At 73.2% G+C, this 115,343-nt stretch carries 82 protein-coding genes and 1 tRNA gene (2 of these 83 running past the window's edge); 50 read left to right on the forward strand and 33 right to left on the reverse strand.

The features are described from left to right. Window positions 1–1,394, reverse strand: partial view of an N-acetylmuramoyl-L-alanine amidase gene (locus ACFYO5_RS08970; protein WP_388705942.1) — the 5' portion only. The gene continues 592 nt to the left of window position 1, outside the view; 1,394 of the gene's 1,986 nt are visible here — the first part of the coding sequence; its start codon is at window positions 1,392–1,394; its stop codon lies beyond the left edge, outside the window. Between the two features lie 297 nt (window positions 1,395–1,691). Next, a complete protein-coding gene (locus ACFYO5_RS08975; RefSeq protein ID WP_388705945.1) occupies window positions 1,692–2,834 on the reverse strand; it encodes an aminoglycoside phosphotransferase family protein in 1,143 nt (380 codons plus the stop codon). Between the two features lie 232 nt (window positions 2,835–3,066). Between ACFYO5_RS08975 and ACFYO5_RS08980 the strand changes: the two genes are divergently transcribed. Beyond that, complete coding sequence (locus ACFYO5_RS08980; protein WP_356564702.1) at window positions 3,067–4,563, forward strand: hypothetical protein; 1,497 nt, start codon at window positions 3,067–3,069, stop codon at window positions 4,561–4,563. Window positions 4,564–4,590: 27 nt separating this feature from the next. On the opposite strand, the gene ACFYO5_RS08985 is transcribed toward ACFYO5_RS08980, so the two are convergent. Then, the gene (locus tag ACFYO5_RS08985; RefSeq protein WP_388705948.1) at window positions 4,591–5,952 is read right to left on the reverse strand and encodes a PP2C family protein-serine/threonine phosphatase; all 1,362 of its coding nucleotides are present in this window, start codon (window positions 5,950–5,952) and stop codon (window positions 4,591–4,593) included. Between the two features lie 414 nt (window positions 5,953–6,366). On the opposite strand from ACFYO5_RS08985, the gene ACFYO5_RS08990 reads away from it, so the two are divergent. Next, entirely contained in the window at window positions 6,367–6,789 is a 423-nt protein-coding gene (locus ACFYO5_RS08990; RefSeq protein WP_356564706.1) for an SsgA family sporulation/cell division regulator, read from the forward strand. Window positions 6,790–6,801: 12 nt separating this feature from the next. On the opposite strand, the gene ACFYO5_RS08995 is transcribed toward ACFYO5_RS08990, so the two are convergent. After that, complete coding sequence (locus tag ACFYO5_RS08995; protein WP_388705951.1) at window positions 6,802–7,815, reverse strand: Gfo/Idh/MocA family protein; 1,014 nt, start codon at window positions 7,813–7,815, stop codon at window positions 6,802–6,804. Window positions 7,816–8,432: 617 nt separating this feature from the next. Here ACFYO5_RS08995 and ACFYO5_RS09000 point away from each other — a divergent pair. The 5 genes from ACFYO5_RS09000 (at window position 8,433) to ACFYO5_RS09020 (ending at window position 28,927) form a co-directional block, all read left to right on the forward strand. Beyond that, on the forward strand, window positions 8,433–10,178 hold the full coding sequence (locus ACFYO5_RS09000) for a fatty acyl-AMP ligase (RefSeq protein WP_388705954.1): 1,746 nt from the start codon (window positions 8,433–8,435) through the stop codon (window positions 10,176–10,178). Between the two features lie 135 nt (window positions 10,179–10,313). Then, entirely contained in the window at window positions 10,314–24,155 is a 13,842-nt protein-coding gene (locus ACFYO5_RS09005; protein ID WP_388705956.1) for an SDR family NAD(P)-dependent oxidoreductase, read from the forward strand. A 78-nt stretch (window positions 24,156–24,233) separates the two neighbouring features. After that, window positions 24,234–26,933, forward strand: coding sequence for a thioester reductase domain-containing protein (locus tag ACFYO5_RS09010; RefSeq protein ID WP_388705958.1), 2,700 nt, complete (start codon window positions 24,234–24,236; stop codon window positions 26,931–26,933). After that, window positions 26,930–28,063, forward strand: a complete 1,134-nt coding sequence (locus ACFYO5_RS09015) for an alpha/beta hydrolase (protein WP_388705959.1) — start codon at window positions 26,930–26,932, stop codon at window positions 28,061–28,063. Before ACFYO5_RS09010 ends, ACFYO5_RS09015 begins: the two co-directional genes overlap by 4 nt. 63 nt (window positions 28,064–28,126) lie before the next feature. Then, window positions 28,127–28,927, forward strand: coding sequence for an alpha/beta fold hydrolase (locus ACFYO5_RS09020; protein ID WP_388705962.1), 801 nt, complete (start codon window positions 28,127–28,129; stop codon window positions 28,925–28,927). Window positions 28,928–29,131: 204 nt separating this feature from the next. Here the strand turns inward: ACFYO5_RS09020 and ACFYO5_RS09025 are convergent, their stop codons facing one another. Next, window positions 29,132–30,736, reverse strand: coding sequence for an alpha/beta hydrolase (locus ACFYO5_RS09025; RefSeq protein ID WP_388705964.1), 1,605 nt, complete (start codon window positions 30,734–30,736; stop codon window positions 29,132–29,134). Window positions 30,737–31,057: 321 nt separating this feature from the next. On the opposite strand from ACFYO5_RS09025, the gene ACFYO5_RS09030 reads away from it, so the two are divergent. Then, window positions 31,058–31,732 carry a chaplin gene (locus ACFYO5_RS09030; protein ID WP_388705967.1) on the forward strand — a complete coding sequence of 225 codons (675 nt, stop codon included), beginning with the start codon at window positions 31,058–31,060 and terminating at the stop codon, window positions 31,730–31,732. A gap of 276 nt (window positions 31,733–32,008) precedes the next feature. Next, complete coding sequence (locus ACFYO5_RS09035; RefSeq protein WP_388705969.1) at window positions 32,009–32,788, forward strand: GNAT family N-acetyltransferase; 780 nt, start codon at window positions 32,009–32,011, stop codon at window positions 32,786–32,788. Here the strand turns inward: ACFYO5_RS09035 and ACFYO5_RS09040 are convergent. Further along, window positions 32,770–33,183, reverse strand: coding sequence for an arsenate reductase ArsC (locus ACFYO5_RS09040; protein WP_388705971.1), 414 nt, complete (start codon window positions 33,181–33,183; stop codon window positions 32,770–32,772). The genes ACFYO5_RS09035 and ACFYO5_RS09040 overlap by 19 nt on opposite strands. 278 nt (window positions 33,184–33,461) lie before the next feature. Then, on the reverse strand, window positions 33,462–33,830 hold the full coding sequence (locus ACFYO5_RS09045; protein ID WP_388705974.1) for an ArsR/SmtB family transcription factor: 369 nt from the start codon (window positions 33,828–33,830) through the stop codon (window positions 33,462–33,464). Window positions 33,831–34,135: 305 nt separating this feature from the next. Here ACFYO5_RS09045 and ACFYO5_RS09050 point away from each other — a divergent pair, with 305 nt between their 5' ends. From ACFYO5_RS09050 to ACFYO5_RS09060, 3 genes are all read left to right on the forward strand, one after another. After that, a complete protein-coding gene (locus ACFYO5_RS09050) occupies window positions 34,136–34,594 on the forward strand; it encodes an ArsI/CadI family heavy metal resistance metalloenzyme (protein WP_388705977.1) in 459 nt (152 codons plus the stop codon). Window positions 34,595–34,744: 150 nt separating this feature from the next. Then, window positions 34,745–36,463 carry an alpha/beta fold hydrolase gene (locus tag ACFYO5_RS09055; RefSeq protein ID WP_388705979.1) on the forward strand — a complete coding sequence of 573 codons (1,719 nt, stop codon included), beginning with the start codon at window positions 34,745–34,747 and terminating at the stop codon, window positions 36,461–36,463. Window positions 36,464–36,518: 55 nt separating this feature from the next. Beyond that, complete coding sequence (locus tag ACFYO5_RS09060) at window positions 36,519–37,307, forward strand: ArsR/SmtB family transcription factor (RefSeq protein ID WP_388707164.1); 789 nt, start codon at window positions 36,519–36,521, stop codon at window positions 37,305–37,307. Window positions 37,308–37,415: 108 nt separating this feature from the next. On the opposite strand, the gene ACFYO5_RS09065 is transcribed toward ACFYO5_RS09060, so the two are convergent. Beyond that, window positions 37,416–37,856, reverse strand: a complete 441-nt coding sequence (locus tag ACFYO5_RS09065; protein WP_356564732.1) for an SPW repeat protein — start codon at window positions 37,854–37,856, stop codon at window positions 37,416–37,418. 220 nt (window positions 37,857–38,076) lie between these two features. On the opposite strand from ACFYO5_RS09065, the gene ACFYO5_RS09070 reads away from it, so the two are divergent. Then, window positions 38,077–39,030, forward strand: coding sequence for a MerR family transcriptional regulator (locus ACFYO5_RS09070; RefSeq protein WP_388705981.1), 954 nt, complete (start codon window positions 38,077–38,079; stop codon window positions 39,028–39,030). A 629-nt stretch (window positions 39,031–39,659) separates the two neighbouring features. On the opposite strand, the gene ACFYO5_RS09075 is transcribed toward ACFYO5_RS09070, so the two are convergent. Next, window positions 39,660–40,355, reverse strand: a complete 696-nt coding sequence (locus ACFYO5_RS09075) for a type 1 glutamine amidotransferase domain-containing protein (protein ID WP_388705983.1) — start codon at window positions 40,353–40,355, stop codon at window positions 39,660–39,662. Window positions 40,356–40,522: 167 nt separating this feature from the next. Here ACFYO5_RS09075 and ACFYO5_RS09080 point away from each other — a divergent pair, with 167 nt between their 5' ends. Beyond that, window positions 40,523–41,431: a LysR family transcriptional regulator gene (locus ACFYO5_RS09080; protein WP_388705985.1), complete on the forward strand. Its 909-nt coding sequence runs from the start codon at window positions 40,523–40,525 to the stop codon at window positions 41,429–41,431. A 235-nt stretch (window positions 41,432–41,666) separates the two neighbouring features. Here the strand turns inward: ACFYO5_RS09080 and ACFYO5_RS09085 are convergent, their stop codons facing one another. Beyond that, a complete protein-coding gene (locus ACFYO5_RS09085) occupies window positions 41,667–43,184 on the reverse strand; it encodes an SDR family oxidoreductase (RefSeq protein ID WP_388705987.1) in 1,518 nt (505 codons plus the stop codon). Between the two features lie 516 nt (window positions 43,185–43,700). Here ACFYO5_RS09085 and ACFYO5_RS09090 point away from each other — a divergent pair. Next, window positions 43,701–43,868, forward strand: coding sequence for a hypothetical protein (locus ACFYO5_RS09090; protein WP_356564740.1), 168 nt, complete (start codon window positions 43,701–43,703; stop codon window positions 43,866–43,868). A 21-nt stretch (window positions 43,869–43,889) separates the two neighbouring features. On the opposite strand, the gene ACFYO5_RS09095 is transcribed toward ACFYO5_RS09090, so the two are convergent. Next, window positions 43,890–44,807, reverse strand: coding sequence for a LysR family transcriptional regulator (locus ACFYO5_RS09095; protein ID WP_388705990.1), 918 nt, complete (start codon window positions 44,805–44,807; stop codon window positions 43,890–43,892). A 143-nt stretch (window positions 44,808–44,950) separates the two neighbouring features. Between ACFYO5_RS09095 and ACFYO5_RS09100 the strand changes: the two genes are divergently transcribed. From ACFYO5_RS09100 to ACFYO5_RS09125, 6 genes are all read left to right on the forward strand, one after another. Further along, a complete protein-coding gene (locus ACFYO5_RS09100) occupies window positions 44,951–45,028 on the forward strand; it encodes a putative leader peptide (protein ID WP_351405193.1) in 78 nt (25 codons plus the stop codon). Window positions 45,029–45,182: 154 nt separating this feature from the next. Continuing rightward, complete coding sequence (gene sfnG / locus ACFYO5_RS09105; RefSeq protein WP_388705992.1) at window positions 45,183–46,304, forward strand: dimethylsulfone monooxygenase SfnG; 1,122 nt, start codon at window positions 45,183–45,185, stop codon at window positions 46,302–46,304. Between the two features lie 46 nt (window positions 46,305–46,350). After that, a complete protein-coding gene (locus ACFYO5_RS09110; protein WP_388705995.1) occupies window positions 46,351–47,568 on the forward strand; it encodes an acyl-CoA dehydrogenase family protein in 1,218 nt (405 codons plus the stop codon). A gap of 59 nt (window positions 47,569–47,627) precedes the next feature. Beyond that, the gene (gene ssuE / locus ACFYO5_RS09115) at window positions 47,628–48,182 is read left to right on the forward strand and encodes an NADPH-dependent FMN reductase (protein WP_356564748.1); all 555 of its coding nucleotides are present in this window, start codon (window positions 47,628–47,630) and stop codon (window positions 48,180–48,182) included. A 7-nt stretch (window positions 48,183–48,189) separates the two neighbouring features. Continuing rightward, the gene (locus ACFYO5_RS09120) at window positions 48,190–49,374 is read left to right on the forward strand and encodes an SfnB family sulfur acquisition oxidoreductase (RefSeq protein WP_388705998.1); all 1,185 of its coding nucleotides are present in this window, start codon (window positions 48,190–48,192) and stop codon (window positions 49,372–49,374) included. A gap of 38 nt (window positions 49,375–49,412) precedes the next feature. Beyond that, window positions 49,413–50,552, forward strand: coding sequence for an LLM class flavin-dependent oxidoreductase (locus ACFYO5_RS09125; protein ID WP_388706000.1), 1,140 nt, complete (start codon window positions 49,413–49,415; stop codon window positions 50,550–50,552). Between the two features lie 90 nt (window positions 50,553–50,642). On the opposite strand, the gene ACFYO5_RS09130 is transcribed toward ACFYO5_RS09125, so the two are convergent. Then, window positions 50,643–51,671 (reverse strand): acyl-CoA dehydrogenase family protein, encoded by a 1,029-nt coding sequence (locus ACFYO5_RS09130; protein WP_388706003.1) that lies wholly within the window; start codon window positions 51,669–51,671, stop codon window positions 50,643–50,645. Here ACFYO5_RS09130 and ACFYO5_RS09135 point away from each other — a divergent pair. The 3 genes from ACFYO5_RS09135 (at window position 51,567) to ACFYO5_RS09145 (ending at window position 55,700) form a co-directional block, all read left to right on the forward strand. Then, on the forward strand, window positions 51,567–53,570 hold the full coding sequence (locus ACFYO5_RS09135) for an aldehyde dehydrogenase family protein (RefSeq protein WP_388706006.1): 2,004 nt from the start codon (window positions 51,567–51,569) through the stop codon (window positions 53,568–53,570). The genes ACFYO5_RS09130 and ACFYO5_RS09135 overlap by 105 nt on opposite strands. Window positions 53,571–53,875: 305 nt before the next feature. Continuing rightward, a complete protein-coding gene (locus ACFYO5_RS09140) occupies window positions 53,876–54,766 on the forward strand; it encodes a glycoside hydrolase family 19 protein (protein ID WP_388706009.1) in 891 nt (296 codons plus the stop codon). Between the two features lie 28 nt (window positions 54,767–54,794). Next, entirely contained in the window at window positions 54,795–55,700 is a 906-nt protein-coding gene (locus ACFYO5_RS09145; protein ID WP_388706012.1) for an aldo/keto reductase, read from the forward strand. 316 nt (window positions 55,701–56,016) lie between these two features. Here the strand turns inward: ACFYO5_RS09145 and ACFYO5_RS09150 are convergent, their stop codons facing one another. From ACFYO5_RS09150 to ACFYO5_RS09165, 4 genes are all read right to left on the reverse strand, one after another. Continuing rightward, window positions 56,017–57,126 carry an NADH:flavin oxidoreductase/NADH oxidase gene (locus ACFYO5_RS09150; protein WP_388706014.1) on the reverse strand — a complete coding sequence of 370 codons (1,110 nt, stop codon included), beginning with the start codon at window positions 57,124–57,126 and terminating at the stop codon, window positions 56,017–56,019. Between the two features lie 306 nt (window positions 57,127–57,432). Further along, a complete protein-coding gene (locus ACFYO5_RS09155) occupies window positions 57,433–57,618 on the reverse strand; it encodes a hypothetical protein (protein ID WP_388706017.1) in 186 nt (61 codons plus the stop codon). After that, window positions 57,618–58,019 (reverse strand): RidA family protein, encoded by a 402-nt coding sequence (locus ACFYO5_RS09160; RefSeq protein WP_388706019.1) that lies wholly within the window; start codon window positions 58,017–58,019, stop codon window positions 57,618–57,620. The genes ACFYO5_RS09155 and ACFYO5_RS09160 overlap by 1 nt, the downstream gene beginning before the upstream one ends. A gap of 49 nt (window positions 58,020–58,068) precedes the next feature. Beyond that, a complete protein-coding gene (locus tag ACFYO5_RS09165) occupies window positions 58,069–58,719 on the reverse strand; it encodes an NAD(P)H-binding protein (RefSeq protein WP_388706021.1) in 651 nt (216 codons plus the stop codon). Window positions 58,720–58,836: 117 nt separating this feature from the next. Between ACFYO5_RS09165 and ACFYO5_RS09170 the strand changes: the two genes are divergently transcribed. The 3 genes from ACFYO5_RS09170 (at window position 58,837) to ACFYO5_RS09180 (ending at window position 61,651) form a co-directional block, all read left to right on the forward strand. Next, window positions 58,837–59,487 carry a GntR family transcriptional regulator gene (locus tag ACFYO5_RS09170; RefSeq protein WP_388707166.1) on the forward strand — a complete coding sequence of 217 codons (651 nt, stop codon included), beginning with the start codon at window positions 58,837–58,839 and terminating at the stop codon, window positions 59,485–59,487. A gap of 635 nt (window positions 59,488–60,122) precedes the next feature. After that, entirely contained in the window at window positions 60,123–60,515 is a 393-nt protein-coding gene (locus tag ACFYO5_RS09175) for a VOC family protein (RefSeq protein ID WP_388706023.1), read from the forward strand. A gap of 65 nt (window positions 60,516–60,580) precedes the next feature. Continuing rightward, a complete protein-coding gene (locus ACFYO5_RS09180; protein ID WP_388706025.1) occupies window positions 60,581–61,651 on the forward strand; it encodes an adenosine deaminase in 1,071 nt (356 codons plus the stop codon). Here ACFYO5_RS09180 and ACFYO5_RS09185 read toward each other — a convergent pair. Together ACFYO5_RS09185 and ACFYO5_RS09190 are read right to left on the reverse strand one after the other, a co-directional pair. Beyond that, window positions 61,633–62,148 (reverse strand): DinB family protein, encoded by a 516-nt coding sequence (locus ACFYO5_RS09185; protein WP_388706028.1) that lies wholly within the window; start codon window positions 62,146–62,148, stop codon window positions 61,633–61,635. The genes ACFYO5_RS09180 and ACFYO5_RS09185 overlap by 19 nt on opposite strands. 63 nt (window positions 62,149–62,211) lie before the next feature. Continuing rightward, window positions 62,212–63,099 carry a LysR family transcriptional regulator gene (locus ACFYO5_RS09190; protein ID WP_388706030.1) on the reverse strand — a complete coding sequence of 296 codons (888 nt, stop codon included), beginning with the start codon at window positions 63,097–63,099 and terminating at the stop codon, window positions 62,212–62,214. A gap of 145 nt (window positions 63,100–63,244) precedes the next feature. On the opposite strand from ACFYO5_RS09190, the gene mgrA reads away from it, so the two are divergent. Further along, window positions 63,245–64,237, forward strand: a complete 993-nt coding sequence (mgrA, locus tag ACFYO5_RS09195; RefSeq protein WP_388706033.1) for an L-glyceraldehyde 3-phosphate reductase — start codon at window positions 63,245–63,247, stop codon at window positions 64,235–64,237. Window positions 64,238–64,581: 344 nt separating this feature from the next. Here mgrA and ACFYO5_RS09200 read toward each other — a convergent pair whose 3' ends face one another. After that, the gene (locus ACFYO5_RS09200) at window positions 64,582–64,965 is read right to left on the reverse strand and encodes a nuclear transport factor 2 family protein (RefSeq protein ID WP_388706036.1); all 384 of its coding nucleotides are present in this window, start codon (window positions 64,963–64,965) and stop codon (window positions 64,582–64,584) included. A gap of 305 nt (window positions 64,966–65,270) precedes the next feature. On the opposite strand from ACFYO5_RS09200, the gene ACFYO5_RS09205 reads away from it, so the two are divergent. The 4 genes from ACFYO5_RS09205 to ACFYO5_RS09220 all read left to right on the forward strand — a co-directional run bounded on the left by ACFYO5_RS09205 (window position 65,271) and on the right by ACFYO5_RS09220 (window position 69,891). Further along, a complete protein-coding gene (locus ACFYO5_RS09205; protein ID WP_388706038.1) occupies window positions 65,271–65,681 on the forward strand; it encodes a hypothetical protein in 411 nt (136 codons plus the stop codon). A 186-nt stretch (window positions 65,682–65,867) separates the two neighbouring features. Continuing rightward, window positions 65,868–68,207: an FHA domain-containing protein gene (locus ACFYO5_RS09210; protein WP_388706041.1), complete on the forward strand. Its 2,340-nt coding sequence runs from the start codon at window positions 65,868–65,870 to the stop codon at window positions 68,205–68,207. A 105-nt stretch (window positions 68,208–68,312) separates the two neighbouring features. Beyond that, complete coding sequence (locus ACFYO5_RS09215; RefSeq protein WP_388706044.1) at window positions 68,313–68,873, forward strand: hypothetical protein; 561 nt, start codon at window positions 68,313–68,315, stop codon at window positions 68,871–68,873. 10 nt (window positions 68,874–68,883) lie between these two features. After that, the gene (locus ACFYO5_RS09220) at window positions 68,884–69,891 is read left to right on the forward strand and encodes a serine/threonine-protein kinase (RefSeq protein WP_388706046.1); all 1,008 of its coding nucleotides are present in this window, start codon (window positions 68,884–68,886) and stop codon (window positions 69,889–69,891) included. Window positions 69,892–70,345: 454 nt separating this feature from the next. Here the strand turns inward: ACFYO5_RS09220 and ACFYO5_RS09225 are convergent, their stop codons facing one another. Then, window positions 70,346–71,623, reverse strand: a complete 1,278-nt coding sequence (locus tag ACFYO5_RS09225; RefSeq protein ID WP_388706048.1) for a streptophobe family protein — start codon at window positions 71,621–71,623, stop codon at window positions 70,346–70,348. Between the two features lie 161 nt (window positions 71,624–71,784). Between ACFYO5_RS09225 and ACFYO5_RS09230 the strand changes: the two genes are divergently transcribed. Next, the gene (locus tag ACFYO5_RS09230) at window positions 71,785–73,032 is read left to right on the forward strand and encodes a DUF6777 domain-containing protein (protein WP_388706050.1); all 1,248 of its coding nucleotides are present in this window, start codon (window positions 71,785–71,787) and stop codon (window positions 73,030–73,032) included. Between the two features lie 108 nt (window positions 73,033–73,140). Then, window positions 73,141–73,596 (forward strand): ATP-binding protein, encoded by a 456-nt coding sequence (locus tag ACFYO5_RS09235; RefSeq protein ID WP_388706052.1) that lies wholly within the window; start codon window positions 73,141–73,143, stop codon window positions 73,594–73,596. Between the two features lie 35 nt (window positions 73,597–73,631). Here the strand turns inward: ACFYO5_RS09235 and ACFYO5_RS09240 are convergent, their stop codons facing one another. Further along, window positions 73,632–74,519: an RNA polymerase sigma factor SigF gene (locus ACFYO5_RS09240; protein ID WP_388707169.1), complete on the reverse strand. Its 888-nt coding sequence runs from the start codon at window positions 74,517–74,519 to the stop codon at window positions 73,632–73,634. A 662-nt stretch (window positions 74,520–75,181) separates the two neighbouring features. Between ACFYO5_RS09240 and ACFYO5_RS09245 the strand changes: the two genes are divergently transcribed. Then, a complete protein-coding gene (locus tag ACFYO5_RS09245; protein WP_388706055.1) occupies window positions 75,182–75,586 on the forward strand; it encodes a helix-turn-helix domain-containing protein in 405 nt (134 codons plus the stop codon). A 21-nt stretch (window positions 75,587–75,607) separates the two neighbouring features. Here ACFYO5_RS09245 and ACFYO5_RS09250 read toward each other — a convergent pair whose 3' ends face one another. Both ACFYO5_RS09250 and ACFYO5_RS09255 read right to left on the reverse strand, forming a co-directional pair. Next, window positions 75,608–76,210 carry a ClpP family protease gene (locus ACFYO5_RS09250; protein ID WP_388706057.1) on the reverse strand — a complete coding sequence of 201 codons (603 nt, stop codon included), beginning with the start codon at window positions 76,208–76,210 and terminating at the stop codon, window positions 75,608–75,610. Window position 76,211: 1 nt separating this feature from the next. After that, complete coding sequence (locus tag ACFYO5_RS09255; protein WP_388706059.1) at window positions 76,212–76,865, reverse strand: ATP-dependent Clp protease proteolytic subunit; 654 nt, start codon at window positions 76,863–76,865, stop codon at window positions 76,212–76,214. Window positions 76,866–77,303: 438 nt separating this feature from the next. Here ACFYO5_RS09255 and ACFYO5_RS09260 point away from each other — a divergent pair, with 438 nt between their 5' ends. Beyond that, window positions 77,304–77,789 carry a VOC family protein gene (locus ACFYO5_RS09260; protein ID WP_356564803.1) on the forward strand — a complete coding sequence of 162 codons (486 nt, stop codon included), beginning with the start codon at window positions 77,304–77,306 and terminating at the stop codon, window positions 77,787–77,789. Window positions 77,790–78,028: 239 nt separating this feature from the next. Here the strand turns inward: ACFYO5_RS09260 and ACFYO5_RS09265 are convergent, their stop codons facing one another. After that, a complete protein-coding gene (locus ACFYO5_RS09265; protein ID WP_388706062.1) occupies window positions 78,029–78,958 on the reverse strand; it encodes an aminoglycoside phosphotransferase family protein in 930 nt (309 codons plus the stop codon). A gap of 211 nt (window positions 78,959–79,169) precedes the next feature. Between ACFYO5_RS09265 and ACFYO5_RS09270 the strand changes: the two genes are divergently transcribed. The 3 genes from ACFYO5_RS09270 (at window position 79,170) to ACFYO5_RS09280 (ending at window position 83,584) form a co-directional block, all read left to right on the forward strand. Further along, entirely contained in the window at window positions 79,170–80,828 is a 1,659-nt protein-coding gene (locus ACFYO5_RS09270; RefSeq protein ID WP_388706064.1) for a catalase, read from the forward strand. A gap of 164 nt (window positions 80,829–80,992) precedes the next feature. Beyond that, complete coding sequence (locus ACFYO5_RS09275) at window positions 80,993–82,693, forward strand: cellulase family glycosylhydrolase (RefSeq protein WP_388706066.1); 1,701 nt, start codon at window positions 80,993–80,995, stop codon at window positions 82,691–82,693. Window positions 82,694–82,837: 144 nt separating this feature from the next. Next, the gene (locus ACFYO5_RS09280; protein ID WP_388706069.1) at window positions 82,838–83,584 is read left to right on the forward strand and encodes a cupin; all 747 of its coding nucleotides are present in this window, start codon (window positions 82,838–82,840) and stop codon (window positions 83,582–83,584) included. A gap of 76 nt (window positions 83,585–83,660) precedes the next feature. On the opposite strand, the gene ACFYO5_RS09285 is transcribed toward ACFYO5_RS09280, so the two are convergent. Further along, window positions 83,661–83,945, reverse strand: a complete 285-nt coding sequence (locus ACFYO5_RS09285; RefSeq protein ID WP_388706071.1) for a DUF4190 domain-containing protein — start codon at window positions 83,943–83,945, stop codon at window positions 83,661–83,663. Window positions 83,946–84,278: 333 nt separating this feature from the next. Between ACFYO5_RS09285 and ACFYO5_RS09290 the strand changes: the two genes are divergently transcribed. Continuing rightward, the gene (locus ACFYO5_RS09290) at window positions 84,279–85,799 is read left to right on the forward strand and encodes an MFS transporter (RefSeq protein WP_388706073.1); all 1,521 of its coding nucleotides are present in this window, start codon (window positions 84,279–84,281) and stop codon (window positions 85,797–85,799) included. A 72-nt stretch (window positions 85,800–85,871) separates the two neighbouring features. Here ACFYO5_RS09290 and ACFYO5_RS09295 read toward each other — a convergent pair whose 3' ends face one another. The 5 genes from ACFYO5_RS09295 to cpt all read right to left on the reverse strand — a co-directional run bounded on the left by ACFYO5_RS09295 (window position 85,872) and on the right by cpt (window position 90,482). Then, window positions 85,872–86,456, reverse strand: coding sequence for a hypothetical protein (locus tag ACFYO5_RS09295; protein ID WP_388706076.1), 585 nt, complete (start codon window positions 86,454–86,456; stop codon window positions 85,872–85,874). Window positions 86,457–86,541: 85 nt separating this feature from the next. Continuing rightward, window positions 86,542–86,907 carry a hypothetical protein gene (locus ACFYO5_RS09300; protein ID WP_388706079.1) on the reverse strand — a complete coding sequence of 122 codons (366 nt, stop codon included), beginning with the start codon at window positions 86,905–86,907 and terminating at the stop codon, window positions 86,542–86,544. A gap of 129 nt (window positions 86,908–87,036) precedes the next feature. Then, window positions 87,037–87,684 (reverse strand): DUF4232 domain-containing protein, encoded by a 648-nt coding sequence (locus ACFYO5_RS09305; RefSeq protein ID WP_388706082.1) that lies wholly within the window; start codon window positions 87,682–87,684, stop codon window positions 87,037–87,039. A 130-nt stretch (window positions 87,685–87,814) separates the two neighbouring features. Next, entirely contained in the window at window positions 87,815–89,344 is a 1,530-nt protein-coding gene (locus ACFYO5_RS09310; RefSeq protein WP_388706084.1) for a multicopper oxidase family protein, read from the reverse strand. A gap of 616 nt (window positions 89,345–89,960) precedes the next feature. Then, window positions 89,961–90,482 carry a chloramphenicol phosphotransferase CPT gene (cpt, locus tag ACFYO5_RS09315; RefSeq protein ID WP_388706087.1) on the reverse strand — a complete coding sequence of 174 codons (522 nt, stop codon included), beginning with the start codon at window positions 90,480–90,482 and terminating at the stop codon, window positions 89,961–89,963. 549 nt (window positions 90,483–91,031) lie between these two features. On the opposite strand from cpt, the gene ACFYO5_RS09320 reads away from it, so the two are divergent. The 3 genes from ACFYO5_RS09320 to ACFYO5_RS09330 all read left to right on the forward strand — a co-directional run bounded on the left by ACFYO5_RS09320 (window position 91,032) and on the right by ACFYO5_RS09330 (window position 92,350). Continuing rightward, window positions 91,032–91,595 (forward strand): snapalysin family zinc-dependent metalloprotease, encoded by a 564-nt coding sequence (locus ACFYO5_RS09320; protein WP_356564822.1) that lies wholly within the window; start codon window positions 91,032–91,034, stop codon window positions 91,593–91,595. Window positions 91,596–92,020: 425 nt separating this feature from the next. Beyond that, on the forward strand, window positions 92,021–92,224 hold the full coding sequence (locus tag ACFYO5_RS09325; RefSeq protein ID WP_073499692.1) for a cold-shock protein: 204 nt from the start codon (window positions 92,021–92,023) through the stop codon (window positions 92,222–92,224). A 49-nt stretch (window positions 92,225–92,273) separates the two neighbouring features. Then, window positions 92,274–92,350: transfer RNA gene (locus tag ACFYO5_RS09330), tRNA-Met, on the forward strand. Between the two features lie 108 nt (window positions 92,351–92,458). On the opposite strand, the gene ACFYO5_RS09335 is transcribed toward ACFYO5_RS09330, so the two are convergent. The 3 genes from ACFYO5_RS09335 to ACFYO5_RS09345 all read right to left on the reverse strand — a co-directional run bounded on the left by ACFYO5_RS09335 (window position 92,459) and on the right by ACFYO5_RS09345 (window position 97,370). Next, window positions 92,459–94,021 (reverse strand): DUF4139 domain-containing protein, encoded by a 1,563-nt coding sequence (locus tag ACFYO5_RS09335; protein WP_388706090.1) that lies wholly within the window; start codon window positions 94,019–94,021, stop codon window positions 92,459–92,461. A gap of 7 nt (window positions 94,022–94,028) precedes the next feature. Continuing rightward, the gene (locus tag ACFYO5_RS09340) at window positions 94,029–96,086 is read right to left on the reverse strand and encodes a DUF4139 domain-containing protein (RefSeq protein WP_388706092.1); all 2,058 of its coding nucleotides are present in this window, start codon (window positions 96,084–96,086) and stop codon (window positions 94,029–94,031) included. A 336-nt stretch (window positions 96,087–96,422) separates the two neighbouring features. Continuing rightward, entirely contained in the window at window positions 96,423–97,370 is a 948-nt protein-coding gene (locus tag ACFYO5_RS09345; protein WP_388706094.1) for a methionyl-tRNA formyltransferase, read from the reverse strand. Between the two features lie 244 nt (window positions 97,371–97,614). Between ACFYO5_RS09345 and ACFYO5_RS09350 the strand changes: the two genes are divergently transcribed. From ACFYO5_RS09350 to ACFYO5_RS09380, 7 genes are all read left to right on the forward strand, one after another. After that, complete coding sequence (locus ACFYO5_RS09350; RefSeq protein WP_388706096.1) at window positions 97,615–98,958, forward strand: lysine N(6)-hydroxylase/L-ornithine N(5)-oxygenase family protein; 1,344 nt, start codon at window positions 97,615–97,617, stop codon at window positions 98,956–98,958. Between the two features lie 86 nt (window positions 98,959–99,044). Next, window positions 99,045–100,103 (forward strand): FecCD family ABC transporter permease, encoded by a 1,059-nt coding sequence (locus ACFYO5_RS09355; RefSeq protein ID WP_388706099.1) that lies wholly within the window; start codon window positions 99,045–99,047, stop codon window positions 100,101–100,103. Window positions 100,104–100,147: 44 nt separating this feature from the next. After that, complete coding sequence (locus ACFYO5_RS09360; RefSeq protein WP_388706102.1) at window positions 100,148–101,209, forward strand: FecCD family ABC transporter permease; 1,062 nt, start codon at window positions 100,148–100,150, stop codon at window positions 101,207–101,209. 54 nt (window positions 101,210–101,263) lie between these two features. Next, complete coding sequence (locus tag ACFYO5_RS09365) at window positions 101,264–102,115, forward strand: ABC transporter ATP-binding protein (RefSeq protein WP_388706105.1); 852 nt, start codon at window positions 101,264–101,266, stop codon at window positions 102,113–102,115. A 100-nt stretch (window positions 102,116–102,215) separates the two neighbouring features. Next, the gene (locus tag ACFYO5_RS09370; RefSeq protein WP_388706108.1) at window positions 102,216–103,271 is read left to right on the forward strand and encodes an iron-siderophore ABC transporter substrate-binding protein; all 1,056 of its coding nucleotides are present in this window, start codon (window positions 102,216–102,218) and stop codon (window positions 103,269–103,271) included. A gap of 2 nt (window positions 103,272–103,273) precedes the next feature. Next, complete coding sequence (locus ACFYO5_RS09375) at window positions 103,274–105,061, forward strand: ABC transporter ATP-binding protein (protein WP_388706110.1); 1,788 nt, start codon at window positions 103,274–103,276, stop codon at window positions 105,059–105,061. 57 nt (window positions 105,062–105,118) lie between these two features. Then, on the forward strand, window positions 105,119–115,343 hold the 5' portion of the coding sequence (locus ACFYO5_RS09380; RefSeq protein ID WP_388706113.1) for an amino acid adenylation domain-containing protein. The gene runs 719 nt beyond the window's last position; the window shows 10,225 of its 10,944 coding nt (coding positions 1–10,225); the start codon lies at window positions 105,119–105,121; its stop codon lies beyond the right edge, outside the window.

Here is a 115,343-nt window from a genome sequence, read left to right on the forward strand (position 1 = left end):
TAGACCGGCTGGTTGGCGGTGTAGTCCGGCAGGATCGTCACCAGCCCGGCGTTCTTGCGCGCCGTGGCCTTGAAGGGACGGCCCAGCAGCTCGAAGTAGTGCCGCCAGTCCCAGTACGGGCCGGGGTCGGTGTGCATGCCCGGCACGGTGGCCGCGGTCGGGCCGGGCACCGTGTCGTGCCCCAGGATGTGCTGCCGGTCCAGCGGGATGCCGTACTTCCCCGCCAGATACGTCACCAGGCGCGCCGACGACCGGTACATCGCCTCCGTGTACCAGGAGTCGGGGAAGGCGAGGAAGCCCTCGTGCTCCAGGCCGATCGACTTGGCGTTGACGTACCAGTTGCCCGCGTGCCAGGCCACGTCCTTCGCCTTCACGTGCTGCGCGATGTGGCCGTCGGTGGAACGCAGCGAGTACTGCCAGGACACGTACGCGGGGTCCTGGACGAGGTCGAGGACCCCCTCCCAGCCGCCCTCGGTGTCGTGCACGACGATGTACTTGATCGACTGCGACGCGGGGCGGTCGCCCAGGTCGTGGTTGCCGTAGTCGTTGTCGCCGAACTGCTCGTACGGCGCCGGGATCCACTCGCAGCTGACGGACCCCGGGCACTCGGTGCCGGCCGAGGACGCCGTCCGCAGGCCCGCCCGCCGCAGCTGCCCCGTGTCGGGCGCCAGCCCCGGCCGCGCGGCCAGCGCCACCAGCTGGCCGGCGTCCGTGGTGCGTTCCTCGCCGGCGCGGATCACGTCGTACACGTCGTTCGCGTACGCGGCGGCCGTCGCGCTGTCGTCGGCGCCGGAGAAACGCGCCACCGCGCCGTACCAGTCCGCCGGATCGGCGGTGAGCGGCTCGCCCAGAGCCCGCTGTGCGGCGGCCAGCAGGGCGGCGCCGCCGGCCACGTTGGCGGCCGGGTCGGTGCGCAGTGCCTCGGGGCTCAGCCCCGTCAGCTCCGCGGCCTCGGGGAGCGTGCGGAGCCGGGCCGGGAGTTCGGCGCCGGCCGGGAGCGGCGCCTCGGGGCGCAGGGCGGCGCGGGCGTCGTCGCCGCGCGGATCCTCCGTGCCCTCGCTGTGGTGCGGGGCCGTGGCGAGGGCGGTGCGGGCGTCCGTGAGGTGCATCGGACCGTAGCCGCCGGTCACACTCGGCGCGCCGCCGTGCGCGTCCCAGCGGGACTGGAGGTAGGAGACGCCAAGCAGCACGCTCTGCGGCACGTCGTACTCGGCGGCCGCGGCGGCGAACGCCCGCTGCAGCCCGGCCGTGGACCGCGCCGCGGCGTCCGGGGCGGGGGACGCGGCGAGGAGCGGGAACAGCAGAGCCGCCGAGGCTACGGCGCCGGCGGCTCTGCGGGTGCGTGGGGGACCGGGGGTGCGTGCGGGTCTGGGGTGGGTGACGGATCCTCGCAATGCGGCCTCCTGGGACGAGCGGGCGGGCGGGGCGTGCGGGGCCGGACGTGACTCCGTGGTACCGGCTTGCCGACGATCCGTCAATCATGCCCACCGCCCGGCGCTTTCCCACGTCAGCGGGGGTCGGGCGAGTTTCGTGGCGGGTGGCCCCGTCGTCCCCGGGCGTCACTCGCGCCCACCGACGGTCCGCTGCCCGTGGAGGTGCCTGCCCGCACGGACGAAGGTCCGTGGTGCGCCGCCGCTCCGGCGCACCACGGACCTCTCTCCTCTGACAACCCGTCGACCGGCGGAGACCGTTCAGCGGGTACCGACCGCCGCCCGGACGGCCCGGCGGGCCATCTGGCAGTCGTCGTGCAACCGCCGCAGCAGCAGCCGCTGCTCCTCGCCGGACGGCGCGGCACCCGGGTGGGCCGGTCCCGTGCCCGCGGGGGCCGAGTCGTGCATCGAACGCTGCACGGCCGTCTCGTAGGTACGGATCTCGCGGGTCAGCACCAGCATCAGGTTGACCAGGAAGGCGTCGCGCGAGGCCGGGCCCGCCGACTGGGCGATCTGGCTGATCTGACGGCGCGCCACGGGGGCCTCGCCCAGGACCGACCACAGGGTCGCCAGGTCGTAGCCCGGCAGGTACCAGCCCGCGTGCTCCCAGTCCACCAGCACTGGACCGGCCGGTGACAGGAGCATGTTGGACAGGAGGGCGTCGCCGTGGCAGAACTGGCCCATGCCCTGCCGGCCCGCGGTCGCCGCGATGCCGTGCAGCAGCTTCTGGAGGTCCCCCAGGTCCCGGTCGGTGAGCAGCCCCAGCTCGTGGTAGCGGGAGATGCGGGCCGCGTAGTCCAGCGGGGCGTCGAAGGTGCCGGCCGCGGGCCGCCAGGTGTTGAGCCGGCAGATCGCGCCGAGCGCCGCGCGGATGTCGGCGCGGGGTGGGGCCTCCGTGGGATGCCGCTGGAGGGCCGCCACCCGTCCCGGCATCCGTTCGATGACGAGGGTGCAGTTGTCCGGGTCCGCCGCGATCAGTCTCGGCGCCCGCACAGGGGGGCGGTGCCGGACGAACGTGCGGTACGCCGCTATTTCGTGCCGGATCCGCTCGGCCCACACGGGGGAGTGGTCCAGTAAACACTTGGCGACGGCCGTGCTGCGTCCCGTCGTACCGACCAGGAGAACGGAGCGGCCGCTGCGGCGCAGTACCTGCACCGGGGCGAACTCCGGGCAGATCCGGTGCACCGACGCGATCGCCGTGCGGAGTTGGGCGCCCTGAGGGCCGGACAGGTCGAGCCTCCCGCTGACGGGCTGTGTGCCCGGCCCCGAGGGGCGCCGGGCGCCGCGGCCCGCGCCGAGCACGGGAGGCGCCGGCCGGGCGGGGTCGAGGTAGGGGCCGCCGCCGCCCGGGCGGGAGTGCAGCGACCGGGGCGGGGCGGACACGGAGGACGATGCTGCGTACATGGGCGAAACAGATCCCTTCGTGTGCCTGCGACGTCAGTGCGCGGCCCGGCCCGGTCTCCCGGATACACCCTGGGGAATGTCCCTCGGCGACCGGGTCGGGGTGGCGCATTCCTACCTGACACCTGTGGCCCAGTGGCACACCATCTGGCGCACCCTGGCGAACCCTGGCGAATAGTCGCCCGGCAACTTGCGCGGGGCTACTGTCAACTCAGCCGAGAACCTGGGGGCTTACGTGAGCGGACAACCCAACACCCGCCTGGCGGACCTGTTCGGCCTGGCCGGCTGGTCCAAAGGGGAACTCGCGAGACTGGTCAACCGGCAGGCGGCGGCCATGGGCCACCCCCAGCTGTCGACCGACACCTCGCGGGTGCGGCGGTGGATCGACATGGGAGAGATCCCGCGCGATCCCGTACCGCGGGTGCTGGCGGCTCTGTTCACCGAGCGTCTCGGCCGTGTCGTGACCATCGAGGACCTCGGTCTGGTCCGGCACGGGCGTGCGGGTAGACGGCCACGCGACGGGAGTGCGCAGCACCCCGACGGTGTGCCGTGGGCGCCCGAACGGACTGCCGCGGTCCTCACCGAATTCACGGGAATGGACCTCATGCTCAACCGACGCGGCTTGGTGGGCGCGGGTGCCGCGCTCGCCGCGGGATCAGCACTCAGCAGCGCCATGCACGACTGGCTGCACACCGACCCCACCCCCTCCGCCGGCGCTTCCGTCGTCGACCATCCCCTCCTGCACGCCGACTCCGCCGGGTTCGACCGTTACGAGGCGGCCCCCATCGGTACGGAGGAGGTCGACGAACTGGAGCGCTCGGTGGAGGTGTTCCGGGCCTGGGACGCCGCCCGTGGCGGCGGGCTCCAGCGCAAGGCCGTGGTGGGCCAACTCAACGAGGTGGGCGGCATGCTCGCCTACCGTCACCCACCGCACCTCCAGCGGCGCCTGTGGGGCGTCGCCGCCAACCTCGCCGTCCTCGCGGGCTGGATGTCGCACGACGTCGGCCTGGAACCCACGGCCCAGAAGTACTTCGTGATCGCGGCCCATGCCGCGCGGGAGGGCGGTGACCGGCCCCGGGCGGGGGAGGCCCTGTCCAGGGCGGCCCGTCAGATGGTGCACCTCGGCCGGCCCGACGAGGCCCTGGACCTGATGAAGCTCGCCCAGTCCGGCTCGGGCGACGCGGTGCTGCCGCGGACGCGGGCCATGTTCCACACCGTGGAGGCCTGGGCCCAGGCGTCGATGGGCAAGGGGCAGGCCATGCGCCGCACGCTCGGGCAGGCGGAGGACCTGTTCGTCTCCGGGCGGATCGACGCGGAGACGCCGTCCTGGATGCAGACCTTCAAGGACGAGGATCTGTACGGCATGCAGGCCCTGGCCTATCGCACGCTCGCCGAGTTCGAGCCGGGGGCGGCCGTGCACGCCCAGTACTACGCGCAGAAGGCCCTCGCCCTGCGGGTCGACGGACGGGAGCGGTCGAAGATCTTCGACCATCTGTCCATGGCCTCGGCCTGCTTCATCGGGGACGACCCGGAGCAGGCCGACCGGTACGCGCGGCTGGCCCTGATGGCGATGGGGTCGAACTCCTCCCGCCGCACCTGGGACAGGCTGCGCGAGATGTACCGGCTCACCGCGGAGTACTCGAGCTACCCGCGGATCAGCGAACTGCGCGAGGAGATTCGGCAGGCGCTGCCGAAGCCGAGGGGAGGCAGGGGCACCACCGCGCACGCCTAGGCGAGCCGACGGTCATCGGTTCCTCGGTCACCGGGCGACCCGGGCGACGAGCAGGCAGGCGTCGGCCTCGCGGCCGCCGTCGCCGAACTCCGCCACGATCAGCCGTACGCAGTCCTGTGCGGTGCCCGGCCCGGCGAGGCGCGGGGCCAGGTCCAGGAGGCGGTCCGCGGTGTCCGCGCCACCGGCGGGGGCCAGTCCGCCGGTGTGCAGCAGGAGCAGGTCGCCCTCCTCCAGGGTCGCCTCGGCCTGCCCGTGGGCGGTGTCGGAGGCGGTGCCGAGCAGGGCGCCCTCCGGTGCGTCCAGCCGGCGCCCCGTCCCGTCGCGGAACAGCAGCGGGGCGGGATGTCCGGCCTGCGCCCACGTCAGGGTGCGGGTGTCGGGCCGGTAGCGGCAGCAGACGGTGGAGCACAGGGGCGGCGGGCCGTCGGATTCCAGTAACCGATGGAGCCAGGACAGCAGTTGGGCCGGACCGGCGCCGGACATCGCCATGCCGCGCAGCGCGCCGCGTGTCATCGCCAGGGCGGCGGTGACGTCCGGGCCGTGCCCGGTGAGTCCGCCGACGCCCAACAGCGTGTCTCCGTCGGGCAGTTCGAGGGCGTCGAACCAGGTGCCGCCGATCGGTGAACTCGTGGCGGCGGGCAGGTGCCGGGCGGCGAGGTCGAGTGTGCCGGGCGTGCGCGGGAGCCGCAGGGAGCCGTGCCAGGACGCCGGCGCGGCTTCCCGCGGCTCGGCGGCGAGCCGGTGTTCGGCCCGTGCCGGGTGCAGCGAGTCACGGGTCTCGCGCACCGCGCGCCGACTGCGGCGCAGTGCGCTGACGTCCCGCAGCACGGCCCACATCGAGGTGGTACTGCCGCCGGCGTCGAGCACGGGCTCGCCCATCATGTGCACGGTGCGGACCTCGCCGTCCGGCCGTACGACCCGGAACTCGTCGTCGATGGGCCTCGCGTCGACGAGGCAGCCGGTGACCATGGCGGTGAGGCGCGGGCGGTCCTCGTCGTGGACGAGGGAGGGGAGCTCGTCGAGCGTGAGCGGGGGAGCGGCGGGGTCGCGGCCGACGATCGCGTGCAGCTCCGGGGACCAGACGACCTCGTCCGTGAGGAGGTTCCACTCGGCGCTGCCGACGCGGCTGAGCAGCGATTCGCGTGGGGCCGGCGAGGGGCCGTCCCGCAGTTGGGCCAGGTGCGCGTCCAGGTCGTCGAGTTGGTGGAGCGCCAGATCGCACAGTGCCCGCTGCCAGCGTCCCCGCGGGTCCGCGGCGTCCTCCTGCGCGTCCCGTCGCACGGCGTCCACCTCGCCCTTGAGGCGCCGGGTCTGCGTGATCAGCGCGTCGACCTGGCCGCTTCCCGACGGCTGGGCGGCTGGGCGGTCCGCGGAGAGGGGGGACGGCATGACGCACTCCGATGCGGGGACGGGACGGCCGGACTGACGAAGGGGCCGTGACGACTCTGGCACAGCCCGCGACGCGGTGTAAGGGATTTGGCAACACACGATCCGGTGATGCATCTGGCATATGCCACAGTCTTCACGCGCAGCTCAAGGGGCCCTTATGGTGTACGCCGTGACAGAGGCAAGACGTAGACGGAATACGTGACTTGAGGGACGTTCGGGGGTACTCCGTGGTGATCACTCACCTGTTCGACGGTCGTGTGTTCCGCGGGGAGGCGGGGAACCGGCGGCCGAACGGTGCGGCGTGACGCAGGTCACAATAATTGACGGGGCTTTCGCGTAATGCGATCGGCCTCTCCGGGGTCCTACAAGCACCACGCCGAAAAGGCCGACCTCTCACCGCTGCGGAGACCGCCCATGGATCTCACCCACCTCACCGTCGAACAGCCCGCCCGCGCCCGGCTCATCACCGCCGAGGAGCAGGAACTGCCCGTCCCCGCCACGCTCCGCTACCTCCGCGCCGACCCCCTCGCCGTGCACCTCGACTTCCCGCCGGAGGTCTCCCTGCACGGCGAGGCGGTCACCTGGACGTTCGGCCGCGCGCTGCTCGCCGAGGGGCTGGACGGGCCGGCCGGCCGCGGTGACGTGCACCTCTGGCCGTGCGGCCGGTCCCGCACGGTCGTGGAGTTCCACTCGCCGTTCGGACTGGCCCTGCTCCAGTTCGACACCGCCGCGCTGCGCCGCTTCCTGCTGCGCAGCTACGCCGTGGTCGCCGCCGGCCAGGAGGACGTGGGCGCTGCGGTCGACGAGAGTCTGCACGCGCTGCTCGGCAACGTGTGAGGCCGGACCGCGTCAGCCGTACAGGGCGGGGCGCGGGGCGAGATCGACGGCCACGCGCGTGCCGTCCTCCAGCGCCCGCACCCCCGCCTCGGCGACGACGGAGGCCGCGTAGCCGTCCCAGGCGGTCGGGCCGGTGACCCGGCCGCGCCGGGTGGCGTCGACCCAGGCCTGCACCTCGCGGTCATAGGCGTCGGCGAACCTGACGAGATAGTCCCGGGGCACCTCCGTGCCGGCCGAGCCGGGCGCCGTCACGAGCATTCCGCGGTCGTCGCCGATGCGCGCGCTGCCCGCCTCGCACACGGCCTCGCAGCGCACCTGGTAGCCGAAGCCGCAGTTGACGAACACCTCCACGTCGACCAGGGCGCCGCCGTCGGTCTCGAACACCACGAACTGGGGGTCCCGCAGGCCCGGCGGGGCGCCGGACGAGGGGCGCGGCCGCAGCACGGTCACCGCGGTCAGCTCCTGGCCGAGCAGCCAGCGGGCCGCGTCGATCTCGTGCGCCACCGAGCTGTCGATCAGCATGGCGCTGGTGAAGCCGGGGGGCGAGGAGACGTTGCGGTGGGTGCAGTGCAGCATCAGGGGCCGGCCGAGCCGCCCGTCGTCCAGCAGCGCCTTGAGCCCGCGGTACTCGGCGTCGTAGCGCCGCATGAACCCGACCTGGGCGAGTCGCCGGCCGAGCCGGGCCTCCGCCTCCAGCACCCGCAGCGCTCCGGCCGAGTCCGGCACCATGGGCTTCTCGCACAGCACCGGCAGGCCGCGGGCGAAGGCCGCGAGCAGGGCCTCCTCGTGCGCGGGTCCCGGCGAGGCGATCAGGACGGCCGCCACGCCGGGCGCGTCCAGCGCGGCCTCGGCCGAGGTGTGCGCCGAGGCCCCCTCGGCACCGGCGGCGGCCTCCCGAGCCCGGTCGGCGTCGGGATCGGCCACGGCGGCGACCCTGGCCCCGCTCACCACCCGGTCGAGACGACGTACGTGATCGGCGCCCATGTGCCCCGCGCCCAGCACGGCCACGCCCAGCGGCTCACCCACGCGCTCGCTCCCTCCCGGCCGACGATCACGCGTAGCGTACGCCGACCGGGTGAGGGGGTTCGGTGGCGCAGGACCCCGCGATGCCGTCGGCGTCGGTCGGGGCGCCGTCCGGGGGCGGTGCGGTGAGCGGTGCGCACGGACGTCGGGGCGACCCGGTGGCGAAGTGCGGGGGAGGAGTGGGGCGGACGTGCTCGGGAGCGGCGGTGCGCGCCGTGCGGCGGCCGGCCCCGTCGTGGGTGCCGGAGAGGCGCGGGCCGTGCGGGAGCCGTGGTCGAGGGCGGGTGCGGAAGGTGCCGCCTCGTGCCGGATCCCGTAGGGTTCCCCCGAGGTGCGAACGTGTGCGCGGAAGCGCCAACTCCGTTCGACACACAAGGTTTACGCGGATTCGACCTGTTCGTACCCGGTGCCTTGCTAGGGTGTTACTCGTCGGTAGCAAGCTGTACGGGGGGACGAGGAACCGGTGACGGACCATCACCTGGTTGCTCGGGTGGACGATCGAGACGGACGGTACGGCGACGAGGCCGGACCGGTCCCGGGTCCGCGTCGGCGCGGACGCGTCGGCTGAATCTCGAACTCCAGTTCCCTCGCCTATCCCCAGACAGGTGAGACTCGTCAACATGGCCCGTTCCCTGGTCGATCTGCTGACCACGCACGCCACGAACCAGCCCGACCGGACCGCATACCGCTATCTCGCCACGGGGGACGTGGACGGCGAGATCGAGGAGATCTCCTACGCCCGCCTGGCCACCCGATCCCGGGCCGTCGCCGCCTGGCTCCAGGAACGCGGCCTCGCCGGGTCCCGCGCGATGCTGCTGTACCCGCCGGGCCCCGAGTTCGTCTGCGCCTACCTGGGCTGCCTCTCCGCCGGAGTCGTCGCCGTACCCGGTGTGCCCCCGCAGGGCCGCTCGCAGAACCACCGTGCCCTGACCCGGACGAAGCGCCTGATGGCCGACGCCGACGCCAAGGTGATCCTCGGCGGACGCGAAGTGATCGCCGCCCTCGCCACCATGGCCGAGCAGCTCCCCGAACTCGACGGGATCACCCGCCTCGTCACCGAGGACATCCCCGACGAGACGGCCGCGTCCTGGCGGGAGCCCGACCTCACCCCCGACTCCGTCGCCTTCCTCCAGTACACCTCCGGCTCCACCTCCGCCCCGCGCGGCGTCGTCGTCACCCACGGCAACCTGCTCGACAACGAGCGGGTCATCGCCGAACGCATGGGCCACACCGCGGACGTGCTCGACGCCCACGACCACGAACTGTTCGTCAGCTGGCTGCCCGTCTACCACGACATGGGCCTCATCGGACCGGTGCTGAACACGCTGTACCTCGGCGCCACCACCACCCTCTTCTCGCCCCTGCACTTCCTCCAGCGCCCCGACCGCTGGCTGACCGCCATCCACCGCTACCGCCCGCACACCAGCGGCGCCCCCAACTTCGCCTACGAACTCGCCCTCAAGCACGCCCGGCCCGAACTCCTCGACGGCCTGGACCTCAGCGGCTGGAAGGTCGCCTTCAACGGCGCCGAACCGGTGCGCGCCGCCACCCTGCGCCGCTTCGCCGAGACCTTCGCCCCGACCGGCTTCCGCCCCGAGGCCCTCTACCCCTGCTACGGACTGGCCGAAGCGACCCTCATGGTCAGCGGCGGCCTCGTCGACACGCCGCCCGTCCTCCTGGAGACCGACACGGGCACCGGCGACGCCGCCGCGGTGAGCTGCGGTCGCCCCGCCGACGGCTGGACCGTCGCCATAGCCGACCCCGAGCGGCAGCAGGAACGGCCCGAGGGCGAGGTCGGCGAGATCTGGCTGTCGGGCGCGAGCGTCGCCAAGGGCTACTGGCGCAACACCCTCGCCACCCGCGAGTCCTTCCGCGCCACCCTGCCCGGCCACGAGGGCCGCTTCCTGCGCACCGGGGACCTCGGGTTCCTGCGCGGCGGCGAGCTGTTCGTCACCGGCCGGCTCAAGGACCTGATGGTCGTCGACGGACGCAACCACTACCCGCAGGACCTCGAACTCTCCGCCGAACTGGCCCATCCGGCACTGCGTCCCGGCTGCACCGCCGCGTTCTCCGTCGAGAGCCCTTCCGGCAGCGCCGCCGAGGGCGGTGCCGGGGACGGCGTCGAGGGGGAACAGCCCGTCCTGGTCGCCGAGGTGGCCGCGGAGTCCGCCGGTGAGTCCGCGAAGATCATCGACCTGATCCGCGGTGCCATCGGCGACGCCCACGGTCTGCCCGTGCGGGACGTCGTCCTGGTCCACCCCGGCACCATTCCGAAGACCTCCAGCGGCAAGATCCAGCGCCGTGCCACGCGCACGGCCTATCTCGACGGCACCCTCTCCGTGGTCGGCGCACCCGCCGCCGGCTGACGACGGACGCCGCCGGTCCGCCCGTCGGGCCGGCGGCACCGCCTCGGGGCCGTCGAACCAAACCCTTCCTTCCGGCCGCGCCCGCCACGGCGTCCGGAAGTCCGCCGCGCACCCAGTTCACGAGGACCTTCCCAGATGCCTGCGAACGCGTCTCTGCCCCGCAACCCCGAGCCGTCCCCGGCGACCGCCGAGGACGTGCGCGCCTGGCTGGCGTCGGCCGTGGCCGAGGCGGCCGGCCTCGACCCGATGAGCGTCGACCCGCACCGCCCGATCGCCGAATTCGGCCTCGGATCACGCCAGTTGGTGACCCTGGGCGTCGACCTCTCCGAGCGCGTCGGCCGTCCCCTGGAACCGTCCCTCGTCTTCAACCACCCCACCATCGCGGCGCTCACCGACGCCCTCTTCGCCGCGGACGCCCCCGCGCGGACCGGGGACGGCGACCCCGCCGCCGGACGGTCCCGCGACGGCGTGGCCGCGCGGCCCCTCGGCGACGACATCGCCATCATCTCCATGGCCTGCCGGTTCCCCGGCGGCGCCGACGACCCCGAGGCGCTGTGGCGGCTGCTCGACACGGGCCAGGACGTCATCTCCGAGGTCCCGGCGGGCCGTTGGGACACCCACGGCCTCCTCGACCCCGACCCGGAGGCCACCGGCAAGGCCTACACCCTGCGCGGCGGCTTCCTCGACGGCATCGACCGCTTCGACGCCCCCTTCTTCGGCATCTCCCCGCGCGAGGCCGCCGCCATGGACCCGCAGCAGCGGATCCTGCTCCAGACCGCCTGGGAGACCCTCGAACGCGCCGGCATCGTCCCGGACACGCTGAACGGCAGCCCCACGGGCGTCTACGTCGGCCTCTACGACAGCGGCTACCTCGGCGCCGCCTCCCTCGCCCAGCTCGACGGACACGTGGGCACCGGCTCCGCCGCGAGCGTGGCCTCCGGGCGCCTCTCCTACACGCTCGGCCTCCAGGGGCCCGCCGTCACCGTCGACACGGCGTGCTCCTCCTCCCTGGTCGCCCTGCACCTCGCGGCGCGGGCCCTCGCGGCCGGCGAGTGCGACCTCGCCCTGGCGGGCGGCGCGACGCTGCTCGTCACCCCGCGCGGACACGTCGAGTTCAGCCGCCTGCGCGGACTGTCGCCGTCCGGGCGGTGCAGCCCGTTCTCCGCCGACGCGGACGGGGTGGTGTGGGCCGAGGGCTGCGGGCTCGTGCTGCTCAAGCGGCTCGGCGACGCCCGCCGCGACGGCGACCGCGTCCTCGCCGTCGTCAAGGGCTCCGCCCTCAACCAGGACGGCCGCAGCCAGGGACTCAGCGCCCCCAACGGGCCCGCCCAGGAGCGCGTCCTGCGGGCCGCGCTGGACGCCGCCGGACTGCGCCCCGAGGACATCGACTACGTCGAGGCGCACGGCACGGGCACCCCGCTCGGCGACCCGATCGAGGGAAACGCCCTCGCCGCCGTCTTCGGACCCGGCCGCCACGCCGACCGGCCCCTCGCCCTCGGCTCCCTGAAGTCCAACATCGGACACGCCCAGGCCGCGGCCGGCATCGGCGGCGTCATCAAGACCGTCCTGGCCCTGCGCCACGAACGCATACCGGCGTCCCTGCACGCCGGGACGCCGACCCCGCACATCGCCTGGGAGGGCGGCGGCCTGCGCGTTCCCGTCGACGCGCAGGCCTGGCCGCGCCGCGCGGACCGGGTGCGCCGGGCGGGCGTGAGCGCGTTCGGCATCAGCGGCACCAACGCGCACGTGGTGCTGGAGGAGGCGTCCGAGGCCCGCACGGAGGCTCCTGAGGCGCGTACGACGGCCGGCTCCGACCCGGCCGCGGCCCTCGCCGGCCTCCCGGCCCCGGTCCTGTTCCCGCTCTCCGCCCGCACACCCCCCGCGTTGCAGGGGCAGGCCGCCCGGCTCGCCACCGCCCTGCGGGACCGCTCCGCCACCCCGCTCCCGCAGGTGGCCGCGACCCTCGCGCACCACCGCACCCACTTCGCGCACCGGGCCGTCGTCCAGGCCGCCGACGACACCGAACTCCTCGCCGCCCTCGACGCGTTGGCCGCGGGGGAGGCCGACCCCGCCACCACGGCCGGCCCTCGGGAGACCGACCCGGCCGGCAAGGTCGCCTTCGTCTTCCCCGGCCAGGGCTCGCAGTGGTCCGGGATGGCCCGCGACCTCCTCGCGCACGACCCGGTGTTCGCCGACGAACTCGACCGCTGCGACGGGGCCCTGCGCCCCTTCACCGAGTGGTCCGTCGCCGCGGTCCTGCGCGGCGACGCCGGCGCGCCGCCCCTGGACCGCGTGGACGTCGTCCAGCCCGCGCTGTTCGCGGTGATGGTGTCCCTGGCCGCCGTGTGGCGGGCCCGTGGGATCCGCCCGGACGCCGTGATCGGGCACAGCCAGGGCGAGGTCGCCGCCGCCTGCGTCGCGGGCGCCCTCAGCCTCAACGACGCGGCCGCCGTGGTGGCCCTGCGCAGCCAGGCCCTGACCGCCCTCTCCGGCAGCGGCTCGATGGCCGTCGTCGCCCTGCCGTACGCCGAGGTCGAGGAGCGTCTCGCCGGCCTGGACGGCACGGTGTCCGTCGCCGCCGTCAACAGCGGCCGCTCCACCGTGATCGCCGGCGAGGTGGAGCCGCTGCGGGCGCTCCTCGACGACCTGGACCGCGAGCAGGTGTTCGTCCGCCGCCTCGACGTCGACTACGCCTCCCACAGCACGCTGGTCGAGCCGGTCCGCGCGGACATCCTCGACGAACTGGACGGCGTCACCACCTACCCGGCGTCCGTCGCCTGGTACTCGACGGTCACCGCCGAGCCCGTCACCGAGGAGCTGGAAGCCGGCTACTGGTACGCCAACCTGCGCGAACCCGTCCGGTTCGCGCCCACCGTGGAGCGCATGGCCGCCGACGGCTACCGCTGCTTCGTCGAACTGAGCCCCCACCCGGCCCTGCTGACCGCCCTGCGCACCATCGGCGAGGAGAGCGGCCACGACCTGGTCGCCGTCGGCTCGCTGCGCCGGGACGCGGACGCCCGCGCCTGCCTGGACCGCTCGGCGGCCGAACTCCACGTCCACGGCCGGACCGTCGACTGGCGGCGCCTCACGCCGGACACGCCGCCCGCCCGACTGCCCACGTACGCCTGGGACGCGCGGCGGCACTGGATCGAGCCCGAGGGCACCTCCGCCACCGGCGGGCTCTTCGACCGGGCCGCGCACCCGCTCCTCGGCGTCCAGCTCCGGTCGGCCGACGAGACCCGCTGGACCTTCCGCGACGAGTGGTCCCCGGCCACCGCCGACTGGCTGCCCGACCACACCGTGTACGGCCGGACCGTCGTCTCGGGCACGACCCTGCTCGAACTGTGCCGCGCCGCCCTCACCGCGGCCCGCCCCGACGCCCCCGCCGACGTCTGCGGCCTGCTCCTGCTCACCCCGCTCGTGCTGCCCGCCGCCGGCACGGTCGAGGTCTCCGTCGAGGTCGTCGTCGACGGCCCCGCCACCGAGGTCACCGTGCACAGCCGCCCGCGCGGACGGGAGGCGACGGGCTGGACCCTGCACGCCACCGCGTCCGGCGCCGCGCCGGCCGGGCCCACGGGGGAGCGCTGCCCGCTCTGGCCGCGGGACGCGGCCCCGGCCTGGACGCCGGACACCTACGAGCGGCTGACCGGCGTCGGCCTCGGCTACGGCCCCGCCTTCCAGGGCGTACGGGAGGCGGTCCGCACCGGCGACGGCGAACTGCTCGCCCGGCTGTCGCTGCCGGCCGAGGCGCGGGACGTGTCCGACCCGTACCCCGTCCACCCGGCGCTGCTGGACGCCGCCCTGCACGTCGCCGCGGTGCTCGACGCGTCCGACGAGCGCGTGCTGCTGCCCGTCGCCGTCGGCCGCTGCACCTTCGAGGGCGGCGCCGACGACCTGATCGTCTCCGTCCGCCGCACCGCGGGCACGGCCACCGACCTGACCCTCGACGTCACCTTCTGGGACACCGAAGGCTTCCCGGCGGGCCGCCTGGAGGACGTACGGCTGCGGGCGGCCGCGCCGGCGGACCTGGGCAGCGGCTCGGAGAACGCCCGGCACCTGTACGAGGTGGCCTGGACGGCCGTTCCGCGGGCGGCCGAGGCCCCATGGGGGGAGTGGTCGGTCACGGGGGACGTGGAGGCCGCGCGCGAGCTGACGTCCGCCGGCGTCCGGGTGACCGAGGCGGCCGCCGATGTCGCCGTGCGGTTCTGGGAGCGGCCCGACGCCGACGGCGACCCCGCCGCGGCCGCACGGGAGTCGGCCGCCGTCGCGCTGGCCGAACTCCAGGCGCTCCTCGCCCTCCCGCCGGGGCGGGCGCCCGCGCGGACCGTCTGGGTCACGCGGGGCGCGATCGCGGCCGGTGAGGGGGACGACGTCCCGGCGCTCGCCCAGTCCGTGCTCTGGGGGCTGGCCCGCAGCACCCGCACCGAACACCCCGACCTCGGACTCACCCTCCTGGACATCGACACTCCCGACTGCGCGGACGCCCTACGGGCCGCCGTGGCGCAGACCGACGAGCCGGAACTGGCCTGGCGAACGGGCGAGCTGCTCGCCCCCCGGCTGATCCGCGCCCGCGCCGCCGACGGCACCGCCCTGCCCAGCGACGGCACCGTGCTCGTCACCGGCGGCCTGGGAGCCGTCGGCCGGCACATCGCCCGCCTCCTCGCCGAGAACGGCGTGCCCCGACTGCTCCTGACCTCACGTCAGGGCACCGCCGACCCGCGTGCCGACGAGACCGTCGCCGAACTCGCCGCGCTCGGCGCCGAGGCCGAGGTCGCCGCCTGCGACGTGACCGACGCCGACGCCCTGGCGGACGTGCTCGCCCGCGTCGCCGCGGAGCACCCGCTGCGGGGGATCGCGCACTGCGCGGGCGTACTCGACGACGGGGTGATCGCCGACCTCACCCCCGAGCGGCTCGCCCGGGTGCTCCGCCCCAAGGCCGACGGCGCCGCCCACCTGCACCGGCTCACCGCCGGACTGCCGCTGGAAATGTTCCTGCTGGTCTCCTCGGCGGCGGGCGTCCTGGGCGCCGCGGGGCAGGGCAACTACGCGGCCGCCAACGTCTTCCTCGACCAGCTCGCCCACCACCGCCGCGCCCGGGGACTGCCCGCGACCTCCGTCTCCTTCGGCGCCTGGGCCGGTGAGGGCCTCGCCGCCGAACACGCCGACCTCGAGCGGATGGCCCGCCTCGGCCACCGCGCCCTCACCCCCGACCAGGGCCGCGACCTCGTCGGACTCTCCCTGCGACGCGGCACGCCCCACCTGGTGGCCTGGTCGCTCGACCTGCCGCGCCTGCGCGAGCACGTGAGCGGGACCGCCCTGTGGCGGTCCCTGCTGCCCGCGCCGCGGACCGCCGGACAGGGCGGCGGCCTGGCCGAACGGCTCGCCGCGCTGCCCGAGGCCGAACGCGCCGAACGTGTCCTCGCCCTCGTCCGCGAGGAGGCCTCCCGCGCCCTCGGCCTGCGCTCGGCGGAGTCCGTCCGGCCCGACCAGCCGCTGCGCGACCTCGGCATGGACTCGGTCACCGCGGTCGAGCTGCGCAACCGCATCGCAGCCCGCCTCGCCGCCAAGCTGCCGGCCACGCTCCTCTTCGACCACCCCACCCCCGACCGGCTCGCCCGCCACCTGCTCGACACGGCGCTCGGCGGAACCCGGCGCGGGGCGGCTCCCGCGCGGGCGGCGCGCGCCACCGCCACCGCCCCCGCCGACGAGCCGATCGCGATCGTGTCGATGGCCTGCCGCCTGCCCGGCGGCGTGCACGACCCCGACGACCTGTGGCGGCTCGTCGCGGACGGCCGGGACGCCGTCGGCCCCTTCCCGGCCGACCGCTGGGACGTGGAGTCCCTGTACGACCCCGACCCCGACGCCCCCGGCAAGTCCTACGCCCGGGACGGCGGCTTCCTCGACGAGATCGACTCCTTCGACGCGGGCTTCTTCGGCATCACCCCGAAGGAGGCCGCCGCCATGGACCCCCAGCAGCGACTGCTGCTGGAGACCGCCTGGGAGGCCCTGGAGCGCGGCGGCATCGTGCCCGGTGACCTCGCGGGCAGCACCACCGGCGTCTACATCGGCATGTTCGGCAGCGAATACCTGGCCGGTACTCGCCTCGACCAGCTCGACGGCTATGTCGGCACCGGGTCCGCGCTGAGCGTCGCCTCCGGCCGGCTGTCGTACGCGCTCGGCCTGCACGGCCCCGCCCTCACCGTGGACACGGCCTGCTCGTCCTCCCTGGTCGCGACCCACCTCGCGGCGCAGGCGCTGCGCTCCGGGGAGTGCGACCTCGCCCTCGCCGGCGGCGTCACCCTCATGGTCACCCCGCAGACCTTCGTCGAGTTCAGCCGGCTGCGCGGCCTGTCCGCGACCGGCCGCTGCCGCTCCTTCTCCGACGACGCCGACGGCGCGATCTGGGCCGAGGGCGCCGGCCTGCTCGTCCTGAAGCGGCTCGGTGACGCCCTGCGCGACGGCGACGAGGTGCTGGCCGTGCTGCGCGGCACCGCCGTGAACCAGGACGGCCGCAGCCAGGGCCTGTCCGCGCCGAACGGGCCCGCCCAGGAACTGGTACTGCGGCGCGCCCTGGAGCAGTCCGGACTGGCACCCGAGGACATCGACTACATCGAGGCGCACGGCACCGGAACCACTCTCGGCGATCCGATCGAGGCGAACGCCCTGACCGAGGTCTTCGGCGCCTCCCGCCCCCAGGACCGCCCCCTGTACCTGGGCTCCCTGAAGTCCAACATCGGTCACGCCCAGGCCGCTTCGGGCGTCGCCGGACTGATCAAGGTGGTGCAGTCGCTGCGCCACGGCACCCTCCCGGCCACCCTGCACGCCGGGACCCCCAGCCGGCACGTCGACTGGGACGACAGCGGACTGCGACTCCTCCAGGAGGCCCGGCCCTGGCCGGCGACCGCGGAACGGGTGCGGCGCGCGGGCGTCAGCGCCTTCGGCATCAGCGGCACCAACGCACACGTCGTCGTCGAGGAGGCCCCCGAAACCGCGCCGCGCACACCGGCCGGGACGGGCGACGGCAAGCACCTGTTCGTGCTGTCCGGCCGCGGCGAGGCCGCCGTCCGCGGACAGGCGGCGCGGCTCTCGGCGTACGTCACCGGCGACACCGTCCTGGCCGACGTCGCCCACACCCTGGCGCGGCACCGCGGCCACTTCGAACGGCGGGCCACCGTCGTCGCCGGCGACCGGGAGGAACTGCGCACCGTACTGGACGCGCTGGCGTCCGGCCGGGCGCCGCTGGCGCCGCCCCGCGAGGAGCGGAGCGGCAAGGTCGCCTTCCTGTTCGCCGGGCACGGCGGCCAGTGGCCGGGCATGGGACTGGAGCTGTTCGCCGACTCGGAGGCCTACCGGGCGGAGCTGACCCGGATCGACGCCGCCGTTCAGCGGCAGGTCGGCTGGTCCGTCCTCAACGTGCTGCGGGCCCCGGAGGAGTTCTCCCCGCTGGAGCGCACCGAGTACCTCCAGCCGGTGCTGTTCGCCGTCAACGCGGCCCTGGCCGCCGCCTGGCGCGCCCTCGGCGTCACCCCCGACGCCGTGGTGGGCCACAGCCTGGGCGAGATCACCGCCGCGTACAGCGCGGGCGCGCTCACCCTGGACGAGGCCGTGACGGTGGTGACGGGCCGCGCCCACGCGGTCGTGCCGCTCGTGGGACACGGTGGCATGGTCGCCGTCGACCTGCCGCACACCGACGTCGCGGACCTGCTCGGGCCGTACGAGGGACGGCTGTTCGTCGGCGCCCTCAACAGCGCCCGCTCCACCGCCGTTTCGGGTGCCGCCGACGCCCTGGCCGAGCTGGGCCGGCACCTGGCCGAGCGGGGCGTCACCGTGCGCCGGCTGTCGACGCCGTTCGCCTCCCACAGTCCGCTCATGGAACCGCTCCGCGACGAACTCCTCGACCGGTTCTCCGGCGTCCGGGGAACCCGCACCGACACCCCGCTGTACTCGTCGGTGCTCGCCGAACCGGTGGACGGCGACCGCCTGGACGCGGCGTACTGGTTCGCCAACCTGAGCCGACCGGTCCGGTTCGCGGACACGGTCCGTCGGATGCTGGACGACGGCTACCGCTACTTCGTCGAGCTGAGCCCGCACCCCTCGCTCACCGCCGCCGTCGAAGCCGTCGCGACCGAGGCGGGCGTCGACGCGGTGGGCATCGGCACCCTGCGCCGCCAGCAGGACGGCCACGCCATGCTGCTGCGCCGGATCGGCGAACTGTTCTCCGCCGGGCACGCCCCGGACTGGACGGCCCTCTTCCCCCGGGGACGCCGCCTCTCCCTGCCCACCTACGCCTTCGCCCGCGAGCGCCACTGGCTCGCCCCCGCCCCGGCCACCGCCACCGGCGCCTCACCCCTGCTCGGCACGCACGTGGAGGCCAGCGACGAGCCCGGCCGGCACCTCTTCGAGAGCCGGGTCGACCTGCGGGACGGCCGCTTCTCCTACCTCACCGACCACCGCGTCACCGGCGAGGTCTGGCTGCCCGGCGCCGCCTTCCTCGACATGGCGCTGGAGGCCGCCCAGGCGGTCACGGACAGCGCCGACGTGCGCCTGGCGGACGTCCGGTTCGTCCAGCCCCTGCGCCTCGACGAGGCCCGCCCGGTGCGGATCCAGCTCGTGGTGCGCCCCGCCGAGGACGGTGTGCGCGAGTTCACGGTCGCCTCGGCCGCCGAGGGACGGAGCCGTTGGGAACGCCATGTCACCGGCAGGCTGCTCCTCGACACGCCACCCGTCCCCGAACCCCGCCTGGACGACATCCGCGCGAGCTGCCAGGAGGACGTCGGACTCGATGCCGTGTACGACCGGTTGGGCGCCCTCGGCATCAAGTACGGTCCCGCCTTCCGCAACCTGGAGTTCGGCCGCCGAGGTGCCACCGCCGCGCTCGCACGGCTCGCCGAACGCCCGGCCGCCGGCCACCTGTTCCACCCGGCCGTCCTCGACTCCGCCCTGCACACCGCCGCCCTGCCCGGCGACGCGCCCGAGGGGCGGGCGTTCGTGCCCGCCGGGTTCGGCCGCGTCCGCCACACCGGACGGCGCACCACACCCGTGTGGGTGAGCTGCGAACTGCGCGCGGTGGAGGGGGACACCGCCTGCCTGGACCTGTGCCTGTGGGACGACGACGGGCAACTCGTCCTGGAGGCGCAGAAGTTCAGGCTGGCCGCGCTCTCCCCGCTGGACGGCGCCCTCTTCGAGACCCGCTGGCAGCCCCGTCCCACCGCGCGGGAACGCCCCACCGGGGGAAGCTGGCTCGTCCTCGCCGACGCGACGGGCACCGCGGACGACCTCCTCGACCGCCTCGGCACCGAGGTGCCGCACGTCGTCGCCCGCGCCGGAACCGACTTCACCGCCGAAAGCCCCGGCCGGTACGTCCTCGACCTCGCCGACCCGGGACACCTGGCCCGCCTCCTCGACGAGGCCTACCCCGACTCCCTTCCCACGCACGTCGTGCAGCTCACCGCGCTCGACGCCCCGGCCGTCACCGACGTGCCGACCGCCGAGGAAGCGGCCCGCCTGTGCTGCCTCGGCACCCTCCACCTCGTCCGCGCCCTCACCGACCGCCCGCGCGGCCGCTCCCCGCGCCTCTTCGTCGTGGCCCGCGGCAGCCAGGCCGCGGGGGACAGCGGCCAGGTCGCCCATCCCCAACAGGCGCTCGCCTGGGGCTTCGGCCTCGCCGTCGCCCAGGAACACCCCGAACTGTCGGTCACCCTCGTCGACCTGCCGCCCACCGGCGGCACCGACGCCCTGTGGACGCAGCTGCGCCACGCCGACGACGAGCGCCTCGTCGCCCTGCGCGCGTCGGGCCGCCTCGTCCCCCGCCTGGCCCGCACCCGCCCCGACACCGACGGCGGGCCCACCGGCACCCCCGACGGCGTCCACCTGATCACCGGCGGCCTCGGCGGCCTCGGCCGCGTCGTCGCCGAGCGGCTCGTCCGGCGCGGCGCCCGCCGCCTCGCCCTGATGAGCCGCGGCACCCCCGCCCCGGACGCCCTGCGCTGGATCCGCTCCATGGAGGAACGCGGGATCGGCGTGCATCTCGCCCGCGCCGACGTCGCGGACCGCGCCGGCCTGACGGCCGCCCTGGCCGCCGTACGCCGCGAAGCCGGCCCCATCGCCGCGATCGTGCACGCGGCCGGCGTCCTCGACGACGCCACCGTCGCCAACCTGACCGACGACCGCGTCCTGCGCGTCCTCGCGCCCAAGGTGCTCGGCACCGCCCTGCTCACCGAACTCGCCCCCGAGGCCGGGAACCTGGTGCTGTTCGCGTCGGCGGCCGGCCTGCTCGGCTCACCCGGACAGAGCCCCTACTCGGCGGCCAACGCCTTCCTCGACGCCTGGGCCCACCACCTCTCCCGCACCGGACGACGGGCGCTCAGCCTCGACTGGGGCGCCTGGTCCGGCGTCGGCATGGTCGCCGAGTCCGGCACCCGCGCCGCCGAGACCGGCCGCTCCGGACTCGTCGCCTTCTCCCCGCAGGAGGGCGGCGAACTCCTGGACCGCGTCCTGGACAGCGGCCGTCGCCAACTCGCCCCGCTCGCCCTCGACTGGGAACTCCTCGCGCTCTCCCCGGACGCCGTGCGCGCCCGCCCGATCCTCGCCGACCTCGTCACCGCCCCCACCGGCACCGGTGACACGGACGGCCTCGTACGGAAGGTGTTCGCCGCCACCTCCCACGCGGACCGCGTCACCTGGCTGGAGGCGTACGTCCGCGCCCGCGTCGGCGAGGTCTCCGGCGGCGTCGTCGACACCTCCGCGAGCAGCGCGCTCAAGGAACTCGGCCTGGACTCCCTGATGCTGGTCCGGCTGCGCAACTCCTTCGCCCGAGAACTGGGCGTCGAACTGCCCACCGCCGAGATGTTCGCCGCCGCCGACGTCAAGGGGCTGGCCAGGACCCTGGCCGCGGCCCTGCCCGAGCGGGCGGCCGAGCGGCGCGTCACCGAACCGGCCGCCGAGGTGCCCGAGACCGAGACGCACCCGGCGACCCGCGACGTCGTACGTCTGCTGCGCAGCGCACGCCCCGACATGCCGCAGGCCGCCCACGCCGTCGGCCTCGCCGTGCGCCTCACCACCCCCGTCGGCCGCGAGACGCTCACCGCGATCGTGGACCGCCTGGCCGCCCGGCACGCGGCCCTGCGCACCGCCGTCCGGACCGGCACGGACGGACGCCGGCTGCACGTCACCCGGGAGGTGGAGCCGCTGCTGCGATGGACACCCGTGCCGGACGACCCGGACGCGGCCGAGCGCCTGCGGACGCTGCTGGAACCGGAGTTCGACCTGGCGACCGCTCCCCTGTGGCGCTTCGAGCTGCTGGACGGCGGAGCACAGGGGCAGATCCTGGTCTTCGGCGCCCACCACGCCGTCAGCGACCTCCAGTCGCTGCTCCTCGTGGCCGGCGAGATCGACGCCGAACTGTCCGGCACCCCGCTCGGCGCCGACCCCACCAACCGCGACGTCCACCTCCTCGTCGAGGCCCAGCAGTCGGGCGAGGGCACGGCCACGGACGACTGGCGCGAGGCCTTCGACGGCAGTGAGCGGCTCGACCTGACGCTGTCGAGCCCACGCCCCGCGCAGCGGTCGTACCGTGCAGGCAGCGTCACGGTGACGCTTCCCGACGGGCTCATGGACCGCGTGACAGCCGCCGCGAGCGGCCTCGCCGTCACGCCCGCCGCCTTCTGCCTCGGCACCCTGACCGTGCTGCTCGCCCGCAAGCGGCAGCGCGAACGCTTCGTGCTCGCCGTCCCCGTCGACACCCGCATCCACGCCGACGCCTTCGACGCGGTCGGCTTCTACGGCGTCCCCGTGCCGTTCCCCGCCGAGGCGCGGACCGGCGAACCCGTCGCCGACGTGCTGCGGCGCACCGGCAGCCGCATGGAACGGCTCCTGGCCAGGGGCGCGATGTTCTCCGACGTACTGGCCACCCTCGCCCGGCAGGGCCTGCACCGTGCCGGGGCCCCGCTCGTGGAGGTCTACTTCAACTACGTCCGCTACGGCGGCCGCCTCGGCCACCTCGACGTCCTGCCGGCCGGCACCGGCTACTCCGACCTGGACCTGATGATCACCATGACCCCCGACGCGGGCCGGATCCGCCTCGACCACAGCCTGGACATCCTCGACGCGGCGGCCACGGCCGGGCTGGGCGAGGAGTTCGTGGCACTGCTGGGAGAGGTGGCGCGGGACGCCACGACACCGGTCGCCCACCAGAGGGCCGCGCCCGTCCGGCAGAGGGCCGCGCCCGTCCGGCAGGGGGCCGCGACCGTCCGACAGGAGACCGGGCTCTCCCGGCAGGACGCCGGGCTTTCCCGCCAAGAGGCCTCGCCGGCCGGCCAGGGGGCCGCGCCGGCCCGTGAGGAAACCGCCCCAGACCGTCAGGAGGCCGCTCCCACCGGAGTGGAGGCCGCGCCCGCCCGCTCCCTGGCCCTCGCCGCCACCTTCGCCCTCGGCAACCTCCCGCTGATGTGCGCGACCGCCATCGCGGACGGGGCGCCGCACGGTGGGCCGACGGTCGCCGAAGCCCCGTACCACCAGGTCCTCGCCGCCCTGCGCGACCCCTCCGGTGTCTTCGCCGACCCCGACACGGCAGTCGGAGCGGTCCTCCTGCGGGCCGCCGACCTGGAACGGTTCGGGCCCGTGGACGACGTGCTCCTCGCCGAGTTGCGCTCGGAGTACCCGGCCGCGCTGCGGGCCCTCGCCGAACGGACCCGCAAGCCGCTGATCGTCGGCTTCGCGCCGGCCGTCCGCACCGACGAGCGCCTCACCCGGTGGGAGCGCGAGATCGCCGACGAACTCGACGAACTGCCCGGCATCGCGGTGCTCCGCCCCGACGACTGGACCCGCCGGCACGCCGTCGCGGAACGCTTCGACGAGCGCACCGAACGCCTCGCCCACCTCCCCTTCACCCCGCCCTTCCAGGCCGCGGTCGCCCTGTGCCTCGCCGAGACCGTCCGCGCCGTGCTGCGGCCCGCACCCAAGGTGATCGCCGTCGACGGCGACGAGACGCTGTGGGGCGGAGTGGCCGGCGAGATCGGCCCGGACGCCGTGGACCTGACCGGGCCGCGCGCCCTCCTCGCGCGCCGCCTCCTCGGATGGCGGGAGGCCGGCGCGTTGCTGGCGCTCGTCAGCAACAACGACGAGGACACCGTCCGCGCCGTCCTCGACCGTCCCGACAGCCTCCTGAAGGCCGAACACTTCAGCGTCCTCTCCGCCGCCTGGGGCCCGAAGCCGACCCGCCTCGCGGAGGCGGCCCGCGTTCTCGACCTGGGCGTGGACAGCTTCCTGTTCCTCGACGACAACCCCGCCGAGATCGGCAGGATGCGCGCCGCACTGCCCCAGGTGCTGTCCGTCACCTGCCCGCCCGCCGCCGGGCTGGAGGAGTTCCTGGCCAGGTTGTGGCCCTCGGTCCCCGCCCCGGCCACCGCCGAGGACTCTCAGCGGGCCCGCTTCTACGACCAGGAACGGGAACGGGACGCCGTCCGCGAACAGGCGGGCTTCGAGGAGTTCCTCGCCCAGCTGCACCTGGAGGTCGACGTCCGGGTCCTCGGTGAGGGCGACGTGCGCCGGGCCGAGCAACTCGTGCGCCGCACCAACCAGTTCACCCTGCGGGCCCGTTCGCCGGAGGGCGGCGACCTCGACCGGTGGCGCGGCCGCGGCGAGGTGTGGACCGCCTCGGCCAAGGACCGCTTCGGCGACTACGGCCAGATCGGTCTGCTCGCCGTCCGCGCCGACGGCGACCGACTCGACGTCCTCGCCTGGCTGATGAGCTGCCGGGCCCTCGGACGGGGCGTGGAGGAGAGGCTCCTCGCCCGGCTCGCCGACCGCGCCGACGAACTGGGCTGCACCAAGGTCCGGCTCACGGCCGAGCGCACCCCGCGCAACGCCCCGGCCCGCCGGATCGTGGCCGCGCTCGGCGGCGGTGACCCGGACGACGAACTCCTGGAGACCGTCACCACACCGGACCATCTGCGGGCGTTCCGCTCCTGGGAACACTGACGGCCGCCGGACGGCAGGCGGCGCCCGCGCGGGCTCCGGCAGTAGGGACAAGGACCGTGCACATCGTGAAGGGCTCTCATGCGTGACATGAACGAGGACGCGGCGGCGAACGCCGGCCGGCGGACGAACGAGGGGCAGCGGACGACCGCCGGCCGGCGGTCGGACGAGGGACGGCGGACGAACGACGGGCAGGCCACCGCGGAGGCGATCGAGCGGGGCGGGAGCGGGCTCGGCGTCAGCGAGTTGCTGGCGCTGGTCATGACGGCCGAACCGGCCGGGCCGGAGCCCGCCGCAGACGAAACCGCCCCGGTGACGGGCTCCGACGCTCCCGTCACCGGCGCCCCTGCCTCCGGCGCCCCTGTCCCCATCGCTCCCGTCACCGGCGCCCCTGTCCCCACCGCCGCTGCCTCCGGCGCTCCCGTCCCCGGCGCTCCTGCCCTCGACCTCGACGGCCTGACCGAGGCCATCGCCGTCGCGGCCGGGCGCTATCTGCCCCACGGGCACCTGGACGCCGACGCGGACTTCTTCGACGCCGGAGGCAGCTCCGTGCACGCCGTCGAACTCGCGGCGGAGCTGGAGCGCGATCTGGGCGTGGAGCTGGACCTCGACGACGTGTTCGCCGACGCCCGGCCGAGCAGCCTGGCCCGGCGGTGGCTGGAGCGGGGCGGCCACCCGGTCCCCCTGCCGGCCCCCCGGACCGCCGAAGCCGAGAAGCTCCCGGCGCCCGCGCCGGCCGGCCTTCCGACGCCCGCGCCGGCCGTCCCTCCCGCCCCCGCACCGGCCGGCACCCCTGCCCCCGCACCGGCCGGCCTTCCGACGCCCGCGCCGGCCGGCCTCCCTGCCCCCGCGCCGGCCGGCGGCCTCACCGTCCGGTCACCCCGACCCGCGGACCCCGCCCCCGTCACCACCCTCCCGCTTCCCGACCTCGCGGACGACCCGCACGGCACCGCCCGCCGCGAGGACCTCGACCAGATCCTGGCCGACCTCGCGCTCGCCGACCGGCTCCCCTTCCTCCGCTCGCCCGAGCCGTTGCCGCCCCGGCGGATCCTGCTCACCGGGGCCACCGGCTTCCTCGGCAGCCACATGCTGCTCGACCTGCTGCGGCACAGCGACGCCCACGTGTACTGCCTGGTGCGCGGGGCCGACGAGGAGGCGGCGACCGCCCGGCTCGCCGAGCAGTTGCGCACGTACCGGCTGCCGTGGAACGCGGAGGTCCGGCGCCGTGTCACCGTGCTGCCCGGTGACATCCGCCGCCCCCGCCTCGGCCTGTCCGACAAGCTGTGGCACACCCTCGCCCACGAGCTGGACAGCGTGGTCGGGGTGGCGGCGGCCGTCGACTTCCTGCGCGGCTACCAGTCGCTGCGCGCCAGCAACGTCCTGGGCACCCTCACCCTCGCCGAACTCGCCGCCACCGGACGGCCCAAGCCGCTGCACCACATCTCCTCGATCGCCGTCTTCAACGAGGTCGGCATCGGCTCCATGGGTGAGGACGACCCGTTCGCCCACGTCGACCGCCTCGTCGCGGGCTACGACCAGTCCAAGTGGGCCGCCGAGACGGCCCTGCGCCGCGCCCGCGACCACGGGCTGATCGTCTCCGCGCTGCGCCCCGGCGGCATCGGCGGCCACACCAGGACCGGCGCCTACAACCCGCAGGACCTCAGCAGCGGTCTGATCTCCGCGTTCGGCCGCTTCCGCACCGTGCCCGCGTTCCGCTACCTCAACGCGGCGCCCGTCGACTGGGTCAGCCGGGTCGCGGTGGCCGTCGTCTGCGAGCCGGACGCGTGGGGCTTCGACTACCACCTCACCGGTGTCCCCAACACGCTCGACGACGTGGTCCGCGACATGGCGTTCGGCGGCATGCACGTCCGGGTCGAGGACTGGGACGAGTGGCGCACCGGCACCCTGGACCGCCTGGAGGCCGAGCCGGTCCCCGAACTCGCCTTCCTCGCCAGGGTGTTGCAGAGCCCGACCGCGCTGAAACTCTGCGAGGCCACCCTCAAGGGACCGGCGGCCGCCGCCGAGCGCACCGACGCCCTGGTGGAGGCCCTGGGCCTGACACCGGCCGCCCGCTACGACGCGCAGGCGCAGCTGAAGACGTTCGAGAAGCTCGCCGGAGACGGACTCGCCCGGCTGCCGCGGAAGGAGGACCAGCCCTATCTGTGGTTCGCCGAGACCACCGAGGGCCGGGTCCGCCGCACGGGCGACACCGCCGACAGCCCTTGTTCGATGGCGCTGACCCTGTCCATCGCGAGCATGTACCAGCTCGTCAAGGAGCGCCGGGTCGACGTCTCCGGCGCGATCACCTGCCCGGCGGCCCACGCCGAGCCCCTCACCGTCGTACACGGTGACCTCTGGGTGCGTCCCGAGGAGGGCATTCCGCAGCAGCACGGACTCGAGCACCAACTTCTGCGCTACCGACTCCGGTTGCGGGACGCGGACGGCCGACAGTGGTGGCTGGAGGGCCACAAGTACGCCCGCGCCCGCCGCGACCTGTGGCGGCAGACCCGCGCCCTGACGATCGAACTCGGCCGCGAGGGCGAACCGGCCACGTTCACCGGTGAGGTCGTCGTGCCCGCCGACTCCTACGTCCGCGACCAGATCGACGGCATCAAGGTCGCCCCGCACCTCACCGGCCAGGAGAAGCGGGCCGCCAAACTGACCTGGCTGGCGTGGTTCGGCCTGGAGATGGGGCGCGGACTCGCCGGCCCCTTCGTCCGCGCCGCCGCGGACCTGCTCGACCTGCGCCGTACCCCGAACCCCACGGAGCGTCACCGATGATCTTCAGGACGACCCCCGCGCCCCGGCGGCAGCTCCGCAGGGTCAGGACCACCACCGCGCTGCGCCCCCTGCGCCACCGCCTGGACCCGGCGCGCGTGGAGGAGATCCCCTTCCGCGCGGCCGACGGAGTCCGCCTCGGCCTGACCCGCGTCGATCCCGGTGAGAGCGGCCGCCCCGTCGTGCTCCTGCTGCACGGCCACACCGCCTCCGCCGACATGTTCCTGCTCCCGGAGACCCGCAACCTCGTCGACTCCCTCCTCGACGACGGCTACGAGCCCTGGCTCCTCGACTGGCGGGGCAGCTGCCGGCTGCCCTACAACGAGACCGGACAGCGCTACACCTACGACGACGTGGCCCTGTACGACATCCCGGCCGCCGTCTCGCACATCCGCGAACGCGTCGGTGACCGCCCGCTGTTCGTGGTGGCCCACTGCATCGGCTCCCTCACGCTCTCCCTGTCGATGACGGCCGGACTCGTCCCCGGCCTGGCCGGCGTGGTCTCGCAGGGCGTGTTCCTCACCCCGAAACTGTCCGGCCGCACCTCCCTGCGCATGTCGGTGGCGGGGGAGCTGCTCAAGTCCCGCATCGACCACATCCCGGTCGACTTCCGCAAGGTGGGCCTCCGCTCGAAGTACACCCCCCTGTTCGCCCTGGCCTCCCGCAAGGCGTCCTGCCCCGACCCGACCTGTCAGATGCTGCACCACTCGGCCTGGGGGAGCGGCGCCTCGCTCTTCGTGCACGAGAACCTCTCCGAGGCCACCCACGACCGGCTCGCCGAACTGCTCGGCCCCGCGCCGCTGTGGATCCTGCCGCACCTGCGCCGTATCGAGCTGGCCCGCAGCGTGGTCCGCTGGCACGAGACCGACGGCCGCTACCGGTCGCTGCCGCGGAACGCCCTGGACGCGGCCGGCCGCATCGACACGCCCGTCCTGCTGCTCGCCGGCAGTGAGAACGGCCTGTGGCTCGACTCGCAGAAACTCTGCCACCAGGTCCTCGCCCGCCGTCAGCCCCAGCTCGACGTCCGGTACACCGAGATACCGGGCTACGGCCACCTGGACACGTTCCTCGGCCGGGGCGCCGCCCTCGACGTGTTCGGGCACATCCTCGACTTCCTGGGCGAACGACGGTGACGGCGACCCCGTCGGCCGGTTACCGTACGCGTCAGTAACCGGTCGTTCACGCAGGAGGCACCCATGCCGCAGCTCGAAGTCGACGGCGCGAGACTGACGTACGACGACGAGGGGCCGCGCGACGGCGGCGGGGTGCCTCTGGTGTTCGTCCACGGCTGGACGGCGAACCGGCACCGGTGGGACCACCAGGTGGCGCACTTCTCGAAGACGCGCAGGGTGGTCCGGCTCGACCTGCGCGGGCACGGCGACAGTGCCGGGGCAGGTGTGAAGACGGTCCAGGAGCTGGCGAACGACGTCCTCGCCCTCCTCGACCACCTCGCGGTCGAGAGGTTCGTGCTGGTCGGGCACTCGATGGGCGGGATGATCGCGCAGACCATCGCCCTGTCCCACCCCGAGCGCGTCGAGCGGATGGTGCTGGTGAACTCCATCGGCCGGATGGCGTACAACCGGGGCAGAGGCCTGCTGATGGCCGCCTCCACCCTCGTCCCGTACAAGCTGTTCGTCGCCACGAACATCCAGCGCGCCTTCGCGCCCGGCTACCCGCGCGACGAGGTCCGCGCCTACATCAGGTCCTCGGCGGACACTCCGCGCGAGGTGGTCATGACGCTGTACGGCGCGATGCGGGCGTTCGACGTCCTGGACCGGGTCGGCGAGATCCGCACGCCGACCCTGATGATCCACGGCTACCACGACGTCCAGCTCCCGGTGAAGCAGATGCTGCGCATGGCGAAGGCCTATCCCGACGCCACCGTCCGCATCCTCGACGCGGGTCACGAACTGCCCGTCGAGAAGCCGGCCGAACTGACGGCGGCCATCGACGCCTTCGTGACCGCCCCGTCGGCACACCCGCACACCGCCGGCTGACACCGCCCCGTCGGCACACCCGCACACCGCCGGCCGACACCGTTCGGGTCGGCCGCCCTCCCGCGCGCCGCACGACTCCGGCGGCCTCACCGGTACCGGCGTACGGCGGCCGCACGCCCGAGGCAACCCTCCCGCCCGGCGCGTGCCGCCCCGGCCGCGCCGGCCCGCGTCCACGAGCGGCAGCCGCAGCGGCGGCAGGTGGCGTCATCGGTCGTCGTCGTCGGCCCCGCAGGAGCTGCCGCTGGGCGGCAGGGAGCCGTACAGGAGGAAGTCGTCGACCTTGCGGTGCACGCACTTCGACGAGCCGTACCCCGTGTGGCCCTCGCTGCGGTTGTCGAGCACCACGGCCGACGGCCCGAGCCGCTCCGCCGTCTCCACCGTCCAGCGGTACGGCGTCGCCGGATCCCCGCGGGTGCCGACGAGGAGCATCTTCGGTGTGTCGAGATCCTTCACCTCGTCGCGTATGTAGTCCGTGCCCTTCGGGCGGCCGTAGCACATCAGGACCTGGGTGAGCCGGTACTGGCCGAAGACCGGCGACGCCTTCTCGTAGTCGGCGCGCAGCCGCTTCAGGTCGGCGGTGATCTGCTTCGCGGTGGGGCGGTCCGGATCGTCGGCGCAGTTGATCGCCATCAGTGCCGCCGGCAGATTGTCCAGGGGGATCTCCTCCTCGGCGACCAGGCCGCCGCTCGGATCGCCGCCCCCCGGATCGCGCACCGGCAGGGACAGGCCGCCGGTCGCGAACGCCATCACACCGCTGGTGTCCCCGCTCTCGACGAGCTGGGCCAGCGCGCGTTCCAGGGACGGCCACAACTGCTTGCTGTACAGCCCCTGCCCGATGGCGCCCACCAGGTCCTGCCCCGTGAAGGCCGCGCCGAAGTCGGTCGGCACCGGGTCCTCGTCCAGGGAGCGCACGAGCCGCCGCACGTCCTCGCGGGCGGCGCGCGCGTCCTGCCCGAACGGGCAGGCGATGTCCTTCACGCACCAGTCCACGAAGTCGTCCAGCGCCACCTGCTGACCCCGGGCGCCCGCGATGCCCTGCTCGGAGAGCGGCTCGGTGAGTGTGTCCACGCCGTCCAGGACCAGCCGGCCCACCCGATCGGGGAACTGCGCGGCGTACACCGCGCCGAGCCGGGTGCCGTACGAGAAGCCGAGGTAGTTGAGCTTGCTGTCGCCGAGGGCCGCGCGGATCACGTCCAGGTCCCGGGCCGCGTCCACCGTGCCGATGTGCGGCAGGACGGGACCGGAGTGCTCGGCGCACGCGGCGGCGGCCTTCTTCAGCCGGGCCAGCAGCGCCCGTGGATCGCCGAGGTCGTCCGGGTCGTCGTCGACGGCCGCGTAGGCGTCGTTTTCGGCGTCCCCGCAGCTGACGGGGGAGGACCGGCCGACGCCCCGCGGGTCGAAGCCCACCACGTCGTAACCGTCGGTGAGATCCATGAACTCCTTGCCTCCATAGGCGAGTTCGGGGACCCCCGGGCCGCCTGGACCGCCGAAGTTCAGCACCACCGAGCCGCGTTTGTCGCCGGTGGCGCGGTAGCGGGCGAGCGCCAGGTCGAGGGTGGCGCCCTTGGGGCGCGCGTAGTCGACGGGCACGGTCACCCTGGCGCACTGGAGGTCGTCGGGCATGCCGTCGCCCGTGCACCTGCCCCACTTGATCCTCTGGTCGTGGAACCGGGAGAGGTCCGGGGGACGGTCGCCGTCCGGCGTGGGGGTCGCGGTCGTCGGCAGCGCCGCGCCGAGCAGGGTCAGCGCGGCGGCCGCGGCGAGGGTGCCGCGTCGCCGTGCGGGTCGCGTCTCCAGCTTGGCCAGCATCGATGCCTCCCAGGACGCCCTGCTGCGGACCGGGGACCGGCGCCCCGGCCCACGATAGGCGGGCTCCGCGGGACCCGCCTCCGGACGCCCGGCGGCCCTCGTACGGCCCGTCGTGCGCGGCCCTCGTACGGCTCGCCGTGCGCGGTGCCGGGCGGACCGCCGCCCGCGCGGAGGGCAACGACATTGTCTGCTTTACCGCCAGTTCGATCGGAGTGGCACCCATTGGGGTGAAAGACCGTTTGGCCATAACTCGGGAGGTGCCGCCGCGTTCTACGGGGTGCGGGCGAACGCCCGCGACCATGTCTGGAAGGCAGGGACCCCATGAGACGGGTTACCCGAAACGGTGTGATCGCCGTCGCCGCCGCCTCGGGCGCGCTGGCCGTGGCGATGCCCGCGTTCGCCGACTCCGCGGCGGACGCGACCGCGGCCGGCTCGCCCGGAGCGATCTCCGGGAACGGCGTCCAGCTGCCGGTGAACGTTCCGGTGAATCTCTGTGGCAACACCGTGAACGTGGTGGGACTCCTCAACCCGGCCGCGGGCAATGCCTGCGCCAACAAGGGCTCGACCGCCGCGCCCGCGAAGAACGGCGGCGGCGCGAGCGCCCACGGCGGCGCGCTGGACTCGCCGGGCGTCGTCTCCGGCAACGGCGTCCAGCTGCCCGTCCACCTCCCGGCGAACGTGAGCGGCAACACCGTCGACGTCGTCGGCATCGCCAACCCGGTGTTCGGCAACGAGTCCGTCAACACCTCGGACGACGGGCCGGCGCCGCCCACCGGGCCGAAGCCGGAGCCGCCGACGCGGCACACCCCGCCCGCCGCGTCCCACTCGGATCCGACGGTGGTGCCGCCGGCTTCCGTCGCACAGGCCCCGTACGCCATGTCGGCGCTCGCCCACACGGGCAGCGACGCCACGGTCCCCGGCCTCGCGGGCGCCGCGGCGCTGGTTCTGGGCGGAGCGGTCCTCTACCGCCGGTTCCGGCCGGGCGCGGAGCGCTGACCGGGACCGCCGCACGGCCGTGGGTCCCGTTCCAGGGCGCCTACGGCCGTTCCGGCCCGGCGGTTTCTGCCTGAGCCACTGAAGTCCCGTTCATCCCCGCGCCATGACCCCATGACCACGGGAACGGCGTCCGCACCCGCCCGGACCGTCCGCCCGAACCGTCCGCCCGCACTCGCGGCCGGTCCGGCGCCTGTCCGGTGGCGGGGGGACCGCGTGGCGACGCCGCCCACCGGTAACTCCCTTGATCACGCACGGGGGTGATGCTGAAGTGTGCCCATGGACAACGCCGCGGTACTCGACCTGTACGACCGGGACATGCGCGAAGGCGCCCTCCCCGAAAGCCCCGGCGCGCGCGTCGAACGCGTCGGGCGAGTGGTCCGCCACGTCGGCTCCGAGGGCGGCTGGAACGGCGTCGTGTGGTCCGGTCTGGACGCCGCCGCGGAGGCCGACGAGGCGATCGCCGAGCAGATCGCGTACTTCGGCGGGCTCGGCCGGGACTTCGAGTGGAAGGTCTACGGCCACGACCGGCCCGCCGATCTTCCGCACCGGCTCGTGCGGGCCGGGTTCGCGGCCGAGCCGGAGGAGACCCTGATGATCGGCGAGACCGCCGAGCAACTCGTGGACGCGCGACTTCCCGAAGGACTCCGCATCGTGCCGGTCACCGACATGGCGGGCGTCGACCTCATGGCCGAGGCGAACGAGAAGGCGTTCGGCAAGGACGCCGCCTGGCTGCGGGACCTGATGCGGGACCGCCTCGCCACCGACCCGGACCATGTCGTCGCCCTGGTCGTCCTCGCGGGTGACGAGCCGGTCAGCTCGGCGCGCATGGAGCTGCTCCCCGGCACACGGTTCGCCGGTCTGTGGGGCGGCGGCACCGCCGAGGCCTGGCGCGGCCGCGGCATCTACCGGGCCCTCGTCGCCCACCGCGCCCGCATCGCCGCCGACCGCGGCTACCGCTACCTCCAGGTCGACGCCTCCGACCAGAGCCGGCCCATCCTCGAACGCCTCGGCTTCGCGCCCCTGACCACGACGACGCCCTACGTGTACGTGCCGTAGGTGATCTGCTCGACGAGGTCCTCGACCAGCACCCTGATCTCGTCGCGGATGGGGCGTACGGCCTCGACGCCCAGGCCCGCCGGGTCCGCCGGCCGCCAGTCCAGGTAGCGCTTGCCGGGGAGGATCGGGCAGGTGTCGCCGCACCCCATGGTGACGCAGACGTCGGACTCCTGCACGGCGTCGACGGTGAGCCTCTTGGGCACCTCGGCGGAGATGTCGATGCCGACCTCGCGCATGGCCTCGACGGCGGCCGGGTTGACGTCGTCGCCGGGATCGGAGCCGGCGGAACGGACCTCGATCCGGTCTCCGGCCAGATGGGCCAGCCACGCGGCGGCCATCTGGGAACGGCCCGCGTTGTGCACGCAGACGAACAGCACGGAAGGTTTGTCGGACATCGGGGGTCTCTCCTGTCTCACGGCGGCATCAGTCGCGCGTGACGTCAGCTCCGTGACGCCCGCGGCCGCCCACTGGTTCACCTCGTCGACCTCGTTCGCCGGCCCGGCGGTGACATCGGGCCGGCGGCGCCGTCGGGCGCGCCCTGGACGGACACCTCGCGGGGAGGGCGCCGGACCCGGTCGCGGGATCCGTCGGCGCGCAGCTCGTCGGCGGGGGTCGTCGGACCGGCCCTGGTGGGCCCGATTGCCGTGTCCCGCCCGCGCCCCGCTCGGTCCGATCAGCCCAGGGTGCCCAGCATCTGCCCCATGGCCGTGACCACCGAGGGCTCCACCCGGTAGTAGACCCAGGTGCCCCGCCGCTCGGAGGTGAGCAGCCCCGCCTCCTTGAGCTTCTTCAGGTGGTGGGACACGGTCGGCTGCGAGACGCCGACGTCGGAGATGTCGCAGACGCAGGCCTCCCCGCCCTCGTGCGAGGCGACGAGGGAGAACAGCCGCAGGCGCACCGGATCGCCGAGCGCCTTGAACATCCGGGCGGTCCTCGTCGCCTCGTCCGCGGTCAGCGGTCGCTCGGTGAGCGGGGGGCAGCAGGGGGCGACGGACTCCGTGACCTCGGGCTCCAGGAGGGGCAGCGCCTCGACATTCGACATCTGTCTATGTTGACACACGTCTAACCAGCGTGGCCAGGGGAGTGACACGGACGCCTGCGGAGCGAAATTAGACGTCCATCTATGTTGACGTCCGTCGAAGTAGGTGCCACGCTGACCGCACAACAGATCGACGGATGTCGAAACAAAGGGGATCCCGTGACCGCGTCGGCCCCGACCGGGTGGGTGCGCCCGGACGGCGCCTCCTGCCCCTCGGGCGGCGACTGGGCCGACCGCTACCTCCAGCCCCTCGCCGACGTCCTCGCCGACCGGGTGCGCTACGTCCCCGTCCACACAAGGAGTTCCCCATGTCCCGTCTGCAACTCGCCCTGCGCGTCCCCGACCTCGCCGCGTCGGTGGCCTTCTACACGAGACTCTTCGCCACCGAACCCGCCAAACTCCGCGACGGCTACGCCAACTTCGCCATCACCGAACCCCCGCTCAAGCTCGTCCTGATCGAGGGCGCCACGGACGAGGCGACCCGCATGGATCACCTCGGCGTCGAGGTCGACAGCGTCGAGGCGGTCCGCGCCGCCACTACCCGCCTCGGCGACGCGGGCCTGGCGACCGACGTGGAGAACGACACCACCTGCTGCTACGCCCTCCAGGACAAGGTGTGGGTGCACGGCCCCGGCCGGGAGCCCTGGGAGGTGTACGTCGTCAAGGCCGACGCCGCATCCCTGGCCAGGCGGCAGGACAGCACCTGCTGCGCGGGCCCGTCCGAGGCCGACGGGAAGGAACCCGCCGCCGCGGGCGCCTGCTGCTGATCCGCCGAGGCGCCCGACGGCCGTGCGGCGCTGCCGTACCGCCCGTTCGGACGCGTGTCGGTTGCCCGCGCGTCTGCTCGCCGGTGGTATGGCTGCGGGGCCGCTGGTGCAGGGCCCGGCTCCCGTCAGCCGCGAGGGAAGGGCCCGCCCATGCCACGGACCGTCGTACGGATGCCGCGCGGAGGGGTCGCGAGCGCCGCGGCCGGGGCGTTGGTGTTGCTGCTGGGAGCGCCCGGCCCGGCGGCCGCGGGCGGGCCGGGCGGTGACGGCGGCGTCGTACTGCGGTGGAAGCCCTGTGCCGACGAGGCGCAGGCCGCGTTCGAGTGCGCGGTGGCGAACGTGCCCCTCGACCACACCCGCCCCCGGTACCGCACCATCGAGCTGGCCGTGATCAGGCACCGGGCCGCCCGACCCGCCGAGCGGGCGGGCGCGCTGTTCTTCAATCCGGGTGGTCCGGGCGGTCCCGGCACGGTAGGACTGCCTGAGTTGTACGAGAAGTTCCCCCGCGAACTGCGCGACCGCTACGACATCGTCAGCTGGGACCCGCGAGGCGTCGGCGCGAGCACGGCCGTTCGCTGCTTCACCACCACCGCGGAGGCCGCCGCCTGGCAGAAGCAGGTGCCGCCCTTCCCGGTGGGGGAGCGGGAACAGCGCGCGTTCAGCGCCGCGTACGCCGACCTCGCCCGGCGCTGCGAGCGCCGCGACCCGGAACTGCTGAGCCACGTCTCCACCGCCGACACCGCCCGCGACCTGGACCTGCTTCGCCGTGCGACGGGGGAGGAGCGGCTCAACTACTGGGGCGTCTCCTACGGCACACTGCTCGGCGCCACCTACGCCAACCTGTTCCCCGAGCGGGTCGGGCGTCTCGTGGTCGACGGGAACGTGGACCCGCGGGCCTGGATGGACCGGGGCGCGACCGGTGAGCCGGAACTGAACACCTTCCTGCGGCTCGGCTCCCACCTGGGCTCGGCGGGAACGCTGGAGCAGTTCCTCGACCACTGCGGTCGGGCTCGCGTGACGGGGTGCGCCTTCTCGGCGGGCACCCCGGCGGCGACCCGCGCCAAGTACCGGTCCCTGCTGCGGCGTCTGGCGGACCGGCCGGTCGGAGGGTGGACGTACGCGCGGACGGTGAGCGAGGTGCGTGGCGGGCTCTACACCGTGCATCCCGGCTGGGCCGGGATCGCGGACACGCTCCAGGGACTGTGGGGCGGCCGGGCGCCCGTGGATCCCGGGTCCGTGGCGACGGACCCGGCGCGGTACCCGGGCTTCGAGCAGTCGATCGCGGTCATGTGCGCGGAGAGTCCCAACCCGCGCTCGCCGGACCGCTACCCCCGACTGGAGCGGCGGGCGGTGGCGGAGGCCGGGGCGATGGGCAGCTGGTGGGTCTGGGCCGACGAGCCCTGCGCCGCGTGGCCGGCCAGGGCGGCGCGGACGTACACCGGTCCGTGGAACCGGACGACCGCCCACCCGGTCCTGGTGGTCAACACGACCCACGACCCCTCGACCCCCTACCGGTCGGCTCGGGCGATGGCCGCGGAACTGGGCGGGGCGCGCCTGCTGACGCTCGACGGGTACGGGCACACCGCGCTGGACAACCCCAGCGCCTGCGTGAGCCGGCACGTGGTGCGCTACTTCCGCACCGGCGCGCTGCCACCGCGGGGGGCACGGTGCCGTCAGGACCTCCCGCCCTTCGTCGAGCGGATCCCGGGGCCGACCCCACCGCCCGCCTCCGCGGGTACGCCGACGGAGACCGGGCCGCCCGGCGGCGCGACCGTGCGGGTGCTGCCGCCGTACGGTGTCTGGCCGCCCGAGGTGGTGTCGGGTCTGTTGCCCCCGCGGTACGCCGCGGAGGTGCCCGACCGCCGTTGACGTGCAAGTCTCTGGCTGCATAACGTGGGGTGTGCGATCACAGAGCGACTCCGCGGTGGACAAGGTGTTCAAGGCGCTGGCCGACGACACGCGGCGGCGGCTGCTGGACCGGCTGCACGAGCGGGCAGGGCAGACCCTCGGGCAGCTGTGCGAGCACATCGACATGACCCGCCAGTCGGTCACCCAGCACCTCGCCGTCCTGGAGGCGGCCCACCTCGTGGCGACGGTGCGGCGGGGCAGGGAGAAGCTGCACTACCTCAACCCGGTCCCGCTCCACGACATCCAGGAGCGGTGGATCGACAAGTTCGAGCGCCCGCGGCTGCGTGTCCTCACCGAGGTGAAGCGGCGAGCCGAGGAGGCCGCGGCTGGCAGGGCCATGGCAGGCAACCCCGCCTTCGTCTACGTCACGTACATCGCCGGCACGCCCGAGCGGGTCTGGGACGCCCTCACGGACGCCGACCTGACCGCCGCCTACTGGGGACACGCGAACGTCTCCGACTGGCGGCCGGGCTCGCGTTGGGAGCACGTGCGCACGGACGGCTCCGGTACGGCCGACGTCGTCGGCACCGTCGTGGCGAGCGAGCGTCCGACCCGACTCGTCACCACCTGGGCCGCGCCCGACGACGAGAGCCGCCCGGAACGGCACTCCCGGGTCACCTTCGAGATCCGGTCGCACCCCGGCGCCGACACCGTCCGACTCACCGTCACCCATGAGAACCTCGCGGACGAGGGCGAGTTCGCCGACATCTCGCAGGCCTGGCCCGCGGTGCTGTCCGGTCTCAAGTCGCTCCTGGAGACCGGCCGGGCCCTGCCGAGGGAGGCACGGCCGGCGCCCTCCGACTGAGCGGAGCCGGGGCGGCGGCCGACCCGGACGACGGACGACGGACGACGGAAGGCGGCCCGGCCGGGCCGCCTTCCGTCGCCGGTGCTCCGGCCTTCCTCGTGCGGGCGGTCACGCCTTGGGAACGCTCTTCGCCGCCGTACCGGCGCAGACCATCCCCAGGATCAGTGCCAGCGCGCCGATGACGATGTTGTTGACGATGACGCCGGCGTCCGGGCTGTCGCCGACCACCCACGGGGCGACGATCATCCAGACGCCGAGCGCGCACATGGCCCAGCTGAGGCCGTACATACGGGCCGGGGCCGCGGTGAACCCGAGCGCCAGCAGGCCGATCGCTATGCCGACGATCAGGTTGTGCGTCGCCAGGGCGGGCTGGCCGGCCGTGTAGTGGAGGATCCACGGGGACACGGCGCAGTACAGACCGAGCAGGAACACCGGTCCGTCCACGAGAGCGACGTCGCGACCGCCGAGCATGCGGTCGTGCCGCGTGCGCATCTCGGAAACATCCGGGTGAGTCGACATGTCGCCTCTGGAGTGCGAGACGTTGGCCATGGCTCATCTCCTTCGACTTGCAGGCCTGACCGCGTCTGGCGCGGTATGCGGTAAGCGCCGCGTAAGTTCATTCTGCGCTTATTTATCCTTTATGTGTAGAGCTGAGGGCGGCACGCGGTGCGGGCGGGTCGGTGCCGCGAACCGCCACGGCCTCCACCGTCCGGCGTGAGGGGGCGGGCACGCCTCACCCGGCGTTCCTGCGGCGCCGTATCGTCGCCTCATGCCCGAGTCCCCGAGCCCTGACGACGTCGGCCTGACCACCGGGACGCTGGCCCGCCGACTGGGCGTCGCGCCCACCACGCTGCGCTCCTGGGACCGTCGCTACGGTCTCGGGCCAGTGTCCCGCGACAGCGGTCGGCACCGCCGATGGCGGCCGGACGACGTGGCCGTGGTCGAGGCCATGTGCCGGCTCACGTCGGCGGGTGTGCCGCCCGCCGAGGCCGCCAGGGCGGCGCGGGCGGGCGCCGATGCTCCGACTCGGACGGCCGACGTCGCGTCGAGTCGCTCCCGGGCGGCCGGCGCGCTCCCGTTGGGCGGTGACGTCCGTCAGGAGTGCCGGGGCCTCGCCCGTGCCGCCGTACGGCTCGACGCGCCCGCAGTGGAGGGGCGGTTGGCCGCCGCGGTCGAACGGCACGGGCTCGTCGTCGCCTGGCAGGAGGTGATGGTGCCGGCCCTGCATGCCGTGGGCCGCAAGTGGGCGTCGTCCGGCGACCGGTACGTGGCGGTCGAGCACCTGCTGTCCTGGCACGTCTCGACCACGCTGCGCCGCGCCGCCGGGCGGCCCGCGCCGGACAGGCGCCCGGCGGCCACCGGGCCGGTGGTGCTGGCCTGCGTGCCCGGGGAGCAGCACGCCCTGCCGCTGGAGGCGCTCGACGCCGGTCTGCGTCAACTCGGCCTGTCCACCCGCATGTTCGGGGCGGCCGTCCCCGCGGAGGCACTCGTCGCGGCGGTCCACCGCCTGGGCCCCGTAGCGGTGGTTCTGTGGGCGCAGGCTCGCTCCACGGCGAGTCCGGCGCTCGCCCGTCAGGTCGCGGACATGCGATGGGGCGTCACCGGGGCGCGGCGCGGACCGACGGTGGTGCTCGGCGGACCCGGGTGGGCGGGACGCCCCACGCCGGGGCTGCCCCGGCCCGCAGGGCTGGGAGAGGCCCTGGCCCTGCTGTCACGGGCGTGAGGACCCCGTGGACCGGGCTGATCCCCGCGCACCCGCGATTCGGGATCGGCAGTTCCGCAGGCGCTGGACGTCCGGCATGCGTGTCCTCCAGGCCGGGAGGGCGGTGGACGGCGTCCGGACGCGTGTACCCCAGGCCCGGGAGGGCGGTGGACGGCGTCCCGGATGGACGTCCTCCGGTCCCGCGAGGCGTTGGGCGTCCGGCATGTCCCCAGGCCGCTGACCAGTGACACACAGATCTGAGCGGCGTTCTGCGGCCTGGCGCCCGGCACCGGGTGCCCGCCTCGGTGAACGGGTGACCGGCGCCTCCCGCGCACCGTGCCGTGGCCCAGGGGGAGCACGGCGGGTCAGGAGGCGGACCGTCGCGGGTGACTCCGGCGAGCGGCGAGGACCTGCCCCTGAGTCGGGGCGGGGCCCGCCAGGCCGGCCAGGACGCCCCTCGCGCGCCGCGCCCGCGGAACGCCGTGCGCGGGGAGGCCGCTCGGCGGGGGTCCCGCGGCGCGCGGTCGGCGGCGCCGCGACGGCCCGCCGGAACGCGTGGTGCTGGTCGCGGACGTCGCCGGACCGCCGGCCGGTGGACGCCCGGGACCGCGGCGAGGCGGGATCCCGGAGGGCCGGCCGACGGACGAGGGTCAGCCCAGCTTCTTGAGCAGTTCGGCGGCGAGCGGGCCGGAGGAGGCCGGGTTCTGGCCGGTGACGAGGTTGCCGTCCACGATCACGTGCGGCGCCCACGGCTCGCCGACCTGTACGTCGACACCCGCCTCGGTCAGCCGGTCCTGGAGGAGCCACTTGGCCTTGTCGCCGAGGCCGGCCTGCATCTCCTCGTCGTTGGTGAAGGCGGCGACGCGGCGGCCGGCGAAGGCGTTGGTTCCGTCCTCCTTCACCGCGGCCAGCAGGGCGGCCGGGCCGTGGCAGACGACGCCGAGGGCCGTACCGGACTCCAGGGCCGTCGCGAGGATGCGGCCGGAGACGGCGTCGACGGCCAGGTCCTCCATCGGGCCGTGCCCGCCCGGGTAGAACACGGCCGTGTAGTCGGCGAGGTCGACGTCCTCCAGACGCACCGGCCGCTTCAGCTCGGTCATCGCCGCGAGCCCGGCCGCGACACGGTCGGCCCCCTCCTGCCCACCGTTCAGTTCGGCGGCGAGGCTGCCCTTGTCCACCGGCGGGACCACACCGCCCGGCGTGGCGACGACCACCTCGTGGCCCGCCGCGCGGAACGCCTCGTACGGCGTGACGGCTTCCTCGGCCCAGAAACCGGTGGGGTGCGGGGTGCCGTCGGCGAGCGTCCAGTGGTCGGCGCCGGTCATCACGAACAGGATCTTTGCCATGGTGGTCTGTCTCCGGGGTGTCGTCCCCGACGCTCCGGATGCGGGCGTCAGGTGCGGATGGATCGTGGTCGGTGATCCCAACCTAGGCGGTCGTCTCATAGGAAACCAATGAGCATTCCCATGTCAGGTATGCGAACTCCGATGGCAGGCAGGGAATACTCCGCACCGTGGAACAAAGTCATCACCTGGACCTGAACCTGCTGCGGACCTTCCTCGCGGTCTACCGCGCGGGGTCGTTCACCGGCGCCGCCCAACTGCTCGGACTGTCGCAGCCGACCGTGACGACCCAGATGCGGACCCTGGAGCGACAGGCCGGGCGGGAGCTGTTCGAGCGGCTCCCGCGCGGTGTCACCCCGACCGCCGTCGCCGACGCGCTGGCCGCGCGGATCGCCGCGCCGCTGGACGAACTGGCCACGGTGGCGGGTCCCGCACCGGCGGCGACGGGGCGCGCCGACCCGGTGCACCTCGCCGGACCGGCGGAGCTGCTGTGCACCCGGGTGCTGCCCGTGCTGGCACCGCTGGCGGCCGAAGGCGTCCGGCTGCGGGTGGCGACGGGCCTGACCGAGCCGCTGCTCGACGAACTGCGGACCGGCCGGCACGACCTGGTCATCGCCACGACCCGTCCGCGAGGCCGCACCCTGATTTCGACACCCCTGACGGACGAGGAGTTCGTGCTGGTCGCCGCGCCCGTCTGGGCCGAGCGGCTCGGGGACCGGCCGGCCGCCGACCTGCCCGCGGCCCTGCATCCGGTCCCGCTGGTCACCTACGCGCAGGATCTGCCGATCGCCCGCCGCTACTGGCGGCACGTCTTCGGCCGACGGCTGGCCGGCCCGGCCGCCGTGACCGTGCCCGACCTGCGCGGAGTGCTGGCCGCGGTCGTCGCGGGCGCGGGGTTCACCGTGCTGCCGCGCTACCTCTGCCTCGACGAGCTGGCCTCGGGCGCCCTCGTCGCCCTGTACGAGCCGGAGGACCCGCCCATCAACACGGCCTTTCTCGTCCAGCGGCCCGGAGCGGTGGAGAACCCCGACGTGACCCGCGTCCGCGACCTCCTGCTGGCGGCGGGCCGCACCTGGTGACGACCTCCGTGTCGCACGGTTCCGCGCGGCGAGGGCGGCGACGTCCACCGTCCTGTGACGCGCGAACCGAGGACCGCCTCGCAGGCCCTCACCCGCGCCGCCCGCGAGGGCGGACGGTCGCGCGGCCGCGGATCGGCCCCGAACAGGACGTCCGAGACGCTCTCGACGTCGGCCGCCGCCGGCCGGGGCGAGGGTTCAGCGGATGCCCGGGCGTGAGGCCCCCGTGGCGGAGCGATCAGACACCGGCCCCCGCCCCCGGCGCCTCGGCCGCCGCGGCCCGGGCGATGTTGCGCGCCATCCCACCGAAGACGACCGCGTGGAAAGGGGAGACGCTCCACCAATAGGCCTGCCCCAGCAGCCCGTGCGGATGGAACAGGGCACGCTGGCGGTAGCGGGTCCGGCCCGCCTCGTCCGTCTCCGCGCACATCTCCAGCCAGGCCAGACCCGGCAGCCGCATCTCGGCCCGCAGCCGGAGCAGCCGCCCGGGCTCGATCTCCTCGACCCGCCAGAAGTCCAGGGAGTCGCCGACCCGCAGCCGCGCCGAGTCCCGCCGTCCCCTGCGCAGTCCCACCCCGCCCACCAGCCGGTCCAGCCGGCCGCGGACCGCCCAGGCCAGCGGGAAGGAGTACCAGCCGTTGTCACCGCCCACGCCCTCGATCACCCGCCACAGGGCCTCACGGGAGGCGTGCACGGCCACCTCCCGGCAGTCGGTGTACAGGCTGCCGCCCGCCCAGTCGGGATCGGTCGGCAGCGGGTCGCTGGGAGCGCCGGGCAGGGAGGCGGAGGACCAGCGGGTGACGACCTGCGCCTCGCGGACCCGCCGCAGCGCCAGCCGTACCGCCTCGTCGAAGCCCATCGGGCCGGGCGGCTCGGGCACGTACCGGGCGATGTCGTGTTCCCGGCACACCACCTCGTGGCGCAGCGACTCGGTGAGCGGCCGCGCGATGGAGGCGGGCACGGGTGTCACGAGGCCCACCCAGTGGCTGGACAGACGGGGGGTGAGGACCGGCACCGGGAGGATGAGCCGGCGGGGCAGACCCGCCACCGCGGCATAACGGATCATCATGTCGCGGTACGTCAGTACCTCCGGCCCGCCGATGTCGAAGGCCCGGACGACCGACTCGGGCATACGGGCACTGCCCACCAGGGCACGTAGCACGTCCCGGACGGCGACGGGCTGGACCCGGGTGTGCACCCAGCTCGGCGTGACCATGACGGGCAGGCGTTCGGTGAGGTAGCGGAGCATCTCGAAGGAGGCCGAGCCGGAGCCGATGACGACGGCCGCCCGCAGCACCGTGGCCGGCACTCCCGAGTCCAGCAGGATGCGGCCCACCTCGGCGCGCGAGCGCAGGTGCGGCGACAGCTCCCCTTCGGGGACACCGGCGGGGGTGAGCCCCCCGAGGTAGACGATGCGGCGCACCCCGGCGGCGCGGGCCCGTTCGCCGAAGATCCGTGCCGCCCGCCGGTCGGTCGCCTCGAAGTCCCGGCCCGTGCCCAGCGCGTGCACCAGGTAGTAGGCGACGTCGACGCCCCGCATGGCCTCGGCGACCGACGCGCCGTCCGTGACGTCCCCGCGCACCACCTCCGCCCGCCCGGCCCACGGGTGGTCGCGCAGCCGTTGCGGTGAGCGGGCCAGGCAGCGCACCCGATGGCCCTCCGCCAGCAGTTCCGGGACGAGCCGGCCGCCGATGTACCCCGTGGCGCCGGTGACCAGACAGCGCAGCGATTCCCGGCCGTGGCCGTGTGCGGTCATGAGTTCCGGGCCCTTCGCGTCGACGGCCCCCTGACCATGGCTTCCCCGCGGGGGCGGCCGACGGATGCGGCGAGGTCCGTGAACGCACGATCGAGTGATCCCGGGAGGCGGCCTCGCCGACCGCGTGGCCACCGGGCACGACCGGAAGCGGGACGAGTGCGGGAACGGCGCGCGACCGGAGGTGGGATGCGGCGCGGCCGGCTCAACCGTCGGCGCCACCGAACCGGGCCACCGCCTGGGCCATCGACCCGCGCCATCGACCGGCCGGTATCCCGTCGGCGTCCGGCTGCGGCGGACGGGTGGGCGGACGCGCCCGACGTCCGTACCGGCTCCGCCAGGCGCACTCGCCCGACGTCCGCACCGGCTCCGCCAGGCGCACTCGCCCTACCGCCGCACCGGCTCGGTCCCGACCGCCGTGTGTCACCCGGGTGGACGCTTCTTGAACATGCTTGCCGCGACAGCGGGCAGGCGTAGGACAAGGACGTATTCGTATCGAAGCCGGAGGTGTCAGTCACTATGGGCGCGAAGGTGTTGGAGCGTTTCCCCGCTGGAGCTCCGCGCGGATCGTGGCCGGCGGAGGAGTCGGCGGCCAGGCTGCGGGCCGAGGGGGAGCCCGCGACCGTGGTGATGGATCTGAAGTCGGACGCCTTCCTCGTCGTGGTCCCGGCGGGCGAGGAGGACTGACCGCGCGGAGCCGGCCGCACCCTACGGTCGGGCGCCGGCCGCGACCAGCGTCCGCGCCGTCCGCACGAACGCCTCGTGCAGGTCCCGTGCCGCCTGCGGCACGGAGTCCGCGCGCCGCCTCCGCAGCATGAGCAGCACCCGCGTGGTGTCGCCGCCGATGGGCCGGTAGGTGATCGCCCCGCGCCGCTCCAGCGGGTCCCCGGCCACGCTGAAGTCGGGCAGGACCGTCGCCCCGAGCCCTTCGGCGACCATCAGCTTGCCCATCTCCGCACCGTCGGTGGAGTAGGCGAAGGCCGGGCCGTGCCCGTCGAGGAGCCGGTGCACATAGCGGTGCATCACATAGCCGGAGCGCATCCCGATCAGCGGCACGCCCAGCAGGTCCTCGACCGTGACCGACGCCAGCGAGGCCAGCGGGCTGTCGGGCCGTACGCACACCACCGGCCGTCCGCGCAGCAGTTCGGTGGACTCGAAGTCGGCGGGCATGTCGTCGCCCTCCAGATGGTTGACCAGCCCCAGGTCGAACCCGCCCTCCAGGAGGGTCCGGTGGATGTCGGTCTGCTGGGCGGCCACCACCTCCACCTGGGTGACCGGATGCGCCGCGCGGAACTCCCGCAGTACCGGGATGAGCAGCGGCACGGTCGCCGCGTTCACCGTGCCCACCCGCACCATGCGGCTGATCCGGTGCCGCTCGCCCGCCGCCGCGCGCAGCCGGTCCACCGCTTCCAGCACCCCGACGATGTGCGGCAGCAGCTCGCGGCCCGAGGCGCTCATCGTCGCCCCCGACCGCTTGCGCTCCAGCAGGTCCACTCCCAGCTCGCGCTCCAGGTTGCGCACCGTCTCGCTCAACGCGGGCTGGGAGAGCCGCAGTTCCTCGGCGGCCCGGCGCAGCGAACCGAGCCGGGTGACCGCCGCGATGTATTCCAGCTGTTCTGTCCGCACCCCGGAAGAATGCGGGCCCATTCCCCACCGGTTCAAGGGTTTCCCTGTCACGCCTTCGTGAAATTCAATGGTCCGCGATACGAGACCGGTCGGGTTCTCCTTGACTGCCGAGACCGGCGGCTGCCACGATCGACGGCATGAAGATGCGACTGGACCTCACGCGGCGACGCCATGTCGACCTCGCGCGCGTCTCCAGCGCCTCCTGTCGCGCCGCGGCCTGATTCCCCGATCCGCCGCACCTCTTTCCCACCGCGCCACCTGCCCTGACCGCAGGTGTTCGCCGTGTCGTCGCAGCACCGCTCGAATTCACCGCTCTCCCTTGCGCAGCGTGAATTCGGCGTGCCCGAAAACGCATCCGCGCACCAGGAGTTCCGCATGCCCGCAACGCCCGTGAAATTCGCCTACTGGGTCCCCAACGTCAGCGGAGGACTCGTCACCAGCAAGATCGAACAGCGCACCGACTGGGGATACGACTACAACCGCGAACTCGCCGTCCTCGCCGAGAACAACGGTTTCGAGTACGCCCTCAGCCAGGTCCGCTACATGGCCAGTTACGGCGCCGAGTACCAGCACGAGTCGACCAGCTTCAGCCTCGCCCTGCTGCTCGCCACGCAGCGTCTGAAGGTGATCGCCGCCGTGCACCCCGGCCTGTGGCACCCCGGCGTGCTGGCCAAGCTCGGCGCCACCGCCGACCACATCTCGGGCGGCCGTTTCGCCGTCAACGTCGTCTCGGGCTGGTTCAAGGGCGAGTTCACCGCCCTCGGCGAACCGTGGCTGGAGCACGACGAACGCTACCGCCGCTCCGAGGAGTTCATCCGCGCCCTGCGCCAGATCTGGACCGAGGACCACACCGAACTCGCCGGGGACTTCTACCGGCTGCGCGACTTCACCCTCAAGCCCAAACCCCTCAACACACCCGAGCGCCCCCACCCGGAGATCTTCCAGGGCGGCAACTCCACCGCCGCCCGCGCCATGGCCGGCCGGGTCTCCGACTGGTACTTCTCCAACGGCAAGGACTTCGACGGGGTGACCGAGCAGATCGCCGACGTCCGCCGGTCGGCCGCCGAAGTGGGCCGCGCGGCACCGAAGTTCGGCCTCAACGGCTTCCTCATCGCCCGCGACACCGAGGCGGAGGCCCGCTCCACCCTCCGCGAGATCGTCGCCAAGGCCGACAGCGAGGCCGTCGAGGGCTTCGGTGCCGCCGTCAAGCAGGCCGGGCAGTCCACCGCCGACGGCAAGGGCATGTGGCAGGACTCCTCCTTCGAGGACCTGGTCCAGTACAACGACGGATTCCGCACCGGCCTCATCGGCACGCCCGAGCAGATCGCCGAACGCATCGTCGCCTACCGCCGGCTCGGCGTCGACCTGCTGCTCCTCGGGTTCCTCCACTACCACGAGGAGGTCGAGTACTTCGGCAAACGCGTGCTGCCCCTCGTGCGCGAACTGGAGGCCCAACTCCCCGACACCGACGCCGAGTCCGTTCCCGCCCACGCCTGATCGCCCCCACGCCTTCCGCACCGCACAGCGAAAGAGGTCACCGAGCATGAGCACCGTCACGCCCGCCGACTGGCAGACCCACCCCGCCCCCACCACCGCCGAGGCGTGGATCGCCCGCGCCGCCGAGGTGGCCGCCGTCCTCGCCACCGACGCCGCCGAGCGCGACCGCGCGGGCGCCGCCCCCCACGCGGAGGTCCAGCTCCTGAAGGACGCCGGCCTGGTCACCCTGCTCGGCCCCGCCGAGCACGGCGGCGGGGGCGAGCGCTGGCCCACCGCCTACCGCGTCGTCCGCGAGATCGCCAAGGCCGACGGCTCCATCGGCCAGCTCCTCGGCTACCACTACCTGTGGAACTGGGCCGCCCGCCTCGTCGGCACCCGCGAGCAGTGGGAGCACGTGGAGGCCGAGGCCGCGCGCAACCGCTGGTTCTTCGGCGGGGCCGTCAACCCGCGTGACAAGGACGTCACCGTCACCGAGGACGGCGACGACCTCGTCTTCACCGGCCGCAAGTCCTTCTCCACCGGCAGCAGGGTCTCCGACGTCACCGTCCTGGAGGGCGTCCTCGACGGCACCGACCAGCACGTCTTCGCCATCGTGCCCTCCGACAGCGAGGGTCTGACCTTCCACGACGACTGGGACAACATCGGCCAGCGCCTCACCGAGAGCGGCAGCGTCACCATCGACGGGGTCCGCACCCCCTGGTCCTCGGCCGCCGGCTACGTCGACAAGGTGTTCCAGCCGCGCACCTACAACACCCTCAACGTCCCCACCATCCAGCTGGTGTTCGTCAACTTCTACCTCGGCATCGCGGGCGGCGCCCTGGAGACGGCCGCCACCTACACCCGCACCAAGGCCCGCTCCTGGCTGCACGGCGGCCACGAGCGGGCGGTCGACGAGCCCTACGTCATCGACATCTACGGCGACCTCACCGCCAAGCTCTGGGCGGTCGAGGCCCTCGCCGACGCCGTCGCCGCCGAAGGGCAGAAGCTGCACGACGACCCCGACGCGGTGACCGCCCAGACCCGCGGCGACTTCGAGGTACGGGTGGCCGCGGTCAAGGCACGCGCCACCGACGTCGCCCTGGAGATCTCCAGCCGCATCTTCGAGGTGACCGGAGCCCGCTCCACGGCCACCTCCGAGGGCCTCGACCGTTTCTGGCGCAACGTGCGCACCCACACCCTCCACGACCCCGTCGCCTACAAGCGGCGCGAGGTCGGCCGCTGGGTCCTCGAGGGCGAACTGCCCGAACCCACCTGGTACTCCTGACCCGCTCCGGGGGCGCCTCGCACACCGAGGCGCCCCCGCCCCCTCCCGAAAGAGGACCCATGGCCACCGTCCTGTCCGTCTCCGGCAGCCCTTCCGCCACCTCCCGCACCGGTCGGCTGCTCCGCCACCTCGACCAGCGCCTGATCGCCCAGGGCCACGAGGTCGTCCCGCTCGACGTGCGCACCGTCCCGGCCGAGGCCCTCCTGGGCGCCGACTTCCGCCACCCCGCGATCGTCGAGGCCACCGAGCTGTTCGCGCGCGCCGACGGCGTCGTCGTGGGCACGCCCGTCTACAAGGCGTCGTACTCCGGTGTCCTCAAGGCGCTCCTCGACCTGCTGCCGCAGTACGCGCTCGCCGGCAAGACGGTGCTGCCGCTCGCCACCGGCGGTTCTGTCGCCCACGTCCTCGCCATCGACTACGCCCTGCGGCCCGTACTGAACTCCATGGGCGCGACCCACATCGTGCAGGGCTGGTTCACCCTCGACAAGGACATCACGGCGCACGAGGACGGCTCGCTGACCGTCGCCCCGGCCGCCGCCGAGGCGCTCGGCCAGGTCGTCGACCAGTTCTCCACCGTCCTCGGCCGCACGCCGTACCTCGCCGCGGCGAGCTGAGGCCACCGTGACCGCCCATGTGATCGCCGGCGACGCCGAGGCCCTCGCCGTCGCCGCCGCCCTGGCCGACGAGTTCCGTGCCGGAGCAGCCGAGCGCGACGCCGAACGGCGGCTGCCGCGGGCCGAGCTGGACCGGCTCTCCGCCTCCGGGCTGCTGGCCGTCACCGTCCCCGCCGAGCACGGCGGCGCGGACGTGAGCGCGCGGACCCTCGCGGAGATCCTCCGGCTGCTCGGCACCGCCGATGGCAGCCTGGCGCAGATTCCGCAGAGCCACTTCGCCTACGTCAATGTGATCCGCCGTCAGGGGACGCCGGACCAGCGAAAGTTCTTCTTCGCCGAACTGCTCTCCGGCCGCCGCTTCGGCAACGCCCAGTCCGAGGCGGGCACCCGGCACGTCCAGGACATCCGCACCCGCCTGACTCCGCGGCCCGACGGCTCCTACACCCTCACCGGCGTCAAGCACTACTCCACCGGCGCGCTCTTCGCCGACTGGATCCCGGTCCTGGCCCGCGCCGAGGACGACAAGCTGCACGTCGCCTACGTGCCCGCCGACGCCCCCGGCCTCACCGTCGTCGACGACTGGGACGGCATGGGACAGCGCACGACGGCCAGCGGCACCGTCCGTCTCGACGGCGTGCCGGTGCCGGGTGACCGCGTCCTGCCCCACCACCTCACCTTCGAAGGGCCGCAACTCCACGGCGCCGTCGCCCAGTTGCTGCACGCCGCCATCGACACCGGTCTCGCCGCGGGCGCGCTCGCGGAGGCGGCCGAGTTCGTGCGGACCAAGAGCCGGCCGTGGTTCGAGAGCGGCGTCGAGACGGCCGCCGAGGATCCGCTGCTGATCCAGCGCTTCGGCGAACTGTCCGTACAGGTGAGGGCGTCGGAGGCGCTGCTGCGGGAGGCCGCCCGCACGGTCGACGCGGCGGACGCCCACCTCACCGACGACACGGCCGCCGAGGCGTCCGTCGCGGTGGCCGCGGCCAAGGTGCAGGCGGCGCAGACCGCCGTGGAGGTGGCGGGAGCCCTGTTCGAGGTGGGCGGCACCCGCTCGGCACTGCACACCCTCAACCTGCACCGGCACTGGCGCGACGCCCGCACCCACACCCTGCACGACCCCGCCCGCTGGAAGCTCCAGCACATCGGCCGGTACGTCCTCAACGGGACCCGCCCGCCCCGCCACGGCCTGCTCTAGGCCGGCTCCCGACGGACATCGCTGATCGGAGACCCCACGTGTCCCTCACCTTCCACTGGTTCCTGCCCACCAACGGCGACAGCCGCCATGTCGTCGGCGGCGGTCACGGCACCCCCGCCACCGCCTCCGGACGGGACCGGCCCCCCACGGTCGGCTATCTGAGCCAGATCGCCCGCGCCGCCGAGGACCTCGGCTTCGAGGGCGCGCTCACGCCGACCGGCGCGTGGTGCGAGGACGCGTGGCTGACCACCGCCATGGTCAGCCAGCACACCGAGCGGCTGAAGTTCCTGGTCGCGTTCCGGCCCGGATTCGTCTCGCCCACCCTCGCCGCGCAGATGGCCTCGACCTTCCAGCGGCAGACCGGCGGACGCCTCCTGCTGAACGTCGTCACCGGCGGCGAGAGCCACGAGCAGCGCGCCTACGGCGACTTCCTCGACAAGGACGACCGCTACCGCCGTACCGGCGAATTCCTCCAGATAGTCCGGGAGCTGTGGGAGGGCAAGGCCGTCGACCTGAAGGGCGAGCATCTGCGCGTCGAGGACGCCAGGCTGGCGCGGGTGCCGGACCCCGTCCCCGAGGTGTACTTCGGAGGCTCCTCACCGATCGCCGGGGAGATCGCCGCCCGCCACGTCGACGTGTACCTCACCTGGGGAGAGCCGCCCGCGCAGGTCGCCGAGAAGATCGCCTGGATCCGGGGGCTCGCGGCCCGGCAGGGACGGACCGTGCGGTTCGGCATCCGGCTGCACGTGATCACGCGGGACACCTCCGCGGCGGCCTGGGCGGAGGCCGACCGGCTGCTCGCCGGCTTCGACCCCGCCACCGTGAAGTCCGTACAGGCCGGCCTGGCGCGCAGCGAGTCCGAGGGACAGCGGCGGATGCTCGCCCTGCACGGAGGCGACCGCAACGGCCTGGAGATCCACCCCAACCTGTGGGCCGGGATCGGTCTGGTCCGCGGCGGCGCCGGGACCTCGCTGGTCGGAAGCCACGCAGAGGTCGCCGACCGGATCAAGGAGTACGCGGCGCTGGGCATCGAGGAGTTCGTGCTGTCCGGGTATCCGCATCTGGAGGAGGCCTACTGGTTCGGGGAGGGGGTGCTGCCACGGCTGGCCGCGGACGGGCTGTGGACGCATCCGGCGGGGGAGAAGGACGCCCCGGTGCAGGTACCGTTCGCCGGCTGACCGCGACTCCGGCCCCCGCCGTCACCTTCCCGCCTGCCGGGCGGTCGGGCGGTCGACGGGAGTGCGAAGACCGAAGTGCGAGGACAGGCGTCAGGGCAGCAGGGCGGCGAGGTGCGCCCCGCGGGACTCCTGCGTCTGGCCCTGGACCATGAGGAACAGGGCCTCCCGCGCCAGCCGTTGGGCCCGGCTCGTCAGCGACAGGGAACGGCCGCCGCCCGCCACCACCGCCGCCGTCGTGGCCGCGTGCAGCACCTCGTACGCGCGGATCCTGAGGGACAGACGCTCGTCCAGGTGCTCGTGGTGGACCGGGTGGTCGGCCGACGCGTAGGCCCGGTCGCGGACCTCGGTGAGACGGGCGCGCAGGGGAGCCGCCGTGTCCTCGTCCAGCAGGGCGAGGGCCGACTCCGTCACACCGAACACCGCCGGGTTCGCGGCCACCGTCTTCGGGCGGTCCGTCGCGGCCCACCGCGAGAACGGCGTCCGCAGCGCCACCGCCTCCTCCGGCACGTGGAACCCCGCCAGCTCCAGGGAGACCGTGCGGGCCGCGGTGAGCGCGGTCAGCCGCATCGGGGCCGACGCCCGCAGCCCCGGCTGCTCCCGCGCCTCGGCGAAGGCGAACAGCGCCTCGTCGGCGTCGGTCACACCGGCCAGCAGCATCACGTCGTTCAGCCCCCACCCCGTGTACCAGGGGACCCGGCCGTCGAAGCGCCACCCGTCGCCCTCCCGCGTCACCCGCACCGGCGTCCGCGGATGGGCGCGCAGATGGGCGTACGCCACACCCGACAGCAGCTCACCGCGGGCCAGAGGGCCGAGGAGGCGCTCGCGGACCGGACCCCCACTCCTGGCCAGCGTCAGCACCGGCGTGTGGTGCTGTGTCTGCACGAACCAGGTCGAGCAGCACGCCCCCGCGAGGATCTCCGCCGTCTCCCGCACCACGGACGCGGGCGCCGCCGAGCCGCCGTACTCCTTCGGCGCGTGCAGCCCGAGCAGGCCCGAGCGCCGGATCTCCGCGAGATGGGCGGCGGGGACCTCCGACTGATCCACCTCCTCGGCGTGCGGGGCGAGAAGCGTGTCCGCGAGGTGCCGGGCACGGGCGACGAGCGGGTGCGGTGCGGTCATGGACGGGATTCTCCCCGGGGCGCCGCGCGGGGGTTCCCTCAGGGGGCGTGCCGTTCGGGTGGGAGGCGAACGGCATCGCGGCGGCACGGCGAGCCGCGGATCGCGCCACGGCGGCAGTCAGGAAGTACTGCCGGGTGTTCGCCGGCGGGCGCACGGCCCGGAGACGGCCACGGCGCCGCGGCCCGTCGGGACGGACGTCTTCACGGGGAACGGCGCACGGCGGGCGGCGACGTCGATCGCCGACGGGCCGCCGTACGCCGAGAGCGAGGGCGAGGTACCTCGGCGGGATCCGCCCGGTCGAGGCCCCGCACCGGGACGGCCGGACGGCCTGGGCCACCACGGACCCCGTCGAGGTGTTCCGCACGGACTGCGGCCGTCCCCGTCCGCCTCCGGGCGACACCGACATCGACCTCTCCGGCGAAGCCGGGCGACACGTGTGTGGCGGCGGCGCCGGCGCGAGGGGCCGTCGAGCCGGGGAATGTATTTTGGTACGCGAAAGGTTGGCATATACACCGAGCAGACCGCTCGCCCCCTCCGTCCAGGGCTGAGAAGCCCGCGCACCACCAGCGAGGCACCGTGACCACCGCCACCCCCGAGCAGCCCGCCGACGTCGTCGCCCGGCTGCGCGCCACCTTCCGCACCGGCCGGACCAAGCCCGCCGCCTGGCGGACCGGACAGCTGCGCCGCCTGCGCGAGATGCTCACGGAACGCGGCGACGAGCTGGCCGCGGCCCTCCACACCGACCTCGGCAAGAGCGCCACGGAGGCCTACCGCACCGAGATCGACTTCACCGTCCGAGAGATCGACCACACGCTCGACCACCTCGACGACTGGCTGCGCCCCGAGCCCGCGCCGGTCCCCGCGCACCTGGGCCCCGACGCCCGCGCGTGGACCCAGTACGACCCGCTCGGCGTCGTCCTCGTCATCGCCCCCTGGAACTACCCGGCCCAACTGCTGCTCGCCCCGCTCGTCGGCGCCCTCGCGGCGGGCAACGCCGTCGTCGTCAAGCCCAGTGAGCTGGCCCCGGCCACCTCCGCGGCGCTGGCCCGGCTGCTGCCCGCCTGTCTCGACACCGACGCGGTCGCCGTCGTCGAGGGCGGCGTCCCGGAGACCACGGCCCTTCTGGCGGAGCGCTTCGACCACATCTTCTACACCGGCAACGGCACCGTCGGCCGTATCGTGATGCGCGCCGCCGCCGAACACCTCACCCCGGTCACTCTCGAACTCGGCGGCAAGTCACCGGCGTTCGTCGACCGCGACACCGACCTCGCCGTGGTCGCCGACCGGCTGGCCCGCGGCAAGTTCCTCAACGCCGGCCAGACCTGCGTCGCCCCCGACTACGTCCTCACCGACCCCCGGACCGCCGCCGCCCTGGAACCCCTCCTCGCCGCGGCCGTCGAGAAGGTCCACGGCGCCGACCCGCGGACCTCCGGCGAGTACGGCCGGATCATCAACGAGCGCCACTTCGACCGGCTCACCGGCCTGCTCGGCTCGGGACGCGTCGTGGTCGGCGGGGACAGCGACCGCACGGACAAGTACATCGCGCCGACCGTCCTCGCCGACGTGGACCCCGCCTCGCCCGTCATGCGGGAGGAGATCTTCGGGCCGATCCTGCCGATCGTGACCGCCGACGGACTCGACGAGGCCATCGCGTTCATCAACGACCGCGACAAGCCGCTCGCGCTCTACGTCTTCTCCGAGTCCGAGGAGACCCGTGCGCGCATCGCCGCCGAGACCTCTTCCGGTGGCCTCGGCCACGGCCTGCCGCTCGCCCATCTCACCGTCTCGGACCTGCCGTTCGGCGGAGTGGGGGAGAGCGGCATGGGCAACTACCACGGCCGGTACTCGATGGAGACCTTCAGCCACCGCAAGGCGGTGCTGGAGAAGCCGCTGAGCTGAGCCGACGACGGGAGGGGCACTCCGGTCGCGGGAGAGAGCGGCGGTGGCCGGGGGAGCCCGGGTGGCCGGGGGTGGCCGGGGCGCTTCACCCGGCCACCCGCCCGGCCACCCGCCCGGCCACCCGTCCGCCCGGGCCAAGTGGTCTACACCCTTGACTGGTACAGACCAAAGCGGTTGAGTATGCCTCCACACCCCCCACCACGGCCGCCCCCGAGCCGTGACCGGTCCCACCGGCACGCGCGCCAGGCCCTGCTCCGCCCTGCCCTGCGCAGGGGACGGCCGTGCTCCGCGAAGGAGTTGATCCCGTGTCGAGGCGTCGTATCTCCGCGGTCGTGACCGCACTCGTCCTCTCCAGCGCCGTACCGGTGCTCCTGCCGGCCACGAGCGCGTCCGCCGCCGCCTGTTCCAGCTACCCGAACTGGGTGGCCGGCAAGGCCTACCGCACCGGCGACATCGTCCGCTACACCGACGGCAGGGCCTACATCGCCGAACACGACAACCCGGGCTACGACCCCGTCATCAGCACCTGGTACTGGGAGCCGTACGCCTGCGACAACGGCCCGGGGACGCCGGTCGGCACCTTCGTGGTCACCGAGGCGCAGTTCAACCAGATGTTCCCGGGCCGGAACTCCTTCTACACCTACAGCGGTCTGACCGCGGCCCTCAAGGCCTACCCCGGCTTCGCCACCACCGGCAGCGACACCACCAGGAAGCAGGAGGCGGCGGCCTTCCTCGCCAACGTGGGCCACGAGACCGGCGGACTGGTGCACGTCGTCGAGCAGAACACCGCCAACTACCCGCACTACTGCGACTGGAGCCAACCGTACGGCTGCCCGGCGGGCCAGGCGGCCTACTACGGTCGCGGCCCCATCCAGCTCAGCTGGAACTTCAACTACAAGGCCGCGGGTGACGCCCTCGGCATCGACCTCCTCAACAACCCCTGGCTGGTGCAGAACGACGCGGCCGTGGCCTGGAAGACGGCCCTGTGGTACTGGAACACCCAGAACGGCCCCGGCACCATGACCCCCCACAACGCCATGGTCAACGGCGCCGGCTTCGGCCAGACCATCCGCTCCATCAACGGTTCCCTGGAGTGCGACGGCAAGAACCCGGCGCAGGTGCAGAGCCGGGTGACCAAGTACCAGCAGTTCGCGCAGATACTCGGCGTCTCCGCGGGCGGCAATCTCTCCTGCTGACCCGGTCGGCGTGTGCGAGACTCCGCCGATGACCTCGGAAAGGATCTCCGCGCACGCCGCGGGCACCTGGAAACTGGGCGACACGACCGTCGGCCGCGTCGGCTTCGGCACGATGCGGCTGACCGGCGACGCCGCCTTCCACCTGGGCAGACCGAGCGACCGTGACCGGTCGATCGCCGTCCTGCGCAAGGCGGTCGACCTCGGCGTCGATCACATCGACACCGCCGCCTTCTACTTCTCCTCCCTGCGCTCCGCCAACGAACTCCTCAACAGCGCGCTCGCGCCCTACCCGGACGACCTGCTCATCGCCGCCAAGGTCGGCCCCGTCCGTCACCGGTCGGGGGAGTGGGGCACCTCGGCGCGCCCCGAGGAACTCCGCGGCCACGTCGAGGAGAACCTGCGCCAGCTCGGCCGCGACCACCTCGACCTCGTCTACCTGCGCCGGATGGGTCAGGACTCGATCGCCGAACACTTCGGCGCCCTCGCCGAACTGCGCCAGGCGGGCCTGGTCCGCCACCTCGGCATCTCGGCCGTCGAGTCCCGCCACCTCGCCGAGGCGCAGGCCATCGCCCCGGTGGTCGGCGTCCAGAACCGCTACGGCCTCGGCCACCGGTCGCCCGGCACCGAGGACCTGCTGCGGCTCTGCGGTGAACAAGGCATCGCCTTCGTCCCGTTCTACGCCATCGCCGGCGACAGCGGCCCGCGGGGCGCCACGGCGGCCCACGACACGGCGGTCCTGGCGGCGGCCCGTGCCCACGAGGCGAGCCCAGCGCAGATCCGTCTGGCCTGGACCCTCGCCCAGGGGCCGCACGTCCTGGCCATCCCCGGCACCGGCGACCCCGAGCACCTCACGGAGAACGTGGCCGCGGGGAGCCTGCGGCTCACGGCCGGGGAACTGGACCGTCTGAACGAGGCCCACGGCAGGGCGGGCTGACCACCGCCGCACCCGGCGGGAGGCGCCGGTGCCGTCCCGCGGCCCACACTCCTTCGCGCATCATCTGCCGCCCGCGCAGCTCGCGCTCCTCCCGCCAAGGCCCGCACCTCACGCGGTCGCACCCGGAAGAACCCGTACGCCGCGCTGTCCCGGCCCCGAAGTCCTGGCCCAGACACCGGGGAACAAGTAACCCGCCGATAGGAAGTGGGCTCTACGGGGTGGGGTCGAGGGTCTTGCGTACGACGCCGACGGACACCTTGAACTTTTTCTGGTGAGGGGAGCGCGGCGGAGGCTGCATCTGTACGGGGTGGGGAGGTCAGCGCTTGCGTCGCTTGACGACGTAGGCGTACTGGTCGGGCCAGGTCGGCTCGGCGCCGAGCGCGAGCGCGGCGTGCTGGGCCCAGGAGGGGTTGCGGAGCAGTTCGCGGCCGAGGAAGACGGCGTCGGCCTGCCCGCCTGTGATGATGTCCTCGGCCTGCTGCGGCTCGGTGATGATGCCGACGGCTGCGGTGGGGATGCCGGCCTGGTTGCGGGCCTGCTCCGCGAAGGGCACCTGGTAGTTCGGCCCGGCGACGATCTTGGCGTCGCGGACCGTGCCGCCGGTGGACACGTCCAGCAGGTCGACGCCGCGGGCCTGGAGTTCCTTGGCCAGGCGGACGGTGTCCTCCCCGGTCCAGCCCTCGCGGGTGTCCTCGGGGTTCTCGGTCAGCCAGTCGGTGGCCGAGGTGCGGAAGAACACCGGCAGGTCCTCGGGCCACACGGCGCGGACGGCGTCGACGACCTCCAGGGCGAAGCGGATGCGGTTCCCGAAGCTGCCGCCGTAGGCGTCGGTGCGGTGGTTGGAGGCCGGGGAGAGGAAGGAGTTGATCAGGTAGCCGTGGGCGCCGTGCACCTCGGCCACCTGGAATCCGGCGGCCAGCGCGCGCCGCGCGGAGTCCGCGAAGTCGCGTACGAGCTGCCCGATCTTGTCCACGGTCAGCTCGTGCGGGACGGCGAGTCCGTCGTACGCGACCGGACTGGGGGCGACGGGCTGCCAGCCGTTCTCCTCCTCGGAGAGGTAGCGGTCGGACAGCCACGGCTTGTCGACGGACGCCTTGCGGCCCGCGTGCGCAAGCTGGATGGCAGGGACGGAACCGTGCGACTTGATCGCCTCGGTGATGCGGGTGAACGCCTCCTGCTGGCGGTCGTTCCACAGGCCCAGATCCCAGGGGCTGATGCGCCCGTCGGGCCGGACGCCGGTGGCCTCGGCCATCACCAGACCGGCGCCGCCGGCGGCACGGGGGGCCAGGTGGGTGAGGTGGAAGTCGGTCGGCACCCCGGTCTCCTCGCCCTCGGGGGCAGCGGAGTACATGCACATCGGGGACATCCACACGCGGTTGGGTATCGACAGGGAACGCAGGGTGAGGGGGGTGAACAGGGAACTCATGCGGGGTGCCTCTTTCGTGATCGGTGGCATCGGGACGGGGCGGCTGCCGTCCGGTGTCGGGCGAGGACCGTGTGGAGGCCCGCGAGGGCAGGGGCGTAGGCCGCTTCCAGGACCGCGGTCGGCTTCCCGGTGGGCGGTGCCCTGGGCCGGGACGAAGGTGGCGTGCCGGCTGAGGAAGGCGCCGCCGGTGTCGGTGACGGGCTGGACGTGCAGCGTCGAGCGGTGGCCGCGGACCGGCTGCGGTGCCTCGACGATCTCGTACGTCAGCTTCCGGTCGACCTCGTCCGGGCCCACGAGCCGTTCCCGCTAGGTGCTGCCGTCCACCCCGGTGAGGAGGCGGACCGCACCGGGGGTGAGCCCGGTGCCGCCCCCGATGATCTCGCTCGCCCGGATGGCCGGGTGACAGTCGGGCAGGCCGTCGAACTGCCGGACGACGGCCCATGTCCGGTCCGCAGAGCTGGTGAAGACGGAATTCCGGTACGCGGCTGCCATCAGGCGGGCAGACGGGTGTCGAGGACGAAGTCGGTCTCGATGAGCTGGCCGGGGAAGAACAGCGACGCCACGCCGATGGTGCTGCTGGTGGGGCGATGGTCGCCGAAGTAGGCCAGGTTGGCGGCCGCCATCGCGTTGCTGTACTTCGGCAGGTCCACGATGTACTGGGTCTCGGAGACGACCTGGTTGCGGGTGGCACCGTAGTGGGCGAGGACCTTCTCGAAGTTGGTGAAGACCTGCTCGCTCTGGGCCTCGAAGTCGCCCGGGTGGAGGAAGTTGCCCTCGTCGTCATGGGAGAGCTGGCCCGAGACGTAGATCGTGTGGTCGACCTTGATGGCCTGGGCGAAGCCGAACTCGCGCTCGCCCGAGACGCCGTGGCTGTAGGAATCGATCGCAGTCATGGTGGTTGTCCTTCTCTGGTAGGGGATGCGGGGGTAGGTGGCGCCGGGCTCAGGCGGCCAGGCGGGCGACCGCGTCCGCGACGGGGGTGTCCCCGGAGGTCAGCTCGACGACCACGCGCCTGAGGGCGGGCTCGTGCAGAGCCGCGTCGATGAACGCGGCGACATCGTCGCGGTGCACGTCGCCGTACTCGACGGCAGGCCCGGCGGTGACCCGGCCGCTGCCGGGGGTGTCCAGCAGGGTTCCGGGGCGGACGATCAGCCAGTCGAGATCGGTGCGCGCCAGGTACACGTCGGCGCTCTTCTTGACCTTGATGTAGTGCTCGAAGCCCTCACCGGCCGCGCCGCCGCGCAGCGCATCGGGGAAGACCGAGACCAGGACGAACCGTGTCACCCCGGCGAGCGCGGCCGCGTCGGCTGCCTTCTCCAGGCCCTTGCCGTCGATGAGGGTGGTCTTGTCCATGCCGGTTCCGTGGGCGCCGGCCGAGAACACCACCGCGTCGTGCCCGGCGAGCTTGTCCGCGAGCTCTTCCACGGAGTCGGCGATCAGGTCGCCGGTCACCGGCGTCGCCCCGGTCGCGCGGATCGTGTCGGCCTGGGCCGGGCTGCGGTGCATGCCCGTCACCTCGTCACCGCGCTCGGACAGCAGACTGGCGAGCCTCCTGCCGACACTTCCAGCGGCACCGATCTGGAACACCTTCATGGAAACCGTCTCCTTTCTGGCCGGATGACCGGCTACCCACTTGTCTCAATGTTGACATTAAGACAAACACGGGAATGTTAACATTGCAACATGGAGCAGATGCACGTCATGGACGCGGTGGCCCCCGCCCGCCGTCGCGGACTGGCCGACGAGGTCGCCGACCGGATCCGGGAGGCGATCTTCAGCGGCGTCTACCCCCCCGGGGCACCGCTGCGCGAGGTCGAACTCTCCGGCGTTCTGCGGGTCAGTAGAGGTCCGGTGCGTGAGGCTCTGCGCGTACTGGAGCGCGAGGGACTCGTGCACTGCGCCTGGCACCGCGGCACCGTCGTCACCACGCTGTCCGCCGAGGACGTCGCCGAACTCGACAGTCTGCGCGGCGCGCTGGAGGACCTCGCCGTCCAGCAGGTCATCGCCCACGCCTCCGAGGAGGACCTCGCCGCCATCGAGAAGGCGGCCGACGTGATGGAGCACACGACGCACCCGCACGACATGGTCCGCCTGGACATCGCCTTCCACGACACCGTCTTCGCCGCCACCCGCCACCAGCGTCTCACCGCGGCCTGGGAGGCCATCCGCTGCCAGGTCCACCTGTTCCTGCTGACCCGCATCGGCCTCAGCACCGACGGCTACCTCGGCTGCATCCCCCAGGAGCACCACGCACTGGCCGCCGCCCTGCGCGCCCGCGACCCCCAGGTCGCCCTCCCCCTCTTCGCCGCCCACCGCCGCCACGCCGTGGACGTCGTCACAGGTACGTCGAACCCAGCCTGAGGACCGGTCCGCCGGCATCTGGGCGCCCCCAGCGTTGATGTATTCCGTGCGTTTTCGTCACCGCCCGCCCCGGCAACCATGGACATGTGCGACGACAGCCGGTCACAGGTAGCCGGCGTACGGCCGGCACCGCTCGACCGGTCCGCCGCTTCGTCAGGCCGCGCCGCCGACGAAGCGATCCCGCGCCGCGCAGGAACCACGTCCCGTGTGTCCCCGAAGGCCGGCCGGGCCCGGGTGCCGTCCCGCAGATCGCGGCCGGTGGGACGGGTGAGCCGCGTCGACAGCCACGGACACACTCCCGGTCCCGGACGCACCACGGCGCGAGGAGACACGGCACCCCGTCCGGCCCGGCCGTGGCCACCCGGGACGTCGATCTCCCGGTCCAGCCGGTCGAGAACGTCCAGCCCGCGCCGCCGAGGGCCGCCGAAGCGGCTCGATGATCTCCATGCCCAGGACGCCGGCCACCCGCTCGTCCCGCCCACCTCGGTCTCCGGTCCCGACCGGGCACGGGACGCGAGTCCCAGGTCCCCGGGCCCTTCCGAGGACCTGCGGACCCCGTCCCTCCGGATGCGACTGGCGCCCGTAAGGTTTTACGTATAACCTCTTCCGCTAATCACCGCTCCGGAAAGGCCCCGATGAGTCGCATCGCCCTGGTCACCCTCGTCGTCGACGACTACGACGAGGCGATCCGCTTCTACACCGAGGCCGTCGGCTTCCGTCTGGTCGAGGACGAGGCGCGTCCCGACGGCTCCCGCTGGGTCGTCGTGCGGCCGGGCGACCACCAGGACGCCACCGGCCTGCTGCTGGCCCGGGCGAAGGACGGGGCCCAGCGCTCCCGCGTCGGCGACCAGACCGGCGGCCGGGTCGGGTTCTTCCTGCACACCGGCGACTTCGCGGGCGACCACGCCCGGATGAGCGCCGCCGGCGTGACCTTCCTGGAGGAGCCCCGTCACGAGCCGTACGGCTCCGTCGCCGTCTTCCAGGACCTGTACGGAAACCGCTGGGACCTGCTCCAGCCCGCCGGCTGACCCCGCGGACCCGACCGGCCCCCATCGCACCCCGCCCCACCGCCCCGCTCTAGGAAAGTCGCACCATGAACGCTACGCGCGTAGACGCCGCCACCCTCCGCCGGCTCCCCAAGGCCGTCCTGCACGACCACCTCGACGGCGGTCTGCGCCCCGCCACGGTCGTCGAGCTGGCCGAGGCGGTGGGCCACACCCTGCCCACCACCGACCCGGAGGAACTGGCCGCCTGGTACTTCGAGGCCGCCAACTCCGGCGACCTGGTCCGCTACATAGCGACCTTCGAGCACACCCTCGCCGTCATGCAGACCCGCGACGGCCTGCTGCGCACGGCGGAGGAGTACGTCCTCGACCTGGCCGCGGACGGCGTCGTCTACGCCGAGGTGCGCTACGCCCCCGAGCTGATGCTGGACGGCGGCCTGACCCTGCCCGAGGTCGTCGAGACCGTCCAGGAAGGCCTCGCGGCCGGTATGGCCAAGGCGACCGCCGCCGGCACGCCCGTCCGCGTCGGGACCCTGCTGTGCGGCATGCGGATGTTCGACCGCACCCGCGCCACCGCCGACCTCGCGGTCGCCTTCCGGGACGCAGGCGTCGTCGGCTTCGACATCGCCGGCGCCGAGGACGGCTTCCCGCCCGCCGACCACCTGGACGCCTTCGAGCACCTGCGCCGCGAGAACGTCCCCTTCACCATCCACGCCGGCGAGGCCCACGGCCTGCCCAGCATCCACCAGGCCCTCCAGGTCTGCGGCGCGCAGCGCATCGGCCACGGTGTGCGCATCACCGACGACATCGTGGACGGCAAGCTCGGCCGTCTGGCCGGCTGGGTGCGCGACCGCCGTATCGCTCTGGAGATGTGCCCGACGTCCAACCTCCAGACCGGCGCCGCCACCTCCATCGCCGAGCACCCCATCACCGCGCTGAAGGACCTCGGCTTCCGCGTCACCCTCAACACCGACAACCGTCTGGTCTCCGGGACGACGATGACCCGGGAGATGTCGCTGCTGGTCGAGGAGGCGGGCTGGACGGTCGAGGACCTGCGGACCGTCACGGTGAACGCCCTCAAGAGCGCGTTCATCCCGTTCGACGAGCGCGAGGCCCTCATCGAGGACGTCGTCCTGCCGGGCTACGCGGCCGCGCTCTGAAGCAGCCCGCGCACGTACGCGGCCTGTCCGACGTGCTGGAGGTCGTCGGACAGGACGCTCACGAGGCGTACCCCGAGGGTGACCGGCGGGTCCCAGCGCTCGTCCACGACGCGCTCCAGGTCCGCCGCGCCCGTCCCGCGCAGCGCCTGGAGCGTCTGCGCGTGGACGGCGTCGTGGTACCCGGTCAGCAGGTCGCCGTCGGTGACCCGCACCTTGGCGACCTCGGCCGAGCTGTGCCCGTACCCGGTGTCCCGGCGTGGCAGGTCCAGGCCGAACCGTTTCTCCCAGTCCTGTGACAGCCACACCTGATCGAGCCCGAAGGCGTCGGCCACGTGGTCGTCCTGGACGCGGGTGAGGTGCCAGACCAGCCAGGCGACCGAGTTGGTGTCGGCGCTCGGGCGGGCGTCGAGGTCGTCGGGGTCCAGGCCGTCGACGACGGCGTGGACCTCTTCCCGGACGCGGCCGTAGCCGTCGATGAGGATGTCCTTCGCATGCATACGTCCACCATCGCGCACCCGCCGCCCCGGCGCCGCCTCTTCGCCGGACCCCGACCCGGACCCCTATCCGCCGCGTTCCGTCTCCAGCAGCGCCATCAGCGCGCGTGCCGCCGGGCTCGTGGCCTGGGAGGGCGGCAGCAGGGCCACGGTCTCGTACACCACCTCGCCCGTCCCCTTGAGGGGCAGCGCGGTGAGCGCCTCCCGCTTGTGCCGGAAATGGCGTGGTACGACGGCGATGCCGAGGTTCTCGTCCACCAGGTCGAGCAGGCTGTGCACGTCGTTGACCTCCAGCGAGACCGTGCGGCGGACCCCGGCCGCCGCGAAGGCCGCGTCGGTGGCGCGGCGCGGGCCCCAGTCGGGGTGGAAGTCGACGAAGACCTCGTCGGCGATGTCGGCCGGGGTGAACGCGGCGGCGGCGCCGGTGAGCCGGTGGTCACGATGGCACAGGACGTACATCGGCTCGCCCGTCAGCGACGCCGAACGGAGCTGGTCGCTGTCGGCCTGGGTGCGGTAGGCGAAGGCCAGGTCCAGCCGTCCGGCGGCCACCTCCTCGGCGAGCGCGCCCGAGCCGGACTGCCGCAGCCGGATCTCCACCTCCGGGTGGCGCCGCCGGAACGCGGCCAGCAGCCTCGCCACATGGACTCCGGCGATGCACTGCTCGGTGCCCACGGAGAGGGTGCCGCGCACCACGCCCTGCACGGCCGCCACCGCCTCGTGCGCGGCACGCACCTGCGCCAGGATCCGTTCCGCCTCCGCCAGCAGGGCGCGGCCGGCCTCGGTCAGCGTCACCCGTCGGGTGGTACGGACGAACAGGGGCGCGCGCAGCTCCCGCTCGAGCGCGCGGATGGACGCCGACAGGCCCGACTGGGAGACCATCAGGCGTTCGGCGGCTCGGGTGAAGTGCTGGTCCTCGGCGACCGCGACGAAGTGCTGGAGGTGGCGCAGTTCCATGATTGAGAAGCCTATCCGCTGAATTCCATCGGATTCTTCTGTTGGACCACTGCCCGCGGGCGGGGCGAGAGTGGGTGACGGTCCGGTGAACCGATCTACGGTTGCCGTGCACCGATCTTCCGTGCCAACCCCTCCTGGAGTCGCGTTGTACACCGCACACCCCGACCGCTACGCGCACATGCCTTACCGGCGCGCCGGACGCAGCGGCCTGAAGCTCCCCGCGCTCTCGCTCGGACTGTGGCACAACTTCGGGCCCGACCGTGCCGCGGAGACCCAGCGGGCCATCCTGCGCCGCGCCTTCGACCTCGGCATCACCCACTTCGACCTGGCGAACAACTACGGTCCGCCGCCCGGCGCCGCCGAGTCCGCGCTGGGCGAGTTCCTCAAGGCCGACTTCGCGCCGTACCGCGACGAGCTGGTGATCTCCACGAAGGCCGGCTATCTGATGTGGCCGGGCCCGTACGGCGAGTGGGGCTCGCGCAAGTACGTGCTGTCCTCGCTGGACCAGAGCCTGCGGCGGATGGGGCTGGACTACGTCGACGTCTTCTACTCGCACCGCCCCGACCCGGAGACTCCGCTGGAGGAGACGATGGGCGCCCTGCACTCCGCGGTCCAGCAGGGCAAGGCGCTGTACGTCGGCGTCTCCAACTACTCGGCCGAGCAGACCCGCGACGCCGCCCGCATCCTGGGCGAGCTGGGCACCCCGCTGCTCATCCACCAGCCGCGCTACTCGATGCTGGACCGCCGTCCCGAGAGCGAGGGCCTGCTGGACGCGCTGGACGAGCTGCAGGTCGGCTCGATCGTCTTCTCCCCGCTGGAGCAGGGCGTCCTCACCGCCCGCTATCTCGACGGCATCCCGGAGGACTCGCGGGCCGCGAGTGACAGCCCCTTCCTCAACTCCGACGCGCTCACCGGCGAACTGGTGGGCAAGCTGCGCGCCCTCGACGACATCGCCAAGTCCCGCGGCCAGTCGCTGGCCCAGCTCGCCCTGGCCTGGGTGCTGCGCGGCGGCCGGGTCACCTCCGCCCTGGTCGGCGCGAGCAGCGCCCGGCAGATCGAGGACAGCGTCGGGGCGCTGGACAACCTGGACTTCGCAGCGGACGAGCTGGCCCGTATCGACGCGGTGATCAACGGCTGAGCCGATCCGTCGGGCGGACGGTGACGACCTCGCCCTCCTCTTTCCGACGGCCTCGCGCACTCCGGTCCGACGGGGAGTTCGTGGACGACGCCCCCGAGGGCCATGAACGAATTCCGGAACGCATCTCCGTCGAGGTTCCGCGGATCCTGACCGGTCCGCGGATGCCGAAGTCATGGACGGACTCCGGCCGGATCACCTGGGCCCCGCCGTCCTTGTCGGGGCTCCCGGACGGGAGGGCGGTGAATTCCGCTTCCCCCTTTCCGCGGTCGGTCACGGCGTCCCCCACCCGCGGCGATCTTCCGGCCTTCTCGGGAATGACCGCCGCGAGCGGAGGAATTCCTCGGTCACGCCCCTGCGGGCATCCGGTCGAGGAATCCCAGCACGGAGAGGATGCGGTCGTCGGCGTCCAGTGTGATCACGTCGGACCCGGCCACCGGCGCAGAGCCGTCCGCCTCGCTCACCAGCTCCCAGGAGAAGCGGGCCGTGTCGTGGTGCCCGTCGACCCTGCCGGTGAGCCGGAAGGCGAAGCCGGGAAACTGCGCCTGCGCGGCCGCGATCAGCGCCGTGATTCCCTCGGGACCGCGGACGTCGGCGAGGGGATCCGTGTAGCTGCCCCGCGGGGCCCAGGCCTCGGCGACGGTCTTCGCGAGGGTCTCGGGCTCGCGGGCGTTCCACGCCTCGAAATAGCGGGTGACGGCGTTCTGGTAGCGGTCGGTCCGAACGGTCATCGGAAATCATCCCCAAAGAGGTCGTCGATCCTGGTCAGAACCCGGATTCGGTCGTCGCCGATCCGGTGTGACCACCTTGCCCGCACCCGGTCGGCGGGTCGATTACCCCTCGGGTAATGACGTCGTCCCGTCACGCCCGCCGCATTTCGGCCATGAACGGCGGGGAATATGCCAAGAGACTGGCCAAAAAAGCATGGTGACACTGTTTCAGTAGTCAACATACTCAAACGTCAGGGGCAGTTCACCCCACAGGAGCCGCACGGAAAGCGAGGCCCGCACCGGCAGCGAGCGACGGGGAGAAGGACGTGCACGACGAATTCCTGTGCCATGTCACCGCGTACGGAGTGTGCGACGGCCGCCGCATCGGCGTACCGCTCGGCACCTACCGCGCCCCGACGCTGGCCCTCGCCCTGTGGTGGCTGAGGGACCGGGCCTCCTGGATCGCCGAGCGGCTCGACCCGCAGCCGGAGAGTACGCGCATCCCGCCCAGCGCCCTCGTCCCGGTCTCCGACACCGTCCCGGACGTCCCCCGCCTGCTGCGGGCCTGGTGCGCCGACGTCGACCGGCAGGAACTGGTCGCCGAGGAACTCGCGGGCGGGCGGCTGGTACGGATCGCCGCCAGCGACGAGACCACCGAGTACGAGCTGCTCGCCGAGTCGGTCGACGCCCTGCGCATGCAGCGGACCATTCCGCCGCTCGTGATGCCGGTCGGCTGAAGGAGGCCGTCCACGATGCCGGTCGGCTGAAGGAGGCCGTCCACGATGCCGGTCGGCTGAAGGTCGCCCACGGACGGTCGGCCGAGGGTGCCGGTGACGGGGATCGGCTGGGGCCGCCCGCCGCCGGGACGGCCCCGCCGGATCCCCCACACGGCGCATCAGGGTGCGAATCGATAGAATTCCGGCATGGCGGAACGGCCGGGCACGTCCACTGCCCCCGAACTCGTGCTGGAGACCGAGACGGGCACCACGGTCATGACCCCGAGCCACCCCTACCGCGTCGGCCGCGACCCCCTCAGCGACGTCGTCCTCGACGACGCCCGCGTCTCCTGGCACCACGCGGTGCTGCGGCCCGAGGGCGACCACTGGACCCTCGCGGACGAGGACAGCACCAACGGCACCTACGCCGACGGCCGCCGCGTCCACGAGTGGGGCATCGGCCCCGGCACGGTCCTCCGCTTCGGCAGCCCGGACGACGGCCCGTGCGCCGTTCTGACGGGCCGCCCGCCGCCCGCCCCGCAACGCCCCTCCGCGGTGGCCGAACCCGCCCTGACCGGAACGTTCCGGCGCCCCACCACCGTGCACCCGCTGCCCAGCCGCACCGTCCGCATCGGCCGCGCCCGCGACAACGACCTGGTCCTCGACGACCTCGTCGTCTCCCGGTACCACGCCGAACTGCGCGCCCTGCCCGACGGCGGCTACGAGATCGCCGACCTCGGCAGCCACAACGGCACCTACCTGGACGGCCTGCCCGTCACGGCAGCCCCGCTCGGCCCCGGAGCCATCGTCGGCATCGGCCACTCGGCGCTCTGCCTGGTCGGCGACGAACTCCAGGAGTACGTCGACACCGGCGAGGTCACCCTCGACGTGCAGGACCTCACCGTCGCCGTCGACCACGGCCGCAAGATCCTCCTCGACCACGTGTCGTTCCCGGTCGGGGAGAAGTGCCTGCTCGCGGTCGTCGGACCCAGCGGCGCCGGCAAGTCCACCCTCCTCGGCGCCCTCACCGGACAGCGCCCCGCGGACCGAGGCACCGTCGTCTATGACGGCCGCGACCTCTACCGCGACTACGCCGAACTGCGCCAACGCGTCGGCCTGGTCCCGCAGGACGACATCCTGCACGCCCAGCTCACCGTCCGCAGCGCCCTCACCTACGCCGCGGAACTGCGTTTCCCGCAGGACACCGCCAAGGCCGAACGCCGGGCGCGCGTCGACGAGGTCATCCGCGAGCTGGGCCTCGAACAGCGCGCCGACCAGCACGTGCACAGCCTCTCGGGCGGCCAGCGCAAGCGCGTCAGCGTCGCCCTGGAGCTGCTGACCAAGCCGTCGCTGCTCTTCCTCGACGAACCGACCTCCGGACTCGACCCCGGCATGGACCGCTCGGTCATGCACATGCTGCGCGGCCTCGCCGACGACGGCCGCACGGTCGTCGTCGTCACCCACAGCGTCCTCAGTCTCGACGTCTGCGACCGTCTCCTCGTCCTCGCGCCCGGCGGCAGGATCGCCTACTACGGCCCGCCCGACGACGCCCTCGCCTTCTTCGGATTCGTGGACTGGCCCGAGGCCTTCGAGGCCTTCGAACGGGACCGGCACCGCGACTGGGCCGGTGAGTACGCGGCCTCGCCCCTGCACCGCCAGTACGTCGTCGACTCCAGCGCCCAGCCCCTGCTGGCCCGCTCCGACCCGGTCGTCGTCCCCGCGCCGCCGCGCCCGCGCAGCCGTGGTGCCCAGCTCGGCACCCTGGTCCGCCGCTACACGGCGGCGCTCAGCGCCGACCGCACCTTCCTGGCCATCATGATCGCCCTGCCGTTCGTGATGGGGGCCATGGCCCGCGCCCTCGCCGGCAGTCAGCTCACCCGGGACACCGCGATGAACGCGCTGCTGATCCTGTGCGTCGGCGGCGTCCTCACCGGCGCCGCCAACGCCGTACGCGAACTCGTCAAGGAACGCGTGATCTACCAGCGCGAACGCGCCGTCGGCCTGTCCAGATCGGCGTACCTGATGTCGAAGGTCGTGGTCCTGGGCGCGATCACGGTCGTGCAGGCGGTCGTGCTGACGCTCGTCGCCCTGCTCGGCGTGGATCTCCACGCCCCCGGCGGCAAGGGCGTGCTGATGCCCCCACTGGTCGAGATCACCGTCGCCGTCGCCCTGCTCGCCTTCACCGCGATGATGCTCGGCCTGGTGGTCTCCGCGCTCGTGCGCAAGGAAGAGGTGACGATGCCGCTCCTGGTGCTCCTCGCCATCGTCCAGGTCGTTTTCTGCGGCGCGCTGCTGCCGCTGGACGGTGTGCCGGGCCTGGAACAGCTCGCCTGGCTCATCCCCTCCCGCTGGGCGTTCGGCGCGATGGCCGGCACCCTCGACCTCGGGCGGATCGTCCCCGGCGACCTCACCGGCGACCCGTTGTTCGCGCACTCGGCGGGCGTCTGGCTGCTCGACGTGGGCATGCTCGTCGTGCTCTCGGCCGTGTTCGGATACGCCGTCACCCGGCTGCTGCGCCGGCACGAACCGGCCGTGATGCGGAAGTAGGCCCGCGATGACCCGACGTGGACGTGCAAGCGGACCCGCGACGACCCGCCGTGGCGTCGGAACGGACCCCGCGACAGCCCGCCGTGACGCGGAAGCGGGCCCGCGATGACGACCCCCGGCTTCCGGCCCACGCACGTCGTCCCCCAGCAGGGCATGCCCGCCTGGGAGGCCCCCGACCCCGCCCGGCCCACCATGCCCCTCGACCCGCTGCTGCCCGTCCGGCTCGTCGAGCGGCGCGGCGACTGGGGGCACGTCCTGTGCTCCAACGGCTGGTCGGCCTGGGTGGACGGGCGCTACCTCGTCGCCGTACCCCAGGACCCGCCCCTCCCGGACGACACCCTCGCCGCCACGGCCGACCCGCGTCCGCTGCTCGGCCGGAGCGAACAGGCCCTCGCGCGCTACCTGGCCGCCGTCGAGGAACTCGCCGCGGGCGGCCTCGACGGCGAGACCTTCCGCCGTCGCACCCACGGCCTGCGGATCGGCGTGGTCGTCGACGGCGAGTCCGTCTGGCTCTACGACCCCGCCCGGTCCCGCTGGGCGTACGGCGACGGCACCCGGCTCAGCACCTACGCGGCCGACGACCCGCCCGCCGCGGCCCAGGACGACGGCCCGGACGTCGGCCACGCCCCGACCCGCGTCGTGACACCCGACGGTGAAGCCCGATGAGCGAGATCCGATGAGCCGCGAGACGAGCCTGTTCTCCGGCCGGCCCTCCGACCTGATCGGGCGGCAGGTGGCGGGCTACCGCATCGAGCGCGAGATCGGACGCGGTGGCATGGCCGTCGTCTACCGCGCCCGGGACCTGCGTCTGGAACGAACCGTCGCGCTCAAGCTGCTCGCGCCCGAACTCGCCCGCAACGACACCTTCCGCAGGCGTTTCACGCACGAGTCGCAGGTCGCCGCGGCGATCGACCACCCGCACATCGTGCCGGTCTTCGAGGCCGACGAGACCGACGGGCTCCTGTACATCGCCATGCGCTACGTCGCCGGCAGCGACCTGCGCCACCTCCTCGACGGCGGCGGACCGCTGCCGCCGGCCACCGCCGCCAGGATCGCCGCGCAGGTCGCCTCCGCCCTCGACGCCGCCCACGAGCACGGCCTGGTCCACCGGGACGTCAAACCCGGCAACATCCTCGTCGACCGCGGCACCGACAGCGACCATCCCGAGCACGTCTACCTCACCGACTTCGGCCTGACCAAGAAGTCGCTGTCCCTGACCGGCTTCACCACCGTCGGCCAGTTCGTCGGCACCCTCGACTACGTCGCTCCCGAGCAGATCTCCGGCCGCCCCGTCGACGGCCGCTGCGACGTGTACGGCCTGGCCTGCGTCGTCTACGAGACCCTCGCGGGCCACCCGCCGTTCCGCCGCGAGGACGACATGGCCCTGCTGTGGGCCCACCAGTACGACGAGCCGCCCCCGCTCACCGCGACCCGGCCCGATCTGCCGCCGGCCGTCGACGAGGTCTTCGCACAGGCCCTCGCCAAGACCCCCGACGCCCGTCACGCCACCTGCCTCGGGTTCGTCGCCGCCCTGAGGACGTCGCTGCTGGGCGGCCCGCCTCGGCGACACCCGCCGACGGAGGTGGACCGCAGGGTGGCGGCGGCGCCGGGAAAGGACGGCCGGCCCAAGCCCCCGCCCCGCTGGGCGGCCCCGGTGTTCGGACCGGGGGGCGGGTGGGCCTGACGCGATCTCGCCGGAGCGGGGCCGACGCGCCCCAAGAGGCGGCGATCGTGCCCAGTACGGCTGCCGGGCACGGGTCTGGTGCCGCCTCCGGGAGGGAGCGGGCCCGCTGTGGTTCCGCCGGTGGGCGGGGCCCGCGAGGGGTTCGCGTTCCGGCCGGTGGGAGCGTGCGGTCGGTGCGGTCGGTCGTGCGCCGAGGGCGGTGCGGTCGGGGAGGGCGGTCGTGCGCCGAGGCGGTGCTCCCTCTCGCCTGCGTACGCCACGTCCTGGCGTGGGCCGGGTCGATGCGCCGGTCCGTCTCGGAAGGCCCGGCGGGCCCGGTGCGGCCCGCAGGCCGGGTGGGACTGAGGGGCGAGGTCGGCCCCGGTGCGACTCTGGCGAGACAGGGTCCGGTGCGGCTTCGGGGTGCCGGGCCGATCCGGACGTCGACGGGCTGTCGGGTCGGTCGCCGTCGCGCCTACCGGTGGCCGTCGCCCACCCTGCCCCGCCCCCTCCTTCCCCGTGCCGCCAGTCCGCCCAGGAACCCGGCGACCAGTCCCCACAGCGCGGCGAGGCCCAGCGCGGACCACAGCTCGGGGCGCAGGAAGAGGTCACCGGCGAGATCCGTGCCGCCGAGGTCGCTGATGCCGAGCAGCGTCAGGCCGTAGTGCGCGGAGACCCGGCCGACGAGGCCGATCATCAGCACCGCGAGCACCAGCCCCACCGCCATGTGCAGGGCGTGCCGCCAGGCCGGCGTCCGGGCCGGAGAGCGGGCCGCCATGACGAACGCCGCCGCCAGCAGCAGCACCGCGTCCACGGCGACGAGCCACCACACCCGGCCGTCCTGCTCGGTGAGCGTGCGCAGGTTCAGCGTGGCGGTGTCCGAGCCGCGCAGCACCTCGTCCAGGACGTGCGGCATCGGCAGTCCGAACGGCCCCTCCACCCGGCCCTCCCAGGTGGCACCCAGCCCGACGGTGAACGCCAGCCACACGAGGTTGGGCATGCCGAGCAGTACCACCGCGAGGGTCTCCGCGGCACGGCCGCGGGTCGCCGCGGTCACGAGCGCGATGACGACACCCAGCGCGACGCACGCGAGCAGCAGCACGACCATCGCGTACGCCGTCGGCCGCACCGACTCCTGGAAACGCAGCAGCCGCGGCGGCAGCGGAGCCCCTCGGGAGACCAGCAGCGCCAGTGCCAGCACACCGACCAGCCACAGGAGACCGAACAGCATCGTGAGCGGCACGTCGGTGGTGAAACCGGCCCTCGGCGTCACGCCGAACACCTCACCGAGGTCGTGCAGCGTGTCGTCGCCCACGGACAGCGCGAACGTCCGGCGGGCGGTGAGGGCGACGACCAGCAGCGCGAGGAGCCACACCACGGCGATGCGGGCCGCCCAGCCGGCCAGCTCGGCCGCGGAGGCGACCGCCCGGTGCCGCAGCGGACGGAGGAACCCGGCGGCCGTCACCAGGGCACCGGCGAGCGTCACGGACAGCGGGATCACCGTGAGGCCCGCCCGTGTGCCGGCGATCCCGCCGGCGTCCCCCGAGAGTTCGATCGAGCCCCCGACGGCTGTGACGACGGTCGCCGCGACCACCCTCGGGTACGCCCCGGCGGGCAGACCGGTGGCACCGGCCGCCCAGAGTCCGAGCGCGGCCACGATCCCCATGGTGATCAGTGCGGCCAGCGCGGTGGCGACCGCCTGCACCCAGCCGTGACGGGACAGCGCCTGGCCGGAGGGGAGGGTGTGGCTCACCCTCGCCACGCTAGGCAGCGTCGGCCGGCCGCGCCTGCGGAGAGGGCCGTCCGCGTCCACTTGCGGGCCAACCGTCACAAGAGCGCACAATAGGAGTATTGCGGACCAAGCGGCGTACGTCGGCACGCAGTGCGCCGCGGAGACCCACGTCGGGAGTGCTCGTGAGCGTCGAACCGCCGTCCTCCGGCCGCCCCTCCGGCCCGCCTTCCGGCCCGCTGTCCGGCCCCTCGCAGCCTCCCTCCGGGCCGCCCGGACCACCTCCCGGCGGGTCCTCGGGCGGCCCGGCCCCGTCCGGCGGCGCGCCCGGGCCCGGTCGGCCGTGGTGGCGGTCCGCGTCCCGTATCGCGCTGCTGACCACCGCCCTCGTCGTCGCGGCGGCCGTCGCCATCGTCCTGACGACCCGCTCCGGCGGCAATGGGCCGGGCGGCGGCCCGGGTGGCGGCGACAGCGAGGTCTTCCTCCAGGCCGCGGGCAAGACCGGCCCGGACCCCTTCACCGGATCGACGGCCACGGACAGCTCGCCTCCGCCCACCACCACGGGCCCGGCGACCGCCTCCGCGCCCGCCAACGCCGTACGGGGCGTCGACGGCGGCGCCCCCGGACTGTACGGCGGCACCCGCTCCGTGGCCGCCTGCGACGTGGAGAAGCAGGTGAAGGCGCTCGGGGCGGCGCCCGACAGGAACCGGGCCTTCGCGTCCGTCCCGGGCATCGACCCCGCCGAGGTCCCCGCCTACCTGCGCTCCCTCACCCCCGTTCAGCTGCGCATGGACACCCGCGTCACCAACCACGGCTACCGCGACGGCGCCGCCCACCCCTACCAGGCCGTCCTCCAGTCCGGCACCGCCGTCCTCATCGACGCCCACGGAGTGCCGCGCGTGCGCTGCGCCTGCGGCAACCCGCTCACCCCGCCCGTCGCCCAGCAGACCACCCCGAAGCGCGTCGGCGACTCCTGGCCGTCGTACCAGCCCGCGAACGTCGTGGTGGTCACCCCGGCCCCGACGGTGGTCAAGATGTTCGTCCTCTACGACCCCGACGAGGACCGCTGGTTCGCCCGCCCCCGCGGCGACACCGGCACCGCGGACCGGCCCGTCAAGCCCCCGGTGGCGCCGCCGAAACCGTCGGCCACGGTCACCGCGCCGACTTCGCCGTCCACCTCTCCCTCGACCCCGCGGAGCCCGGACGCGCCGGATTCGTCCAGCCCCGCGCCGCCCCCCTCCTCCGAGGAGCCGCCCCCCGCTTCCGAGGAGCCGCCCTCGTCACCGGAGCCGCCCTCGTCACCGGAACCGCCGGGCTCGTCGAGCGAACCGGGGGCGGAGGACTCCAGGCCCTCCGAGGCGGCCGACACCACGTCCCAGGGCGGTTCGCCCCCGGCCCCCGCACGGTCTTCGGCCAGTTCATCCGTGCTGTGAGGCAGCCCGGGCAAGCCGAGCCGAAGACGGGGGACTGCGCGGCCGACTTCGGGGTACGAGCACCGGGGCAGTAGCGTCCGGCCAGTCCGGCCTCGGAGAGAGAACAGCATGATCAAGCACCTGGACGGGGCAGTGATACCGACCGGTTTCGACGTACCCGTGGAGCCGCTCCGCCGAGCGGCGCACTACACCGGTGAACCCGGCTGCATCGCCGAGGCCCGCGACTTCGCCGCCCGCTTCGTCGAGCAGCTGAGGACGGAATGGTGCGCGGGGATGGACGACCGTTTCGGCGGCGACGTGCTGCTGGTCGTCAGCGAGCTGGTCACCAACGCCGACCGGCACAGCAACGGCCCCTACATCCTGGAGCTGGAGGGCACGGACACGTCGGTGACGGTCGCCGTCTACGACAGCAGCGACGCGCTGCCCAGGCGGTTTCCCAAGGACCCCCGGCGCATCGGCCGGCACGGCCTGGAGATCGTGCACGCCATCACCGCGGAGGTCACCGCGGACCGCATCCCCGTCGGCAAGCGCGTCCGCGCCGTCCTCGCGGTCACCGCGGACTGAACCGTGGGGCCGGGCGGCCCCACGGTCGGCCTTCCTCAGGCGCAGCCGAGTTCTCCCAGCATCCCCTCGCGCAACCGGGCGATGATCCGCTTGATGAGGCGGGAGACGTGCATCTGGGAGCAGCCGAGCCGCTCACCGATCTCCGCCTGGGTGGCCTCTTCCACGAACCGCATGTGGAGGATCTGCCGGTCGCGCTCGCTCAGTTCGGCCATCAGCGGGGCGAGCGAGTGGAAGTCCTCGACGAGCCGCAGACCGTCCTCCTCCACGCCGATGAAGTCGGCCAGCACCGCCTCGCCGCCCTCCGGACCGTCGCCGGTGAGGGCGGCGTCCAGGGAGGAGGAGTTGTAGCCGTTGGCCGCGATCTGCGCTTCGATCACCTCGTGCTCCGCGAGGTTCATCAGGGTGGCCAGCTCGGCGACGGTCGGCTCCCGGTCGAGGCGGCTGGCGAGTTCGTCGCGCGCCTTGGCCAGCTCCACCCGCAGTTCCTGGAGCCGCCGGGGTACGTGCACGGCCCAGGTCGTGTCGCGGAAGAACCGCTTGATCTCGCCCACGATGTACGGCAGCGCGAAGGAGGTGAACTCGACCTCGCGCGAGATCTCGAACCGGTCGATGGCCTTGATCAGGCCGATCATTCCCGTCTGGACGACGTCCTCCATGTCGTCCCCGCGGCCCCGGAACCGCCCGGCCGCGAACCGCACGAGTGACATGTTCATCTCGATGAGGGTGTTGCGCGCGTACTGGTACTCGTGCGTGCCCTCCTCCAGCTCCGTCAGCCGCCGGAAGAACTGACGCGACAGCTCTCGTGCGTCGCGGGGGGCCACGCGGCGGGGATCTGCGATCCCCGGCAGCGGTGCGCCGCCCGTGCTGGTCCCGGCGGTGTCCTCGACAACCTGTGCCTGCGACCCGATCACGGCGGTGTGCATTGCCTCTCCCACGAAAGTCACGGTCGGACGTCCTTCGTACCCGGTCGGTGAACGGACCGAGTACGGCAAGCCCGCTCGTCCGGCGAATACCCCGACACGGCGAACCCATGCCCACCGAATGCCACGAATTTTAGTGGCAGGCTCGTCCCGCCGCCCGCCGCCCGCCGCCCGCCGCCCGCCGCCCGCCGCCCGCCGCCCGCCGCCCGCCGCCCGCCGCCCGCCGGGCCAGGGCCGGCCTGTGCGGGCAATGCGGGGTGGGCGCTCCCACCACCCCCCCCGGCACACGCGGCGCCCGGTACCTGACGTCCTGTTCGCGACGCCGCAGGGTGACGTCAGCGGAGTGGGCGTCGCGGGCCGGCTCCCATTGATCCCTGCCGGCCTCGCTCCGCGTGCTCCCGTCGGCGGTCCGGCGGGGTGACGCCGGTCCCGGCGTGCGAGGCAGCGCCGGCCCGGACTCCCGCTGCGGCGTGCACCACAGCGGTCTCCATGGCGAGACCCTCCACGGACGGCACCCTCCGGCACCAGTCCTCCCACCCCGCGCCGGGCCGGTGACCTCCGTGCCGGGCGGTGTGCCCCGTGCCCGGCCGGGGGCGGCCGCGATTTCCCTGAGGGCGGAACGCCGGGGCCCTTCCCGACGCGGCCGCTGCTCCTAGGCTGGGAAGGTGAGCAACCAAGCGTCGAACCACGCCCGCGTGATCCCGCTGCGCCCCTCGGCCGAGCGCCCGGGGACCGCCCGCCCCGCCGACCGGCCGCCCACCGCCAGGGAACCGCTCCTGCGCGACCTGGTCGGCGATGTCCTGCGCCGTGAACGCCAGGCCCAGGAACGCACGTTGAAGGACGTCTCCGACGCCGCCCGCATCTCCATGCCCTACCTCTCGGAGGTGGAGCGTGGCCGCAAGGAGGCCTCCTCGGAGGTCCTGGCGGCAGCCGCCCGCGCGCTCGGCCTGAGCCTCGGCGACCTGCTGGCCCGCGCCCAGGACGACCTGGTCCGCATCACCGGCCGGACGCCGCGGCCGAGCCGTACGGCGACCACGTCCTCGCACAACGGGCTCTGCCTGGCCGCCTGACGGCACCTCGGGGCCGGTGCCTCACACCCGCACGGGGCGCCGGCTCAGCACCTCGTCGGCCAGGCCGTACGCCACCGCTTCGTGCGCGGGGAACACCTTGTCGCGGTCCATGTCCGCGCGCAGGGTGGCGACATCGTGGTGGGTGTGCCGGGCCAGCACCTCCTCGACCTGGGCCCGGATGCGGACCATCTCCTTGGCCTGGAGCGCCAGGTCCGACACCGTGCCCTGCCGCCCGCCACTGGCCGGCTGCCCGAGCAGCACCCGCGCGTGCTCCAGGACGAAGCGCCGCCCGGGATCCCCGCCCGCCAGCAGGACGGCCGCGGTGGAGGCCGCCTGGCCGACGCAGAACGTCGCGATGGGCGCCTGGACGAACGTCATCGTGTCGTAGATCGCCATCAGCGAAGTGAACGAGCCGCCGGGGGAGTTGATGTAGAGCGCGATCTCGTTCTCCGGTGCCGACGACTCCAGATGAAGGAGTTGCGCGATGACGACGTTGGCGACGCCGTCGTCGATCTCGGTGCCGAGGAAGATGATCCGCTCGGCCAGCAGCCGGCTGTAGACGTCGTAGGACCGCTCGCCCTGCGGGGTCCGCTCGACCACGTTCGGAATCGTGTACGTCCCCATGTCACAGCCCCATCCGTCGCTTCGAGGCGACGGGGCGGATGTCGGCCAGCGACTCCACGACCCGGTCGACGATGCCGTACTCCCTGGCCTCCTCGGCCGTGAACCAGCGGTCGCGGTCACCGTCCCGCGAGATGGTCTCGGCGCTCTGACCGGTGTGCTCTGCGGTGATCCGCTCGATGGTCCGCTTGGTGAACTCCAGGTTCTCGGCCTGGATCTCGATGTCCGCGGTGGTGCCGCCGATGCCGGCCGACGGCTGGTGCATCATGACGCGCGCGTTGGGCAGCGCGTACCGCTTGCCCGCCGTACCGACGCTCAGCAGGAACTGCCCCATGCTGGCCGCGAATCCCATCACCAGCGTCGAGACGTCGTTCGGGATGAGCCGCATCGTGTCGTAGATGGCCAGGCCCGCGTGGACCGAGCCGCCGGGGCTGTTGATGTACAGGCTGATGTCGGTGCGCGGGTCCTCGGCCGACAGGATCAGCAACTGCGCACAGATCCGGTTCGCGGACACCTCGTCCACCTGGGTGCCGAGCAACACGACGCGCTGGTTGAGCAGTTGGGCCGCGAGCTGGTCGTCGAAGCGGCTGGGAGGAGTGTCGCCCTCCTCGGCCCGTGGCAGCGGGACCGGCGCGGGGCCGGCGGAGAATCGGGACATGGGCGCTCCTTGTCGAGGGGGAGTGCGGCGGTGCCCCCGCCGCGCCACCCACTCTCGGCCGGCGACCACGGCCGCGGCGGATTTCCCTGCCCTGGGCAGATTCGCCGACAGCAGAGGGCCGGGCCGGACGGGCGACACCGGCGGGACCGGCCATGGCGCCGAGACGGGGCCATGGCGGAGAGATCGGACCATGGCGGAGAGATCGGGCCATGCCGGCGACCGGGCCATGCCTGCCGGTCAGGACCATGCCGGACGGACGGTTCACGGCGGCCGGTCCGTTCCGGTCCAGGGCCTCTCCGGGGCGTTCCGTGAGTCGTTCCGTGGGCGATTCCGTGCCCGATCCGGAATCCGGACGCCGCCGAGCGATGAGTTCCGGGGGCCGTACCGGTCGACACTGTTGACCGCGCTCCACGCACTCTCGCGCTCCCGGAGGAACTCATGACCACCGACGGATTCACCACGTGTCTCTGGTTCGACGGCCAGGCGGAGGAAGCCGCCCACCACTACGCGACGATCTTCAAGAACTCCAGTGTCGGTGCCGTCGCCCGCTACACCGAGGCCGGCCCGGGCCCCGCCGGCTCGGTGATCACCGTGGAGTTCACGGCCAACGGCCAGAAGTTCGTCGGCCTGAACGGCGGCCCGCAGTTCACGTTCAACGAGGCCATCTCCTTCCAGATCGACTGCGCCGACCAGGACGAGGTCGACTACTACTGGGACAGGCTCATCGAGGGCGGCGGCCAGCCCGGCCCCTGCGGCTGGCTCAAGGACAAGTACGGCGTGTCCTGGCAGGTCGTCCCCACCGAGATGATCCAGATGCTCACCGCCCCGGACCAGGAGAAGGCCGGCCGCGCCACCAAGGCCATGCTCGCCATGGGCAAGCTCGACCTCGCCGCCCTGCGGAGGGCCTACGACGGGGAGGAGTAGGCGCGCCGGGCGGGGCGGAGTCCCTGAGCGGCCGGCGCGACCGGCGTCACGCGGAGGGCCTGCGATCGCCGGTTCGCCACCCCCGGCGCTACCCGGAGAGCCTGCCGCCCCGGCCCCCGCGCCTCACGGTCCCGCCGTCCGGTGTTCCGGGCGCGCGTCCGTCACGTCAGGCCTTCCGTACCCGGTGCTCCGGTACCCCCTGCCGTCACCCGCGGCACCCCGCACCCGCCCCGCTTCCGTCACCCAGCTGCCTCGGCCGCCGTCTGAGCCGCCGCCTCAGCCTCCGCCTCCGCCAAAATCTCCTTGATCACGTGCCGCGAGTTCTCCGCCAGCGGCGGATTGGTCTCCCAGTAGTACGGCAACTGGATCAGGGAGATCGACAGTGCCCAGCCCCGGCCGCGTGCCCACTCGGCGTCGTCCGCGCCCACCGCCTCACGGAAGGTGGCGCGGGCCGGTGCCGGCAGCAGGTTCCAGGCCACGATCAGGTCGACGGCGGGGTCCCCGACGCCCACGGTGCCGAAGTCGATCACCGCTGCCAGTCGGCCGTCCGCGACCAGCACGTTGCCCGGTGACAGATCGCCGTGGGCCCACGCGGGCGGCGCCGTGCGGACAGGCGCGCGCAGCGCCTCCTCCCAGAGGGCGGTGACCGCGGTGGTGTCGATCCGGCCCGCCAACCGGGCGACGGCCGAGCGAGTGGGCGCGTCCCGCTCCGCCAGCGGCCCGCCCCGAGGTCCCGGCGGCCCGCCCCGCGCGTCGATCCGACGCAGCTCGGCGACGAACGCCCCCAGGTCAGCGGCGAGCGGATCGGGTCGCTCCAGGGAGCCGACGACGGGATTGCGGCCGTCCAGCCACCGGTAGACGGACCACGGCCAGGGGTACCCCTCGCCGGGCGCCCCCTGCTCCAGCGGCACCGGCGCGGGGGCGGCCAGCCGCGACCCCAACCGCTCCAGCCAGCGCTGCTCGTGCGCCACGTTCTCCACCGCTCCCGGATGCCGGGGCAGCCGGATCACCTTGTCGGTGCCCAGCCGGAACATCGCGTTCTCCGTGCCGGAGGACGCCAGGCGCTCCACGGACAGCGTCGCCCAGCGCGGGAACTGGGTGGCGACGAGCCGCCGTACCAGCGCCGGGTCCAGGTCCAGTTCGTCCGGGCGCATCTTCACCGCACACATGCCGCTCATTCCAGGTGACGGGCGCGACGGCTGTCCAACGATTTCCCGGGCGGGGTTCGGGATGCAGCGCCCCGCGCGCGGCCCCAAGCTGACACGGATGACTCGTCCCGGCCCACCGGGTACCCGGACCGTTCCACGACATCCGGCGGTGGTTGCCCGGCAGCCCCGCACCCCGTGACCGCGGGGAACCAATGCGAAGGAGCGCATGTACATGACGGACGTAGCGAGCCAGGGGTCCGATCGCGGCGACGACCGGAAGGTGCTCACCAACCGGCAGGGGCACCCGGTCCACGACAACCAGAACCAGCGCACCGTCGGCGCCCGCGGCCCCGCCACGCTGGAGAACTACCAGTTCCTCGAGAAGATCAGCCACTTCGACAGGGAGCGCATTCCGGAGCGCGTCGTCCACGCCCGCGGCGTCACGGCGTACGGCTACTTCGAGGCGTACGGCACCTGGGGCGACGAGCCGATCGGCCGGTACACCCGTGCCAAGCTCTTCCAGGAGCGCGGCAAGCGCACCGACCTGGCGGTCCGCTTCTCCACGGTGATCGGCGGACGCGACTCCTCCGAGGCCGCCCGCGATCCCCGCGGGTTCGCGGTGAAGTTCTACACCGAGGACGGCAACTGGGACCTCGTGGGCAACAACCTGGGAGTCTTCTTCATCCGGGACGCGATCAAGTTCCCCGACGTGATCCATGCCCTCAAGCCCGACCCGGTCACCTTCGAACAGCAGCCGCGCCGCATCTTCGACTTCATGTCGCAGACCCCCGAGGCCATGCACATGCTGGTCAACCTGTTCAGCCCGCGCGGCATCCCCGCCGACTACCGCCACATGCAGGGCTTCGGCGTCAACACGTACAAGTGGGTCGACGGCGAGGGCCGCACGGTGCTGGTCAAGTACCACTGGATGCCCAAGGTCGGCGTGCGCAGCATGACCGAGGAGGACGCCGCCAACGTGCAGGCCGACTCCCTGGGCCACGCGACGAAGGACCTGTACGAGAGCGTCGGGCGCGGTGAGTATCCCGAGTGGGAGCTGCTCGTGCAGATGATGGAGGACGGTGACCACCCGGAGCTGGACTTCGACCCGCTCGACGACACCAAGACGTGGCCCGAGCAGGAGTTCCCGCCCAAGCCGGTCGGCAAGATGGTGCTGAACCGGATGCCGGAGAACTTCTTCGCCGAGAACGAGCAGATCTCCTTCGGCACCGGGGTCCTCGTCGACGGCCTGGACTTCTCCGACGACAAGATGCTCGTCGGCCGCACCTTCTCCTACAGCGACACCCAGCGCCACCGCGTCGGCCCCAACTACCTCCAACTGCCGGTGAACCATGCCAAGAACGCGGACGTGCGCACCAACCAGCGCGACGGGCAGATGACGTACCACGTCGACGGCGGCGGCGAGAACCCGAGCGTCAACTACGAACCCTCGATCACCGGCGGGCTGCGCGAGGCCCAGTACCCCACGCACGACGAGCAGGGGCCGGAGATCCGCGGTCGGCTCACCCGCAAGCGGATTCCGCGCACCAACGACTACCAGCAGGCCGGGCAGCGCTATCTCCTGATGGAGCAGTGGGAGCGCGACGACCTGGTCAAGAACCTGACGTCCGCCCTCGCCGAGTGCGACCGGCCGGTCCAGGAGCGCATGGTGTGGCACTTCCTCCTGGTCGAGAACGACCTCGGGCTCCGGATCGGTGAGGGCCTCGGCATCACCCCGGAGGAGGTGGCGGACCTGGAGCCGCTGGCGAGCCAGGACCTGACCGAGGAGGACCGCGACCGGCTCGCCCACCTGGGCAAGAACCCGCCCCGCGACGTGGAGGGCCTGACGATGACCCACTGTGTGCCGGACGAGCGGCACGTCGTGACCCGCTGAGGCGCGCGGGCCCATCGGACCGTCGGCCACCCCGTCGAAGCGACGGGGTGGCCGACGGTCTGTGCGCGACACCTTGACGTGTACTTGTCGCAGTGGCTTTCATGGGAGCGCTCCCACCCATCCTCCCGATGCCTGAGTTCCTGGCGCTCACTCCTGGAGTCGCAGTGAGAAGAGCACGCAGCACGACCCGGAAGAGGTTCCTGCCCGCCCCCGCCGGCCCGTCCGCGCCGACGCGTCCGCGCGTCCTGGCCGCCCTGTTCGCCCTCGCCGTCGTCCTGGGCTTCCTGGCCCCGGCCGGCGCGCAGGCCGCCGAGTCCCCCCACGCCCTCGCCACCGGCCTGCACATCAGCGACGGCCGACTGCTGGAGGGCAACGGCAACGACTTCGTCATGCGCGGCGTCAACCACGCCCACACCTGGTATCCCGGCGAGACGCAGTCCCTCGCCGACATCAAGGCGCTGGGCGCCAACACCGTCCGCGTCGTCCTCTCCGACGGCCACCGCTGGACCAGGAACACCCCCGAGGACGTGGCCTCCGTCATCGGCCAGTGCAAGGCCAACCGCCTCATCTGCGTCCTGGAGGTGCACGACACCACCGGCTACGGCGAGGACGCGGCCGCCGGAACCCTCGACCACGCCGCCGACTACTGGATCGGCCTGAAGGGCGTCCTGGCCGGCCAGGAGGACTACGTCATCGTCAACATCGGGAACGAGCCCTGGGGCAACACCGCCCCGGAGGGCTGGACCGACCCGACGATCGCCGCCGTGAAGAAACTGCGCGCCGCCGGCCTCCAGCACACGATCATGGTCGACGCCCCCAACTGGGGCCAGGACTGGCAGGGCGTCATGCGCGCCAACGCCCGGTCCGTCTACGACGCCGACCCGACCGGCAACCTGATCTTCTCGATCCACATGTACAGCGTCTTCGACACCGCGGCGGAGATCACCGACTACCTCAACGCCTTCGTCAGCGCCCGACTCCCCATCCTCATCGGCGAGTTCGGCGGTCCCGCCGACCAGTGGGGCGACCCCGACGAGGACACCATGATGGCCACCGCCGAACGGCTCGACCTCGGCTACCTGGCCTGGTCCTGGAGCGGCAACACCGATCCGGTCCTCGACCTCGCCGTCGACTTCGACCCGACCCGTCTCAGCTCCTGGGGCCAGCGCATCTTCAACGGCGTCAACGGCATCGCCCAGACCGCGGAGGAAGCCACCGTCTTCGGCGGCACCGGCCCCGGCGACACCCAGGCGCCGACCGCCCCCGGCGCCCCGGCGGCCTCCGCCGTCTCCGCCACCTCCGCGACGCTCACCTGGGGCGCGGCCACGGACAACGTCGGCGTCAGCGGTTACGACGTCGTGCGGATCAGCGGCGCCGGCGAGACGAAGGTCGCCGCGTCCACGACGACCACCGCGACGCTGACGGGCCTGGCCCCGGACACGGCGTACACCTTCGCGGTCTACGCCCGTGACGCGGCCGGGAACCGATCGGCGCGCTCGGCCACGGTGAACGTCACCACCGACAAGGACGGCGGCACCCCGGGCGCCGCCTGCGCGGTCGGCTACCGCGTGGTGGGGCAGTGGCCGGGCGGCTTCCAGGGCGAGATCGCCGTCCGCAACACCGGTGCCGCGCCGGTCGACGGCTGGACCCTCGCCTTCTCCTTCCCCGACGGCCAGACGGTGTCCAACATGTGGGGCGGGACCCCCACCCAGAGCGGGAGCAAGGTGAGCGTGGCCGCGGCGTCCTACACCTCGACGATTCCCGTCGCGGGCACGGTGACCGTCGGCTTCATCGGCACCAAGGCCACGGCGAACGCGGCACCGACCGCCTTCACCCTGAACGGCACCGCCTGCACGACCGGTTGAGCGATTGTGCCCACCGGCCGGCGAGGGCTCCACGCCTTCGCCGGCCGACGCGCGCCAGGAGACCGGCGCCCGTGGTTGTCCTGACATGGCCGCTGCCCTAGGCTCGTCGGCGCAACCGCTTTCTCAGGCGAAGGATGTGTCGCGGTGAGCGATTCCGGGCCCGTACCGCCGCACCCGCTGCCCGGTGCCGTCGGCCTGTCGCACCTGACCGCCTACGACTGGGAGGCGGCCGACGGCGTGTGCGGCGGCAGCCCCCATCTGCACCTGGTGTGCACGGAGGCGTACGTCGTCACCGGTGGCCGGGGAGCCGTGCAGACCCTGAGTCCCGACGGCTACCGGGACATTCCCCTGGAACCCGGATCGGTGGCCTGGTTCACGCCGGGCACCGTGCACCGGATGGTGCAGGGCGGGGGTCTGCGCGTCACGGTGCTGATGCAGAACAGCGGCCTGCCGGAGGCCGGGGACGCCGTCTTCACGTTCCCGCCCGAGGTGCTCGCCGATCCGGAGCGGTACGCGGCCGCATCGGCGCTCCCGCCGGGCACCGGCGCGGAGGTGGCCGTCGCCGCGCGCCGGCGCCGGGATCTCGCGGTACAGGGGTATCTCGTCCTGAGGGAGGCTCTCGTCGCCGGGGACGACAAGCCGTTCCTGGCGTTCCAGCGGGCCGCGGCCGGGCTGGTGCGCGAGAGGGTGCCGGTGTGGCGCGCGTTGTGGCGGGCGGGCGCGCTGGCCGCCGCCGAACGCACCGGCGCCCAGCTCGACGCGCTGGCGGCGGGGGAGCCGGCGTATCTCGGCGGCGCCACCGCGTACGAGGCCGCGCCGATCCGGCGCGAAGGCTTCGGGATGTGCGGCCGCAGGGACGAGTACGCGCTGCCGGACACCACGGCCGTGTGACCCCGCGTCCCTCGTCGGACGCCGTGGGCCCGGCCGGTGCCTCGCACCCGTCCCCGCGCGGACGCGGCGGGCCTGGTCAGCCGCCGACGTACCAGCCGTATCCGCCGTTGGCGGCGACGGCGAGCAGCACGATCCAGAGCACGACGTCGACGATGCCCAGGACGACGCCGGCCTTCGCCATGCCGGCGCCGTTCCTGGCGGCGGCCTGGCGCAGGGCGATGGCGCCGAAGATGATGGCCAGCGGGCCGAGGACGATGTTCAGGATGAACAGGCCGATGACGCCGCAGCACAGGCTCGCGATCGCCAGGCCGTTGGTGCGCGATCCGGTGGACGCGGCAGAGCGGCTGCCGTAACTCGCCATGGGGACTCCCGGTTGACTGTGTGGCGGACCGAACGGGTCGAACGGGCCGCGGTCTGTCGGTGTGTGTCACGCGTCAATTCGAATGCCCCTTCGAGGCGGTCCCATGTCTCCGCGAACGCGCGCCGCGCGCGAAGGCGACGACCGGTGGCCCCGCAGCGGGTCCGATTCCTCAGGCCACGGCGGGCCGATCAGGATCAGGAGACGCGTGTCACGACATCCGCCGGTATGACGTCCCCGGTCTCGGGCAGCAGCACGACGTGCGCCGGTGTGTCCACAGGGCCAGACTGCGCATACGTGCCAAATGTCGCGATCGAGGAAAGGTGCCTGGCTACCGTGGCCGACGTACTCTCCGAAGGCTCCCCGCCACCGGGCGGCACTCCGGCCGACCTGCCCGTCCAGGTCCGTACGGACCTCGTCCGCAGGCTCAGGCGCGAGAAACGGGCCTTCCGTGAGGACGACGTACAGGTCGTGGAGGGTCCGCTGCTGCGCCGCGCGGTCGGCGCGTCCGCGCTCGGCAACTGTATGGAGTGGTTCGACTTCGGGGTCTACAGCTACCTCGCCGCCACCATCGGCAAGGTCTTCTTCCCCGGCGCGTCCCCCGGGGCCCAGCTCATCTCCTCCTTCGCCACGTTCGCCGCCGCCTTCCTGGTACGCCCGCTCGGCGGACTGGTCTTCGGCCCGCTCGGCGACCGGATCGGACGGCAGAAGGTCCTCGCCGCCACCATGATCATGATGGCGGCCGGCACCTTCTCCATCGGCCTCATCCCCAGCTACGCCACCATCGGCCTGGCCGCTCCCGTCCTGCTCCTGCTGGCCCGCATGGTGCAGGGCTTCTCCACCGGCGGCGAGTACGGCGGCGCGACCACCTTCGTCGCCGAGTACTCACCCGACCGACGCCGCGGCTTCCTCTCCAGCTGGCTGGACTTCGGCACCTTCGTCGGATATGCCCTCGGCTCCGCCCTGGTGACCGTCCTGAACCTGGCCCTGACCGACGCGCAGATGCTCGACTGGGGCTGGCGCGTCCCGTTCCTGATCGCCGGACCGCTGGGCGTCATCGGCCTGTACATCCGGCTCAAGCTGGAGGAATCCCCCGCCTTCCAACAGCAGCTCGACGAACACGAGCACACCCTGGCGCAGGAATCGGCGGGCAGCGAGTTCCGCGCCATCATCGGCAACCACTGGCGGGCGCTGTTGATCTGCGCCGGACTCGTGCTCCTCTACAACGTCACCAACTACATGGTCACGGGATTCCTGCCGACCTATCAGACCGAGACGTTGCACCGTTCCAGCAGCTCGGCGGATGTCCTGGTGCTGGTGGGCATGGTGTGGATCGTCCTGCTGATCACCTTCATCGGCAGGCTCAGCGACCGCGTCGGCCGCCGCCCGGTGTACGGCGTCTCGGCCGCCGCGATGATCGTGCTGGCCGTCCCGTCCTTCCTGCTGATCAAGGCGGACGGAACCTGGCCGCCCATCCTCGGCGTGCTGATCCTGTCCACCCTCCTGGCGGGCTTCGCGGCACCGAGCGCCGCCACCCTGCCCGCCCTCTTCCCGACGGCCGTGCGCTACGGCGCCATGGGTATCGGCTTCAACTTCGCCGTCGCCGCGTTCGGCGGCACCACTCCGCTCGTTACGGAGGCGCTCATCGAGGTCACCGGCGACGACCTGATGCCCGCCTACTACCTGATCGCGGCGGGCGCCATCGGACTGCTGACGGTGCGGTTCCTGCCCGAGAGCGCGCAGGTGGCGCTCAAGGGGTCCCCGCCCATGGTGGGTTCGGCGCGGGAACGGGAGGAACTGGTCGCCACCGCGGGCCGGCTGTACGAGGAGGCCGAACCCTCCTCCCGGCGTGGCTGAGCCGACCGCGTGCCCCGGCGCCGTCGGCCCGCGAGGGACCTGGCGACACCGAGGCGGTGGAGCGGGCCGGTGTCAGCGGGTGGCGGTCCAGCTGTGGGCGACGTCGATCACGAGGCGGTCGTCGAGCCGCTGTACCCGGAAGGGAAGCCGCGCACGGACCCCGAGCCCGATCTGCGTCTCGCCCTCGAAGCTGCCGGCGTACCGCGTGTCGCGGAAGGTCCGGTAGCCGGTGAGGTCCACACCGGGCAGCGGCTGGGCGGCTCGCGCCGGGTACGTCGGGGCGCCGGTGTCCGGGTCGTAGGCGGGCGCGCTCACCCGTACCTCCAGGATCGCCCCGCCGCCGACCGGGATGTAGCGGCCGGAGCCGTCCTGGTAGAGCGCGTCGACGTACCGGACCGAGTAGCCGAGTCCGGCGGCGGCCGCGCCCGGCACGTCGATGACGAGCCGGTCGTAGCAGTCGTGCCGGCCGGTGCGGGCGTTGCGCACCGGCGCCATCGTGCCGGCGGTGTACGCCTTGTCGACGCTGCCCCATCCGGTGGGGCAGACGACGGCCGCGCGCGCGGCGGCGGCCGGGGCGGCCTGGGCCGGGACCGCGGCCGCGCCGAGCGTGGCGGTCATGAGAGCGGCGGCGACCCAAACCGTTCTGGTTCGCACCATGATGTCCCCCTAGGGGTGCGTGTGACTGTTATCAGCTGAGACAGTCCGGTCGGCGGAATGGTTGCACCGTTCGGGGGACCAGTCATCAGGGCGTGTCCCCGGCGAGGATGTCGGCTGCCCAGAGGGGCGCGTGCGGACCGGACCTGTTCTCGGCGGCGTACGACACCAGGCGGGCGTTGCGCGCCAGGTCCTCGGGCCCGTCGGGAAGGTGGTACTCCTCGTCGGCCCGTGCGGAACCGGCCTGCACGCGCGTCGTGCGCCCGATCCGCCGGTCCACGTACCGGTCGAGGGCCTCGGGGACCTCCGACCGCGTCGCCCGGTCGAGGACGGCCCCGGCGCCGGGTCGCGGTGGTGGCCGACCCTGGGTCTCCGCCCGACCGAGGACGACGGCGAGCCGCCGGCGGTCGCGGGCGACGAGGCGGGTACGACCGTCGACGGTATGCGGGACCACAGCGGCGCGGGGCACCGGGCCGGCCGGCTGAGCACACCGCGGGCGGCCGTCCGTGCTCCGCGGGACGGGACTGTCGGCGGAGCGCGGGAGGGCCGTACCTCCCGGACGGGGCGGGGGACCCCGACCCGGTCACAGGCTGAGCGCGTCCTCCACGTTGTTCATCCACGGGGTGACGGAGTTGACGTCGGGCGAGACGTGGAAGCCGGGGGTCGAGGCGCTGAGGGGGGTCTGTTCGAGGTCGGACTCGGTGTTCATGGTCAACGCGATCGAACCGACCGTCCTGCCCTTGCCGTCGTCGGCGCCGCCCATGAGGCCGGCGTAGGCCGACTGGCCCGGCTCGAGCCTGAGCGCGTCCTCGATGCCGGGGGCCTCGCCGCGCGCCGTGGCCTGGCCGTCCAGTGCGCCGAAGGTCACGACCGGGTGGCCCAGGGCCCGGCACGCCTTCCCGCTCTTGTTGGTGACCTTCAACAGGTAGCTGCTGGTGGTCGGTTCGGCGAGACTCGCGGTGAACGTGACGTCGTAGGTGCTGCACGGGAAGACGTCGTGGTCGGCCGCGGAGGCGCCGCCACCGCCGGACGGGCCACCGGCGGGGGACGCGGACGCCGACGGCGCCCCGGACGGGCCCGTCGACGGCTTCGCGGACGGACTGGCGGACGGCTTCGCGGCCGGTGTCGTGCCGGTCCCGCCCGCCGCGTCGTCCCCGGCGGGGCCGCAGGCGGTCAGTGCCGCCGCGGAAAGGGCGACGAGGACGACGGCGGCTCTGCGTACGGTGCTCATGGCGTGGTTTCCCCCGATGATCGGCGATGCTGCGGAGTGCTGCTCCAGCGTCTCCCGGATTCTTCACAGCTTGGTGACAGGTTCTCGCCGGATCCACCACCGTCGGCGGCCACGCGGGGTACGGCCGGGCTCAGCCGACGTACTCGACGATCTGCATCATGCCCTGGTCCTCGTGCTGGAGCTGGTGGCAGTGCAGCATCGAGCGGCCGACGAAGTCCTCGGCGCGCAGCCGGAAGGTGATCGTGCCGCGGGGCGGGATGGCGAGGGTGTCGTGCCAGACGGGGGTGGCCAGGGGGCGGCCGTCGACGGCCGTCAGCAGGAAGTGGTGGGTGTGCAGGTGGAAGGGGTGATGATGATGGCTGTGCGAGCCGTTGGAGACGGTCCATTCCTCCACTTCGCCCAGCCTGATCCGGTGGTTGACGTAATCGGGGGAGAACCGGCCCCAGGCGAGGTCCCGTTGGCCCGCCGAGGGGTCGGCGTGCGGTGTCTCCCCGTCGCCGAGGATGCGGTAGGCGTTGGGGAAGGCGCCGGAGAACACGTTGCTGTAGCTGCGGAAGGCCACATGACGGGTGCGGGTGGGTTCGGGCAGGTCGGTGGCGCGTCCGGGCAGGGCGGCCGGCAGTGACATGTCGCGGGCGGGGCCGGTGACGACCAGGGTCATCAAGGGCCTGTCGACGCCGTCCGTGATGAGTTCGTACGTGCCGGGTTCGCCGCCGCGGACCAGCACGTCCGCCCGTCCTCCCATGGGCAGCGCCACCGTGGAGGACGCGACGGGGGCCATGAGGGTGATGCCGTCCTGGGCGATCCTGTGCATCGCGTGCCCGTCCAGCCGCAGCGAGAGCGGGGTGAGCGCTCCGGCGTGGACGATCCTCCACCGCTGGACCTCTCCCGGAGCGATGGTGAGGACGGGGTTCTTGGCGCCGTTGACGAGGAAGGTGGGGGCGATGCCCTCGAAGGCGCCCTCCGACGTCAGGTCCGGTACCCGCCCACGCTCCAGGCGCAGTTCGTTGACGCAGACGACGACGTCACGGGCCGCGGCGATCTCCGGCACCTCGTCGACGTCGCCCTCCACGATGATCACGCCGGCCATGCCGTTGAGGACCTGGGTGGCGGTGGATCCGTGATGGTGGGGGTGGTACCAGAAGGTGCCGGCGGGATGACCGGCCGGGACGGTGAGGCGGGTGCGGTGGCTCGTGGTGCCCCCGGGCTCCTCGGCGGGTTCGAAGGCGCGGAAGACGTTGTCCGCCTCGCCCGTCGGGTCCACGTGCATGCCGTGGGTGTGCAGGTTGAAGGTGTTGAAGTGGTGCGGGACGTTGATGTCCTCGTGCCCTGCGGCGGTGTTCGGCGGCAGCGCGTTGATCTGCGTGATCTCGAGGTTGTTGCCGGGACGCACCCGCAAGGTCGGTCCCGGAACACCCCCTTCGTAGGTGCGGACGAGGACGGTGCCGACCCCGGGGAGCACCTGTTCGCTGAACCGGACCGTCAGCTGCGTGGTGAGGCAGTTCCGCCGCGGCGGGGTCCTGCGCGTCTCCGGTTGCGGAAAGACGTGCTCGTCCTCCCGGCGCGACACCGCACGAGCGCTGGTCGGTGACGCGGCCAACACCGCTCCTGCGGCGAGCGGCAGGCTTTTCAGTACGCCGCGTCGGGGGAGAGTGGTCACGGGGCGCCTCCTCGGGCAGCAGAGAGACATGGGCGATTGGATCTGCGGAAATAGTGACAAATGGGTGACATTCGCACCAAAGTGATCGCAGTGTAGAGGTCGCCGCACAGCCGTGACCGTGCAACACGGCCGGTACGGGCCCGGCGGCTCCCGCCACGGAACCGGCCGCCCGTCGGCCGTGGCCCACGACGCCGACCGACGGAAGCGGGGACCGTATCGACGGCCCCGGTCTATGGCCCGCCGGCCTATCGGTCCCCGTCCTATGGGCCCCCGGCCCTGCGGCCTATCGGCCCCGCGGCCCCCGGCCCTGCGGCCTATCGGCCCCGCGGCCCCCGGCCCTGCGGCCCCCCCGGCCCCGCGGCCCCCGGCCCTGCGGCCCCCCCCCGGCCCCCCGGCCCCCCGGCCCCCCGGCCCCCCGGCCTATCGGCCCCCCGGCCCATCGGCGGACCCACCCACCACCGGCCACCCCATCCGCCATCGACCCGCCGACCCGTCGGCCGACCCGCCCACCGGGCCTGCCCTTCCCGCCGATGGCGGCAACAGCCGAGCCGGTCCGACGCCCGCACCCCCGCACGTCCGTGGCCGGACGTTCGGGGATGCGGGGCCGCTCCGTCGGTCAGCCGACGCGGGCGGCGATGGCGCGCGCGCACTCCAGGGACTCGGTGTGAGTGGTGTCCACCTCCAGGTCGTAGATCACCCCGCGGTGGACCGCGTCCGCCTGCGACGCGGCCATTCCCCGGACGCGATCACCTCGCGCGATCTCGCGGCCCGCGGCGACCGCGCTGTCGCACCTGACGCCGACCCACAGCACCGCCACGTCCCCCAGGGCCTTCCGCCACCGCTGCTGGGACGTCGCCCCGCCGAGGAAGACCTCGTCCACGACGATCCGGGCCCCGGCGCGGGCCATCGCCACGATGCCCTCGGTCCAGGCCTCCTCCAGCGCGCGGAACTCCGCCCCGACGCTCACGCGGCCGTCCGCCGCGATCTCGAGTCCCGCCTCGGACGCCTGGAGTTTCGCGGGCAGGCAGTCGACGAAGGAGTCGACGCCGAAGGCGAGCCACGGATCGGGCAGGACGGCCTGGAGGCACCGCACGATCCCCGACTTCCCCGAGCTGGAACCACCGTTGAGAACGATCATCCGAGTCCTTGTCACCGCGCCACAGTAGGGGCGCGTCCCGGTGGTCGCGAAACGATTTCCGCGAGCCGAGGACACCGTCCCGCCGCCCTGGTGAAGTGGGCGGACGCCCTCGCGCCCGGGTCGAGCGAGGCGGACCTGTGTGTCGAGATCCCGAGGAGGACGAGGTCGTACCCCGCGGGTCACCTCGATCACCCCGGCGCGCCAGAAGGGCCGGTCACCCGCCGGGCCGGTGTCGTGTCCCGACGCCTCGAGGACCGTGGCGGCGGCCTCACCGGCGGCAAGGGGCCCACGGCCACAGGAACAACGGGCCTACAGCCACAGGAACAACGGGCCTACAGCCACAGGAACAACGGGTCGGCAGCCACACGAACAACAGGCCCACGGCCACCCGGAACAGGCCCCGCAGGATCCCCGTCCTCCCCGCACGTGCGGGGAGGGCCTCGTGCGAGCGGCGCGGCGCCGATTGACGGATTCACGGTCGCGGGACATGGGCATGGACCCGTCAGCATGTGACATGAGCACGCCCACCTTCCCCACAGGAGGTCGACCATGCACTCACGCACCTACGCCCCCGCCTTCGCCGCCGCCCTCGCGGCGACCGTCACCCTCTTGGGCGGCCCGGCCCACGCGCACGCGAACGCCCCCGCCGGTCAGCAGCTCGCGGCCCGCGTCGTCACCTACGACGCAAGCGCGTCCGCGGAGTTCAGGGCCGCGGTCGACCGGGGCGCGGCGATCTGGAACGCGAGCGTGGACAACGTCGAGCTGCGCCCCGCCGCCGCCGGGCAACGCGCCAACATCCGCGTCATCGCCGACAACGGCTGGCCCCGCGCCCTGACCACCTCGCTCGGCAACGGCACCGTCTACATCGGGCGGCAGGCCGTCGACCAGGGCTACGACACGGTGCGGATATCGGCGCACGAACTCGGCCACATCCTGGGCCTGCCGGACCGCAAGCCCGGCCCCTGCACCAGCCTGATGTCGGGTTCCAGCGCCGGTGTCGCGTGCACGAACCCGTACCCGAACGCGGCCGAGAAGGCGGAGGTCGAGGGCGACTTCGGGGCCGCGCTCACCCGTCCGGAGAAGGTGCCCGGCACGGTGACGACCGTGGACTGAACCGTTGCCGGGCGGGACGGGCGGCCGGGCCGTGAGATTCCTCAAGACGCGGTAGACGCACCGCAGTTGGGGTCCTGGCCCCCGCCCGGGTTCTCGGCGGGTCTTCGTCGGGCGACCTCGGGACGAGAGCGGGCGCGCGTCGGGAACCGGCCGGTCGTGCGAGGCAGTTCGGCGGCCTCTGAACGCCCCGCGGAGGCGGTGACGGAGGCTGCCGCCTCTCACGGACGGCAGTTGCGTGAGTACGTGCAGTGACTTGCCCTCCCTCTGTCGAGAAGTGGTCACGATGGAGAAGTTTTTGAGCGCCAAGTGCGGATTGGAGGGCCCTTGGTGGGGTAGAACGGGTCTGGGACGACGTCCATGATCATGGACGCCGCCCGCACCCATTCCAGCCGGCGTCCGCCGGCGATAACGAAGGACACAGCAGTATGGCCAGCGGCACCGTGAAGTGGTTCAACGCCGAAAAGGGCTTCGGATTCATCGCCCAGGACGGCGGCGGCCCCGATGTCTTCGCGCACTACTCCAACATCTCCGGCAACGGCTACCGTGAGCTGGTGGAGGGAGAGGCGGTCACCTTCGACGTGACCCAGGGACAGAAGGGCCCCCAGGCGGAGAACATCGTCCGCGGCTGACCCCCTGTTTCCAGCCCGCCCGGGTCGCCGTGTAGAGTGGCAGAACCGACGCGGGGTGGAGCAGCTCGGTAGCTCGCTGGGCTCATAACCCAGAGGTCGCAGGTTCAAATCCTGTCCCCGCTACCAAAGAAAGGGGCCCGGCTGATGCCGGGCCCCTTTCGCATGCCCCTCGCTACGCGCTGCTGACGCGGTCGGCGGCCGACGGTGTCCGCACTCGCATGATCCGGGTGGTCCTCACAGCCCGGCCACCTTCGCGCTCGCCGACACCTCGTAGACCAGGGTGACCGTGCGGCGACCACCGGGAGGCAGGACGACGTTCCAGTGGGCGATGCCCTCCGCGTCCACCGAGTCGGGCGCCGGGGCACAGGCTTCCTCACGCAGGCGTACCTCCACCGCCGAGACCTCGGACACCGGGATGCGCTCCCGCACGGCGACCGTTTGTCCGGCTTGTTCGGCGGGGGCGGAGAAGCGGGAGAGGTGCAGCCGGACCGTGTGGGTGGTCACGGTCCGCTGCGTCAGGCCGGGGGAGGCGTGCGACTCCTCGGCGTGCCGGACCACCCGGTAGTCGTCGCGGCTGCCGAAAGCCAGCTCCACGGGGGCACCGGGGGCGGTGAAGTCCAGGGTGCCGCGCCCGGTGAACCCACTGCCCCGGACCAGGTCGACGGGTCCGGCGAGGAGAACGTGGCCGGACCGGTTGTCGAACCGAACCACCTGGGTGACCAGCGGCGACAGTTCGGGCGCACACGCGTACTCGCTGCGCACGGGCGTGCTGAAGGAGGAGAGGGGCACGCGGTGGGCGCGGCCGTCCGCGGGCACTGAGACCGGGGCGGGCGCGCCGAGCACCCGGGTCTCGCCGCCGTCGGCGACTCCCGGCAGGCCGAGCACGGGAGCCGGGCCGAGGTCCCCGATCTCCTCTTCGCGCAGTTCCACGTCGACGGTGCGGCGTTCCGCGGCGGTGCGGTCCTTGAGCGTCAGCCGGTCCTCGCGCAGCCGCGGTGGTTCGGTGGCCAGCGCGGAGCGGGCCGTCGACAACGTCAGCCGTACGTCCGTCCAGTCCTCGCCGGTGCGCTGCCAGACCATGGCGTCGGTCTCCAGCCTGAGGGAGTCGCCGTCGAGCACGGCACGGTAGGCGGGCCGCCACAACGCGCACGGGGCGAGGTGACTCAGACGGAGTCCCACCGGACCGGCGACGGCGGCTTCCACGGTCAGTTCGATGTGCGCGACCAGTTCCGCGGGTTCCCTCTCCGCGAGTTCCGAGGCCCGCCGCGTTTCCGCGAGTTCGGTGGCGAGGCCGGCCAGCCGGGCCTCGGCGGCGCGGAGTCGCTCGCCGTGGGTGTCGCGTTCGGCGTCCACCCGGTCCAGTTCGCGGGCCCAGCGAGGTCCTTCGCTCTCTCCCGAACCGGCGCCTTCGCCGATCTCCCGCAGCAGGTCGGCGGCGAGGCGGCCGAGCACGTCGAGGCGGGACCGCAGGCGGTCGCGGCGCTGCTCCACGGCGAGCTGCTCCGCTTCGAGGGCGTGCACGCGCCGGCGGAGGTCGGAGTCGTCGTCGGGGGACGGCGACGGCCCGCGCGGCGTCCACTCGCGGACGATTCGCGCGTCGAGCACGGTGGCGGGGTGATCGGCGGTCAGTTCGGCGTGCAGGGTGCGGTCGACGGCCAGCGCGCTGACCGGACCGAGCCGCAACCGCTGGACGCCGGGTCGCAGATCGAGTACGGCGGCGCGTTCGAGGTGGGCGCGGTCCTCCAGGCAGGTGACGGCGGTGACGGGGAGGGCGATCGGCTTCGGGGCCGTGGGCATGGGTGTGTCAGCTCCTGCGGTTGCCGTCGACCAGGGCCTTGCCGGCCGGGATGCGGATCTCGTAGCCGCCGTCGAGGGCGGCGGTGCCGCCGGCGGGCAGGGTCACCCGCCAGACACGGGTGCCCGGGGCGTGCCGGTCGGACCCGGCTCCGTCCTCGGGAGCCGTCCAGTCCGCCCGTTCCTCGATCCGGACATCCGGGTCGGAGGTCACCGGCACCGGCTCGCGCACCTCGACGGCGACGGGCCGCGCGAGTCGGTTGGCCAGCTCCACGTGCACGCGGTGGTCGAGCACGGTGATGTTGTTGCGCAGCCCCGACGTCGACTCGCGCAGGTGGGTACGGCGGGTGACCCGGATGCCCTCGGCCGGCCCGAGTCCCACCCGGCGCACACCGCCGGGCGCGAGGGTGGGCAGCGCGGCGGTCAGCAGGAAGTCGTCGTCGAGGGTGACCTCCACCGGGCCGGCCAGCAGGGCCTGGTCGGTGGCGTTGGAGAGCACCAGCGTGGCGTACACGGTGGGCTCCACGGAGGGCACGCACAGGTACTCGGTGCGCAGGCCGACCGGGATCTCGCCGACGGCGACGGTGTGCCAGGTGCCGTCCGAGGGGATGTCGGCGCGGGCGGCGGCGTCGAAGCGGTGGTCGAAGGAGCCCGCCGACTCGCGGGGCCGAACGGCGTGGCCGGGCAGCGGCAGCGCGGTCACCGCCTCGGCGCGGCGGCGGTACTCGGCCGCCACCGGGTCGAAGGAGGAGTCGGGGAACAGCCGGCCCCGGCGATCGCCCTGCTCGTCGGGACCGCACAGCACCAGGGCGGCGTAGTCGAGTTCGGCGCCGCTCGGCTGCGGCGGGCCGACCGGCGGAGCGGGCGGCGGCGGGGGTGCGGCGGCCTGGCCCGGAGCCGCGGGCGCCTTGGCGGCGGGGCCCGTGAAGGCCCGGGCGGCGGTACGCGGTGCGCCGCCCGGGCGCGACCTGGCCGGGGGCGCGACCTGGGGCATCGCACCGCCGAAGGGCATCGGAGCGGCGGCCGGAGCGCCGCCGGGCGCGGCGGGCACCGGGGGCGGTCCGCCGTAGGCGGGGGGAGGCGGCGGAGGAGTAGGGGCGAAGCCGGCCCCCACCGCGGCGGGCTCGGTGGCGGCGGCCGGACGCGGGCCGGGGGCGTCGTATCCGGCGAACAGGCCGGCGAGCCCTGCCGGGGGTTCGCGCCAGCCGGAGGGGGCGGGAGCGGGCTGGCGGCGTCCGATCCGGATCGAGCGGAGTCTCGGCAGATCGGTACGGCGCCGCAGGTCGGCGGTGGACAGGGCGACGCGTACGCCCGTCCAGTCCTCGCCGGTGCGCTGGGCGACCGAGGCGCGCAGCACCAGGCGGCCGCTGTCCTCGCCCTGACGGTGGCTGAGACGGTAGGCCGGCACCCAGACGGCGCCCGGCACGCCGTACTCCAGTTCCAGTTCCGTCTCCTCGTCGCCGGTGCCGCCGACGAGGGTGAGGACGGCGGACACCGTCGTCTCGACGTGCGCCGACGGTGTGTCCGTGGAGGCGCGGGCGAGTCTGTCGGCGGCGAGGGTGAGTTCGTGCTCGACGAGGCGGAGCGCCTCGTCGAGTTCGGTGAGACGGTCGTGCAGGCCTGTCAGGCGGTGTTCGACGAAGTCGGCGAGTTCCAGCCAGGCGTCGACCGGGGTGCGGCGGTGCGGGTCGTCGCGCTTGCGGGCCGGCGGCACCGGGTGCAGAGCCGCGATCTCCCGGACCAGATCCAGCTGCCGGTCCCGGCGTCCCCGCGCCGCCGCGTACGCGTCGGTGAGCCGTTCCACCTCACGCCGCAGGGCGTCGGGGGCGCCGGCGTCCGGCGGTTCGGCGCCGATCTCCACGCGGGCCTCGACGACACGCACCCCGGTGACACCGAGGACGCGCGCCCGCAGCGATCCGGGGTCCAGCGAGCGGGGCAGTCCCGTCACCCGCACCCGGCCGTCCGCCGGCACGCAGCCCCGGGCCAGGCGGCGACAGAGGGCGCCCTGCGCGTACACCACGACGGAATCGAGGGCCGACCCCCAACTCCGTGCCTTCTCCACCCGCATGTCAGCCCCCACCGTGTCTGTGCCGAGCACAGCTTACGTCGGCGCCGCCCCACCGTCGCGATGATCGATCCCCGCCCTGGTGACAGCCGTCCGACGGGCGGCGTGGGGGTGCCGCCGGCGTGGGCGGGCCCTGGCCGGTCGCCGGCGGTGAGCCTGCGACCGGCTTCTGCGGGCACGGTCGACGTGCGGGAAGCGGCGGGTGGCGCGCGGCGCCGGCCCAGGTCGCCAGGTCGCCAGGTCGCCCGGTCGTCCGGTCGCCGGATCGGTCGTCGGACGTCCGACCGACCCGGTCCGGGTCGGGGAGTGGGGCGCGGGGTGTGTCAGGGGCGGGGTGTGTCAGGGCCGGCCGGTCAGGTAGCCGCCCATGGAGGTGAAGTACTCCGTCGCCGCCAACTCCCGGCCGTCCTCGGTCCGTACGCGGGTGATGGCCAGACCGTGATTGCGGCCGGTGCGGGCGTCGGCCCCGGCGACGATCACCACGCCGTCGCCCTCGCGGTAGAAGACGCGGCCGGGAGTACCGCCGTACCGGCCCTCGGACACGACCGCCGCGAGGATCTCCAAGCGCTTGCCCCGGTGGAAGGTGAAGGCGCTGGGGTACGGCTCGGACTGGGCGCGGACCAGGCGTTCCAGGTCCTCGGCCGGCCAGTTCCAGTCGATGCGGATGTCCTCGGCGGAGCGTTTGTGGAAGAAGCTCGCCCGGGACCGGTCCTGCCGGGTGAACTCGGTCCGCCCGGACGCGATGAGGCCGAGCGCGCCGATGGTGACCGGGGCGATGAGGTCGACGGTCTTGTGGAAGAGGTCGGTGGCGGTGTCCGTCGGTCCGACCGGTACCGCTTCCTGCCGGACGATGTCACCGGCGTCCAGCTCGTCGTTCATCATGTGCGCGGTGACGCCGACCTCGGTCTCGCCGTTGATCAGGGCCCAGATCAGCGGTGAGAAGCCGGCGTACTTCGGCAGCAGCGAGTCGTGGACGTTGAGTGTGCCGTGGCGCGGCAGGGCGAAGATGCGCGGGGGGATCCAGGTCCGCCAGTTGTTGGCCACGATGATGTCCGGGTCGGCCTCCTTGAGGCGCTCGAACAGCTCCTCGTCGTCGGGCCGGTCGCGGATCAGCACGGGGATGCCGTGCTCCTCGGCGAGATCGGCGACCGAGTCGCTCCAGATCTTCTCGTACGCGTGCTCGCTCCTGGGGTGTGTCACGACCAGGACCACGTCGTGTTCGGAGTCCAGGAGGGCCCGCAGGGTGCGGTGCCCCCAGGTCTGGTAACCGAACATGACGACCCGCATGGGGTTCCTCCTCAGGGCAGGGGTGTACCGGAGCAGCAAAGCAAGGCTTACCTTAGTTTTCAACGGGTGTACAGGGCACGCCAGTTGAGGAGGTATCGCCCGCGCCGGGGAGATGTTCCGCCCTATCGACAGCCGCCTTTCATTAGCTTAGGCTCACCTAAGTTCAGCGGGTTCGCGCCGTCGGTGTGCCCGCCTCGCGTTTCCCCACGCCGTACAGGCGGTTGCCCCGCACGATGGGAGAGACATGCCACGGGTTCTTCCTGATGACGCATCACCGGTCCACGACCTGATCGGTATCGGTTTCGGACCGTCCAATGTCGCGATGGCGATCGCGCTCGGCGAGCACAACGCCCGGGCCGGCTCGCGGGAAGCGGTCACCGCCCACTTCTTCGAGCAGCAGCCGAACTTCGGCTGGCACCGCGGCATGCTGATCGACGACGCCACCATGCAGGTGTCCTTCCTCAAGGACCTGGTGACGCTCCGGAACCCCACCAGCGAGTTCAGCTTCCTGTGCTACCTCAAGAGCCGGGGACGGCTGACCGACTTCATCAACCACAAGAGCCTCTTCCCGCTGCGCGTGGAGTTCCACGACTACTTCGAGTGGGCCGCCGCCGGGGTCGAGGACATGGTCTCCTACGGCCACGAGGTCGTCGGCGTCGCGCCCGCCGTCCGGGACGGAGCCGTGGACCACCTGGAAGTCACGGTCCGTACGGGGGAGGGGCTCGAGGTCCACCGGGCCCGCAACCTCGTCGTCGGCACCGGCCTGCGCCCCCTCATGCCGCAGGGTATGAAGCGCGGTGAACGCGTCTGGCACAACTCCGAACTGCTCGCCAGGGTCGACTCCCTGGAAGGTGCCTCGCCCTCCCGGTTCGTCGTCGTGGGCGCCGGACAGAGCGCCGCCGAGAACGTGGCCTACCTGCACCGACGCTTCCCCGGCGCCGAGGTCTGCGCGGTCTTCTCCCGCTACGGCTACAGCCCCGCCGACGACAGCAGCTTCGCCAACCGGATCTTCGACGCCGAGGCGGTCGACGACTACTTCTCCGCGCCCGAAAACGTCAAACGCCGGCTGATGGACTACCACGGCAACACCAACTACTCCGTGGTGGACATCGACCTCATCGACGACCTCTACCGGCAGACGTACCAGGAGAAGGTCCTCGGCACCGAACGGCTGCGCTTCCTCAACGTGTCCCGGCTCGCCGACGTCGAGGAGACCCCCGACGGCGTCCGTGCCACCGTCACGTCCCTCGTCACCGGCGAGGAGACCGTCCTGGACGCGGACGCCGTGGTCCTCGCCACCGGCTACAGCCCCGCCGACCCGCTCGGCCTGCTGGGCGAGGTCGCGGACCGCTGCCTCCGGGACGACGAGGGCCGTGTCCGGGTCGAGCGCGACTACCGCATCGCGACCGACCCCGACCTGAACTGCGGCATCTACCTCCAGGGCGGTACGGAGCACACGCATGGCATCACCTCGGCGCTGCTGTCCAACACCGCGATCAGGGTCGGCGAGATCCTGGACTCCCTCCTGGGCCGGGGCGCCGCGTCCCCCTCCGGCGAAACCCGCAAGGTCACCGACACCGCCCGCTAGGCCCCCCGGCCCGCGCCCGATGCGCGCGTCGGGCGGGCACGGCACCACCGGCAACTCCGCGAGACCAAGGGATGACGTACGTCGACATGGCCACCACCGCAGTCGAGCGCCCCGCGCCCAGGGGCACAACGCAGGCCCGTCGGCGGCGGGTCGTGGGTCTGGGCATGCTGGTGGTGATCCTCGCGGCCGCGGGGACGGTGTCACTGGCCGTCGGTGCGCGGGCGTTGACCCCGGCCGAGGTGTGGCACGGGCTGTTCGCGGCGCCGGACGCCGACCGGGGGCTCACCGAGATCAGGCTCATCGTGCGGACCGTACGGGTGCCCCGGACGGTGCTCGCCGTCGTGGCGGGCATCGCCCTCGGCGTCGGCGGCGCGCTCATCCAGGGCCACACGCGCAATCCCGTCGCCGACACCGGCCTGTTGGGGGTGAACGCCGGCGCCTCGTTCGCCGTGGTGACGGTGATCGCCGTGTTCGGGTTCTCCGACCCCTTCCAGTACGTCTGGTTCGCGTTCCTCGGCGCGGGCGCCGCCGGTGTCGTCGTGTTCGGGCTGTCGAGCCTCGGCCGGGGCGCCGGCAACCCGTTGACGCTCGCACTGGCCGGGCAGGGGATCACGGTGTTCCTCGCCGCGATGACCACGGCGGTCGCGCTGTCGGACCAGAAGTCGCTGAACGCGCTGCGGTTCTGGAACGCGGGCTCGCCGGCCGGTGTCGGCTTCCCCGTCATCTGGCCGGTGACCGCTTTCGTCGCCCTCGGCCTGGTGCTGGCCCTGACCACCCTCCCCGCCGTCAACCTGCTCAACCTGGGCGACGACGTGGCCCGTGGACTCGGCGTGAACATCGCGCTGAGCCGAACCGTCGGCATCGCCGCCATCACCCTGCTCGCGGGCGCGGCGACGGCGGCGACCGGCCCCATCGCCTTCCTCGGGCTGATGGTGGCCCACGTGGCCCGGTACCTCACCGGGCCCGACTACCGCTGGCTGGTGCCGTACGCGGGCCTGCTCGGAGCCATCGTCCTGCTGGTCTGCGACATCGTGGGTCGGCTGGTGGTGCGGCCGGGCGAGCTGGACGCGGGGGTCGTCGTCGCTCTGCTCGGTGCCCCGTTCTTCGCGGCTCTGGTGTGGCGCGGAAAGTTCAGGAACGCGTGAAGCGGAAAGTTCGGGAACGCGTGGAGCGGGGAGTTCGGGAACGCGTGAACGGGACCGACATGAAGCCGACTGTGGCGCCGGGGGTACGGCTCGGCCCGGTGTCGTTCGTGTGGCGGCCCTGGATCGCGGGCGTCACGGTGCTGCTGGCGGCGGCCACCTTCCTGGTGTTCTGCCTGTCGATCGCGGTGGGGGACTTCCCCATCGGTCTGACCGACGTGATCGCCACCCTCCTCGGCCGGGGTGAGCAGGTGGACGAGTTCGTGATCATGGACCTGCGGTTGCCGCGCGCCCTGGCGGGGCTCGTGGTGGGGATCGCGCTGGGCGTGTCCGGGGCGATCACCCAGTCCGTCGCCCGCAACCCCCTGGCCAGTCCGGACATCCTCGGCATCACCGGTGGCGCCGGCGCGGTCGCGGTGTTCCTGGTGACGGTGTCGGGCGGGACCGCCGGGGCGATCACCGATTCCATCGGCCTGTCGGCGGCGGCCCTCGCGGGCGGCCTCGGGACGGGGCTGCTGGTGTACTTCCTGGCCTGGCGGCGAGGGATCGACGGCTTGCGGCTCATCCTCATCGGTATCTCGGCGAGCGCGGTGACGGAGGCGATCACGACCTGGCTGCTGGTCTCCGCCGACATCCGCGACGTCGCCCGCGCCCAGGCCTGGCTGGTCGGCTCGCTGGACAACCGGTCGTGGAACGAGGTCTGGGTGGCGCTCTGGTGCACCCTCGTGCTCCTGGTCGTCGTGTCGGGTGCCGCGTTCCCGTTCAAGCCGATGCACTTCGGCGACGAGGTCGCGGCCGGCCTGGGCGTCCGGTACGGCAGGGTACGGGCGGTCCTGCTGCTGTGCGCCGTACTGCTGGCCGGTGTGGCGGTGAGCGCGGCGGGCCCGGTCCCGTTCGTGGCGCTGGTGGCGCCGCAGGTCGCGATGCGGCTGACGAGGAGCCCGACCCCGCCGATGGCGGCCTCCGGCCTGGTGGGGTCGCTGCTGCTGATCGGCGCGGACCTGACCGCCCGTACGGCACTGCCGGTCACTCTCCCGGTGGGCGTGGTGACCGCCGCGGTCGGCGGCCCCTTCCTGGTCTATCTGCTGGTGCGGGCCAACCTCCGTTAGCGGACGGCCGGTTGCTGGTACAAAGGTGTGGCAAACCTCAACAAAGGGGGCCTTGTGGTCACGCAGCGCATCACCCGGAGCGAGCCCGTGGCCGAGGGCCTCGCACGGCTGTCGGCCAGCGGGGTCACGGTCGGATACGGAGGCCGGATCGTCATCGACGATCTCGACGTGGCGATCCCGCCAGGGGTGATGACCACGATCATCGGCCCCAACGGCTGCGGTAAGTCCACCCTGTTGAGGACCCTGTCGCGACTGCTCAAGCCGACCAGCGGGACGGTCGTCCTGGACGGTGAGGACATCGCCAGGCTCCGGACCAGGGACGTGGCGAAGAAACTGGGCCTGCTGCCGCAGGCGCCGGTCGCGCCGGAGGGCCTGACGGTGGCCGACCTGGTGGCCAGGGGGCGCCATCCGCACCAGAGTTGGCTGCGGCAGTGGTCGTCGGACGACGCCTCCGTCGTGGCGCGGGCACTGGCCATGACCGGGGTGTCCGACCTGGCCGACCGTCCCGTCGACTCGCTCTCCGGCGGGCAGCGTCAGCGCGTCTGGATCTCGATGACGCTGGCTCAGGGCACCGACCTGCTGCTCCTGGACGAGCCGACCACCTACCTGGACCTGGCGCACGCGGTCGACGTGCTGGACCTGGTGGACGACCTGCACGAGTCGGGACGCACCGTCGTGATGGTGCTGCACGACCTCAACCTGGCCACCCGCTACAGCGACAACCTCATCGTGATGCGGGAGGGATCGATCCTGGCGCAGGGGCATCCCCGTGACGTGATCACCGCCGAGCTGCTGGACGAGGCGTTCGGACTGCGCGCCCAGGTGATCGAGGATCCGGTGGGGGATCGGCCGCTGATCGTGCCGATCGGACGGACCCATGTCCAACTGGGCGCCAAGATAGGGTAGTTGAGGAAATACTTAGGCTAGGCTAACCTCACTCTTATCGATAGGGTTCGGCTGCCTCGGCACGAGGCGCAGCGGACAGCGCGCGAGCAAGGGATTGCGGATGCTCCTCCATCGAACGACCCTCAGGAACGGCCGGCGGCGACTCGCGGCGGTGCTCTCGGCCGCGACGCTCGGTATGGGGCTCCTCGCGGGATGCGGTGCCGACTCGGACGAGGACGCGGCGAGCGACACCACCTCGACCGCTGCCGCCGCCGGCGCCTTCCCGGTCACCGTGGAGCACGCGTTCGGATCCACGAAAATCAACGAGGCGCCCCAGCGGGTCGTCTCCGTCGGTTACACGGACGACCAGACCATCCTGGCCTTCGGCATCAAGCCCGTCGGCATGGTCGACCAGTACCCGAACCCGGCCGGCCGCAGCCCCGACATCAACACCCAGTGGCCCTGGGTGAAGGAGCGGTGGGGCGACACCGAGCCCGAGGTCATCATGGAGAACGGTGACTCCGGCCCCCACTACGAGAAGATCGCCGCCCTGCGCCCGGACCTGATCATCGCGGTCTACTCCGAGATCGACCAGGCCGCCTACGACAAGCTCTCCAAGATCGCCCCGACGGTGGGCCGCACCAAGGCCGAGAAGGAACCGTTCAGCGCGCCCTGGCAGGACAACGCCCTGCACATCGCCAAGGCGCTCGGCAGGGCCGAGGAGGGCGAGAAGCTGGTGCGGGGCATCCAGGACAAGCTCGACGCGGCCAAGAAGGCGCACCCCGAGTTCGCCGACGAGACCGCCGTGGCGCTGTCCTGGTACGAGAACTCCGTCGCGCCCTTCACCTCCACCGACGTCCGCGGACGCCTGCTGACCGGCATCGGCTTCCGGTACCGGACCGAGATCGACAAGGTCGCCGACGGCAGCTTCTACACCAAGCTCTCCCCGGAGCGCATCGACCTGGTCGACGTCGACCGCGTCTTCGTCATCAACGACAAGGCGGACACGGACGCGCTGAAGAAGTTCGCACTGTTCACCAACCTGGACGCCGTCAAGAACGGCAAGGTGGCGTACCTGCTGGACAGCGAGGGGCCCGCGGTCGGCGCGGCCATCTCCCAGGGCACTCTGCTGTCCATGCCGTACGCGATCGACGAACTCGTCAAGTCGGCAGAGTAGGTGTGAGCACCACCGAGACGCGCGCCGCCCCGGCGACCCTGCGTACGGCGACCGGACGTGAGGCCACCCGGTGGGTCGCGGCGCACTGCCGCGAGGCACCGGGGCTGACGGCGGCCACCGTGCTCACCACGGTGGCCGGGGCGGCACTCCAGGTCCTGCCGGTGCTCCTGCTCGGCCGGGTCGTCGACAGTGTCGTCGAGGGAGGATCGCGGTCGATCCTGGTCACGATCGGCTCCCTGATGGTCGCCGCCGCCCTGCTCGGCGCGGCGGCCACCGCCGGGTCGACCTACCTGACCGGCCGGCTGGGCGCGGAGCTGCTCGCGCGGCTGCGGGAAGGCGCCGTCCGGGCGGTCCTGGGAATGCCCAGCGCCCGGATCGAACAGGTCGGCCGGGGAGACGTACTGTCCCGGGTCGGCGACGACGTGGCGGTGCTGTCCAAGGGCATCCGCACGGCCGTCCCGACGGTGTTCTCGGCCGGGGTGCTGGTGGTCATCGCCACGCTCGGCATGTTCGGACTGGACTGGCGGCTCGGCCTGGCGGGCGCCGGCGCCCTGCCCGCGTACGCGTTCGCCCTGCGCTGGTACCTCCCACGGTCCGCCCCGCTCTACCGCGGACAGCGGACGGCCCAGGCCGACCGCGCGCAGGCGCTGATCAGCGGCCTCGACGGGATCGACACGGTCCGCGCGTACCGCCTGGAGGAGGCCTTCCGCGAGAAGGTCACCCGTGAGTCCTGGCGGGTGCGCGAACTCGGTATCGAGGTGTTCCGGTTCTTCGGCCGGTTCGTCGGCCGGGAGAACCGCGCCGAGTTCATCGGGCTCGTCCTCATCATCGTGGTGGGATACGCCCTGCTGGAGGCCGACGCCGCCAGCCTGGGCGAGGTGGCGGCGGCCCCGCTGCTGTTCCACCGGCTGTTCACCCCGCTGGGCGCGATCATGTTCACCTTCGACGAGGCACAGAAGTCCGGCGCGAGCCTGACCCGCCTGGTCGGCGTGGTGGGGGAGTCCACGGAGGACCGGCTGGTGGGCGACACGTCCGTCACGGCGGCCGTCGCGGGCTCGTACCCAGTGACCGTGCGGGGGGTGACGTTCCGCTACCCCGGCACCGAGGAACCGGTCCTGCGGGACGTCGACCTGACGATCCCGGCGGGCGGTTCGCTCGCCTTGGTCGGCGCGACGGGCGCGGGCAAGACGACCCTGGCCGCACTGATCGCCGGCATCGGAACCCCGCAGGCCGGGTCGGTGCGCATCGGGTCCACCGACCTTGCCCGCCTGGACGAGGCCGGGGCCCGGGCCCTGGTGAGCATCCTCACGCAGGAGACGCACGTGTTCTCCGGCCCTCTCGCCGAGGACCTGCGGCTGGCCGCGCCGGACGCGACCGACACCGCGCTGCTGGAGGCGCTGCGCACGGTCGGCGCCGACCGGTGGGTGGAGGCGTTGCCCGAGGGGCTGAACACCCCGGTCGGCGAGGGCGGCGAGCGTCTGGACGTCACCAAGGTCGCCCAGATCGCCCTGGCCAGGCTGGTGCTGGGCCGGGCACCGGTGGTGGTCCTCGACGAGTCGACCGCGGAGGCCGGCAGCGAGGGCGCCGCCGAACTGGAGCGGGCCGTGCTGGCCGCCTGCGCGGGCCGGACCACGCTGTTCGTGGCGCACCGGCTGACCCAGGCGATGGCGGCCGACCGGATCGCCGTACTGGACGCGGGACGCGTCGTGGAACAGGGCACTCACGAGCAACTGGTCGCTCTGGGCGGCCGGTACGCCCGACTCTGGCGGGCTTGGCGAGAAGGCAGTTAGGCACACCCGGTCGGCTTGGGCCACCTCTCATCCCGTGGAAGGGAAGCTGAGTCTTCGATGACGGAACCGAGCGCTCGTCCCGCACTGCTCTCCGCCACACGGCTGGCCGACGTGCGCCGGCGGACCGGCGACCACGCCGACCGGACCATCGCCGAAGCGTGCGCCATCGGGCTGACGTACTGGGCGACGGGCCGAAGCCCCGACGGCATCGACCTGACCCCCGGCACCCTGTTCACCGAGATACTCGGCTGGGTCGACAACGGCGGTGACGGCCCCGGCAGCCGGGAGGCCGGCGCGCACGGATGGACCGTCCCCGTCCCCGAAGGAGTCACCACCGCCGACGCCCAACTCGCGCTGGACGACCTCGCCGACTTCCCGGACCGGCCCATCGGCACCATCGGCCCGTCCGGTGCGGCGGCACGGCTGGAAGCGCTCGCCACATGGAACGACACCCACGCCGACCGGGTCCGCCCCACCATCGTCGAGATGTTCCGGGAACAGGCGCGCACCAGGCCCGACGCCATCGCCGTCGTCGACGAGCACCGTTCCCTGACCTACCGTCAAGCGGCGGAACACTCGGCCCAGTTGGCCCACCACCTGATCGAGGACGGACTCACCGCCGAACAGGTGGTCGGCATCTCACTGGGCCGCTCCGCCGACATGGTGATCGCCCTGCTCGGCGTGCTCCAGGCGGGCTGCGCGTTCGTACCGCTCGACCCCCGGTGGCCCGCCGCCCGCCGAGCCGTCGTCATCGAGGACGCGCGGATCGTCGTCCAGCTCAACGACTCGGGCCGGCACGACCGGGACGAACCGCGGGCCCTCGCCGTCGACCTCGGCGACTGGCGGTACGGCACCCACCCCACCGAGGCCCCCGCGATCGCCGTGCCCGGCGCCGCCCTGGCCTACGTCATCTTCACGTCCGGCTCGACCGGCCGCCCCAAGGGCGCGATGATCCGCCACGAGGCGATCAGCGAGCGCCTGCGGTGGCAGGTCGAGGAGATCCTGCGCTTCGGCCACGACGACGCGTCCCTGTTCAAGGCGCCGCTGTCCTTCGACATCTCCGTCAACGAGATCTTCCTGCCCCTGGTGTCCGGCGCCCGGCTCGTGGTCCTGCGGCCCGGCGGCGAACGCGACCCGCACCACGTGCTGAGCGTCATCGCCGAGCAACGCGTCACCTTCACCTACCTCGTCTCCTCCATGCTCGACGTGCTCCTGGAGATCGCGGGCGACTCGGGCAGCCTCGACAGCCTCCGTCACGTGTGGTGCGGCGGCGAGGTCCTGACCCCGGAGCTGTACGAAAGGTTCCGTACCCGACTCGACATCCCCCTGTACCACGGCTACGGCCCGGCCGAGACGACCATCGGCGTCTCGCACGTCATCTACCGGGGCGCCGCGGAACGCCTGTCGACCTCGATCGGCAAGGCCAACCCCAACACCCAGCTGTACGTCCTGGACGACGAACTGCGCCCCGTCCCGGTCGGGGTCGGCGGCGAACTGTACGTGGGCGGCTTCCTCCTGGGACGCGGATACGTCGACGCGCCCGGCCTGACGGCGTCCCGGTTCGTCGCGAACCCCTTCGCGACCGACGGATCCCGGCTCTACCGGACCGGCGACCTCGCGCGGTACGCCCCCGACGGATCGCTGGACTTCCTCGGCCGCGCCGACCACCAGATCAAGATCCGCGGCATGCGGCTGGAGATCGAGGACGTCGAAATCGGCCTCGCGGAACACCCCGGAGTACGGCACACCTGCGTCGTCGCCAGGAAGAACTCCGTCGGCGGCACCTACCTGACCGGGTACGTCATCCCGGCCGCCGGACGCGAGGACCTGCGGGCGGACGAGGTCAGGGCCTGGGCCGCCGCGCACATGGTCGAGTACATGGTGCCCGCCCACATCGTCGTCATGACCGAGTTCCCGCTCACCGCGAACGGGAAGCTCGACCGGAACGCGCTGCCGGAACCCGTGACCGGCACGGGCTCGGTCGTCCCGCCCGCCACCGAGAACGAACGCCTGGTGTGCGCCGCCGTCGCCCGGGTTCTGCGACGGGACGAGGTCGGGGTCGACCAGGACATCTTCCAGCTCGGCGCGGACAGCATCCTGGCGATCTCCCTGCTGAGCGCACTGCGCGAGGCGGGCCTCCACGTCACGGCAGGACAGATCTTCACCCACAGCGTCGTGGGGGCCCTGGCGGCGGTGGCCGGCCGCGAGTCCACCTCGCGGGTGGACCACGGCGACGTCCCCACCGGGTCCGTCGTGGGGTCGCCCATCGTGCAGTGGCTCGGCGAGACCACCGACGCGATCGACGGCTTCGCCCAGTCGGTGGTCCTGAACACGCCCGCCGACCTGACCGCCGAAGGCCTCGAACAGATCCTCGCCGCCGTGGTCGCACGGCACGACATGCTCCGCGCCAGGCTGGTGCGCGGCGACCGCTGGAGCTTCGACATCCCGGAGGCCGATGGGACCGCCCCGGCCTGGCAGGAGAGCGACCGGCCGCTCGACGACTGCGTCAGGCTCGCCACCGACGGTCTCGACCCGGTGGGCGGAGCGATGCTGCGAGCCGTGTGGCGCCGCGCGGCACGCCAACTCGTCCTGGCCGCCCATCACGTGGTGATCGACGGCGTGTCCTGGCGTGTTCTGATGGACGACCTGGCCACGGCATGGCGGCAGCTCACCTCGGGCGCGCCGATCCAACTGCCCCCGGTGGGCACCTCCTACCGGCGCTGGACACACCTACTGGAGCGCACGGCGTTCGAGGCGGACCGCGCCTACTTCCAGCGCCCCCTGCCGGGAGCGGACGAGCCGGTGGGCAGGCGCCCGCTCGGCCCGGCCGACACCGTCGCCCGGGAGCGGCTGCGGACCGTCACGGTCGACGCCGCGACCACGGCCGCGCTGCTGGGCGGGATACCCGCGAAGTTCCACGCGGGCGTCAACGACGTCCTGCTGACCGCGCTCGCCGTCACCCTCGCCCGGTGGCGCCGCGAACGCGGACAGCACCAGACGTTCGCGCACGTGGAACTCGAGGGCCACGGCCGTGAAGGCCGGTTCGTCGCGGACGCCGCCGGCTTCGAACCCGACCTCTCCCGGACCGTGGGCTGGTTCACCACCCTCTTCCCGGTGACCGTGGACCCCGGCACGGCGGCCGACCTCACCGCCCCCGACTACCTGGCCGCCGCCCTCAAGGCGGTCAAGGAGGATCTCGCCCGGGTGCCCGGCAAGGGCGTCCCCTACGGCGCCCTGCGCCACCTGTCCGGCGCCCGGTTCGACGCGCCCGCACCCCAGGTGCTGTTCAACTACCTGGGACGCTTCGAGGCGGGCACCACCGACGACTGGCAACTCGCTCGCGCGACAGGTCAGTTGGGGGAGAAGCGTGATCCCAGGATGCGTCTGCCGCGCGCCCTGGAGTTCAACGCGATCGCCGAACCCGCCCCCGGCGGCGCCTACGAGCTGGTCACCACCATCTCCTGGCCCGACGGGGTGTTCACCGAGGAGGACATCACGATCCTCGGCGACCACTTCCGGGAAGCACTCACCGGACTGGCCGCGCTCGACCGGGGCGGCCACTCGCCCAGCGACTTCCCCCTGGTGCGGCTCACCCAGACCGACGTCGACGCCCTGGACGGTCCGGCGCTGCGGGCCGTCCTCCCCCTCACCCCGTTGCAGGAGGGTCTCTACTTCCACTCGGTCTTCGACGACGACTCGCCGGGCGCCTACATCGAGCAGCAACTCCTGACCCTCGCGGGCGAGGTGGACGCCGACCGGCTCGCGACGGCGGCCACCCGTCTGCTGGCGCTGTACCCGAACCTGGCCGCGCGCTTCGTGGCCCTCGCCGACGGCCGGGTGGTCTCCGTCCTGGAGAGCGGGGCCGAGGCGCCCTTCACCACGCTCGACAGGCCCGGCATCACCGATACCGAACTCCGCGACCACGCCGAACGGGACCGCCGCGCCGGGTTCGACCTGGCCACCGGCCCGCTGATGCGGTACACGCTCATCCGCGCCGGCTCCGGCCGCACCGTCCTGGTGCAGACCGTGCACCACATCGTCGCCGACGGCTGGTCGGTGCCGCCGATGCTCCGCGCACTGCTCACCGAGTACCACGCGCCCGGCACCGTCCATCCACTCGGCGGCTTCCCCGACTACGTGCGCCGGCTCGCCGAACGCGACGACGAGGAGAGCGACCGGGTGTGGCGGGAGCAGCTCGCCGGACTTCCCGGCCCCTCACTGGTCGCCGAGGGGCACACCCCTTCCGACCGGTTCGCCGACGCCGTCGTGGAGCCGGTTGACGACCTCGACGCGGCCGCCAGGTCGGCCGGTGTGCCGCTCAGCGTGGCCGTGCACAGCGCCTGGGCGCTCACCCTGGGCGGCGTCCTGCACAGCACCGACGTGGTGTTCGGGTCCACGGTGTCCGGACGCGACATGGACGTGCCCGGCATCGAGGACATGGTGGGCCTGTTCATCAACACGGTTCCCGTGCGCGCCCGTTGGGCCGGGACCACCACGGCTCGGGACCTGCTCGCCTCGGTGCGGGAACACCAGGGCGCGGTCCTGGCGCACCAGCACGTCTCCCTGGCCAGGATCGGCCGTCAGGCAGGCACCGGAACCCTCTTCGACACCCTGGTCGTCTTCGACGTGGCGACCGATGTGGACGCTCTGCGCCGTCCCGGCGACACGGTGGTCATCACCGACCTCGTCAACGAGGGCGCCCCGCACTACCCGTTGACCCTGGTCGTCGAGCGCACGCCCGACGGCCGGCCGCGCTTCAACCTGATCCACGACGGCGACCTGCTGCGGGAGGCGAGCGCCCAGGCGCTCCTGAGCACGTTCACCCGGACCCTCACCGGCCTGCTGACCCGACCGGACGCCCCGGTCGACGAGCTGGTGCCCGCCGCGCCTCCCACGCCGGTCACCCCGGTGACGCTGGGCGGCCTCTTCGACGCGGCCGCGCTCCGCGACCCGGCGGCCACCGCCGTCACCCAGTGCGGTCTCGACGGCGGCACCCGATCGCTGACCTACGGTGAACTCGCTCGATCCAAGGACCAGTTGGCGTCGGCGCTGCGCGCGGCCGGGGTCGGTCCGGGCAAGCGGGTCGCCGTCGCGATGCCGCGCTCACTCGAACAGGTCGTCACCCTGGTCGCGATCGTGAGCGCGGGCGGCGCGTACGTACCGCTGGACCCGGCGTACCCGGACGAACGACTGGAGTACATCCTCGGCGACGCCGCCCCGCAGGCCGTCCTCGTGGACCGTACGCAGCGGGACCGCTTCACGCGGCTGCTCGCGCGCGCGGGGGTCGCGGCCCGCGTACTGGTGCGGGGGGACGAACCGCCGACGGACACGGGCGGGCCGGCGGCGGAGGTCACCTGGCACGACCCGACGGGCACGGGCGGGCCGGCGGCGGAGGTCACCTGGCACGACCCCGCCTACGTGATCTACACGTCCGGGTCGACCGGCAGGCCCAAGGGCGTCGTCGTCCCCCACTCCGGCGTGGTGACACTGCTCGCGAACACCCGGGCCGACATGGGGTTCGGCCCCGACGACGTGTGGGTCCAGTTCCACTCCTCCTCCTTCGACTTCGCGGTCTGGGAGCTGTGGGGCGCGCTGGCCCACGGCGGTGAGCTGCTGGTGCCGGAGTACGGACTGACCCGCTCCCCGGTCGACTTCCACCGGCTGGTCCGCGAACGCGGAGTGACCGTGCTCAACCAGACCCCGTCGGCCTTCTACCAGTTCATCGAGGCGGACCGCCTCGCCACCGAACCGGTCACCGCACTGCGCCGCGTCATCTTCGGCGGCGAGGCCCTGGACCTCGGGCGGCTGCGCGGCTGGGTCGACCGGCACGGCACCGGCACGCCCGAGCTGGTCAACATGTACGGCATCACCGAGACCACCGTCCATGTCACCCACCGGGTGCTCACCGACGCGGACTTCGGGCCCGGCGACGACGTCAGCCCGATAGGCGGTCCGATTCCCGGCCTGGTCACCCACCTGCTCGACGACCGGCTCCGCCCCGTGCCGCCGGGCCGGGTGGGCGCCATCTACGTCGCCGGTGACCAGGTGTCGCTCGGCTACCTGGGCCGGCCGGGCCTCACCGCCGGCCGGTTCGTGGCCGACCCGTTCACGGGCGACGGCTCCCGCATGTACCACACGGGCGATCTGGCCCGCCGTACCCTCGACGGCGAGCTGCGGTTCGTGGGACGCGCCGACGACCAGGTCCAACTCAAGGGTTTCCGCGTCGAGCCGGCCGAGGTGGAGGCGGCGGTCAGGGAACTGGACGGTGTGGTCGACGTGGCCGTCACCGTGGCGGACAGCGCCGACCATCTCGTCGCGCACGTCGTGGGCCGGGTGCCCGACGACTTCACGGGCCTGCTGTCCGCGAAACTGCCCGTCCACCTGGTGCCCGGCCGGGTGCTGCCGATCGACGCCCTGCCGCTCACGGTCAACGGCAAGCTCGACCGCGAGGCCCTCACCGCGCGCGCCGCACGGGAGGAGACCCCGATGGCGGCGGGAGACGCGCTGCGCGACTCGCCGCTCGCCACGTTCGTCGCCCTCTTCGCCGAGACCCTGCCCGGCTCCACCGTGGACGGTGACACCGACTTCTTCCGGGCCGGGGGCGACAGCATCGTCGCCATCACCGTGATCAACCGGGCCAGGGCGCTCGGCCTGCCGATCACGCCACGCGACGTGTTCCTGTTCCGCACGCCGCGCGCGCTCGCCGAGCACCTGGCGACACGCACCGCACCCCCCCGACCCGTCGCCCCCGCGCCCGCCCACCGCGAGGACGGACCGCTGACACCGACGCCGATCATGCTGCGCCAGCGGGAACTGGGCGGCTCGCTCGCCCGGTTCGCCCAGGCCAGAACGCTGGTGGCCCCGGAGGGCACCGGCTTGGCCGACGTCCGCCGCGCCGCCGACGCCGTCGTGGCCGCGCACCCCGTCCTGCGGCTGCGGCTGCGCGTCGAGCACGGGGTGTGGACGCTGCGCACCGAACCCGCCCGCGAGGTGACCGTCGTCCGGACGGACGCCACCGACACGACGGCCGTGGCCGACGAGGCCGCGGGACGGCTCGATCCCGAGTCCGGGGACGTCGTCGCGTTCTCATGGCTGGAGGCGAACCGGACCCTGGTCGTCACCGTCCACCACCTCGCCGTCGACGCGGTGTCCTGGCTGATCCTGCTGGACGACCTGGCCACCGCCCTGCGCGGCGAGCCCCTCGCGTCGCCGACCACGCCCTACGCCGAGTACGCCGAAGCCCTGGCGGCCCGGTCCGCCCACGACACCGACGGCCTCGGGCACTGGATCACCACGCTCCGGGCGCCCGCGCTGCTGCCCGCCGTCGACGGCCCGCGCGAGACCACGGTGACGCTCGCGCCCGAGGTGAGCGACCGCCTGACGCGTACCGCGCCCGTCGCACTCGGCGTCGGGCTCACCGAGCTGCTGTGCGGCGCGCTGCGCACCGCGCTGACCCGCGTCCAGCCGTCGCCCACCGACCTCGCCATCGACCTGGAGACGCACGGCCGGGTGCCGGCGCTGGAGCACCACGACTACACCCGCACGGTCGGCTGGTTCACCACCGTCGCCCCCGTACGGCTCACCGCCCACACCGACCCGGTCGCGGCGGCCCGCGAGGTCGCCGAACGCCGGCCCGACGAGCACGCGCACGTCGCCTACGGCCTGCTCCGCCATCTCAACCCGCAGACCGCCCCGCTGCTGACCGCTCGCCCTCAGGTGCTGTTCAACTACCTCGGCCGGGGCGGCGAGTCCCAGGTCCCGCACCTCTCGGGCGGCGATCGGAGCAGTCCGTACGCCGTCGAGGTCAACGCCTGGACCGACGCCGCCACCGGAAGCCTGCACGCGGCCTTCACCCTCGCCCAGGGCATCCCCGACAAGATCACCGAGCACTGGCTCAGCGCGCTGGAACGCCTCGCGGACGCCTCCTCGACGGCCGAGCGCACGGCACCGGTCACCCCGCTCCAGCGAGGCCTGTTCTTCCAGGCCACGCTGGCGGGGCCGGCCGGACACTACGTCGCCCAGAGCTGGTTCACCTTCGACCGGCGCCTGGACACCGACGCCCTGGCCCGTGCCATGGCGTACGTCGTCGCGCGGCACCCGGTGGTCGGCGCCGGCTTCGGCACCGACGACCACGGAAGCCCCGTCCAGGTCCTCGGCGGTGCCCGCCAGGTCGCCGTACGCACGGTCGAGGTGTCGAGCGAGGCGGCGGTCGAGGAGCTGCGCGTCCGGGACCGTGACACCGGGTTCGACCCCGGGGAGCCGCCGCTGGTCCGGCTGACCGTGGTACGCCTCGCCGGGGACCGCGACGGGCTGCTGCTGAGTTACCACCTGCTGCTGTGGGACGGCTGGTCCCGCGAGATCGTGCTGCGCGACCTGTTCGACGCCTACGAGGCCGTCGTCGCCGGCGAGCCCCTCGTGCCGGTCCCGGCCACACCGAGCTTCGAGGACCACGCCCGCACGCTCGACGCCAAGGACCCCGCCCTGGCGGAACGCTTCTGGGCGGAGCACCTCGCCGGACTTCCCGGCCCGACACTGCTCGCCGGACCCGCACCGGCCCTCTCGGACGGCCTGCCGCGCGCGCTCGTGCGCGACCTGTCCGCCGAACGGTCGCAGGTCTTGCGGGAGGCGGCCCGAGCGCACGGCGTCACCCTGAACTCCTTGCTGACCGGCGCTTTCGGCCTCCTCCTCGGCGCCCGCACGGGCCGCGGTGACGCCGTGTTCGGTGTGACCGTCTCCGGCCGGGAGGGCGAGGGGCTGACCGACATCGTCGGCGTGCTGCTGAACACCGTGCCCCTGTGGACGCGCCCCCGCCCGGACGACACCGTCCGCGACTACCTGACGGCCGTACAGGCGGCCAGGGTCGAAGCGATGGAGCACGAACACCTGGGGCTCGGCGAGATCCAGCGGGCCAGTGGGCACGACACCCTGTTCGACAACCTGTTCGTGCTCCAGAACTTCCTCGACCTGGACGCTCTCGCCGAGATGAACACCCGGCACGGCATCACCTCGGTGCAGGCCGACGACTCCACCCACTACCCGTTCACCTGGGTCGTCACGCCCGGCGACCGGCTCACCGTCAAGCTGGAGCACCGCGACGGCTCCACCGAGAATGCCCGCCGTCTCCTCGACGACTACGTGCGGATGCTGGAAGACCTGGCCCGCTCCACCGGGCCGGTCGGCGCGGTGCGGGGGCCGGGGCCGACACCCTCACGGACGGCGCGCACCGACGTCGGCACGGACACCGTCGTCGACCGGTTCGACCGGGCGGCGGACCGTGATCCGGAGCGCGTCGCGCTCGTCGCCGACGGGTCGACCATGACCTTCGCCCGGCTCCGGGACCGCAGCCGGGCGGTGGCGGGCGTGCTCGCCTCGCGCGGTATCGGCCCCGAGACGACCGTCGGGCTGGCGATCCCGCGGTCCCCCGACTCGATCGTGGCCCTGTTCGCCGTGCTGCGCACCGGCGCCGCGTACGTACCGCTGGAGTTGGACCATCCGGACGAGCGGATCGCCGCGATCGTCGCGGACGCCCGCCCGGACGTGATCCTCACCGTGAGCGCCGTGTCGCCCCGGCTGACCGGCGACCTCGTCGAACTGGACCGCCCACTGCCCGACGCCGAGCCGTTCGTGACGTTCGCGCCGGACGACCCGAACCGCCTGCGGCACCCCGCGTACACGATCTACACCTCCGGATCGACCGGGAAGCCCAAGGGCGTGGTGACCGAGTACGCGGGACTCACCAACATGCTGATCAACCATCAGCGACGCGTCTTCGAGCCGGTGCTGGCCGAACACGACCACCGCGTCTTCCGGATCGCACACACCGTGTCGTTCGCCTTCGACATGTCGTGGGAGGAGCTGCTGTGGCTCGCCGACGGCCACGAGGTGCACATCTGCGACGAGGAACTGCGCCGGGACGCACCCCGGTTGGTCGAGTACTGCCTCGAACACGGCATCGACGTCGTCAACGTCACCCCGACGTACGCCCGACAGCTCATCGCCGAGGGCCTGTTGGACGACCCCGCAACTCGGCCGGCCCTGGTGCTGCTGGGCGGCGAGGCCGTGACGCCGACGCTGTGGCAGCGGCTCGCCGAGACCGAGGGGACGGTCGGATACAACCTGTACGGACCCACCGAGTACACCATCAACACCCTCGGCGTCGGCACCTTCGAATGCCAGGACCCGGTGGTGGGCGTGGCGATCGACAACACCGACGTGTACGTGCTCGATCCGTGGCTGCGGCCCGTACCGGACGAGGTCCCCGGCGAGCTGTACGTGTCGGGCA

The sequence above is a fragment of the Streptomyces sp. NPDC006259 genome, assembly GCF_042870975.1.
In the GTDB taxonomy this organism is placed as follows: domain Bacteria; phylum Actinomycetota; class Actinomycetes; order Streptomycetales; family Streptomycetaceae; genus Streptomyces.

Bases quoted from the DNA above. Each gene is read 5' to 3' on its own strand.
- ACFYO5_RS09215 (WP_388706044.1), top strand. From the start codon at position 68,313: ATGACGACCCCCGGCTTCCGGCCCACGCACGTCGTCCCCCAGCAGGGC.
- ACFYO5_RS09320 (WP_356564822.1), top strand. From the start codon at position 91,032: ATGCACTCACGCACCTACGCCCCCGCCTTCGCCGCCGCCCTCGCGGCG.
- ACFYO5_RS09250 (WP_388706057.1), bottom strand. From the start codon at position 76,210: ATGGGGACGTACACGATTCCGAACGTGGTCGAGCGGACCCCGCAGGGC.
- ACFYO5_RS09155 (WP_388706017.1), bottom strand. From the start codon at position 57,618: ATGGCAGCCGCGTACCGGAATTCCGTCTTCACCAGCTCTGCGGACCGG.
- ACFYO5_RS09135 (WP_388706006.1), top strand. From the start codon at position 51,567: ATGGGCGGCGGGGACCTCCGACTGATCCACCTCCTCGGCGTGCGGGGC.
- ACFYO5_RS09270 (WP_388706064.1), top strand. From the start codon at position 79,170: ATGACGGACGTAGCGAGCCAGGGGTCCGATCGCGGCGACGACCGGAAG.
- ACFYO5_RS09165 (WP_388706021.1), bottom strand. From the start codon at position 58,719: ATGAAGGTGTTCCAGATCGGTGCCGCTGGAAGTGTCGGCAGGAGGCTC.
- ACFYO5_RS09065 (WP_356564732.1), bottom strand. From the start codon at position 37,856: ATGGCCAACGTCTCGCACTCCAGAGGCGACATGTCGACTCACCCGGAT.
- ACFYO5_RS09050 (WP_388705977.1), top strand. From the start codon at position 34,136: ATGTCCCGTCTGCAACTCGCCCTGCGCGTCCCCGACCTCGCCGCGTCG.
- ACFYO5_RS09055 (WP_388705979.1), top strand. From the start codon at position 34,745: ATGCCACGGACCGTCGTACGGATGCCGCGCGGAGGGGTCGCGAGCGCC.
- ACFYO5_RS09100 (WP_351405193.1), top strand. From the start codon at position 44,951: ATGCGACTGGACCTCACGCGGCGACGCCATGTCGACCTCGCGCGCGTC.
- ACFYO5_RS09340 (WP_388706092.1), bottom strand. From the start codon at position 96,086: ATGCGGGTGGAGAAGGCACGGAGTTGGGGGTCGGCCCTCGATTCCGTC.
- ACFYO5_RS09220 (WP_388706046.1), top strand. From the start codon at position 68,884: ATGAGCCGCGAGACGAGCCTGTTCTCCGGCCGGCCCTCCGACCTGATC.
- ACFYO5_RS09210 (WP_388706041.1), top strand. From the start codon at position 65,868: ATGGCGGAACGGCCGGGCACGTCCACTGCCCCCGAACTCGTGCTGGAG.
- ACFYO5_RS09185 (WP_388706028.1), bottom strand. From the start codon at position 62,148: ATGCATGCGAAGGACATCCTCATCGACGGCTACGGCCGCGTCCGGGAA.
- cpt (WP_388706087.1), bottom strand. From the start codon at position 90,482: ATGATCGTTCTCAACGGTGGTTCCAGCTCGGGGAAGTCGGGGATCGTG.
- ACFYO5_RS09000 (WP_388705954.1), top strand. From the start codon at position 8,433: ATGGCCCGTTCCCTGGTCGATCTGCTGACCACGCACGCCACGAACCAG.
- ACFYO5_RS09175 (WP_388706023.1), top strand. From the start codon at position 60,123: ATGAGTCGCATCGCCCTGGTCACCCTCGTCGTCGACGACTACGACGAG.
- ACFYO5_RS09010 (WP_388705958.1), top strand. From the start codon at position 24,234: ATGCGTGACATGAACGAGGACGCGGCGGCGAACGCCGGCCGGCGGACG.
- ACFYO5_RS09190 (WP_388706030.1), bottom strand. From the start codon at position 63,099: ATGGAACTGCGCCACCTCCAGCACTTCGTCGCGGTCGCCGAGGACCAG.
- ACFYO5_RS08975 (WP_388705945.1), bottom strand. From the start codon at position 2,834: ATGTACGCAGCATCGTCCTCCGTGTCCGCCCCGCCCCGGTCGCTGCAC.
- ACFYO5_RS09130 (WP_388706003.1), bottom strand. From the start codon at position 51,671: ATGACCGCACCGCACCCGCTCGTCGCCCGTGCCCGGCACCTCGCGGAC.
- ACFYO5_RS09005 (WP_388705956.1), top strand. From the start codon at position 10,314: ATGCCTGCGAACGCGTCTCTGCCCCGCAACCCCGAGCCGTCCCCGGCG.
- ACFYO5_RS09160 (WP_388706019.1), bottom strand. From the start codon at position 58,019: ATGACTGCGATCGATTCCTACAGCCACGGCGTCTCGGGCGAGCGCGAG.
- ACFYO5_RS09265 (WP_388706062.1), bottom strand. From the start codon at position 78,958: ATGTGTGCGGTGAAGATGCGCCCGGACGAACTGGACCTGGACCCGGCG.
- ACFYO5_RS09035 (WP_388705969.1), top strand. From the start codon at position 32,009: ATGGACAACGCCGCGGTACTCGACCTGTACGACCGGGACATGCGCGAA.
- sfnG (WP_388705992.1), top strand. From the start codon at position 45,183: ATGCCCGCAACGCCCGTGAAATTCGCCTACTGGGTCCCCAACGTCAGC.
- ACFYO5_RS09370 (WP_388706108.1), top strand. From the start codon at position 102,216: ATGCTCCTCCATCGAACGACCCTCAGGAACGGCCGGCGGCGACTCGCG.
- ACFYO5_RS09145 (WP_388706012.1), top strand. From the start codon at position 54,795: ATGACCTCGGAAAGGATCTCCGCGCACGCCGCGGGCACCTGGAAACTG.
- ACFYO5_RS08985 (WP_388705948.1), bottom strand. From the start codon at position 5,952: ATGCCGTCCCCCCTCTCCGCGGACCGCCCAGCCGCCCAGCCGTCGGGA.
- ACFYO5_RS09240 (WP_388707169.1), bottom strand. From the start codon at position 74,519: ATGCACACCGCCGTGATCGGGTCGCAGGCACAGGTTGTCGAGGACACC.
- ACFYO5_RS09075 (WP_388705983.1), bottom strand. From the start codon at position 40,355: ATGGCAAAGATCCTGTTCGTGATGACCGGCGCCGACCACTGGACGCTC.
- ACFYO5_RS09335 (WP_388706090.1), bottom strand. From the start codon at position 94,021: ATGCCCACGGCCCCGAAGCCGATCGCCCTCCCCGTCACCGCCGTCACC.
- ACFYO5_RS09070 (WP_388705981.1), top strand. From the start codon at position 38,077: ATGCCCGAGTCCCCGAGCCCTGACGACGTCGGCCTGACCACCGGGACG.
- ACFYO5_RS09020 (WP_388705962.1), top strand. From the start codon at position 28,127: ATGCCGCAGCTCGAAGTCGACGGCGCGAGACTGACGTACGACGACGAG.
- ACFYO5_RS09350 (WP_388706096.1), top strand. From the start codon at position 97,615: ATGCCACGGGTTCTTCCTGATGACGCATCACCGGTCCACGACCTGATC.
- ACFYO5_RS09150 (WP_388706014.1), bottom strand. From the start codon at position 57,126: ATGAGTTCCCTGTTCACCCCCCTCACCCTGCGTTCCCTGTCGATACCC.
- ACFYO5_RS09025 (WP_388705964.1), bottom strand. From the start codon at position 30,736: ATGCTGGCCAAGCTGGAGACGCGACCCGCACGGCGACGCGGCACCCTC.
- ACFYO5_RS09015 (WP_388705959.1), top strand. From the start codon at position 26,930: ATGATCTTCAGGACGACCCCCGCGCCCCGGCGGCAGCTCCGCAGGGTC.
- ACFYO5_RS09345 (WP_388706094.1), bottom strand. From the start codon at position 97,370: ATGCGGGTCGTCATGTTCGGTTACCAGACCTGGGGGCACCGCACCCTG.
- ACFYO5_RS09255 (WP_388706059.1), bottom strand. From the start codon at position 76,865: ATGTCCCGATTCTCCGCCGGCCCCGCGCCGGTCCCGCTGCCACGGGCC.
- ACFYO5_RS09355 (WP_388706099.1), top strand. From the start codon at position 99,045: ATGGCCACCACCGCAGTCGAGCGCCCCGCGCCCAGGGGCACAACGCAG.
- ACFYO5_RS09030 (WP_388705967.1), top strand. From the start codon at position 31,058: ATGAGACGGGTTACCCGAAACGGTGTGATCGCCGTCGCCGCCGCCTCG.
- ACFYO5_RS08990 (WP_356564706.1), top strand. From the start codon at position 6,367: ATGGATCTCACCCACCTCACCGTCGAACAGCCCGCCCGCGCCCGGCTC.
- ACFYO5_RS09110 (WP_388705995.1), top strand. From the start codon at position 46,351: ATGAGCACCGTCACGCCCGCCGACTGGCAGACCCACCCCGCCCCCACC.
- ACFYO5_RS09180 (WP_388706025.1), top strand. From the start codon at position 60,581: ATGAACGCTACGCGCGTAGACGCCGCCACCCTCCGCCGGCTCCCCAAG.
- ACFYO5_RS09200 (WP_388706036.1), bottom strand. From the start codon at position 64,965: ATGACCGTTCGGACCGACCGCTACCAGAACGCCGTCACCCGCTATTTC.
- ACFYO5_RS09295 (WP_388706076.1), bottom strand. From the start codon at position 86,456: ATGGTGCGAACCAGAACGGTTTGGGTCGCCGCCGCTCTCATGACCGCC.
- ACFYO5_RS09040 (WP_388705971.1), bottom strand. From the start codon at position 33,183: ATGTCCGACAAACCTTCCGTGCTGTTCGTCTGCGTGCACAACGCGGGC.
- ACFYO5_RS09085 (WP_388705987.1), bottom strand. From the start codon at position 43,184: ATGACCGCACACGGCCACGGCCGGGAATCGCTGCGCTGTCTGGTCACC.
- ACFYO5_RS09090 (WP_356564740.1), top strand. From the start codon at position 43,701: ATGGGCGCGAAGGTGTTGGAGCGTTTCCCCGCTGGAGCTCCGCGCGGA.
- ACFYO5_RS09260 (WP_356564803.1), top strand. From the start codon at position 77,304: ATGACCACCGACGGATTCACCACGTGTCTCTGGTTCGACGGCCAGGCG.
- ACFYO5_RS09285 (WP_388706071.1), bottom strand. From the start codon at position 83,945: ATGGCGAGTTACGGCAGCCGCTCTGCCGCGTCCACCGGATCGCGCACC.
- ACFYO5_RS09305 (WP_388706082.1), bottom strand. From the start codon at position 87,684: ATGAGCACCGTACGCAGAGCCGCCGTCGTCCTCGTCGCCCTTTCCGCG.
- ssuE (WP_356564748.1), top strand. From the start codon at position 47,628: ATGGCCACCGTCCTGTCCGTCTCCGGCAGCCCTTCCGCCACCTCCCGC.
- ACFYO5_RS09325 (WP_073499692.1), top strand. From the start codon at position 92,021: ATGGCCAGCGGCACCGTGAAGTGGTTCAACGCCGAAAAGGGCTTCGGA.
- ACFYO5_RS09235 (WP_388706052.1), top strand. From the start codon at position 73,141: ATGATCAAGCACCTGGACGGGGCAGTGATACCGACCGGTTTCGACGTA.
- ACFYO5_RS09045 (WP_388705974.1), bottom strand. From the start codon at position 33,830: ATGTCGAATGTCGAGGCGCTGCCCCTCCTGGAGCCCGAGGTCACGGAG.